The sequence below is a fragment of the Paenibacillus sp. USDA918EY genome (assembly GCF_009870825.1).
Classification (GTDB): Bacteria; Bacillota; Bacilli; order Paenibacillales; family Paenibacillaceae; genus Paenibacillus_AQ; species Paenibacillus_AQ albilobatus.
The window spans coordinates 57,672-173,014 of sequence record NZ_WTWY01000005.1 but is presented as its reverse complement, the minus strand read 5'-3'; the positions used below and the strand labels follow the sequence as shown (position 1 = coordinate 173,014).

Genomic DNA, 115,343 nt, shown 5'->3' with positions numbered 1-115,343 from the left:
AAGGACTAAACCTAGTCGGTCCGTTAGCGATGTTAATACGATTCTGTACAACCCCAGGAATCTTAGCAACTTCACCCGTCCCCTCACTCTTTCTCTTCTTCCCGCTAGAACCCTCCCCGCCCTTGGAGAAGAACCTCGATTTATCATTCTTAACGATTTCTAGTGAATTTATTCCGTTGGTTGTTTGTTTAATCAAGATTTCTTTCTCCCGGGTTTTAGTAGGCCCATAACGCCTTTTTTCGGGTCTTTGATTAATTTTTTAAATCCTGTTCCTAGATGTCGAGCCTTACTTGCCAGCGCCGCTCCATCGGTCATAACAGTCAATGCGGCATCTACTGCTGCAACTCTGCCGCCTGTTCACGTAATTCCTTTGCCTGCTGACAGTACCCACGAATTTCATCCATAAGCTGTTCGTATGCTGCCCGAGCCTGGGCAATTGACCTCACTTCTTTTTCCGCATCCTGTGCTAGTTGCTGATTCTTCAGCTCTTCTGCCACTACCTGTTCATGTTTGCCATTCGTTTTGTCCTCCTTTGATTTTAGGCATACAAAAAAAGCTCATTCCTACTCATGGTTCAAGTGGGAAAGAGCTTTGAAAGTTTATCAAGTGTTTGAATTGTTCAGTGTTTGGTTTTTGGTTGTATTGTACGATCTTGTTGCCAGAGTTGTAAACCTTCTTACTAATGGTTATGTTAAAATGATCACCAAACTCTACTCTATTATGCTAATGTAATCTTCGCTTTTAATTTCCCCATACTTAATTTTTATTCCCGGAGTTCCCTCTAAAAGTGAGGCAATATATCTTGTTATATCAATATCAATTTCATCAGCATCATCCGGTTCATTGTTACTTGGATGGGAATTAACCTCTAAATAATAGCCTTTCTCCCCTCCATATCCTTTTATAACCACTTCAAAACCTAATATATTTGAGTTAATGTAAATTGCCGGAACTTCCTCGTATATAAAGTCTTCTAGCCCTTCAAATGGTATATTGCCAGCAATTTTACTAGAAATAATTTTTGCCAAATCTACGATATTTTCTTCTGAAATTATTGGTAAAGAACAAGAAAAATACGGATACTTTTTCATATTTAACACACTCCTAATCTATTATTTGATTACCCGTCATAATTTTTTCCTCAAATTCCTTTTGAGTGTATATTCTAAATGTAAATTTATCAGGTCTCCCCTTTTTGTCCACCCTTCTTAAACCTTCTAAAGAGTCTTTAAGTGTTTTGTCTATTTCTTTTTGCAAATTTCTAATCTCTTTAATTTTTGTTCCTGCTCTCCAAGGGTCATCTATTGGGAACCTTGAAGCCAACTTATCACTAACAATAAATGCATCGATATCAAAATCTGTCGGGTCAAATGGAGCATTCCCCTTATGTGGACCTTTCTGACCTGTTGCCAAAGAACCTCTATATCCCACTTTAGCTTCCGGGTCAATTTCTTTAATTTTCTTCACGGCCGGGCTTAATGTATTCTGAACAGTATTCATAATATCTGCTCTTGTTTGAGCTTTAGGCGTCCCCTCACTTGCCTTCTTGCCTTTGCCCGATGCAGATCCCGACGCTGAATTCTCCGGATCGCTCCCAGGAAAGTATTTCCGAAACTCGATCTGATTCTTCGTTAGTTCTTGAGGCTTCTGTGTAGACGATTTATAGACTCCACTTGGCCCTTCTAATATCAAATTATTCTTAAACAATTGCTCAGCAGACTTTTGTAAGGCTTCTAATCTTTCCTTAATAAACGTCGTCGCTTGACCCCAGTTTACCTTAAATCCTTTACTATTACTTCCTTGCGATATCCCTTGCGTTCTGATTGACGGTGGAAGACTACGACGATTCGATCCTTTGTACCCCGGAATACCTCCAGCCAAAGCTGCACCTTCACTAGTATGCTCCACTATATATAGATAGTTTTGTGCCGCAAACTCTCCATCAACTAGCTTACCCCTATCTTGATTTGACCCCCAACGTCTTTTAATATCATTGGCTATATCATTTTTCATTTGCGGTACTAAAAAGTCATCTTCCCATGGATTATAGGTTTCAGGTTTAATGTTTCCAAACCGCAATTTATCATCAATATCTCTTAATTGGAACCAAACTGAGGGATCATCTCTGTCCAAATTTCTATATATATCCATTGCCTCTCGTATATTCTTGTTCGCTTCTTGGACATCTTGCGGAATTTTGCTCGCCGCCATTTCCATCCCTTTGTTTATTGTCAGCAAGAATCGTACTAATGATTCTTTGGTCTCCGGGTTTCTCCAGCCTCTCGCATCGGTAAATACTTTGCCAAGAAGTATCGTAAACTCCCGTAGCATATCTCGCTGAATCATTTCTTCCTCACTGAGCGGGCCAGGTGCCGCCCCTCCGCCTCCACCTAGTGGCAACCCGATTCGGAAGCCGACGGAAGGGGATATCATGCCGAGAACACTTAGCGCAGATAATCCTACTAGCGAGCCAACCATTCCCGTTACCGGAATCATGCCCAGCAGACGGAGTGCTGCACCTGCCATTAACCCGATGTTAGCACCAATAACAGCTTGCGATACAACATCCGCCGTCTTGGCGGTCTGCCCGGCCTCATATGCATCCACCGTCATGAGCGGTGGCTCCGGCACAGGCGTTAGCGGGGTCACATGTACCGGCGACTTTACTGTGCCTTCCTGAAGCAAGAGATCTGAGCGAATATCCGATTCGCCGTCCAAAATGAGACTGCTCTCGCCTCCTCGCAAATAGATTGATTGCCCTGCCTTCATGCTTACTTCCTGGCCTGCCTTAATTATAATGTCCCGGCCGTTTATCGCAAGACTGTTTGTGCTATGGATATGTACGCCGCTGCCTTCATTCAAGCGGATATTCAAGCCGCCGCCCGCTTCCAGCTTCAGTTCTGTACCTCCCATGCTAAACCGCTTGCCGCGCTTGCTGCCCCATACTTTCTCATCAGGTTTATCAACGTTAGCATGCTGACGCAGTGAGCCTCGAACTACAGCTTCTGCCTCATATGCCGAAGGCAAATATAACTGTGCACGATCTCCCGGCTCCGGCATCCAATACAAGCCGCTGTTTCCCTCAGCTGCGTAGCTTGTTACATACGGAAACCAATGGCCGTCTGAAACAACATCTTCGCCATCCATATCCAAACGCATCCTTACCCGATCCCGCAGGACATCGGTAACAATCCCACTGAGCACGGCGCCTGTTGCATTCCAATTCTCTTCGCGAGGACAGATAACATCTTCCTCGGCACAAAGTTGATAGGTATGCAATAGAAGCCCGCTCTTCATCTCGCTTACGATTTCTATTACGACCGTCTTCAGGCCACTTGGCAGGCTGACGCGATCACCTAATGCGAAGCATCGTCCGCTTTCTAGCGCATACACGGTTCCGGAAGCCGAACCGAACTCGTTCCCGAATGAAACTTTCTGATCTTCTATTGCTGCCGGAGAACGAAAGCTCTTTCGAACCCGATAAGGCTCTTGAGCATCCAGCCTCCAATGCTTGCCTATTGGCAAGCCGAAGAACAGCTTCGGAGATTCTGCGGTAATTTCCGGTACTAATACCGTGCCAAGCCTTGAGGCCATCCGCTTCAAAAACGACCAGTCCGTCTCCTCGTATTGTAAGGTAAAGGATCCCAGTACGCTACCCTCGCTTGCTGTATCGATCGAATCCGAATGCGCATATTCTTTCAGAACTCGCTCCAGTACATCCTCATAAGTCGTATGCTTTGTCTGGAATGAACGGGTATTAGGCCGAACATCCAGCTCATAGCTCCAGGAAATCGCTTCTAAAGTCAAGACGTATACGCTGCCCTCCGCCTGAATGATACGAGTCATCACCTGACCACAGAACAACGTTCGGACTCCGGAACTGTCCTCTTCCAGCTGCTCTATCTTTACGGATTTGCCGTAATCAAGCGCTTCGATATCCCGATCGCCACGTTCTTCCGCCAGCAGGGCACGCATATGCAGCCGGGCATGCTCATTCACCCGCTTCTCGATTCGCAACTCAAGGATCCTATGTATATCGTGCGGCCACACCACACGTATATTACCGTAGCCTGCAACACTATCAGCGCTTTGCATGCTCTTCTCCAACTTTTCCCCTCCTAGTTATGAGATATGATTACTTGTGGGGGAATGCATTGATCTAACGTCTAGGCGCGTATTTCTTATCAATCCAGTTCCTGTCCGTCGTCCTCGATGCGAATGACGCCACCGTAAAGGCATTGGTGCGTACAATCACTTAGCAAAGCGGGCTTTCCCTCCACAAGCACATCGCTTTTCCCGTTCAACCAAGGCATGGTTACAACCGGAGTGCAGGGAGCTTTCTTCACCCCATAAATATCGACCAAATTGCTGCTCTGAACGGCCGGATTCAGCGGACAAGAACAATTACCGAAAGAAGGAATGTTCACGCCCGGCACGAAATCCCCAACGTTCATCTGTGCCTTGCCCTTCACATATACACCGTGGCATTCCGGCATTGTAAGCCGGGTCGGTTGAGTGCCGAAGCTGCAGCTAAGAATAGCACCGGCGACAACATAGCTACCTTTGCGCCCTTTTCCCGACTGAACGCGGATATCCTCCTTTTGCTTCCCCAATCCCTCTAATCCCCTTTCTTTATATCTGCGATCATACTCAAGCAGAGTCGTTTCCTGCATCGCCTAAACGCACTATTGATCCATTTCAACTTCAGCAAAATGAATCCCGTATACATCCCGCCGAAGCAAACTCTCGGCAAGTGCAAGATTGACGATCCACACTCTCTCGCGAATTCCATCCACCTCGAACAGCGGCCGAAAGTTGCGTTTTCCTTCCAGCACAAGCCGCTTCAAGCCTCCATCCCTGTAGAATTCGCTATCAGCCGAGAGGCAGCGAAGGCGGGGCAGCGACGTCATCCAATAGACCTCCTGCCGTACTCTTCTCATGTCAGTCAATATGACGGAACGCCACCGCAATTCGGGCATGTATAGCTCTACCAACCGCTTAACGCGGTCCGATAATAGAGGCATTGGCCGATCTATATAATCGACATATTCGACGACATTCCGTTCCAGTATCGGGAAGACGAGCGGCTCCTCTTCCGGGCCGGCTTCATCGTCAAATCCGCTTACGGTTCCGGGCGTATTCGGCTCTGCCCGATTCGCAATTCGTTCATCCGCAACAAGTCTGAAAAACCGATTCATGGATGTCCCTCCATTTCCCTCGACAGTATGCGGTGATCCTCCTCACCCCAATGCGCATCTTTCCAGTCAACCCCCGTTATATCCGCGTCCTGAAAATCCGCTCCAGTCAAATCCGCTTTATCGAAGCGCGCCCCCTTGAGATTCGCTCCGCGGAAGACGGCTTTCTTCAGCGTGGCCCCCGTGAACACTGCGCCGGGGAGGTTGGCTCGGGTAAAGTCAGCACCGGTCAAGTTGGCCTTAGCGAATTGAACCGCCTCAAATATGGGAGGAAATCCGTCGAATACCAGCAAGCCCCGCTTGCCCTGGACGCCCCGAAACACCGCCAACGGCATAGAGCATCCGCTATAGTTCGCACCACTGATAAGACTGTAAGCAAAGTTGGCCCCTTCCAATCGGCAGTCCTGCCACAGCGTGCCGATTAGAATACCATCAAGAAAACAGCTGTTCGACAAACAACAGTCTCGGAATACGCTATACCGAAGATCGATCCCCTCCCAATCTCCCTCCGACAAATCCATAGCGTGAAAAGCTTCATATGCGTAATCCTCTTCATTTTTTTCCTGCAGCCATGACCGTACTTCCTCTGCATCGCGCTTACGTAAGTCCAGCCGGAACACGCACTCACTGTGATCCCAGTATTCTCCTACCCGAATCTCGAATACTTCTGCCTTCTCCACGGCTTGAAACTCCGACGATTGGGATGCTTCCAGCATCGCTAGCCGAATCAGGCTGACCACGACGCGGTGAATGTGAACGGCCTCGCGCAGACGAATGCGCTCCAGGTGAGCGGAATGAACGGCCCCCTTATATTCGCGGCTGGCCAGCTTCAATCTGTCTGCTAGCAGATCCAAGTATCGGTAAGCCCACAAGCTATCATAGTGGCCTTCAACTGGGCTAGCGTCGAATAGCCACGAGCTGTCGGTCGCTTGTACGAGATAGCTCGATCGTCCCTGCGCAATGTCCGTTCTTAGCATGGAATAGGTGATGAATCCAATGGCTCCTTTTTTTCCGGCGATCTGCTGTTCACGAATGACCTTGCACCATTGCCGGAAGTCAGCGACAAATTCTTGCACCCAATCTTTCTTGGCTTCATCCCAGTCTTGACCAATTGCAGCAAGCATCTCGCTCCTCTCGCGAGGTACTGCTTCCTGAATGAAATGGGCCAACGCTGTTTCGCTGTTCATGTCAACCTCCTCTTCAGCATCCTCAGTTCGACTTCACTTTGCTGCCCATTAAGCGTGCCTGATTTCCCAGATGAAGCTGGCTGCCATTGCAGCTCATATTCATTTCGCTACCTGCGGACAACACCATCTTGCGTCCGGCACTCATCGCAATATCCCCATCCGCTGTGATGCTGACTCCTTTGCTGCTGGCAATGTGAATGCCATCTTCATCATTCAGTTGAATATAAATGGCGCCATCCTTTCCAGTAATGACGATTTCATCCGGTGCAAGCCTGATTTCTTTGCCGGATGGCGTGCGGAATATTTTAACATCGGGATTACTTAGCTTATTGCGCCCGCTCGGTTCGGTATTCTGGCGTATTGCACCGGCAGCAATGCCCTCCTCTTCCTTCTTTCCAGGGAAAAAAACGGCCACCGGGTCGCCAATCTCCGGCATGACGTACCATCCGGTGCTGCCTTCCGCTGAATAAACGGTTGAATATCGGAACCAGCGCGCTTCTTCCTTCTTTTGCTCATGATCGCACTCAAAGTGGACTCTTACCATGTCCCCTGCCACATCAATCACTGTTCCGCGAATGGAAGCACCTATCAAACGCTCATGGCTATACTCCTTCTGCCGCAATCCATTGTGAGAGCAGAGTACATATCGATGTTTCAGCATGCTGCCCTGCATCGTCGTGTGGGCTTCGCGCACGAAGAGACTTTTACCTTGAAATTGAATATGATTGCCTAAGTCGAACACCTCATCCGTTTCGACGTCATATGTAATAAAATCGTTCTCGCCGACTGGCGCGGCTTCATTTTCTATGAAATATCGGAATGGCGTCATTCGCTTGCTAACGGTATAATTCATTTGCTCGAATTGGATCATTCTTGAACCTTCTGGTACACCAAAGTAGATCTTGGGATCATCGAATTGAGCGGCTGGAACTAGACTGGTATGGTATCGAGATGCCATTCTCCGTAAAAACGCCCAATCCGTCTCCTCATACTGCAAAGCCATTCGCTGCAGTTTAGCCCCAGCGGTAGCCTCATCCATGACGTCAAGACCCGGGTACTCCTTGCCTATCTGTTCGAGCAGCTGGGGAATCGTCATCTTCACATTCTGGAATGATCTCGTCCTCGTCTTCACATCCATGATGTAGGTATGCGATATCGCCTCCACTTTCAAGTAGTGAACTGCCTGCACGACCTGGATCTCGATGGAGAGCACAATACCACGAAACAGCGGTTTGCTCCTACCGTTCGCATCGATTTGATTCAATTCAATAGGGGTGTCTGCATCGGTCATATCCACATAAAGCTTGCTATTTTCCTCAGACACAATCCCCGTGAAGCGCAGCCGCGCATGCTCATTGAGCTGCTTTATCAGGGTCAGTTCCTGCAGGTGAACTAATTGGTACGGGTGAATGTTCAAATTCTCATAAGTAAGACTCACGCAGCTTCTCCCCTTTCTTACCGCCTACGTATTGTATCGTCCGCATCATCGCATGGATCACTGGTTTCCAGTTCCGCATGTCCATTGAACTGCAAGAGAAAGAAACGAGTAGTACGCTCCCTTCCAGCTCCTTGAACATCATATAATAGTACAGTGCACCCTCTAATGCGGAAGTGATGAATTCGCAATATCCTGCGCGCCCGTCTCCTTCCGTATCCATCATGCCTTCATCGATCCATGATCGGATAGGCTGTACCGAACGAAGCATCCGAGCCATCGTCTCCGTATAAACAGCAAGCCCTTCCTCTTCAATTGGCTCCCCCGTGTGGTTGAACGCGAAGTTCACGGTACCTTCGTGGTTCGTATAGATTATGGAAGGACGATATACCGAAGGATACTTGATCTCAGCCTCTTGCTGGGTCATGAGTCGCCAAATTTTCGGCATCCTCACATGAATCTTGTCATCTAACAATGTCCGATCCGTTAGCGGAATCATTTGTCCGTTAACTCTTATCAGTGGATAATGGAGATCGATAGAGGCTGGCTCGGCATGCCCCTCTCTTTCGCCGTCCTCTTTCCGTATTTCAACGTCAAACCTCCGTCTCTCTTCCTCCTGCTCCATCATCATCGTCAGGATTTTCTCATCCAAATGCTGCACAAAGCCTACCTCCTTTATCCTGGGCTCTTTCAGAAGTCCCGGGTATTGGCGCCAGAACAATCGGAACAGACCACCTATTATGGATATTTATTCCTATCGTATTATAACGGCAAGAATACAATCTAATTTGAGAGAAATGGAACAATAGTTGTCAATATTTCTAAAAATGTAAATAATCAGATGATACCCGATATAACATAAATGCAAAAAATTCGAAGGAAAAAACGGGGCAACAAGGACGTGTGCTGCTCATTGTGCAGCAACCTGTTTTCGCGGACATATATCGTGTTCTGGAACTATCGACCCTTTATTCAGGTTGGAGGCTGTGGAATAGCAGCAAAAACTAATCATTGGGTGACCTCTAATCAAAAAAAGGTTTGAAAAGCCATTTGGCTAATTCAAACCTCTTGCTTCTATACAACGCGACTCGCCGAAGCTCGCTTAATCTGCCTTTTGAATGTATCGATGAATTCGAATGCTAGAACCCAGCTTTAGGCAATTCCAATTTATCTGCTCGTTGGCTAATTAACCTGAGAAAGCGTTAATTTTTAGCGCCAACCTCATCATTGAAAATTCTTATAATTTATGGAACAAAAAGGCCGCAGATACGCGTTAAAGTGCTCCCTGTCAAATGGACAGTAAAAAAATAGATCATTTAGATCCCTCAGTTTGCTTTATACGGAAATGGGTGATCTTCGTTATGCAACTCGCCTATATTCGTTATTACCGTACTATGCTGTTTCCGGCAATCATTTGATTTACAGTTCGCAACGCTGAAGAAATCGCACCTTCAATCCAACCGGGAAAAAGACTTGTATGATCGCCAGCAAAGTAAATTCTACCTTGTTCGGCAGACAGTGTTGGGAGCATTCGAATCATCTGTTTCGGCTTATACCAAGCATAGGCACCTCGAGAGTAAGGATGATGATCCCAAGAAAAGACCGTCCCACCTTCATAATTAGACGACAATTCAGGAAGCACCTGTTTGAATTCTGATACAACTGAATTAAAATTACCGGCTCTGGAGATTTCCCGCGCCGATTCACCGGAGGAGTACGAACAAATCAACCCTCTCCTTGATGTCGTTTGAGCGAATGTAGCATCAAGCAACCACCCAATTTTCAGATCCGTATTTACTGTTGTAAAGGAACTTAAGTTGTTCCAGAATCTAGTTCTGCTTTGTATGACGGTACGCGTAACGGAAGTTGAAAGTTGATTTTGAATGACATCATTTTTTCCTTTGCTAAGCGGCGGAGAAAAATGAATTGTACGCAAGACTGTAGAGGGAATGGCTACTATGACCCGATCGCAGCAGATCGTGAAAACCTCGCCGGAATGATTAAATCGGATAGTGACTCCTTTAATACTCTGTTCAATATGCGTGACAGCACATCCATAACTGATATTGGAGCCAATTGTAAGGGCAAGCTTTTTCGGTAGTTGATCCATTCCACCTACTATCGTTTTTGAACTTCTTTCGGAACCGGCCATTTTTAAATCAAGCAACCGCTGTAATGCAGATACTTTGCGAATACCATCTCCTAACATCTGCATATATCCGATTTCAAACAGCTTAATCGCACCCGAAGATGCTCCTTGACCTCTAAGATATTCTTCCATTGTCATTGAATCGAGCTGTACCGCTTGTTTTGTGGGCCAGCCCGGCAAAAAAGGATTGCCCGTCGCATTAAGCCCCGGCGTGAGATACTTTTCCAACATTCCCGCATATCCTAAAATTCTTTCCTCGGCTGTAAGTGAAACAGGCCATAATGCAGGTTCATCCGGAGAATCTATTATGAATCTCCCGCCGATATAGGACAAACTTTTATTGGGGACTGGTAAATTTATCAATTGAACACCGGCTTGCTGGGCATAACTCAATGTGAGAAAATGATGCTCGCCAATGAATGCAGCCCCGATTTCACAAAACAATCCGTCGGCAAATGGATCCCGCATCGTGTATATGCGACCACCCGGTTGGCTATTGGCCTCTAATAAATGCACGTTATATCCTTGTTTCATAAGCTCCAAAGCGCATACCAACCCTGCCATCCCTGCCCCAATAACTACAATTCGCTCAGGAAAACGACCTAATGCCATAAAATCCGATTCCTCCAAATATTACTTTTATGTACATCATGTGTGTTTGTGACCCAATTAGTTCCTGTGCACTTCTTAATTTTTCTATGTTGTCCGTTACTTCAGTAAAAAAAGGAATAGCTGCCGGCCCGCGGCATTCTGCTCCCTTATTTTGAACTATCTTGGTCCCGATAGCTTAACAAACTGATGTAGGGTTATTTCCTAGACGTAAACGACCCCTAATACGAATGGTAAAGCTGCTACAGATGTTATGGCATTTTTAGTAAGCAACTTCCCGGCGACGATGTTTCCTATTATACTTGCACCACCGAATATGAGTAACATGAAACTAATCGTTTTCCCGGGTAAAATTCAAAGGTGAGATTGATCGAGAAAGCGGAAGAAATGCCGGATTTAAGTGAGGATGTTATGTTGCAATATGCCGGTACCGCTTATGTAGGGATAGTTGAATGGTGGATTAGAAATGAAATGCCGTATCCCCCGCAAATCATGGCCAAACAAGTTGGAACCTTATTGGAGAGAAGTCTATAGAACATTACTGGTTCATTTGTCATACAGATATGGTTAAAAACAAAAATAGCCGCAGCTACGCGGCTATTTAGCGTGTATGTTAAAAACCCTATGAGCCGGCTGTGTTGAGTCAGCCCCTCCCCCTTTTTAGTAAAATACGATGCTACCAGGTTAATGAATACTTTTATAAATGCTTTTAAATTCTTGAACAAAATCAATCGGCAGCATAGGATCCTCAGAAGCGGCTACTCGTTGAAGCTCTTTTAACCTGTTCATTGATTCTTCATCCAAATTTGACACATCGTTCGCTTGATGAATATAAATATACTGCAATACATGACGAAGTTTAATAGAATCTTGTAAATACACTATATCTTCTTCTTGGACTGTATTTTCCTTCAGATATCCTTTCATAAAATGGCGGAAAAACAATTTATAATATTCCGTTTTATTTTCAAATTCCTTAAACGGATAAAAAAGTGCGTAATACAACGTAATCCCAATATCGTTTACGAAATACGTATAACCGCAATCATCGAAATCGAACAAATATATGTCTCCGCTATGCAGATAAAAATTACTTTGATGAAAATCAGTATGAGTCAATCCGTATGTATCTTTGGACTTGGGCAGAGAAGTAAGTCTAGTTAATCTTTCTTTTAGAATTGAAATCATTACATCATCCGGTTGCAGGTATTTCTCCGCCTTTAATTGAACTTCTTGGTCCCAAGCATGTCGTTTAAACGCCGGATTACTCCATTCATAGCTCTTTGTGGCATGATGGATTTTCCCAAGAAATTCGCCCCATTTTTCGTAAAGCGATTCATTCCAATCTTCATCCGACACTTCTTTTCCAAGAGACATTTCGTATGAAATGGCTAGGAACGAACCATTTTCTGCAGCAATTTCTTCAACCATATTACCCCTGGTCGATGGAACAGCATTTGAAACCGCCAGTCCTTTATTCGACAAAAAATTTAAAAATTCAATTTCACCCCGTATATTATTTATTGATCTTCTAATGGTATGTGAGATTTTTAATATGAAAAATGCGTTGTTTTTCTGGTATTCATAAACAAAGCTTTCATAACCGCCCAATGAACGAACAGTGTCTTTATTAATGTCATATCGCTTTATTGCTTCGGTAAGGATTTCTTCGGTGAATTGCTCTTCAATTTCTCGTATCATTGTCTATACCCTTCTTTCATTCATAAGTGAAGTGGTTGCATAAATTTTCCAACCGTTTTGTTGTTTTTCTCATCTTACACTTTTTCATTCTGGGATTGCACAGGGAATTCCATAATCGCTGTTAGACCTCTTTGGTCCACACCACTTACAAGAACGAGGTGGCCGTGATGTGCCTTCGCAATCCTTGCCACCATCGGGAGCCCCAGACCGTGACCTTGCTGGGCAGGGCGCTTTCTCCTTGCAAAAAGTGCAATTCGGTAATCTCCGCCAATCGCTCTTGTGGGATTCCTCGCCCATTATCCCTTACGATAATACGATACTGGGAGCGGTCCTGGGATAGAGAGGTTTCTATTGTGATTTTGCAGCTCTGCGAGTTATGACGCACACTGTTCTGGACAAGATTGCTGATTGCCCGAAGCGGTAATTTCTCATCTCCATAGATCCGAACCGCTTCATCGGCTAGTTTTAATTCAATGTCATACCGGTCATCCAAACCATGATTCAAAAATTCCGTAACAACCTGTCTACCCAGAACCGATAGCCGGATGTACTTCAAATGCAACAGCTGCATCTCATATTCAAGCATAGAGACAAGATTCAGATCACTTACCAGTGAGCGCAGCTTCTCGCCTTGGCGCCGGATAATACCGGCCTGATGCCTCTGCTCCTCCGGCAATCTGGACTTAACCGTCCCCGGCGGAATGTCGATCATGTCGGCGATTTTATCATATGTGTAGCCGTAATAATGCTTGAGCATAATTGGCAGCCGCCATTCGTACCCGAGCCTGGACAAAGTCTGCATCGCATCAGTCCATTCCTCCTGCTGAGCTTTCAGCTGCCACTAGTCGCCTTACGGCTTCTGTTTCTTAGTAAAAATTAAATTAATCGATTTTACGAGATGTGTCACATTTCGTAAATCGTGATGATTACAAACAAAAGGAGCCTCACTGGCTCCTTTTGTTCTACGAGCATTAAAACATCCCCGTTTGGGGATGTAATAATTTTTTGCGGTCTTCAATACCTTGGTTATAAATTCAATATTGTAGCAAGATCAATTGTTGTGCTCCCTATCCTTTCAACTATTCATTCTTCTGCTTTGCTACTTGCATACCGCCGATGATAAGCATGATAACCCCAATTACTGCCAGAATAATCCGAACTAAGAATGGACTCAATGAAAACACAGTTTCACCTTGCCAGTACAATCCGAACAAACTTTCATTCAGCCCCACTATCGCCAATAAGGGCTTAAGAAACAAACTCAGCGCTAATAATAATATCCCCCAAATAACATTGCTGTTCATTGATTCAAAACCTCTTTTCCAATTAAGATAAATGAGGATCAGTTCAGCATTTGCCTTTCTAGAATTTTATCCGTTATTCTCAAAGTTTGCTTGATAATATCCCACAACAGGTCCATAATTCTCTGTAATAAAAAAGTGTGCACCCTCTACCGTATGAAAGGCCGCTGCCCCACCTGCATAATATCCCCACTCGCACAGCACTGTGGTCGTTGCGGCATTCGCTCCTTACCTCATAACGGCGTGCAAAAATTGCTTGTCTGGCAATCGATGAATTGAAGTTTGGTTATGCATATTTTGCGGTGCGTTATGCCCGCTAAAAAAATATGTTGCGGCTTATGAACACCGTTCTCGATTGACTTGTAATACGTTTCAAACGTAAGTACGTTTCAAACATTTCTTTCGAATCGACCATAACGTTTCGCCCAGCTCGATGAACTTTTGATTACTTTTCGTCAAGTACCAATAGTCCAGTTGTTGTCCAGTAAAATACGAAGTTTCAATTTCAGCCCATTCATTTTCTTTGCCTGGAACATACCATACCAGCTAAATTTTCAATAGGTAAAGCTAAGTTGTGCAAATGAATACCTGCCCTGTTTTTTGGCTCATTAGTGCATGTTTTAAGCGGTAGCTCTTGCCCTCTGGTCATCGGTGAATATCGAGCACCATTTGGAGAACCCCAGATTCGATGTCAGGATCTGACTTCGGCGCTCGCTGGAGGCAATCACCTGAAAGAGTAGCTGCGTTCCCTTGCGGCCAATCGGCAGATAGCCCCCACTTCATCGTCCGTTAAAGCGAACCGGTACATACTCCAATTTGGTAAGAACCATGAGTCATAGATTCTAAATAAAATGGAGTTGATTTCGAAACGAAATGAAAAAACCAGATGAAAATTCGCTTTCAGATGAATCGCTTGATGCAGAAACGACTCGTTTGGCCCGTCTGATCCACACCTATACTCCATTTGACGGCACCTTTAGCCAGTGCATTCCCGGTTTGAACGTCAGCCGTTATTCAAAAGTAAATATCGACTACGTAAGAACCTTCAATTCACCCTCTCTGTTATTCGTTGCACAAGGTGTAAAGGTTGCCACCGTGGGGCAGGAGATCTATCAGTTTGGCCGGTCACATATGCTTATGTTCCCTGTGGCTCTACCGATCGCTGCGAAGACCACACAAGCTAGCCCTTTTGAACCTTTTCTGAGTGTAAAGCTGAACCTTGACCCACAAAGGATTGCTGAGTTAGCACTGAAAGTGTATCCCCAGGGACTGCCTGCCATTGGGGAAAGACGCGCAGCTTATGTCATTAGCGCCCGTTTGGGTATGATCAAAGCTTTATCGAGGCTTCTGGAATGTCTCTCCAATCCTGTTGAAGCTAGAAAGAAGACATCTATCCTCAATATGGAGACAGATGTCTTCTTTCTGGTATCCAATTAGGTCATTTACATCAGCTTATCGCTCTCGGTTCTTCTTTCGTCCCTGCTCAGCCACTGTACATGAGATGCATAAAACACTCCACCATCACCTTCCCGAAATCACCCATTGTCTTATATGCTGGCCAAATAACATTCAGGCAAGCAAGTTCTGTGTCCATCAGCAGTTAGAACCCTTATCAACCACCGACAAACCATATTAGTTTTTGTCTTTTTCGGCAAACGATATATGTTCTTGTCGTCGGGTTTTGACAAGAACATATATCGTTTAAACAAAAAAAGCCGCAGTTACGCAGCTATAAAGCGTGTATGTTCTTGTCGTCTTACATGGTTTTAATCTTTTTCGTGCCAGTCACCCGCGTGGATGAGGTTTGTTTGATCGTCAAAAAATTCGGGTGCATTCCCGCCGATCCAGCCTGCCCGATGTTCGTCCGATAAGGACGGTTCAGCATAATAAGGAATGCACTCTGTTCTCCGGCCTAAAATATTCATCTGATTTTCCATTGTCATTTTACAACTCTCCCTCAAGAAACTTCATGAGGTGCAATTCAGGCTGCGCGAGAAACTCTGAAAAACTGCATAAATCAGCATAGGTCTGGTGTTCCACGTCATAACAGCCTATCCGGCCTTTATTCTTCGGGTTCCAAACCAACTGCAGGTCAGAGTAATTGTCGATGTCGGCGGAAAGACGCAGCAGCTTTTGCCTGCCGACTTTCATCTCAATCGTATCGGTCAATGCAAAAAAATCGATATACCCGATTTCATATTCATTTGGCGCCAGCTCAAGGCGCAGCTGATCTCCTGTAAGATAGCTGACCAGTTCATCGGGTAATTTATATTTTTTAAGCTCGTATTTCTTGTTCTCCGCATGATGAAATTCAGCCGGTTCCAGCGATTTCAAATAATCCGCCATGACCGTATCCTTATTGCTGACCGCAATCGTATACGGCCGATCGCCGTCTTTTTCCGCTAGAGTAACATCCGCGCCGTGTTCAATCAAAAATTTGACCATGGCCATATTCCCCATCCGAGCAGCCACGGTTAACGGAGTCGCATGATAAGGATAAACCATATCCGGTTGATTATAATTGATGTCCACCCCTTGATCCAGCAAATACTTGAGTGTTTTCAGGTCATGGTCCGAGACGGCTTGACGCATGACGGCACCGCCGTGCAGCTTGATATCCAATCCCAGCTCATGAATAAGCGGAATGTTTTTTTTGTTGCCATAATAGGCTTCTGAATATGCGCCCGACCCCGTTTGATTGAGCTTGTCCATCTCGGCTCCTTGCGCTGCCATGAAACGGACGATGTCCTCCCCGCAATAGCGAACGGCTCTCAAAAAAGCCGGATTATGATGGACATTCAGGTTGACGCCGTGTTCTACCAGCAGCTTTATAACCTCCGTTTGCTGCGATACGAGCGCCAGATCTAACGGACTAAGTGTAATATGCTTACTAAGTAGGATCCCCTCCTCAATATCCCAGCCTGCTGCGATTGCAGCATCTAAAGCCGGAATGTTTCCCCTGTAAATATGCATCGCGATTTCCGGCAGCTCCTGGAACCTCCCGATATCTTTCAGGACGATCAATCGTACCACTCCTTATTCAATCTAAAGTCTCACCTTGTCCGGCTGCTTAGTGACTATCTTATCTTTCCATTATAAAGATCGATTGTCCTGAATCCACCTACTTTTTGCCTGATTTAATATCTTGAAAGGATACCCTTAACGACCGAAAGTCCAGAAACACTTAGGCATCCCGTTTACGGTAAAATACAATAGCTGCAGTAATTATGATCAGTGTCCATAACATTAATATCCCTGCCCCTTGCATTGGGGTAAGGACATTTATTTCATTAGGAGAAGGCCGCAAATACATATAAGATCCTGCCGTATCCGGAAAATACTTTTTAAACGCAGGCAGAAAATCTTCCGAAAATGGACTGACAACGTAATAATAACCAAGCAGGACCACTAAAGCTGGAGTGGTTCGTCTTATTAAAGCTCCCACAGCTGCACTGAGAAGTGCGGTGAATGTTAGAAAGCCGGTCGCGCCTACCAATGCTTTTATCATGGTGTCTATTTCAAACCCTACCGCCGTGTCTCTCATCCTAAGAAAAGTATATAACACGCCGGATGCAGCAATAATAAAAGCCGCCGGAATGGTTATTGCCGCCAATGCAAAATGCTTTATGGATAATTGATACCCGCGCCAAGGCATCGTAGTTAACGTCGTTCGAATCTGTCCACCGGCATACTCCGAACAAGTAGCTAAGATCCCGAGAATAACGAATCCTGCTTGTAGATATCCCATAGAAGCGAGACCTGTATCCAGCACACTTTGCGTCCCCGCTTCCCCTTGCAGGCCAACCGAAGTAAAAGCTGCGGCTAAAACCAAATTAAGAATGAATGTGCCCATAAGTGTGAGCCATGTCCATGGTAATGTTACTAATTTGTCCAGTTCAGCACCAAGGATTAATGTTATCTTTTTACTAGAAGGGACACTCATGCTGCAACGTCCCTCCTATGGAATACAATAGCTGCAACGATGAAAAGAACGACTGCCCAAGCAAACATGACTAAACCGCCTGTGAACGGGGTGAGAAATCTGTCGCTCGTAAACATGAACATTTCAAGTCCAGCCCGATCCGGTAAGTATAACGCCAACTTTGTAACCTTAGAAAGCAGGAAACTAAATGAAACAAGGGATGTATTTATAATAAGCACAGCAAGCGGGATCATGCCGCTCTTTGTTAGAACAGTCATCCCTAATGCTAGAAGAGCAGTAAATGTCCAGTAAAAAACTGCACCGATCAGTCTAGACCATTCAAATGCAGGGGTGTATCCACCAAGAACAAGCTGCGTGGCTGACAAAGTGGTCATAATAGCAACAATACAAAGCAGTATGCTGATCACTGTCACAGCGCCTGCTTTTGCCAGCAAAAAATGAAGCCGGGATGAAACAACCGTTAAACTTGTTGTAATCTGTTGTCCCCCACCAGATTCACTGCTCTCTGTCAAATACTCACTGCTGACGGCAAGAACACCAAGAATAATGACCCCTTGCACACCAAGACCTAACCCAATGTAGCCGACTTCCGATAGCCGTGTGCTAACTCCAGCTATAATCTCTTCTTTTTGCGCTATACTGTCCAAGGCGGCAATGACCGCTGGGGCAACGGCTCCAATAACAAAGGCAAGCCAAATGCCCGGCAGGGAGAACAATTTGGATAGTTCCGCGTTGAATGCCCTCATACTGCGTCACCTGTTTTGTCAGATGTCAGGGCAAAAAAAGCTTCCTCCAACGTGGAATGGTTGCCTATGACTTCATCCAATGTTCCATCTGCAACGATTTTTCCATGATTAATGATGACCACATCATCAACCGTCTCTGCAAGCTCGCCTATGTGATGACTGGATAGCAGCACCGTGTTACCAGACGCAGCCCGTTCACGTAAAAATGTCCGAATGAAGCGAATACCTTCCGGGTCGAGCCCGTTTACGGGTTCATCTAAAACCAATATTTGAGGATCACCCAATAGCGCAGCCGCCATTCCAAGTCTTCTCCCCATACCAAGCGAATACTTCCCGACTCTTTTGTCAGCTGCTTTAGTAAGACCTACGATTTCCAGAACTTCCTCGACACGTGAGCTAGGCAATCCTGCGGCACGGGCAATCCAACGTAAATGTGCCCGTCCTGTTCGCATACGATGGGCCCCGGATCCATCCAATGCAGCGCCTATTGTTGCTAAAGGATTATGTATTGCTGCGAATGGCTTGCCATGAATTAGCGCACTTCCTGAGGTGGCATGATCTAATCCAAGCAGGATGCGAAGCGTAGAACTTTTACCTGCCCCGTTTGGACCTAAAAAACCAGTTACTCTGCCTGGCCTTGCTTTAAAGCTGATACCTGATAAGATTTCCCCAGTTCCGCGATGTTTGACTAAGTTATTCATTTCAAGCAACCATAACACTTCCTTTCTGTTATGGTTCCAATTATAAAGAGGCAAAGTTACATCTCGGTTATCATGCTGTTTACTTCTGGGTTAACTTTAGGTTACGCTCTACCAATAGCTACTCTTGTTCCATTTTCATTTGATGTAAAGTCAGCTTTCAGCTTCATTTTTTTCAACATATAATTTGAAGTCGATAAACCAATTCCCGCTCCATGCTCATAGGAGGAGTTATCCATTCCCGGACCTCTGTCTGCAACAATGATCCGTTCTTTTTCTACATCAACCACGATGTTTGCGTATTTCCCCTCTGCTGCATGGCGAAGAATATTTTGAAATAAATTATCCAGAACCCTTGCCATCCATTTAGGGTCTGCATCCCAATAAAAAGTTTCGTCTCCCGTTAAAACAACATCGAGCAGAATTTCTTTCTCTTCAAATGCAGGATACCACGCAGCAACAGATGCTCTGACTAAACGTACAATATCTGTTGAAGCGGGATGATAAGGATGTTTCCCTGATGTAAGCAATGTATAGGAAAGTAAATCATCCATGAGATCTCCGACTCGTGTAATCGTATGGTTGATCTCCGTTAACGAGTTTTGTCCTTCTAGACTTAAGGATTCGTGATTTAATCTGGTGACATGTCCTCTCAAAATGGTAAGCGGCGTTCGTAAGTCGTGGGATAAATTCGCAATGAGCCGATGTCGTAACAATTCCTCTTCGTATTCTCGCTTGCGGCTGTCTTCAAGCTGCTGAATCATCCAATTAAAAGAACTTCCCAACTGGTCTATTTCATCCATACGATCCGCTTGAACTGATACGGGTTTAGGAAATGAGTTGTTTTTAGCTGAAGATGACATGACATCCTGTAAGCGGGTGAGACGTTTGCGAAGTTTCAAGAAGAACAGCCAAGATAATATGACAAACGCGACCATAATAAAACCAAACAATAGCACGGAAACGTAAAACAGATTTAACGTATTTAGATCTTTTTCATGAATACCAGAAAATCCAAAAAAAGCGCTGAAGAAAATAAGCATAATGGGAGGAAAAAAGATAAATAGAAAATGTACTTTTAGAAAACGACGAAATAACGATCTTGTCTGTTTCATAGTTTCACCCGATAGCCTATTCCCTTCAACGTTTCAATAATTTCCGGGGAATCCGGATAACGTTCCAGCTTTTGACGCAGTCGATGGATATGCACCATTAATGTTTTATCGCCCGTTATATAAGCCTCTCCCCAAATAGCTTCATAAATTTGTTCTTTTGGTAAAACTTGATTCGGGTGCCGTAAAAAGTACATTAAGATTTGATGTTGTTTCCCTGTCAAAATAATTTCTTCTCCCGTGCGTTTGTCAAATACCATTTGGCCTTCCGGATCTACTTCAATCTCATTTCCTAATGAAATGCGTTCGGAATGGGTTCCACCACTTCGGCGGATTAATACTTCTATTCTTGCAACCAATTCATCCGTATGGAATGGTTTCGTTACATAATCATCAGCAAATTGTAAACCATCTACCTTATCATCGATCGATGTTCGAGCAGACAACAGCAAAATAGGGACAGCAGGAGCTGCTTTTTTTAACCGTTTTCCCACCGTAAATCCGTCTAAGCCGGGTAACATGATATCCAAAATAACAACTTCATGCTGATGTACTTCTTTTTCGGCTCCTTCGCCAGAAAGCAGCCACTGAACCGAAAATCCTCGCTTTTCCAATTCTTCTTTTAGCAGGCTGCCTATTTTCTCATTATCTTCAATATATAATACGCTTCTTTTCAAGTAGCATCCCTCTCTACATCGCATTAAAAAAAGCAGAGTCAGAACCAACGACATTCTCTTCCATGCTGGTTCATATATTATCATAATTTGTGAATGACGTGGCTCAGGTTGATAACGTTCTCCGTCGGAACACCTAATCGCAAAGGTCCTACACAATACCCCCAATTTTGTGTCAAATTCCCGCAATGGGGTCACATTTCTTCATTTTTTATGACACAAATCAAACCACATAAATAAAAAAAGCCCTAAGAATCAGGCTCGTAATGGGGTCACATTTCTCCGGTTTTGATTTAAATTCGGATTCTTTGTCATAGCTGTATTGTTTGCCGGGGAGTAGCTCCAACCGGTTCGATTCGACAAGTGTGTTTGTTCAATGCCAACCACTGCACCGCCAACCCGAACCTGGTTGATTTTACCGCTCTCGCTCAGGCGCAATCCTACCTTGATTTCAGAAGGATAATCCATCGAATACCCGAAAAGCCCAATTCCTTCGCTACGAGCTGCATTTCGGCAGCATCCAGCGAAAGGCCATCCTCCAAGACAACGCCTGCTGGATTACCGCCACGATCCCCTTTCGCAAACGCATTTAACGTATACACTTCCACATTCATGTTCCGATCGTCCTCTCCTTATCTTCGAAAAACCGATGTCGCAACCGCATGTCCCACTCGCTGCCATGAAACGGATGTCGGGGCTCCCGCGCAATTTGAAATCGTTCCGTTTCCGTAACATACGGATGATAATGTTTATTCAAGTCAATCTCTCCCGCTCCGTACGGCATTGCATTATGTTCACTACAGACGGCTTTCCCTGCCCATCAGTCTCCATATTCACCGTACCGTAGCAGTTAGCGTAATACTCCTTCGAAAGACCGAGATCCAGCTACTACAAATAAAGCAATCTTCTTGGCGACTTCATCTTTGTTCGCGTTGACGCTACCTGTGGCCAATTGCAAGGCACCTTCATGAATGATTTGTGCAAAAATAGGCACAAACATGTTCTTTTCGTCATCGGTATACATTTGTTCCAAACTTTTCGACAAAAAAGCCTTCAATTCATTTAGTATTTTTTCTTGCATTTGAGGTAAGACAAAGCCACCATAGCTGCTGCGACATTCAATGTTCGGTTGTTGATAGAAATCAGATACCGCTAAAATGAGTTGATGTATGCTATCCAGATCGAATTTCACAACACCTGAAGTATGCTTTTCGATAGAGGCTGAGGCGAAATCCCCCATAATAAAATCGATTAAATCGTATTTATCATTAAAGTGTGCATAGAATGTAGCCCGATTAACCTGTGCTCCCCTTGTTATATCCGCTATTGTAATTTTTTCAAAATCCTTTTTAGAAGCCAAATTGAAAAAAGCATTAATCAATGATTGTTTCGTTTGCGTCATTCGTATATTCCTTGCTTTTGTGGCCATTTCCTTCACCTCTAACCCAACAATTTATTATTCTTGTGGCTATAGCAACATTCGCACAGGGTTGTTGATTGTTGCATTAAGCCTTTGGCTGTATAGTTTTCATTAAAGCAACACATGTTTCTTTTAATATATCATAGATAAGGAGCTAACGAAAAATGAAAACTATTGTCATTGTTGGTGCAGGTCTTGGATTAGGTTTGTCTCTAGGGAAAAAATTTGGAAAGAATGGTTTTAGGGTCGTGGCCATTGCACGTAATCCTGAGAAATTAGCCATTTTCGAGAGTGAACTTAGAAAACTAAATATTGAAACGCAGTCTTTTGTAGCGGATATTACGGACCTAGCTGCTTTAAAACAAGCCATTCAAGCAGCTAAAAAAGAGTTTGGTTCGATTGATGTACTAGAATTTAGCCCCTATGCCAGGGAGGATAAGTTCACACACGTGCTGGAAACTACGCCTCAAAGTGTATTAGATATTATGAAGAGCTATTTGCTGGCGGGCGTTCTTTCCGTTAATGAGGTTCTACCGGATATGATAAATAACGGTTCTGGTGCAATTTTATTTACAACAGGCGTATCTACTATGTTCCCTATACCTTATGCCGGGAATGCCGGAATCGTTGGGGCTGGTATTCGTAATTATGCCGCAAACCTGCACAATGAGTTGAAAGAAAAAGGTGTGTTTGTCGGACATCTTTCAATCGGAGCCATGATTCAACCCGGAACAGCAGGGGACCCGGATGTTATTGCTGAAGCTTGGTATAATTTCTATGAGAAAAAGGACCACTTTGAAGAAATATTCCCTCCAGGGCTTGATCCAACTACAATTCTTGGCGAAAATTAATACGAAAGAGATAAGACAACTATCATTTCATAGTTGTCTTATCTCTTTTAATGCCTGGAGCAATCTCTAATCGACAATCGGAACATCTTCTAGTCCCTCGCGACAGGACTGTCTACAACCATAATTGTTTACGCTTTGCCCGCTATCTCCTCGATTTGTTTCAGCCACGCCGTACGCGTCGCCTCGTCGGAGCTCGGTACGGACTCGAAAAATACATGGTGCAGCAACTCCATACCGCAATATTCAAATATTCCTTTGTCGGATGTCAAAATTAAAGCTTTGTCCATGCCGCTAGCTGCATATTGGGCATGTGATTTCCCTTGCGTGTTAATAATTACAGCTTTTTTACCCTTCAGCATTCCCATCTGCTCCCCACTCACGTAACGATAGGCAAACCCATAAGTAAAAACCCGCTCTATATAGCCTTTGACGATTGCTGGCAGTCCGGTCCACCAGATCGGATAGATGAAGGTAATCACGTCAGCCCATTTCAGATACTCCTGCTCCTGTTCAATGTCTTCACCTACGCCGCCTAGTATCTCGCTGCTGCTAATGACAGGCTGGAACTCCATCGCGTACAAATCGCGGACGATGATCTCGTGTCCTTTTTGACGGAGGCTTTGAACGATAGTTTCCAAAATAGCATGGTTAAAGCTTTCTTTTCTCGGATGGGCATACACGATCAAATGGTTCATAGGGATATCTCCTCTCATTTTGTGTTTCATATTATCTCTATTATTGATTGATCAATTACAATTACATATAAACTAGCACATGCCTCGACCAGAACATCTGTAATACCGTCTGCTCCAAGACATAGCTGACAAGCCTTTCTCTCCCCTCAAGTCTTGTCCAATGTCTTAAAGAACTAGAAAATCAAGTCAGTGAGGTATAGAGACGGTCTACACGACACGCACCTCAAGATAAATCGCTTAGCAGTTATTTGAGAATGGATGTTTAGTAATTGATCAATCACTAACATGTTGATCATTATATGCCTTCTGTCTCTGAAATGCAACTCATATTTTGTGATATTTTAAATAATTTCATTTTCAATAGTTTGCTTCTATCTTTTGTACATTAAAAATCTTGTCGTGATTTCACATTCGACATTCAACCTGAATCATCTGAAATAATGGGATTTTCCCCATATTTTTACAGAATGGATGATAGTGGACAATTTTTTCCTGTTGAGTTAGGGAATATTCTACTTTTGGTGGCACAGTGTCATCCACCAGGAGGGATAAAAACGGCCTCAATCTTTGACAGCATCATGTCAGTACTGATTTTAACGCGGTTTGTATCCGACGTTATAGGTATGGATATTTGGAAATGTATGTTTGAGTCAAATACAATTATACAAAAATACAAAGTCGCTAATTTAGCGACTTTGTATTTGGCATCATCAAATTTTGATGTTAGTTCCTTCAATCTGAGATTCAAGTACATCATATAGAGCAAGTTTATAGTTTATTTTATCCAGGTTAAAATATAGTTCCCTTATGCTCTTCTCAATCTCTTTTTTATGCTGAAGCATCATCATTTTTCGTTCCGCAATCGTCGAGTCCCCTTCTTTATACAAGTATACATACTTCTGAATTTGAGCAATCGGCATCCCTGTGGCTCGAAGCGCGGTAACAAAGGATATCCAGCTTAAATCCTCATCGTCATATAGCCGCTTTCCAGTTTCATTTCTTTTCACATGGGGAAGCAGCCCCTCTTTTTCGTAATATCGGAGAGTGGGAGCTGTTATTCCCGTCAATTCGGTAGCTTCTTTTATAGTCAACACAACTAAATTTTCACCGCCATCTGTTAAAGTGTACTTTAAATGAATATTTGGCAACATAAATTGATTTTTCCAAATTTACGCTATAAAAAATAGAGAAAATATAGTGAAATCAGTGGATTTATCTGTTTGATTAGGCACTTATTATTATAATCAAAACACCCTTGACTTCAAGTGAACTTTATCTTTTATGATATCACTGTAAATTAAAACGATTTCTGAGAGGATGAAGTTACAATGGCAAATATCTCAATCGTTACTGGCGGCAGCCGCGGACTGGGTCGCAATACTGCCATCAGTATTGCACGTCATGGCGGTGATGTCATCCTGAACTATCGTAGCCAAGCAGAACAAGCAAAGTCTGTCGTTGCTGAGATTGAAGCCCTAGGACGTAAAGCAGTAGCTCTACAACTTGATGTTGGAAATATTTCCAGTTTTACATATGTCTGCGGATAGTGTCAGCTACATTGGTACTACCAAGTAAAGGCGTCCAATATTGAATTACATTAAACATTCGTCTAATCGGATAAGAAACCGTGTTCTTGTCATTTTCGGTATAATTCATTAAGCTAATGCTGCCCTTTAGGTTAATGAAAAAGGAGCATCTGCTGTTGTGACATGCTCCCCTTACGGTAGACAGGTGAAATAATAAAACCTGCTACGGTAAGGGGGCTTTTTCATGCAAAGACGATCCTATTCGGCTTCTGAGAAACTTACGATCCTAATAGAAATTGAGCGTGGTGAGATTGGTTTTAATGCTGCATGTCAGAAGTATAGCATTCACAACCCGAGGTTATGGAAATGGCAGCGCCAATACAAACTGAATGGTTACAAAGGATTGGAGAATCGAGCACAGCGTACCAACCTTATGCTCGGGGAGCTTGCCGGACGTGCTCTAGGATATTAGGGAAGGAGCGCCTGCCTCCGCCATCTCGCTTTTGGCTTTAGGGTCATTGTATTCGAAGCCGCGCATAAATGTATTCCGGTTATGAATGAGGCGGCAATCGGCCCCTTCAGCAGCTTCGGATCATTCCGGACAAACCCAGAAGATCGCCGGGTTGCCGACGAAACCTTGCTTCAGCGTATTCACGGTAAACCGAGCTTGGCCATGGACCGTATTTTACGGGCACTTGGGCTCAACCAGATTTTATTCCCTTTATGAAAGAGGTTTCTTGTTCATTCAAGCTCCTTTTTAGTACTGTGCTTGGGACTTTGCCAATATACTCTAAAGATATGTTATTCACAATGGCTGCTTCTATTTTCAGGAAGGAAGATAAGCATATGCCGATAATACCGCCAATCTTGCAGAGGGGCGATACCGTTGGAGTCGTTACCTTGGGCAGCCCGCTCGCTGCAGACGTAATTAATGCACGGATCGAAGTTTTGAGAGCAATGGGGTTCAATGTTGTATTGGGTCAATATGTATATGCGCAAAACGGGTTTCTTGCCGGCACAGACGAGCAGCGGGCTTCTGATTTGATGATGATGTTTCAAGACGAGCGGGTTAAAATGATACTACCCACCAGAGGCGGTACAGGAGTCGCCGGAATTCTTCCTTACATTGATTATACTGTGATCCGAAATCATCCAAAAATCGTTACAGGTTACAGCGATATAACGGTACTATTAAACGTACTGCATCAATATGTGGATTTAATAACATTCCATAGTCTGCTGCTTATTGACTTCAAATCCGAAACGCCCGCTTATAATTTCGATCAGTTTTTTTCCGCGACATCCGTATACTCATTAACCCGGACAATCTTGAATCCGCCGGGGATGCCGCTGATAAGCCGTGTTCCGGGCAACGTTACTGGGCAACTTGTGGGCGGTAATCTGACATCCTTTGTCGATACGTTGGGTACGCCTTTCGAAATCGATACAAGGGGTAAAATTCTTGTTCTTGAAGAAACGCATGAACCTACCAATACCGTCTACAGGTACTTGAATCATTTGAAGCTTGCCGGAAAATTTCGTGACTGCATCGGCATTATTATGGGAGAGTGCTCAGGCTGCCAGGCGGCTTATGGTAAATCCTATGAGGATTTAATCAACGAATTTGTTGTACCTCTCGGTAAGCCGATGATAACGAACCTTGCCACAGGTCATGGATTGTATAAAGCCGCTTTGCCGATTGGCGCAACCGTTAACCTCGATTCAGTCAATGCTAGAATAACTATAGTTGAACCTACCATCAGCTTTATCCAATCGTTATGACCAACTCCCCCCTTGCTTCTAAGGAGAGGTTTTAATCGTGATGAACTAGCGTTTCCCGTTAGCTTAATGGATCACATTTGTAGTCTCAATGCGACCTACCACTTATTCCGTTAATTTCCCTTTACTTCTAATTCGTTCGGAATTAAATCATACAAGACACGAACATCACAACCGATCGAATCGGCGATTGATATGGCAATTTTGAGTGGCATCACTCTTTTGTTTTCAATAAAGTCGTAAATTCGTTCCGGTTTCAAAAGCAACTCTTTTGCCAGCCATTCCGCTGACTTTCCGGATTCCATCAATCGTTCATTCAGCAAGCAACGTCCAAGTTCAAATTTCAAGAAGCAATGACCTCCCGCATAAAAAATATTTATTTAATCTTAAGCGTTGTCCATTGCCGGCATGAGTATACTTTATCAATTATGGTTAAAACAAAAAAAGCCGCAGCTGCGCGGCTATTAAGCGTGTATGTACTTGTCGTCTTAAAGATATTAGCTTCCTGCTCTACCGTAGGCAGCTTGTCACAACAGGTGGCTTGGATCAACGGAGGAAAGATCTGTTTGTCGCCACATCAATTATTTCTTACAACACCAGGTTGAAACAGCGATGCTCTTCGATTTTCCCATTCAAGCGAATTCACATAAAGCGTAAGACGATTCCGGCTCAAATATCCAAAAACCTTATGCTATCCTCTTTAGCATAAGGTTTTTGATAAATCCCAGAATATAGATTATTGATATGTAACTTTATACATCTTCTATCAATCTATCAATATACAAACTATACTGTATACAAAACTGTGGTAGAAGCCGGCATTTATTTTGTCGCTTTTGCTTTGGCCATGAAGGCCTCGATTTCGTCGACTGTCTTCAAGATATCTTTTGAGAGCACCTCGCAACCATCTTCCGTGACAAGGACGTCATCCTCGATGCGGATGCCGATGCCTTCTTCTGAGATGTACAGGCCTGGCTCCACGGTTAGCACCATACCCGGTTGTAACTCCAGCCCGCGGTAGTCGCCGACGTCGTGAGTGTCAAGGCCAAGACTATGGCTGACTCCATGGTAGTAGATGTTAATCAGCTCTTCATCGTTATCGATCAAACCGAGTTCCTTGCCCCCTTCCGCCAACACTTGCTTGGCGATCTCGTTCAGCTTTGTGAAGGGTACGCCTGGTTTGATCGCATTGATGACTTCCTGCTCAGCCTTCAGGACGAGGTTGTAGATCGCTTTCTGACGCTCGCTAAACGTGCCGTTGACCGGAAACGTGCGGGTGATGTCAGCGTTATATTGGTCGAACTCTGCACCTATGTCGACCAGCACCAGCTCGCCGTCTTGGACGTCGCTGTCGTTTTCTTCGTAGTGAAGTACCGTCGCACGGGCACCGCCCGCCACGATCGGGTCAAAGGCATAATGTTTCGCACCCGACGTGCGCAAGTTGAATGTGAAGTGTGCTTCCAGCTCCGCCTCGTTGACACCCGGACGCATATGAGACACCATGCGCTCGATACCTTCCTTCGTGATTTCGATGGCACGCTTCATCTTCACTATTTCGTCTTGAGTCTTGAACAGGCGCAGGTGGGCGATCTGTCGGTACAGGTTCTGAACCACGAGCATCGGATATTGCTCCTGCGTTTTGCGTGCAAATATCTCCGCCCGGCCTGGCAGCTCATGGAACCCGCGTCGTTCAAGATCGAAGTACACGTTTTTGTAGTCATGGTTCGTCACGGTAGCGTGGAAGAAATGTTCAAAGGTGTCGCGATTTTGCACCTTTCCGATGCCGGTAATCTCTTTGGCTTCATCAGCAGTCATCATCTTGCCGGTCCATTTTTCCAGAACGGGATCAACTTTTTCGATAAACAGCGTCTCTTCGACTTGATTGCCGCGCTTGGTGATCACCAGGATGGAACTCGGTTTCGTCAATCCAGTGAGGTAATAATAATGGCGGTTCGGCTTAAATGGATAATTCGCATCCGCTGATTTATGGGGAGCTTCCCCAGCAAACAAAACGGCAATGGAATCATCAGCCAAAGCTTGGACCAACTTTTGACGGTTATTTACAAAAAAGGTTTGTTTCATGTCTTACACTCTCCCTTTTGCAATTCTTAATGCTATTCTAACTATTATCATATATTAACATATTCTGGTTGTTACTGTTCAGTATCAAAAGTGTAACACTAATGTTCCAAGAATGAGCCGCAGGCAGCCTTTTCCAAACGTCTTCATAGGTGTGGTTCCCTCGCTCTCCCTCTCATCCGAGGAAATATGCTCACTATCATAATTTCCGATGCAATAACGCAAAACGTCCCGGCACCGAGCTCCTTCGGTACAGGGACGTTCGCATTAGTTAGTCGCCATAGGGCCGGCTACTTGCCAAGATTTGCACTCCACACCTCAATGAGTGTCTTAATGCTCCGATTGAGCGTTGTCTTTGCTTCATCGGAAACTTCTTCCTGCTTCTTCTCTTTATTCAGCTGCTTCAACAAATTCTCCAGATGCTTGATCCCCTGCTTCCAGTCCGTCTTATTCTTGCTGATCGCATCGGCTGCATGCTCAAGCTCCTTATCCAACTGCTTCCATGTCTTCTCGTCTAGCTGTCCGGTAGTTCCAAACCATTCAAGCAGCTTTCCGATGGCAGGAGCGTTAATGGGGGCAGGGAGAATCGTAAAATTGTCGTAGCTCGTTTCATTCATGAACGTCCGCATGCCGGCCTTGCCATGTGTGAATGGATTGCCGCTGCGGTCCGTATAGTCGATTACCGGCTTGCTCATATCATCGACAAACACTTGGATACGGGCGCCTTGCGCAACGACTTTTACATGCTTCCATTCACCTGTCTTCACCTCGAGCGGCGCTCCTGTCAGATAGGTCCAGCTGTAATTCAGCTTGCCGAGATGAACGCCCTGTTTGTTCAGGTACGCGACATATCCTTGTACGAAATCCGCATTATTCTGATTCAGCTCCTTGCCGTGAGCCGGGTTGCTCGCCCGGAACAGTATGCCTCCGTCACCTGTATCGCTGATCAGCTTGATATCAGACTCTACGCTGTAATCCGACCAATTGGCATCTCCAATCAACGTTTTTCCGAAGCTGCCGACCGCTGCCTGATATTCGCCGGTATAAGCAACCTTAGGTTCGACTGGATTCTGATGGATGCGTATTCCTTGGAAGTCGAATTCACCTTTCACGGTTTCGACCTTCAAGGTATGGGCGCCCGCCGGGAGATAGATGCCTTGCTTCGTTGTTGTCGCCCAATTCTCCCAGGTGACAGAATTCGGAATGTCGACTTCACCGGTTAGATCGGTTGCATCGTCGAGCCACAGCCGGACTTTCGCACCGTCCATCGATGTAGCGGTCACGAAATCGACGTTGTACACGCCGGCCTTGGCAATATCTACGTTGTAGGCCAGCCATTCGCCGGTAGCGTTCCACCCTACATTGTAGCTGCCCCCCGCATTTCGGCGGATGTCGACCGCCTCATTCCGGTATTCCATACCGATGTTAGCGGGAGTCAGATCATGGTAGCCCGTACCTTCGCCGCCTGCCTTATAATCAACAGCCTGAATAAATCCGGGCAGCACATGCGGCTTATCGAACTGGGTGAGCGAAAGTCTCGTCATGTCAAACTCGCCTTTGACAATTTCGACCTTCAGTTCATGATCACCGGCCGGCAGCCTAATACCGGATTTCGTCACCGACTTCCACTTATTCCAGTCGCCGGAAGAAGGAACGCCCAGTATGCCTGTCAAATCAGTCGTGTCATCCAACCATAGCCGGACTTCTGCATCCGTGAACGTCGTCGCTGCCCACAAGTCGAGATCGTACAGTCCCTCTTGCGCAACGTTGATGTTGTACTTCAGCCATTCGCCCGTTTGATTCCAGCCTACGATCTGATCGCCGGATGCAGCGGATCGAATGTCGACGCTATCGCTGCGGTATTTGCCTCCAATGTTTGCAGGCGTCAAATCATGGTAGCCAACGCCTTCACCGCCGGGCTTGTAATGCTCGGCTTCGATGACGCCGGGCACGGGTATCGGCTGATCCGTCCTCGTCATCGCTATACTTGCAAAATCGAATTCTCCGCGGACCGTCTCGGCTTTCAACGTATGTTTGCCTGCCGGCAGGATAACACCGGATTTGCGTACCACATTCCAGATGTTCCAGTCACCGGTCTTCGGAATGTCCACAATGCCGGTCAGATCCGTCGTGTCGTCCAGCCAGAGCCGGATCTGACCTCCATCCAGCGTAGTAGCTACTTTGAATTCTGCGTTATAGGTTCCGGCTTCCGCTACGTCAATGTTAAACTTCAGCCATTCGCCCGTCTGGTTCCAGCCGACGTTGTAACCGCCGCTGACCTTATTGGAGCGAATGTCGACCGAATCTCCCCGGTACTCGCCGCCGATGTTTTGGAGTGTATTCTCATGATAACCTACACCTTCACCACCAGAGATATAGTGGACTGTGCCAATCGTCCCCGGGATCGGATGATACGCGTCATAAGCCTGCTCCTCCCCGCCAATGTCGGTCTTCACGTTCCAGAATCCTTCATACCGCTGCCAGCCGTCATCCTTACCATCATTGAAGTTATCATGGAGAACCGGAACATCCGCGTGCCTTTGGAACGACAGCTTGTCCAGCGAGGTCGTGCCCGATGCGGCGGTGACCTTCAAAATATGTTCACCTGCCGGCAAATCTACCCCGTTCAGCTGTGCGGTCTGCCATCCTGCATCAGCAGCGTCAGTGTCACCTGTCAGCTCAAACTCGCCCAGCAGCTGTCCATCATCCAGAGTAAGCTGTATTTTGCTGCCCAGGGCTGCATCTTCATAAGAGAGATCAATATCGTATTTGCCTGTCTCCGCGATGTTCAGCCGGTATTTCAGCCATTCGCCCTTCTCGAAAGCGGTGATATGTGAGGTGCTGTCATCTGCTTTGGCCGTATCCACGCCGTCTCCACGGTAATCGCCGATCGTACCCGGCGTCTGGTCGTGATATCCGACTCCTTCGCCGCCTGACAGGTAATGAACGGCTTCGACTTGACCCGGAACCGGTTTCGCGGCGTCAAAATCGCTGCTTCCGTTCACGTCGTTGCTGAAAGCAACATAACCGAAATTAGCCTTCGCGTTCTCCGTGACGTAACCGATACTGCCGCCGCCAAGCTTCGCGCTGCGCGTCTGCTTCAGCATGCCGTCGACGTAGATCTTGAACGTGTCCCCTGCTTTCTCAACCCGGATATTATGCAGCTTTGTATAATCGTACCCGTCCGGAAGCGTGCTCTCCTCCCATCCCAGATCTGCGCCGTTCACCCGGAACTGCGTCTTCAGCGAATTGCTCGCCGGATCTAACAGCGCTGTGCCGAAATCGTTATCTCCCTTGTAGGAGAATACGGCCCCGAGCCGCTGGCCTTCGGTATTGCTGGACTCAGCCAGCTGTAGGTTAAATTCTGCCGTATAGCTGCTACCCGCCGCAACAGTGGTCAACAGTCTGCTTGTACCGGCAACTTGCTGACGCAGAAGTCCGGAATCCATGCTCCAGCCGACACCGTCCGTTTTCGTCCACGACGTGCTGAGTTCCGCACCATTGAACCGGTCCTCGAAATCCGGCATCTCCGGATCCGGCTGCTCGGTTGCCGTCGGTCCGAGCACGGACATTTTGTCCCCGTTGAACACGATCCGGTCCATCCCCATATGGCGAAGAGGTCCTACAATGCCCTTTCCTTCGAGATTGTGGTAGATGATATAGCGGGCATCCAGGTTCGGGCCAACGACGACCGTATTATGCCCGAGACCGACTGTCGGACCTTCCGTACTGATCAGAATCGGATTATCCGTATCACGCACGAATCCCGTGAGCGGGTTTGAGCTGACAGCGTAGTCGACCCGATAGCCTTTGCTGAATACATGGTTGCCGGTATACGTCATATAGTATTTGCCGTCGCGCTTGAACAACGTAGAACCTTCCGTCCAACCGTTCATGCTTGCACCTGTATTGACGCTGTTGCTGATCGTCGTTGGTGTAGGCATCGTAGCCGCGAGAATTCCCGCTGCGCCTGCATGATAGAAATACCACTTGCCATCATCGTCAATGAAGACGTTGCCATCGATCGAATGGCCCAAATTGCCCGTCTGCACCGTGAACGGCCCCGTCGGGCTTTCGCTGCGCAGCACGTAATGACCATTGCCGGCAGGAGAGGTATACATGTAGAAGTATCCGTTCCAATATACGACTTCAGGAGCGTAGGCTCCCTTCGTAACCGGATCCGTTGCGGCCAATCCTTCATAGCTCCAGTGGACAAGGTCTGGCGAGCTCCACACTTTGATTCCGATATCGGTATCTCTCGTGCTCACATACAAATAATATGTACCATTAAACTTCAACACGTAAGGGTCGCCAAGTCCATATTGTCCCCATTCGTCCGGCAGCGATGCAGGATTCTTATAGGCGAATGCCGCCTGAGGAGCAATCAAGAGCAGCATACACAGCATGATTGCTATACTTCGTTTTAACATCAAACTTATCACCTCATCGATTGTATTAAAACGCTTTCATAGATAAATGATCGTATGGATCTTCACCGGTCACCGTTATCGCATCACCTCATTTCATCCAATTAATCTAATATATCGAGAGTATATCGGCATTTTCCAGGCAAAGTCAATGTTTTATTACAAATATTATGAAATATACAATGAATATTTTGTACATATTATATTTGATACAATATTACTGTAATAAATGGGATAGCTATGGGGGAGTTAATCGGTAGGTGATCCCACCCATATCAAATATAATAAGGAGTTGTTCACGACCTCTTCTTAAGGATCGTTAGCTCACTCTATCTGCAACCAGATTCTTGATGTCAGACATCTGTAAATCTAACTTCTCGTATTTATTAGCGATTAGTTTTTCTTTTTAACGAAAATGTTTGGTCGCTGGATTCAGGATTTGCTAAACTGCTACAACCTGAATCATGTCATCGTTGGCATGGAACCGACCGGTCATTATCGGTGACGCCTGATTCGTTGGCTCTCTTCTCAAGGAATGGAAATCGTTCTCGTTAATCGCCACCATGACAAGAAGAACAAGGAGAACCGCGACAACACTCCGTCCAAAAGTGACTGCAAGGATGATGCCCTTGTCATTGCGGATATGGTCAAAAATGGATAAACTACTCGTCTGTACGATTCAATCCGGAAGCCTACGAGGAGTTACGGATTCTCAAGGCTAAACGGGATACGGTTACAAAACGGCTCTCAGCGCAGTTAACCAGATTCATCGCTGGGTAGATATCATCTTCCTTGAGTTAAGGCAGATCTTCAGGATCCTCACCTGCACCAGTGCCGTTGCTACGCTCCGGCTCTTCCCCTTACAGAAAGATGAAACTTTGATTAAACCGAACGACGCGTCCGCGATACTTGCTTCACTTGTGGATCGAGACAAACAAAGCCGGGATAAGGAAGACCGGTTTACGTAGAAGTTTGTCCCTATCACGGTTAACCATAGTGTTCTTGTCTTTTTCGGCTAACGATATATGTTCTTGTCGTCGGGTTTTGACTAGGACATATATCGTTAAAACAAAAAAACTTCCAATAAACTAAGAAGAGCAGCTTCGCTGCATCCTGGACACATCCGGAACGTCGCGAAGCTGCTCATTGTATTTCTGTCGGCGATCGATGCATCCTGCCCGGTCGGCAGCAGCGATTTCGTCTGCTCGATTGCCGGATGCGACATGCGTCAACCTCCTTCATTATGTTTTCAAATCATTCGACATCCCCCAGAATCATCTCATGTAAAGCTGTTCCGGCAAGCACCATCGGATATACATTCTCTTCTTTCGGTACGACAAACTCAACAAGTACGGGACCAGGTGTATTTAGAGCTTCTTGCCACACGCGGGAAGCCTCTGCTTTGTTACTCGCTCTCAACCCTTTGATTCCGTAGGCTTCAGCCAGCTTTACGAAATCCGGGCTGCCGGCAAGGTCGATCTGGCTGTAACGCTTGGCGTAGCTGAGTTCCTGCTGTTGCTTAACCATCCCTAATACTTGGTTGTTAATTACGACAATTTTGACAGGAATGCGATGAATGGAACAAATAGCCATCTCCTGCGCACACATCTGCATGCCCCCGTCACCGTTTACGGAAACCACAAGTCGTTTCGGATTTCCGATCTGAGCGCCAATGGCGGCCGGGAACCCGAACCCCATGGTTCCAAGACCACCTGACGTGATCAGTGAGCGGGGGTGGTTAAACTTGTAAAATTGAGCTGTCCACATTTGGTGCTGGCCTACGTCCGTGGTTATGATCGCTTCCACTCGTGTTGTTTCATGGATCATTTCAATGACAAATTGGGGTTTAAGCTCCGTATCCGAATCTTTGTACCGTAACGGAAACTGCCGTTTGTATTCTTGAATTTCCTTGATCCAACGATCAGAGGGGGATGCGATAGCTTTCGTATTCGCATAGTTCAGTACAGCCTTGATATCGCCTATGCATGCAATATCCGCCTTGACGTTTTTGCCAATTTCAGCCGGATCAATATCGATATGGGCAATCCGTTTGGCTTGGGGGGCGAAACCATCCACGCTCATGGTCACCCGGTCATCAAACCGCGAACCCATCGAAATAATCAGATCGGCATGTTGGATGGCCATATTCGCTGCATACGCACCATGATGGCCCGGCATGCCCAGCCACAGGTCGTGAGCACTTGGAAAACCTCCCAAACCAAGCAATGTGGTCGCCACCGGAATGTTGGTTTTAATCACGAACTCCAGCAGCTCATTGGTTGCACCTGAATAAACCACGCCTCCCCCGGCGATGATGATCGGTCTTTCGGATTCGGTAATCGCTTGAATTAATATATTGATCTGGTCTGTATCCAAATTCGGATTGGATTCGTACCCTCGAAGACGAATCGCAGCCGCTGGTTGGTAATACAACTTGTGATTGGATACATCTTTAGGGATGTCGATCAATACAGGACCTTTCCTGCCCGTACTAGCAATATGGAAGGCTTCATGCACGATGCGCGGAAGGTCTTGCACATGACGAACGGAATAGCTGTGTTTCGTTATGGACAGGGTCATGCTGACGATATCCGCTTCCTGGAAAGCATCTGTGCCCATGACCGTAGTTGACACGTTGCCCGTAATGATGACGAGAGGCACGGAATCCATATAAGCAGTCGCAATCCCGGTAATCAAATTTGTCGCTCCCGGACCGGATGTGGCAATGCAGACGCCGACTTTACCTGTCGATCTGGCATAACCGTCTGCCGCGTGTATAGCTCCTTGCTCGTGCCGGGTCAGAATGTGTTTGAACTCCGGATTGTCGACCATGGCGTCATAAATGTACAGCGCATTTCCTCCGGGATAACCAAAAACACTTTCAACCCCCTCATGCAACAAACAGCGTAGAAGGCATTCAGATCCAGTGATGAGTTCAGCTTTTTCTCTTTTTGTATCCATGTGACATCCCTCCAATAAAAAATCCCCTCTCCTCCCAAAAGCCGGCAGCATACTGCCGTACTAAAGGGACGAAAGGGGTTGATTTTCGCGGTACCACCCTGATTCGCCTAAAATCTCGCGATTTTGGGCCTCACGAAGTAAAGGGTTTCCTTACTTCAGGCACGGTAACGTGTGTCCATCCGGTTGAGACTACTCACCAAGTCAAACGACATGATCCGGTTTTCGATCAACAGCTCGGAGATGACCATGCAAGGGATTAAGGCAAAGGTTTCAGCATTCCCTTCGCTCTCTGGACTTAAGAGCCCTTGACACTTTTTCTCTTCATCGCTTGTTCGTTATATACATAAAAACCCCTCTCTTCCCAAGCTCGGCAGCCATCTGCCGAACGATAGGGACGAAAGGGGTTGATTTTCGCGGTACCACCCTGGTTTGCTGGAATCTCACGATTCCGGCCTCATGAAGTAAGGTTTCCCTTACCTCAGCACGATAACGTGTGCCTATCCGTTTGGAACTACTCGCCAAATCAACGATTGGATCCGGTTTTCGATCAACAGCTCCGAGGTGACTGACATACAAAGGGGTTAAGGCAAAGGTTTCAGCATTCCCTTCGCTCTCTGAACTTAAGAGCCCTTAGTACTTTTCCTCTTCATCGCTTTTCAAATGATTTTAGGAAATACTATCACAAACTTCATTATTTTTCAATCAAAACCCGGATTAGAAATCCGACTTCGCTGTTCCAATTCCTGATATTGATTAATTTATACCCGATGCTCTTTATATTGTCCTGATCCCCCTCATCTGAGAGCGGAGATATGATCCCGATGCGACTCCAGCATTTCGCGCCTTTCCGCGATCTTGCCGGCCTTCTCGAAAATGCCGTAACGGTCGAAGGAGAGCTGAAACGAAGTAAGGTGCGATTAGCCATGAAGCGCTGATGGATCCGCCATCCAGGAAACACAAACATTTCTATTATTTAATTCTTAAATGCCGGCCAACACTGAAGCCTTAGATTAACACCTCATTTTGAGTTTACTTTAATTAAAATTCTTTTTAACAAAGTCAATGAGTTTGGACTTCAATGCGTCGCCCTGCTCCCCCTTATGAAACATATCTGTTCCGTGATAACCGCTCGGATCCACAATGAGCTCTTTATCCGTTGCTCCGGATGCTTGATATAATTTGCGCACTTCTTTTTCAATCGAGCCTCCATAATCACCAGGTGAAAAAACAAACAGGGATGGCGCTTTAATCTTTTTGACGCTTGGAATTGAATCAAGCGGCCCACATTGTGCTGGAGAAGAAAGAATAATTAACCCCTCGATGGGAAGCTCTTGACGAACGCCCGCAATGATTGCTGTTGTACCGCCACAAGATGCTCCTGCCAAAAACACTTTTTGTGCACCCAATCGTTTGAGTTCGCTTAAGGCCGCATCTGCATCACGGTCTATATTCTGGTTATCCTCCGGGAAATTCTGTGAGGCGCCGTGATTGCGATATTCAGGAATAACGACTAAATATCCGTCATCCGCCAATTCCGTTCCCATGTCAAGAAAAGAGCAAATGTTATAGCCTTGCTCGTGTGCAAGCAGGACTCCTTTATTTCCGCTTCCAAGCACAAGCGCCGACAAATGCACCCCGTCACTGGTTGTCAATGTAGTTGCTTTATCGCGCAGCTTCTCTGGTACGCAATTGTTCACAAGATGCCCGTTGGAAGAGCGTACCGTTCGGTCCGGCCAGGCAGGATCATACTCAACCGGTGGGTTTGATGGGATGTTCGTTTCTTCGGCAGGAGGCGTTTCATTCCCGGTCTCGGTTGTGGTGGATGTATTTTGAGGCAGATTCGTTGAAGAATGATCTACATTTGGAGATACAGGCATTGCTCTGGAGCATCCTGTAATGGTTATTAACAAAATGAGCAAGACGAGTACCATTTTTATTTCTTTAAAAGATACGTTCATAGATTTTCTATACCTCCGACTTTCGCTGAATTTACAACAGAGTGTACTATTATCACTTTGAAATAGCGTTTGGTTGCGCATTGGTTGGTTTTTATCTTGGAATCCTCTGCCTTTGTCACTTGAATAGGCAGATCGGACACCGTTTCCTCATTTCTTGTACCTCCGTGTACTTCGATTTTTCTTCTCCAAAACCATACGAAATCAATTTTTAGTTTCATATATTTAATATAGTCCAGAGATATCATCATTTTTTGAACGAAATGTCAACAAATTGTCTCCGAGTTTCAATCAGTTAGATATTTTTCTAATCGGTAATGGTAACATGTTCCTTGTCCTTTACGGCAATCGGGACTATAACTTGTATCAATAAAATAAAAAAGCCGCTAAAATGGCGACTTTCAATGGGTCTATTCTTCATTCACTGGTTTTGATAGGTTGAAAGCGGCAATTTTCCGAACTACTGAGAGCGATAAAGGTATCCATGTCACCTCCATGTGCACCCGAGCCGATTCGCATTGAGGCACTACGCTGATCTTCCGTTTAAAGCGGAAACAGATTCCGTGTTGCGGGAAGTTTACTCTTGTTTCTTATCCAACAATAGTTTTCCGGCTTCCTCTTTCGTCAGGCTGGACAAATCCTTCTCCATGCCAGGCAGATTGCCGGCCTTGCGAAGTGCTTCAAGCTGCGTCTTCGTGGCCGGCTGCATGCGGATCAACCGTTCAAGGTTACCGCCGGCAACCTGCTGTGCTATACGGCGGTCTCCCAACGCATCGATCAGCCGGTACATCCCTTCGATGGCCTTCTCCTCGCCTCCAGGCAAACCATAACCCGAATCCGTGCTCAATAGAAAACGATCGGGAAATTGCTTCATGACGGATACGAAGTCGTCCAGCCGGTTGGCGCTCTCCGGATTGGAAGCTGTAGAACCGGCAAAAAAATCCGCGTACAGATTGGGATGCTTCTTAAGCAAATATTCGACATTGTCGGGCGAATTGTAAGCGTTGATATGGGCGAATATGAAAGTCGTATCAGGATTGTCCTCGAGCGCTTCCTCCAGTTTGCGGACAGGCTCCCCGCTCGGAGGATCGATATGTAGCAACACCGGCGTCTTATATTCCGCGCATAGTTTGTAGATTTTCGGTAAAATTCCGTCCATCGGATCTTTGGTTTTCCAGGCGACATTAGCCAGGACGGGAGAATTCGTGGAGGCTGCGGCAATTTCCCCGATGCCGAAGTATCCTTTCTCCAAATTGTCCTTCACTGTCTGAAGTCCCGATTCGTCCAGGAGATTGATTCCGGAGAAAAACGGGATAAACTGGTCAGGCGCTTCCTGATATGCATTCCAGGATATCTGGTCCGTCCCGATCGCCGAAGGTTCGGAAACATCTCCGAAAAGGACAATTCGGTCAACGCCGTCCTGCTTCCAGGTCTTCATCATCCTTGCATATGTAAACCCGCTGGCATCATGATTATGTGCGTCGATTAGCCGCAAATCGCCGTATTCGACGGCCAGCTCGGCCAGGCTTTTCATTTCGGCCTCTGGCGAATTCCCTTTCGAATCATTCGCTGCAGTATCGGATGTGGCAGCGGTGGTCAGCGGCTTTACAGAAGGCTCTTCCATTTCCTTCGCCGTCGTATGCCCCGGGTTTGTAAATAATGGCCTATACATCAGCAAGAACGCCACCACCACGATAACGACGCCGGCGAGCAAATAAGTCAGCGGCTTTTTTGTCATGCAAATCTCCTCGCTTTATGCGAAACTTTACCAGAAATTATAGCACATCCTACCAAAACACAGAGGGCAAACCTTTGCATATACCTGCAGGTATAACAGTTAATCACTTCTTGTCGTCCTACATGGCACAGGTGTCGGTACCGTGCCATTACTTTTGATAAGGTTTCCGCGCTGTTTGTAAACGGCATGCTTAAGGGCCATCCTATACAGGAAGGCCCTTTCTTTTAACCCGCTCGATTCAACTATTGTACCCGAGGCAGCTTCTGAATCAAGCTTTTAATGTCCAGCGTGTAAATTATCTCGGTCTACAGCTTCCGGAGGTTGCTCCATCCAGCCGCGGTCAATCATAATATTGGCACCATCTTCTACGTATAATGAAACATCCAACTGGCATTTTGCAAATAATGCGCCAACATCTTTTCTTCCGCTAAGTGATGCACCATTGGCGTATTCCCTTACCTTCATGGAGAACATATCGATGTCCTGTATATAATCATCACATAATCCTTGGGGATAAAGTACCAATGCCGTTAGCAATGAATTTTCATTTTAACGGCTCAAGCTCCCCGCCAACCGCACACGTTGACGATAGGGACCGACCGGTATAAAAATCAGCCCCGTTTCATCCCGAGCAGCCGTCCGGTAAAGCGCATCGCTGGAATTGGCGTCAAACCCGAGAAGCGGACGTCCTCCCATCCCGAGGGCGGATGCTGCCAGCAATAACCGGTGCACGAGCATCCCTGCTTCCATTTGCTGTATGCGGTATCCCCTCTTGCCGAGCTGCGATTGAAAGAACCCCCTCTTCCCTGCTACATGAAAGCCGAGCGGCACTTGAAACAAATTGACATTGGAAAGCGACATTCCCTCCTGCATCCGTTGCCGGTGATCTCCAAAACAAACCGGCTGCAGCGCATGCGCGGCGCCATCGTACCGATAAGCACCATCCGGAACGTCATCGACCCCGTAGAAGCAGCCATAAAGGCATACACGGGGTTCCGGCCGTTCCTGCGGGCCATCCAGGTCATTACGATACGAGAAGGAAAGCGTCGTTTCCCGAAGCAAAGCTGCAAGCCGGGAGAGAGCAATCGGCTTCAAGATGAATTCCGTCTCGGGCGAAAACCGGTTGCGGCAAACCGTCGCCAAATCATAAGACAAGCGCTCTACAGGCGGCAGAGTCAGTGAGAGCGCTTGATCCGGGATTGCTTGTTCATCCTTTACGATTTCTCGGAATAATTGCGTCGAATCCAGTCGGGAAGCTTCGCTCATCCGGAGCAGCAACGGGTAATCTGAGATCCTCCGTGACCTGACATAGTGATCATGCCTGACAGGCGACAACTCCCGGCACAGCTCGGAGGCGGAAACCGTGTGCTCATCCTCGTTCCCGCGTTCCATCCACCGGATCACCGGATCAGTCGATAACGGGATAACCGCATACACGCTCTCCTCTTGTTCCGATAGTCCGAGCAGATGATTGACGGCTTGATCGAGAAATTGAAAATGCACGCTGGACGAATATCCGAATCGTTTCGCGATTTCGAGCAGCTGTCCGATCAATATGCCAGCATCTAGTCCCTGCAACCGGTAGGCAAAGTTGTTGTATTTATAAAAATTTTTCCAGTAAACCGTAGATACGAACGCGGCTCCGAAGCAACCGTTCACGTCGCGTCGATTCCCGAGCGACCTCGCTACATAAGCATCGAAGTTTCCTTCGCGCAACAACGCCAACCGATGATGAGCCGCATCGTAATGGTATACGCCGGCAGGCAATTCATCAAGCTTCAAATAGAGATACAATTCGCTCGGATATAACCCGCCTCCGGAAGGGACGAAGCGCCGGCACATCTGCAGGACGCCAGCCGATTCTTCCGCTGGTCCGCGTTCCAGGACGGATTGGGTCAATTGCGTAAGCCCGAATACATAATAAAGGAAATGTCCGATATCGCGAAGGTTAGGCACACCGGTCGTATCCCTGCCCTCGAGCGTTGCAGGCACTTCCCTGGATAGCGAAAACATTGGCAACCCGCGATAAAGCTTGTAAGGAAGCGGTGCGTCATCCCAATCCGTCTCCCAATCCAAGGGCTTGACCTTATCCGGATCATATTGCAAACGGTGAAGAAAAACGTCCAAATTCATAAGACTCATCGCTTTCCTCCTTGTCATCAACCGGGCCGCCCCATAACCGTCAATTAGGGAAACGGGTGCGGATACGGATTAAGCTGCTCGGGCGACAAGGGCTCCAGCGAATAAGACAGCTCCGCAGGGACCTTGAGCACCCTATCCAGTCCTGTTAAACGGATGAGATGATGCCCGAACGTCATCGGCAGCATGCCGGGAATGAGCACTTTCACGCAATAGAGTCCATTGCGACGCGTCTCCGGCGTCGTCTGGTCGACCACGATCACTTCAAGATTCAATTGGCGGAAAACGTGCAGCATGGCCTTCAGATCATCGGTCAGATCTGCGTTCCAGCCCCTCGGTTCAAACGCTTCGGCGAACGTTTGCATGGGACGATCTTCATTCAGCAGAAAATCGAGCCGTTCCTCCGCTTGTTTCAGCCCGTACAGCATGGAGTGGTCCTCCATCTCAACGACCTGGTACGGATCGAGAAGCATCCGTTCATACTTCTGACGGTTTTCCTCGAATTTCTCGCTGAGCGTGAGCAGCATGCCCGCCACCTCGTGGATCGCGCTCTTTGCCGCGCGAATCGGATCCGGATGGGCGCCCGCCGCGCAGATGAGATTCACCCCCCGCTCTTTCTTGTTTTTCGCGAGCGCCCACACGCTCGGTATGCCGTGCTCCATTGTCGATTTATACAAATGCACGTCATAACCCGCCACGGCCTCTAAACGATCCGTCATCCATCTCAACTCCCGGTCCTGGACCGAACGGTGGTCCAGACGCGGCAGGGGCAGCCGCCCATACCAAGTCATGAGAAACGAGTCGCGCTCCACCACTTCCAGCATTCCGTAGAAGATCGCTTCCTCCAGGCTGCCGCCCAGCGCGCAGCCATTGGACGTTTCGTATACGAATCCGCGACCACAGCCCGAACTGTAATAAGCCAGCAGTTCCGGTACGAGAATCGGACGCTGCTGCAGGAACGAATAACCCCATACCCAGTCGATCGGCCGTTCGGGATCGAATGGTTTGAACGGGAAGCCGGAGCGTTCATATTGTTCCTTGGCATGGACGCCTACGCGGAGAGGATCGAGCGCTCGGCCCTGTAAATTGCGGAAACTGTCATGAACGACGGTTCGTTTGCCGCGGGGCGACAGACCGCAATAACGCTCCAGTCCCTCCAGGATGGCCGTCATTTCGCTATCCGCATAGGAGTGGGTCCGACCTGCGCAAGCCTCATCTCCGCCAAACAAGGGCAAATTGATGCTCGCATCGGCAAAAGGAGACACAAGGTCAACCATTTTCCCGTTCAGAAAGCCGGTCCTGGCATCCAGGTATTCTTTGGCCAAAACATCCTTCAGTTCATCCATCGAACGGCTGCGGTACGTTTCTCCGCTGATTTTCAGGCTTGGCTGAAGCGCAATGCGGGCCGTCTCCTCATCGTCTTCCGGCAATCGGCCGCAGGTCGGACATAACGGATCGGGAAGGAAGAAGTGCGACGAGCTTTTCATCGTACGCAGATTGATCAAGTAAATCCGGCTTTCCGTCTCTGGCTTTTTGCCCTCCAGCATCTTCGCGGCTTCTGCCGCAACCAGGCTCGCCACCTGCAATAATCCCGTGCGAGACGCCCAAGCGTCCCGGGCGATGCCCCCATGCGACGCCAGCATCCGCTGTAGTTCCCACGATTCCCTGCGGTCGCTTCCCGCCAGCAGAAGCCGGATATCCGCGCATTGCGAGCATCCTTGCCCCCCGGGACGAACCAACGGACCGACAATCCCCTCTCCGAATGCAACGAAGCCGCGCAGCCAGGGCGTTCCCGACTGTCGGAACCGATCCTCCGCCGCAAGATGAACGGAAGGGTCCCAAGCATCGTTCAATACCAGCGCCAAGTCTCCCATTGCCGCCTCTCCGGATTCGATGCTTTCCTGCCGGAACAGCCGATAGCGGTCATCGGCAGACAATTGCTTGATTACCAAATCCGCGAGCTGCCCTTCCCCGATGACCGTTACGATCGCGCTCAAAGCGTCTCCTCCTCTCTCAGCGACACGCCATACACGCCTGCCAGCTCTTCTTTCATAAATGGTTCTGTCGACAAATCAACGACCGTGATCCGCTTACGGTTCGATTGCAGGGTTTGCCGGACGGACTGCAGCATCGTGCCGTATTCCAACTCATCGACGCCGGGGATCGCCAGGCTTTGCGGCAAGGCATCTTCCACCTTGACCGAAGAGCGCTCCAGGATTTGGCCTTGGATGTCCGCCGCATCGTTTTGGATCCTCATCAGCGCCTGTCGAAGCGCTTCTCGCAGCGCCGTCGTGCGGTTTACCCCGACCCCGCCGTACCAGTACCCGCTCGTACCGACCCAAACAACCGGGAAACCCGATACTTCTTGCCCTAGACCTATTACAGGAGCATCCCGCATCGTACTCATTACACGCAAGCAGTAGCGTGAGAAACCATCATCAACCTTGCTGAGCTCAATTCGATAAACGGAGGGCACGCTGGATTCAGAGCGGCTCTTCAGCTCCTCGAACAGACATTTCTGGAGTCCGCGGAGAACAGCTTCCGCTACCGTCTCTCCTGCTCCGACCCCTACATATTCATGTGGCTGAAACTCGATTGGACTTGCGGTATCCGGCTGGGCAGGCCCGGCCGCCTTCAGAACCCCGGCCAATCGCGACACGTACGCCTCGATGCCAGCCAAGCCCGCTTCCTTCCTTGCATCATAATGGGTCATTCCCATACAAACGATCTGCGGCAGCAGATCGGCGGGGCCTTCCGAAAGCGGGTCGGCTGCCTGGACGAGACACTGTGAAAGCGGAAGCTGCTTCAAGTCCCCTTCCTCCCAGCAGTGAAGGATGCCGGTCTCCGCCGAAGTCAAGCGATTGAAATAGGAGAGGAGACGGTCGGCTTCTTTCCTCTTTGTGCGCTGTTCGATTGGAAGGTCGAACGGATCCGCAGGTTCGGCCGGACGAAGCCCGCTGACCAGCGGATGGGGAAGTAACGAATGCCACTCGCCTTCCAATGTCTCCGGATTCAGCAGGAACAACTTTCCGTTCAATTCGGAAGCCGTCGTCCCCGAAACGGTCTTAAGCCATTCGAATACGACCACATTCGCGAGCATGGCTTCCGACGTAGTAGAGACGGCGGTCGGCCGACCCGCATCGCCAAGGGCGGCTCGGTGTATCCTGCGCCATGCGGATTCGAAGCAGACGTCCGAATCCGGGTGTACCAGCGGCCCGGCTATGCCGACCTGCCGCAAGTAGATGGCAGGCAGCAGCAGCTTCTTCGCGTCCCTGCAGGCAGCATGCAGCGCTCTCAGCTCACCGGGATCGTCATCCTGAGCGACATAGAGAACGGAATCCGCAAGCCGCACGACCTCCGGCCAATCGGGGAAGCCGTCATTCGGCGGAAAGATCTCCTCGACCTCGACCTCGGGATCCGATAGACGCGCGGTCGCCGCCAGCTCGGAGATCCGCCGGCAATCCGTGGTCTCCCGGTTCATGATCAGCATACGAAACCGAGGCAATCCAGATTCCAACAAAGCCGCGACGAGCGAGACAAATATCGGACCGGAACCTACCGCAATCGGATTAGCTTGGCGATAGGTTTGAAAGCGGTAAGCGCCCGCCCCTGCCAAGCTGTCCAGAAATTCGATCTGTCCGGCATATTTCCGTAGTACCTCTTCCGAAAGGCTATGAGGGCTGTCTTGGCTGGTATCCCGGACAAAGCCGTTACTCAGCAGTACTTCCGCGATTTCATAAACCCGTACCCTGTGGGGTTCCGGCAGCCCGTCCGTCAGATCCGCCATGGAATAATCCCCACTCCACATCGGCAGCAATTTTTCGATCCACAGATCAATCATGTCGCCTTCCATTCGAAACGAACCCGTATTGTTGCGAAAATAGACGCCGCCATTCGAATCGGGGAGAAAGAACGTATCCCCTTTCACTTTCAGACGCATAGAAGGGTTCAAGTTTTTATTCCTCCTTAAAGTTTTGCCGGAAGCAAAACCGTTGCGTAGGTCAGGATTTTGCAAAATTCGATTCCGGCCGCCCCCGGGTACAATATATAGTCGAATTAAACCGTTTCGCTTTATCTATTGCTGATTGAAAGTCGCTCCTTTGATTTTTGCAAAATCCTCAGGTAAAAACGAAGTTCTTGCCGGGGAAATCGCATTGTACCAAGCTTCGGTTTTTCTTCATTTTTAAGTTATGTAGCGCGTTTTGTCCGTCATGCCTAAAACTAAAAAAGGAACAGCCCCTGCAAGGCGAGACATTTGCAGGGGCATACCGTTTTGCGGATCGCAAAGCGATTTTTTTCGGTACTCAACGGCAGCGAGCGCAGCTTCCGCAACGTGCGCAGCTACCGCAGCCGGCGCAGCTGAAGCAGCTGCTACAGCGGAAACAGTTGCTGCATGAACAAAACCCGCCGCAAAAGCCGGCGCAAAAAAAGCAAATTCCAACACATAAACGGGGATCCCCCGAATAGTACTGATTTTGCCCCGACATAGGTGTCATCCCCGTCGAAGTGAACTGGCCGACATTCAAGTTTTGCAGATCCTTCTGGAATTCGTTCATTTTATACCCTCCGTATCATTCAATACCCTGCATGGGACAATCGTTATACGAGAACGACCGGCATACAAGCCCATTCCTCCTTCTCGACAAGATAATTTATGAAATGGGATCCGCTAGTGTTCCTATGACATCCGCCTACCAAATAAAAAAGACCCGACAGAGTGCTTCCGGTAGCCGGGTTGAACGTAACTGCCGGTGGGACTCAATCCCGAGCGCTATCGTTTTCACCCCAAATAGACGTGACCATGATTTTCAGGTTTAGCCCCAAAATTATGGGAAGGTGCATACTAAAGATGATAAGGAAGAAGAATTTTACGAGGTATAAACGATCATCCCGACCAATAGGTTGGAATGGATGAAAAGCCGCTTCGTTGTCATTAGCTTTTAATCGCATTACGGTTTCGTATCATTGGAACCCGCGCAATGTTGCCCAAGACAAGAGGATGTTTAATGAATTCATTGGTGCCGTAGATGAAAGCCATCAAGTGTTGATCAAAAACGGTTACGCAAAAACAGCATGGTCAAAGGAACCTGACCATGCTGCTGCAACTTTGCTTAAATCAAAAACTAAGGATCGCTTTCGTTATCCCTTGATCCCGGAAAGCGTTACGCCCTCTATTATATAACGCTGACCGATGATATACACGATCAGTACCGGAATAAGCGCAATCGCGGCGCCGGCCATCATGAGCGTCCAGTCCGTGGAATACATGCCGCGGTACAGGTTCAGCATCATCGGGACGGTGAATTTTTCGGGAGTATTCAGGAAAATGAGCGGATAAAAGAAGCTGTTCCACATGCCGAGGAACGTGAAGATTCCCAGCGCAGACAAAGCCGGTTTTACCAGCGGCAGCATAATGCGAGCATAAATCGTCCAGCGGTTGGCACCGTCCACGATGGCGGCCTCCTCCATCTCCTTCGGAATGCCTCTGAAGAATTGGCGCAGCAGGAACACGCCGAAGGCATTAAACAACGCGGCAGGCACAATGATCGACAGATGCGAGTCCAGCCAGCCGATGCTTTTCATCATCAAATACAGGGGGATAATCGTCACCTGTCCCGGTACCATCATCGTCGCCAAAAAGAGGACGAAGAGGGATTCACGGAAAGGGAACCGGATCTTGGCAAATGCGTAAGCCGCCATCGAGCAGGTGAACAGCTGCGAAGCAACGACGATCACGTTGATATAGAAACTGTTGAAATACGCCTTTCCGAAGGGCAAAGCCGTTAACGAGGTTTTGAAGTTGGACCACACGAACGGATCGGGGATCCATTTCGGCGGCACGATAAAAACTTGGGACAGATCCTTGAGCGAGCTGAGCAGCATCCATATAAACGGCAGTGCCATGATGCACGCGCCGATCAGCAATATAATATGAAGCAGGACGGTGGACAAGCGTAGTCCTCTGGTCTGCATGCATTCTCCTCCTTATCCGGTCGATTCTAGTCCTCGTAATGGACCCAGCGTTTGGATATTTTCATTTGGAACAGCGTCAGCGCCAAAATCATGATGAACAAAATGACTGCGGTCGCCGTGCTTTTCCCGAACGTAAAGTCCACGAACGCCGAATCGTAAATGTGAAACACGATCGTATAGCTCGCTTTCGCGGGCCCGCCGGAGGTCATGACGAACGACTGGTCGAACACCTGAAACGAACCGATGATCGTCATTATCGTCACGAAAAAGGTCGTCGGAGACAGCAGCGGAACGGTTATGTTGACAAACTGCTGCCATTTGCTGGCGCCGTCAATTTGTGCCGCTTCGTAATAGCTTGCGGATATACCCTGCAGCCCGGCCAGGAACAAGACCATGTTCCCGCCAAGCCCCATCCAGACGCTGAGCATGGCGATCGACGGCATAACAAACCGCGTGTCGGTCAGCCAGCGGGGGCCGTCGATCCCGAACCACTCCTTCAAATAAAGATTGATCAGACCGAAATCCGCGTTAAACAGCCACATAAAGACGACGGCGACCGCCACGGACATCGTAATGTTCGGCATAAAATAAATGAGCCTGTAAATCAGCTTGCCTTTTACCCGATTCAGGCCGACCGCGATGAGCATCGCCAGAATAATGCCCGTAGGCACGGTTAGCACCGTATAATACAGCGTGTTGACCACGGCGATCCGAAAGTCCTCATCCTTGAACGTGTTGATGAAGTTATCCAGTCCGACAAACTGCTTCTCCCCCATCCCGTCCCATTTCATCATGCTGAGCACGAAAGCCGAGATCAGGGGAATTAACGAGAACAGCAGCAATCCGGCCAATTGGGGGAAAATAAAAACATAGCCCCAAATGCCATCCGACGTCTTGTTCGTCAAAGCGGTCTTCCTTTTGTTGTCCGGCTGCAAGGCCGGTGCAGAAACGGATCTATCGGCCGTCTGATTCTGCATACACATCCACCTTCCTCTTGCGAATTACGCCTTACGAAGCGTTGGCCGTCAGTCACCAGCCAGCATGGAAAGAGGGAAGGAACGCTGCGCTGTGCCCTGCGCTCCCTTCCCTCCGGACTTTCGTTATTTGCCGTTTTTATAATCGTCGATTTTTTTGTTGGCCATTTCCTGAATGTCTTTGAGCGATGCGTCCAATTCGCCGTTCTTGAGCCACAGCGCCTCGAACTTGGAAGTAATATCCGTGCTCAGCCCTGGAATGCCGGCCTCGAACGGAGTCAGCGAATAACCCACTTCACGGGCATCAAGGAACAGCTGCGCATGCTCCGGCAGGTTTCCTTCCAGAACGACGTCATCCACGCCTTGAACGGACGGCACCGCATTGCCCCCGCCTTGCAGACGGAACTTCTGTCCGTCCGAGCTCAGGAATTCGGAGTAGAAGGTATAGGCCGCTTCTTTATGCTTCGACGCGCTGTTCATGACCAAGAATGCCGTCGGAATCCCGGCCGGTTCAATCTTGTTCCCCGTGTTGGTCGGCCAGGTCACGACATCGTATTCCAGGCTGGAGTTTTTCTTAAACAGCGGCAAATACCAGCGTCCTGCCCCGACGAACCCGACTTGGTTGGACATAAACATGGCGTCGCCGCCCTGCCCCTTCGGCAGCGTACCGGAGAATGTAATATTTTTCTCCTTTACGTTATCGTACAGGAACTGGAATGCTTCCTTCGCCTTCGGATCGTCATAACCGATAAACTTGCCGTTATCGTCGTAAACTTTGCCGCCGTTGGACGTTACCCAGCTGTAGTAGCTGTTCCAGGAGTTGTCCAGCACGTACCCGTACTTTTTCGAGTCGCGGATTTTCTCCACCATGCCTTTGAACGCGTCCCAGGTCCACTCACCCTTGGCCTGAAGGTCGGCCGGCATCTCCGTAATTCCAGCGTCCTTCAGCACTTTCTTGTTATACCACAGCACCATCGGATTGCAGTCGACCGGCACGCCGTAGATTTTGCCGTCACGCTTCGCCGCGCCCCACAGTCCCTCGAAATAGTCGTCCGGTTTGATTTTGCTGTCTGCCGCAGTCATTCGCGGCGTTATTTCCTCGATGCTTTTATTCTCGATCAGTTTTACGACGAAGCCATCGCCTGCATAAAACACATCGGGGGCGGTTCCTCCCGTCAGCTGAGTCAGGATTTTCTGGTCGTATTCCCCCGGAATCGGAATCAGCTCCGCTTCAATGTCCGGATGCTTCGAGTTGAAGTCCTTCGTGAACTCTTGGAAGCGGGTCAGCTCTCCTGGATTCCCCCAGGTCGCCCATTTAATCTTGACCTTCTCCCCACCCCCTTGACCGTCTTCCGACAGCGCTCCTTGGTTGTCGCCGCCGCCAGACCCGCATGCCTGAAGCGCAACCATCGTCACCAATAACACCGCAAACAAGGACTTTCTGAGCTTTTTCATTTTTTTACTCCCCCATTCCAAAGAGTAGTCGTCTGCTTAGCACCTTGCTGTGAAAACGTTTACGTGAATATTATAAAACGGGTTCCTTCGCCTTTGAACGACACTAATTTCCGAAATCGTGTCATAATTTCCTATGTTTTCTATTCTGCGAATTATTCAGTTGAAGGGTGCTGATCTGCGCGGCATTCCCTGGAATTCCGCAGGCGTCAGTCCGACGACTTTTTTGAACTGCTTGCTGAAATGCTTGGTGTCATTGAAGCCGGACATCTCCGCGACCTCATATACTTTCAGCGTTGGATTTTGCAGAAGCTCCTTTGCCCGGTTCACCCGCAGCGTAATCAAGTAGTCGATGAAATTATGTCCTGTGACCCGCTTAAACATTTCACTGAAATAATTGCGGCTGACGCACACCCTGTCTGCAACCAGCTGTAGAGAGATCGACTCTGTAAAATGCTCCGTGATATACTCGACCGCCTGCTGGACGATCCGTTGGTGCAGCGATTTATCCGGAGGCGGACAATCGGCAGGGAGGGGCAGCGACATCACGGCTACCTGGTCTGCGCTGCATTTTTCCTTGTATTGCTCCAAAATGCGGTGATCCTCTTTCTCCTTCTGCAAGCTATGGCGCATTTCATACAGCACGGTTTTTAACGACTCCGCACTCAGCATCGGCTTTAAAATATAGTCAAAGGCACCCAGCCGGATCCCCTCGCGGACATACTCGAAATCGCTATGGCAGCTAAGCAGGAGCACCTTGACCCAAGGGCAGATCTCCCTCGTCCTGCGCGCAAGCTCAAGTCCATCCATCACCGGCATCGCAATATCGGTAATCAGAATGTCGATCTCCTTGCTTTCGACCCATTTCATCGCCCGCTGGCCGTTGGAAGCCTCCCCCACCAGCTCGAATCCGTTGACTTCCCAATCAAAAGTAGACCGAATCCCCATTCTTGCGATGGCTTCATCATCAACCAACAGCACTTTGTACATCATGATCCCCCTTCAATTTTGAAAAAGTAATCGTGACCTCCGTACCCCGCATGAGCTCGCTGGTCACACTGACCCCGTATCCGTTGCCGTAATACAGCCGAATCGTTTGGTGAACATGGCGCAGCCCGATGTTGGTCATCCCCCGGTTATGATGCGGCCGTTCATCGGCGAAAATTTGGGCAAGCCGTTCCTCGCTCATGCCTACGCCGTCGTCGGCGATGCTGATGATGATCTCCTCCCCCTCTTGCCGCGCACGAATCTCAATCGTACCCGGTTCATCCTTCGGGGCGATGCCGTGGAAGACCGCATTTTCAACAATCGGCTGGAGAAGCATGCGCGGAATCGGAATTTGCTTCAGCTCTTCCGGACAGTCCATAAGCAGCGTGATGGCGTTGTCATATCGGTACCCTTGAATGACCATGTATTTCTGCAGCAGGTCCAGCTCTTCTCCTAATTGGATGAAAACGCCGCTTCGCCCCATGCTGACCTCGAGCAGCTGAACGAGCGAAGTCACGGCTTTGTCTACGTCGTTCGTGCGGTTCAGCTTGGCAAGCCAGCGGATCGAATTGAGCGTGTTGTATAGAAAATGCGGATTAATCTGATACCGAAGAGCCCGGATCTCCGCCTTCTTCTTCTCGGATTCCTCCTTGGCGATCCGCTCGACGAGCAGCTCGATCTGTTCAATCATCTTGTTGAAGCTGCGGCCAAGCTGCCCGATTTCATTGCGTCCGACGCTGCGGCTGCGGATGGTCAAGTCGCCGGCTTCTCCTTTGCGCATCAAGCGGCTCAAGTAGACGAGCGGATTCCCGATTCGGCGTGTAACGTAGTAGCCCATGCCAATCGCCAGCACGATGGAGCACAGGGCAATCAACACCGTCAGATTTCGAATGCTGGATGAGTCGGCAGTCAACTCCTCGAGCGGTACGACGCCTACCACAAGCCAGCCGTTGTTCAGTCGCTCTGGAATCATGAGCGTGTTGCGCCGGCCTTCGCGCAGCTGCATTTTCCGGGGCGGCAGCGGCAGCTTGGACGCCTTCCCGTACTCGTCCGGGTTGGGATGGTAGAAATATTGATTTTGCTCATTGACGATGTAGACGTAACCCGTGTCGCCGAATTGAACGCGGTTCAGCTCATCGATCAGCACGTTTCCCATGACCTCGACAAACATGACGCCGATGACTTCGCCCGTCTCCCAGCTCCGGATGGCCCTGCCGAGACCAAAAACCGGGAATCCCATCCCGGTCCTTTTCAGGTATGAAGTTTCGGATAGCCCAAACCATACGGTATTGCCGTTCGCTTTCAATATGGCCTTATACCAGTCGGAATCCCACTGATTCGGAATCGACATGAGGGAGTCTGCGCTAAGCACCGAATTTTTGCCTTTTGTATCAAAAATATAAATATCGAGAATTTCAGGCGAATTGATCATAATCGAAGTCAGCATATCCTTGCCGTCCTTCACCTTAAGCGTTGTTTCGTAGGCGTTATCACCCTGTCTCTGCTCCAAAATGTTGTGGACGATTTTGCTGTTGAGTACCATCATCGAGGAGTCGTCCAGCTTCTTGAAAAACATGTTGAGCTTATCGCTCACCTGCACAATCGTTAGCGCGGCCACTTTGCTGACCTGCTCTTCAACGATCATGGACGATTTGTGGTAGGATATGAATCCTCCAATCAGGACAGGAAGAGTCATCCCGAAGAAAAAAAAGAGGAATAGCTGCACGACGATCGAGTGCAATGGGGGAAAACGAGTGTGGAACCAGGATCTCATTGTTGCGAATCACCCTCTTTTTTCAAAAGTATCACTTGCGTAATGCTATTTTATATACGAATGATTACGCTTTCAAAGTAATGTTGCGAAAATTCCGAACAAAGCACGAAATATCGTAAGAAAAACCCCTTACGTCGTACTAATCAATCAGGAAGATAAGGGGTTAACAGATGTAAGATAGGCTTAAGCGTTGGAGAACGGAGGGGATTTTTTCGTAGGAAAAACAGGTCGTATGAATAATAGTTATCCTGAAAAGTTGACGGGGATATTGCTCACGCTGCCAGGCAGGCTGATGGCAAACCCCATGAGGATTTAGCCGCCGAAACAATTGCTTGCAAAATTATATGTGTTCAACGTAAGGGCTCTACCGTTGAGACTTGGGAGCGGAAATCTTCAGGGCTGGAAAAACACGCCTATTAAAAAAGCCGGCCAAGTCAAGCGGCCGGCTACTATTGCTATTGGTTCGACAATTGCTTGCAGTACCATGTCTCCTTGCTTTTCAACAAGTTTGCCATTTATCGTTCCGCGTTGTCTTTGCTGATCATACCGCGTTAACTCATGATGTCCCGTCCATCCCGATTATTCGGGATAAGCATGCTACTCAGCTGCCTGATAATCCAACTTGCGGCAGTCGATCATAAGGCATCGAGATCATGCGACTTACCCGAAGCATGGAAGCTCAACCGGCCCATACATCCTTCACATAGTTACCTGCCGCTTCAAGCGCGGCTAGCCATTCAGCCGCTTCTTCACGGCTTGCCCCGCTTCTTTCCCGATAGGAGTCCATGATCGTCTGTTCCACCTGCGGAGCCATCCGCGATCCATCGCCGCAGATGTACAACTTGGCCCCGGTTTCGAGCAGCGGCAGCAACAGCTCCCCGTCCTGCTTCATAAGATGCTGGACATAGCACTTATCAACGCCGTCCACTCTGGAGTATGCCGTATGAAGCGTTACCAGCCCATCCCTTTCCGCCTGCTCAAACTCCGCGCGGTATAGGTAATCATGTTCCGGATTCCTGCAGCCAAAGTACAGATGGGCTTCACCCAGCACCTTTCCTGCCGCTTGGAGTGCCCGTCTGGCCTGGATAAAGCCTCTGAACGGAGCCACGCCCGTGCCTGGACCAACCATGATCAGCGGTGTGGCGGAATCCTCCGGAAGTGCGAAGCCGGATTCAGGAGACCGGACGAATATCAGCACCTCGGCTCCCGGTTCAAGCCCGGCCAAGTAGTTGGAGGCGATGCCGCGGTACTCTCCCTTGCCGTTCCATGCTTCTCCCCGAACTACGCCGACCGTGATGCTGGCCGTGTCTTGGCTGACTTGGGGCGAGCTGGAGATGGAGTAATATCTCGGCTTCAGCGCCGGCAGCAGCTCCAGAAAACGAGCAAACGGCAGCTCACAGGCATCATACTGCTCGAGCAGGTCGAGCATCGTAACCCTCTTCGCCCGAATGTCCGTTTGGAACGTCTCTTCTACGAGCAACGCCTCGAGTTCCCTGGCATGCGGCGGACATACCGTACATGCTGCCATTTCCCGGATTTGAGCCCGGGTTGCCGGCTCCTGCAGCTCTACGCTGCGGGATAGCAGTTCGTCCAGTCGGACCGGAACACCTGCCTTCAAGTGGGGAATGTTTTTCCCGCCCGCTTCCAGAATCAGGTGCGCGGAGCCATCCAGCCGGAATCGGCGGAGTACCCGCCGCACCAATGGCTCAGGGTTGACCGGGAGCACGCCCAGATGATCGCCCTCGCAATAAGTCGTACCTTCCGGCAGCGCAATTTCGACGTGCTGCGTGACCCTTCCGCTGTCTGCGTGCTGAAGATTGAAGCTGCGCACAATCCGTCCGGATACGGCTCCGTAGGTTTCCGCCAGCGGAACGGCGGCCACGCCCTGGACAAAACGCAGCGACAGCGTGCTCCGGATCGGCTCGCGGTTGGCCGTGACCGGCAGTCCCAGCGCCTGCATCAAATCCGGCCATAAATGCTCCGTCCAGTCGTCAACCTCCCGTTCAAAATCGCCGCTGGCATCGCTCTCCCCGCGCGGGAGAAGCTGCTTCGCCCCTTTGGCGGTCAGCAGCTCATCAATCAGGCGAGGGATCCGTTGATACGTGCTGGCCCAATTATGATCCCCGCAGCCGAATACCGCGTAGCGGACACCCTGGACGGCCGAATTCTCGGCGGATTCCAGCCACTCGATGAAAGCCTTCGCATTAGAGGGAGGCTGGCCGTTATAGGAAGCCGTTACGATGATCACCGCTCCCTCCTTGGGAAGGGCGCCGGCGTAGTCGTCCAAGGTACCGACCTGACTGTCGAATCCCTGGTATTTGGCGAGATCGGCTACTTCTCTGGCAATGCCTTCGGCCGTGCCCAAATTGGAACCATACAGGACGAGCAGCGGCGTATGATGTGCGTTTTCCGCCAATGAAGCCGGCTTGCTGGATTCGCGAGCAGCGGTATCCACCGGTTCGGTGCTGCCGTAACCCATCGGAATGACGGCGCCCCTCCGGTTGACACGAATCCGAAACCCTTCCGGTTTCAGCGTCAGCGTCTCTTTCACCTTGAGTTCGTAGTGGTCCGCATCCGTCAGGTCAAAATACTTGAGCACCATGCCCAGAACCAAGGTGGCTTCCTGCAGGGCGAACTGCTGCCCGATGCACGCCCGCTGGCCGTTGCCAAACGGCTTATACGCGTCATGAGGCACCTTGCTAGGATCCTCAAAACGCTCGGGTCTGAACGCCTCCACATCGTCCCCCCAGACGCGCGCATCCCTGTGAAGAGCCGGGATGAGCACGGTCACGCTATTACCCTTTTGGATCGGATAATTTCCCCCAATCCATGTATCTTCTTTGGCATACAGCGAGAAAGCCGGCGCCGTGGGCCATAACCGCAGAGACTCGCTTAGAACCATTCGGACGTATTTCAGGTCCCGCACCTGGTTATATGTCGGTACCGGGTCTTTCAGGACGCGGTCCACCTCTTCCACCGCTTTACGCAGCTTATCGGGGTTTTTCATCAGAAAATAGATCGCAAAGGAGAGCAGGCCGCTGGTCGTTTCATGCCCTGCGATCAGAAATGTAATGATCTGGTAGCGGATATTTTCTTGATCCAGACGCTCACCTGTATCCGCATCGACGCCTTCCAGCATGTGCGCGAGCAGATCATCCTCATTCCCGCCTTGCGCCTTACGCTCCCGGATCAATTCGTCGACGAGCGAGAACATCGCCTGGATGTCCTCTTGAAACTGCCGTTTCTTCCGGACCATAAACATATCCTGGATGCCCAAGCGGTGAAGCTGGTTCATCCCTTCGTCAAGCGCCCGCACCATCGCATCGATAAAGGGATGGTTGTCTTCCCGGTAAAAACTGTTGAAACGGTAACTAAATCCGCACAATCCGATCGTGTCGAGCGTGAGCCGCGTCATGTCCGCAGGAACGTCCACCGTTTCGCCCGGGTTCAGCCGCCCCCATTTTTGAATCAGCTGCAAGGCGATATCCAGCATTTTTGCATGATAACCTTGCATTGCCCGCTGGCTGAAGCTGGACAGCAAAATGTTATGGGCTTTTTTCCAATTCGTTTCCTGGGTCGCACTCGTAAACAATCCGTCGCCTGCAAAAGCGCGCACGTTTTGCAGCGGAGCCCATATCCGTTTATCAAAGCGCTTTTCGTCGCAAGCGTCCTTCACATATTCATGTCCGGACACGTAGATCTCTTTGCGGCCACCGGGATATTGGAACTGAAAGATCGGTCCGAGCTCCGAAGCGACCTTCACCAACGATTGCACCGGCGCGGCGGAATCCAGCAGCGGCAGATTTCCTAATGGCCCATAGGTTTTAGGCTGAGGCACCTGAATGGTTTCTGTCATGTTTTTTCCCTCCATCATCCTGTTCGTTTCTCTTTAATCCAGCCTTTATAATAGGCTGCTAACGCGACTGACAAAACCAACTGACCAAAATGGTAATACGGTCAAAATATAAGAAAAAAGGAGGATTTGACAGCTGCTTGGCTGCGAAAGCCTGCCAACGCTATCCTATCCTACCTTTTAACATAACATGATATGAACTCCCGCACATCAGCCAGAGGTCCGGAATTCATCGGTCAGGCCGAGGGCTGCTTGTTACTTTTCAGCCAGGATTATTTCAGTCATGCACGACTTCCGTCCTGGCGATAAAGTCATGAATCGATCGGTATCCCCACGCATCCCTGCTATGGAGAAATTGTATCGTGAAGGAATAATTCGGGCGATCGGAGTTAGCAACTTTAAGATGGGCCGCTTGGTAGATGGCAGAAGGGGAAATTTACATTTTTCAAAATGAAATTTTAGTATCCATCGCTACGAAGTATAATAAATCCGTTGCCCAAGTGATTTTACGTTGGAAAACCCCAAGAGAAATCGTCGCTACGCGTAATTGGTATTTTTTATCCGTTATGGCTTGTCGTATTACAACTCCTTTTCAAAATGCGTTCAAGAAACGATGGGTTTTATTCCTGCCCGTTAAAACTGCCGACCAGTGCCGGCAGCTTCTTCATGGTCATTTATTAAATTATAGTTCTCCGTTAGTTATGAATCATGATCTGTCAAACCTTTAGCAGCTGTTTCATTTCATATAGCGATATTCCAGGAGATTCTTCAAATTTGAGATTTTCTGCTGCAGCTTCTCCCCGACGTTGGTTTCCCTCACCAGCTTCCGCTCCACTTCTTTGTCCACCAGTCTTTTTACTGACAATACGTCCGTTCCGTTGCATAACACATCTTCTCTGGAATTGAATTTCTGATGGGCTACAAGCTGCATGCCAAAGGAATTATACAGCAAGGTATATCCGGCGATACCCGTTGTAGACTGATAAGCTTTGGAAAAACCGCCGTCGATGACGACCATTTTGCCGTTTGCTTTAACGGGGTTCTCTCCACGAATTTCTCTAACCGGCGTGTGGCCGTTAATGATATGTCCATGATCCGGATTCAAACCAAACTCCAGCAGGATTTTCCGGCAGATCTCCTCATGTTCACGCAAATAGTAGTAAGGGTTCTTCCTCTCCTTATGGGTTTCTTTATCTTGGATAAAGTACCGTTCAAAGGTGGTCATTTCTCTCTTTCCAAAGAGCGAGGAGCATTCCCCTGTCCAGATGTACCACACCATATCCGTCGCCAAATCATCCGTTTCTTCCGGATGCGCAAAGGCATAACGTAAATAATATTCAAAAACATCGAGCAGCTGACGGCCCGAATACGTCTTGTCTTCAATCCGCATTGCTTCCATGTTTCCTTCTTCATCCAAAGGAATACAGCCGTGGATTAACAAATTCCCGTTGTATTTTAAATATAAACTGCCCTTTTTCATAAGAAAATTCATATGTCTGGCCAGCTTTTCGGAATGCTGAACGGAGAACAACAGCTTTTCCAGCACCTGCTGTTCTTCCTCCAGCAATTGTTCAGGCTGCTGCGGATTTACGGTTATGAAACAGGTATTCTCAAGCGGGTAGATTTTTCCTCTGATCTTGATTTCATTGTTTTCGTAATCAATCTGCTCAAGCAAAAGCCGTTCAGACATATTAAAGTAAGGGCGTCTCTTGATAATCGGGATTTCAAGCTTAAACTGGATCATGGCAATGGCTTGATGAATTTTGGTAATCTGCAGGATTTCCTGCTCCGATACGGTATGGCCTTGCTGCAGCTTCGGTCTGAAGGCCGGATTGTCATCATAGTATTTCTCCGCCAAGTTCAGCAGTGGGCGAAGATTGATTCCGTATGCGTCTTCAATGATGTTCAGATTGTCGTATCTGGCGCAGATCCGGATAATATTCGCAAGGCAGACCAGGGAACCCGCATAGGCGCCGATCCACAGGACATCATGGTTCCCCCACTGAATGTCTACAGAATGGTAGTTGATCAGCGTGTCCATAATTTTATCGGGGTCCGGCCCGCGGTCATAGATATCTCCGACCACATGAAGATGGTCAACCACCAAGCGCTGGGTTGTGTAAGCAAGGCCGATAATGAGCTTGTCCGCCAGGCCCAAGGAGATAACTTGCCGGTATATTTCCTCATAATAAGGATCCTTATTGTTGGTCGAATCCGTCTTGTATAGAAGCTCTTCGACAATATATACAAACTGCTCCGGCAGAGCTTTGCGCAATTTCGAGCGCGTGTATTTGGAAGAGGCATAAGAAATGAGCTTAAGCATGTGTTCAATCGTTTGTCTATACCACCGTTTCAAGGCTTGTTTATTGCACAGGTCTCCTTTGACCAGCCGTATTTTTTCTTCCGGATAATAAACTAACGCCGCAAAATCGTTGATTTCTTGATCCGTCCAAACCTCACCGAACAAAGCTCTGATTTTCTCTTTTACGGTACCCGATCCGTTTCTTAATACATGCTGAAAAGCCTGGAACTCCCCATGCAAGTCACTGACAAAATGCTCCGTTCCCTTGGGGAGGTTGGAAATCGCTTCAAGGTTGATGATCTCTGTGATGACTTTTTCTTCCGTATCATATTTCTGGGCCAATAAATCTAGAAACTGCGAATCCAAAACAGAAGTCCCCCTTCAAGGAAAGATGGTGATGCATAGGTTCTTTTTTGGGGCTAGCGGCGTGCCTTTAAGCTCAGGGTAACCATCTCGGAACCTAAAAACTGCTCTTCGTAAGGATGCCCATGATTGGATTAATTAGTGAGCAATTTATATCCGTTTTTGCTAACCAATGAATAGAAACTTACCTTTTTGCGGATAACAATCATAACATAAGCCAAAATTCTAACTTCATTCATCATTTTTTCGATTCGTATCGACTCATGATTAACATACGATTACTCTCTCCTGTTATGTTAACCAAAAAAACAATTTCATTTCCTTATTTATTACGATTGTATGCAATTAGCTCCCTGCGTGCCGGTTCTGGTTTCCTCGATTATATACAAACAGCTGCCTCCCCGGTTTCTTGAAGACAGCCCCAGAAAATTAGTGCAGCAAAAAGTTTTAAAAAACCCGGTAACTCAGTAATGGAGTTCCGGGGTTTTTGGCTTTTACGGCGGGTCTTCTCTCGTTTTTTTAGGCGCTACTCCTATACTCTCATGGATCGGTAATTGATATTTCTTTTAAATTGCGGCTAACCACACATATTCCTGTCATTTTCGGCGAACGTTAAATAGGTTCTTGCTGCTTCTTCTTTACACAATTAATCGCGGTTTACTTTGTAAATTTCAATGATATTTTGATCTGGATCATAAAAGTGCGCAACTCGCGAACCCCAATCATTACGATTATGAGGTTTATTTATAAATTCGATCCCCTTATTTTTCAAGAGATGATAATACTCGTCAACATCCTTTACTTCAAACTGAATGATAAATTTTGCTTGCTGTGCTATGGATTCTGCTGGTTGATATTCTGGGAAGATAGCTTCTAACATTTTCTTTTGCGAAAATAAAGCAATGTTCATTTCCTCAAAATATGCATATTGTTGTTCATGATCATGCCACCCATGAAAACCAAGGATGTCTCTGTAAAACGTAAGACTTTCTTGGAAATTAGCGACACATAATCTTATGGCATGAAAATCCATATTGAATCCCTCCAATTAAAATAGAATTAGGTCAGGGTGGTATCTTCGCATACTCCATTTTATTCTTTGCGTCCAGAACACTCGTGACTTTAGTCATGAGATGAATGAACGCTCCGATGTGGCGATGCCAAAAGGCATGTTGAACATCCTACATATGTTAATCATTTAATTAAGAATATAACCAATAAATATAGGATATTTCTTTCCAGAAATAATGACATATGTTATCCTAAAATCAAGAGGAGGATAATTATGTCAGAAGTCAAGCGTGGGCGTGGATACGTCTATTCCATCCAGTATCATGTGGTATGGTGCGTAAAATACCGACACAAACTTTTAACAGGTGAAGTGGAGTCGAAATTAAAAGAACTACTACATCAAATTGCTTCGGATCATCAATTTGATATCACCGAAATAGAGACAGATGTTGACCATGTTCATCTTCTCATGGACTGCTCTCCACAGCACTCTATACCAAACATCATGAAAGCCCTCAAAGGTGTGTCTGCCAGATTGCTATTTAAAGAATTTCCTCACCTTAAAAAGGAATTGTGGGGAGGGAAACTATGGAATCCTTCTTACTTTGTAGCAACCGTCAGTGAACAAACAGAGGAGCAAATTAGGAGGTACATTCAAAACCAGAAAGTGAGGTGAAACTCAATGCTCATCAAGAAAGCCTATAAATTCCGGATCTACCCGAGCAAGGAACAAGAAATTCTAATTGCAAGGACCATCGGATGTTCTCGTTTTGTGTTTAATCACTTTCTGGCCAAATGGAACGAGACGTACAAGGAAACCGGTAAAGGGTTAACCTACAACAGCTGTTCGTCCGAACTGCCGCATCTGAAAAAAGAATTTCCATGGCTAAAAGAAGTGGACAGCATCGCGATTCAGTCGTCGGTAAAAAATCTCGCCGATGCCTACTCACGATTTTTCAGGAAGCAGAACGATGCGCCACGCTTCAAATCAAAAAGAAATAAGGTTCAGTCCTATACCACAAAGCAAACCAATGGAAATATTGCGATGGAGGGGAATAAGATCAAGCTCCCTAAACTTGGACTTGTAAAGTTTGCTAAATCCCAAGAAGTCGAAGGACGCATTTTGAATGCAACCGTCAGATCCAATTCCAGTGGTAAATATTTTGTATCGATCTTGGTTGAAACAGAGGTAAATCCACTTCCTAAAACCAACAAAGAGGTTGGTATCGATGTGGGTTTGAAGGATTTTGCTGTACTCTCCAATGGTGAAGTATTTGAAAACCCCAAATTCCTGCGCAAACTCGAAAAGAAATTAGCCTGTGAACAGCGTAAACTTTCCAGACGTAAAAAAGGACTTTCCAATTGGAAAAAGCAACGGTTCAAAGTTGCTCGTCTACATGAGCGTATTGTGAATGCAAGAACGGACTACTTGCAAAAGATTTCCACGCACATTGTCAAAAACCACGACGTGATTGCGATAGAAGATTTGCAAGTCTCCAATATGCTTAAAAATCATAAATTGGCGAAAGCCATCAGCGAAGTGTCCTGGCATCAGTTTCGCACCATGCTGGAATATAAGGCGAAATGGTTCGGACGCATCATCATTGCAGTAGGCAAAACATTCGCTTCATCCCAACTCTGTTCTTGCTGTGGATACCAAAACAAAGACGTTAAGAATCTGAATCTTCGTGAATGGGAATGCCCTTCTTGTAACACACATCATCAAAGGGATCTGAACGCCAGTCAAAACATTCTTGCCGAAGGCAAAAGACTACTCTCTGTATAGCGGCAGTAACCGTAGGAACTACGGGGATAGCTTGGTCAATTCGTCGAGGTTACTCGGTTTTACCCAAGAATCCTGCGACTTCAGTCGTGGGAGGTTCAATATTAATATAATGGAAAAAGCAGCCACTCTCAATCCTAGTTATGTATTCATAGAGAATTATGCGCTATGGCCTAACGTCATGATCAAGAACTTTGAATCAGTTAGGTAACACCGCATGTGAAATGAAGACAACGATGAAAGGTCGTCTAGTTATATATTACCTCTTTCTGCCCGTTACTTTAATGGAAAAGGGAGCAGCTGCCGCGGCGTAATCTGCTCCCTGTTCATTCAACACGTTCTCGGTTCATTTTTGTTAATACAAGCGAAACTGATATGGCGTTTCTAAATCTCTATCTTCAGTTGGTGCGGATCCGGTCAGGAACTCCACCCACCGTCTGCGGATCCTTTTGCGGAATCGTCATGCATTGATTTAGTCTGCCGCTTCATCATTTATTTCAAATCGTTGTAATGCTCATCCGTGACGGGCTCCAGCCATTCCGGCGTACCTGCAGTGATGGCAATGTGTTCAAACCAGCTGTCTTTTGTAGCACCATGCCAGTGTTTTACACCATCATGGGTCACAATCACATCACCGGCTTTCAGGAACTGGGCAGCTTTTCCTTCTTCCTGGTACCAGCCTTCGCCGCCGGTTACCAATAGAATTTGAAACCCATTACGATGGATATGCCAGTTATTCCGGCATCCGGGTTCAAAGGTAACGTTCCCAACTCCAACATGAACTTTGGGATCGGCAACCAACGTCTGTAGGTAACTTTGTCCCACAAAATATTGTGCAAAGGCTTCATTTTTCTCTCCCACAGGGAAAATCACGCCGTTTTTTACCTCTTCATGTTTTGCCATTTTGCTTCCTCCATTAAACATCATTATGGTTTGTATACTCGGGCTCTTTTTACTTTAATTTCCCGCCAAACACCGGAAAAAAGCTGTGCTCACCATAATCTTGGATTTGCTCTACGTTCTTTAATTTCTCCATATCTGCATCGCTGATCACAAAATCAAGCTCTGCGTTGTTTCTCATGTGATCTGGATTTGCCGTCTTCGGAAGTACGACAAGACCAAGCTGGATACCATATCGAAGGCAAAGCTGAGCAACAGATACTCCATACTTTTCGGCTACGACCCTAACCTCCGCATGATCAAGGATTGCACCGTGTGCAATGGGCGAATATGCTTCCACCAGGATGTCATTTTTCCGGCAGAATTCAATGAGCTCCAATGGCGTATTGCCCACATGTGCCAAGATTTGATTGACCATAGGCTTGATCTCACAGCTAGCAAGAATATTCTCTATATCATCCTGAAGGAAGTTGGAAAGACCGATGGCCTTCACTTTGCCTGTCTTATATGCATCCTCCATGGCTTTCCATACTTGTTTGTTTTCCTCGAAGTAACGTTTCTCCTCGCGGAACTCCTTCCAAGGCTGCGGGCTGTGGATAATCTGAAGGTCAATGTAATCCAGTCCCAATTTGGCTAATGACTCATGAATGGACTGCGTAACTGCATCATAATTCTTTGCTTCAGCAGCAACCTTCGTCGTAATGAAAAGTTCTCCTCTTGCGACACCGCAAGAAAGGATTCCTTCGCCTACACCAGCTTCATTCGCATAAGCCTGAGCAGTATCAATATGGCGATACCCAAGAGATACCGCATCACGTACGGCCTGTGCCGCCTGTTCATCGTCAAGCAGCCAGGTACCAAGACCTAATTTGGGAATTTCAATACCATTGGATAATTTGTACGTTTCGTTAATCATTGTTTTTGTCTCCTTTGCTATTCGGGAATGATTTCTTTGATGCAACCCAAAGCATTTAACGTTCTAGGGAAACCCATATAAGGAAGGCAATGCGTGATGGCGGTGATCATCGTGTCCTTGTCATTGCCGACATTTAGATTGCCCTGTACATGTGCCTTGACCTGATTTTCGGCTCCCCCGAGTGCGCTTATGATGCACAAAGTCAGCAACTCCCGCGTTTTCAAATCCAGGCCTCCCCGGGTATAGAAGTCGCCAAAACAAAAGGCGGAAAGAAAATCCTGAATATGCTTTTGATTGTTCGGTGCATTCTCCCGGTTTTTGGAAATGACCTCCCCGAAAATGTCCACCTGCACGGCAAGTCCCTTGTCAAACCGATTCTCTTCTTCAACCTGTTTTTGACTCTCAAGCGGCAATGCGATGTTCCTGGCTTTGAAAGCGTCGTTGACCTCCGTAATGGCATTCAGCGTTTTAGGAAAACCGACGTAAGGCGCGCATTGGTACACGGCTTCCTTGATTTCGATCGGCGTAAGTCCGACGTTCAGCGCGGCATGCACATGTGCCTTGAGCTGTGGCAAAGTTTGATTGGTTGCAAGCACGACCAAGGTTATCAGCTCGCGAAGTTTATCGTCCAGGTTCCCCTGATAAAAAACCTCCCCGAAAATGAAGCGGCTAAGAATGTCCTGAAAATCAGGATCGGTAGCGTATGCCGCCGGTACTCCATCGCCAAACAGTTTATTATAAGTGACTTGACTCTTCTCAATTCGATCCAAAACGAAACCTCCTGTTTGTTTTTAATGAGACCGCCATTAGAATAACGGCAATGGCGACGAATAAAGCGGCGATCCAACCGATAGCCCGTATCGATACGACTTCTACCGCAATCCCTCCAATCCCGCCGACGGCAGCGATCGCGATCTGTAGAATGGAGCCGTACAGGCTTAACATGATTCCAGGGGTTTCCGGAGCAAGCGCAGCCAGATTGAAGATCGGCGAACCGATCGCATTGGCGATCGCGAATACGGTGATCAATTGGCCTGTAGCTGACACCGAAATATAAGCCCAGGCGGCGATTTGATCCAAAATACCGGCCATCACGTACTCCGATGTACTCACAAAAAAACCAATGAATGCCAGCATGTATATTTTCCAAGCATTGTTCATTTATTCTTCCTTCTAATATGAGTGCAATGGGATCAATTCACGCAAGCTCTACTCTTACGAACGGTCACTTAGAAATGTCCAACGACGCGGTGCGGCACATACGGTTCTTCCAAAAATGCAATTTCTTCAGGCGTTAATGAGATGGAAAGCGCGGCCTCCGCATCTTCGAGCTGGGATATTTTTGTCGCACCGACAATCGGAGAAGTTACCGGTTCTTTGTGGAGAAGCCACGCCAGTGCGATATGAACCCGTCGAACGCCATGTTTCTCAGCGAGACATGCTACCCGGTTTACCACCAATTGATCCGCATCTGCCGTTGCATCGTATTTTTGTTTGGCAATTTCATCGGTTTCGGCACGATGTGTGGTTGCCTCCCGCGCCAATTTTCCACCTGCCAAAGGACTATAAGGAATGACCCCGATTTTTTCTTGCTTACAAAGCGGCAGCATCTCCCGCTCCTCTTCGCGGTAAATGAGGTTTAAATGATTCTGCATTGATATAAATCTCGTCCACCCGTTTTTCTCGGCGACATGTAACGCCTTCTGAAACTGCCATGCCCACATGGCGGAAGCACCGATGTAGCGCGCTTTACCGGCCTTGACTACGTCGTGAAGGGCCTCCATCGTCTCTTCGATCGGTGTGCCTGCATCCCAACGATGAATTTGGTACAAATCCACGTAGTCGGTTTTCAGTCTCTTGAGGCTCTTATCGATTTCACTCATAATCGCTTTACGGGAAAGTCCGGCGCCGTTAGGCCCTGGATGCATTCGTCCATGGATTTTGGTCGCGATGACAATTTCGTCACGGTTCGCATAATCCTTTAATGCACTTCCGACAATCTCCTCGCTTGTTCCTTCAGCATAAACATTCGCTGTATCAAAAAAATTGATTCCAAGCTCCAACGCTTTTTTGATGATCGGACGTGCCCGATCCTCATTAAGAACCCACCGATGATGGCCTTTCGACGCGTCGCCAAAGCCCATACATCCAAGACAAATCCGGGATACATCCAAGCCGGAATTTCCTAGTTTCGTATAATCCATTTGATTGTCCCTCCCATTCTTTTCCTGACGAATATCAAATGAGGTGAATCATCGATGTAAATCAGGCGTTGGTTCCATGTGGCACCACCTTGACTGTCGCCGAACGGGCCCGCGTACTGATCATCGAGTTCAGATAAGGACTACCCTTGTATTTTGCACGATACGCATCGTCGATGAGGTTGCCGATCTCGCCATCAACCGGTTCAAAACCGACCTCCTTTGTCATGCCGGCCACCGTGATTCGCCCCGCCTTCTGCTGTACCGCCGCCTGGTACCATCGGGAGTTCTGCCCGTAGTAGGCGCGTACATAAAGTGAGTCGCCAACCACAACGGACCAAATCCAGGTCGGGGTACCATAAGTAACTCCGTCTTCACGGAAAGGCGAGATGTGAAGATCATCGGACTCAGCCATCCTGTTCAATTCTTCTTTCGACCACGTACTCATGAATGGGATCCTCCTTAAAACTTGATATTAATTACTTAGAATGAACTACAGCGAATAAAAATGAACATTGATTGTTTAATCAACTCGTGTTTATAATTTTATACAGAAACCCTATGCTTACAATGGTCATTTTCTCGCAATGTGTACGTTACTCAACAAATGATCCATAATTGCCGATTATCTTAAAATGGAGGACTTTTTAAACATGACTAAAGTGGATCGAAGGGTACTCAAATCCCAAGAAGCCATCAAGAAAGCCATTCTCGAACTGATGGCCGAAAAAAACTTTGATGACATTACCATCCGGGATATTTCCGACAGAGCAAATGTGAATCGGGGTACGATATATCTTCACTATTTGGATAAATATGACCTGCTGGATAAAATTATCGAAGAACACATCAGTAATCTCAGTGAACTTTGCCGATCTGCATCGGAAATGAGCTTCCAAGAAGGAAATTACGTCTGGTTCGAATATTTTGCAGAGCATCATCTGTTTTTTTCAATCATGCTAACCACCAAGAGCGCAGCCCATTTTCGCAGCCGGTTCCTTGATTTAATCGTCCAAGAGTATGAGATTGAAGTTGATGTAACCGAAGGGAAAAATCAAGGCTTAAATCGAGAGGTTATCCTGCAATTTTTCGGGGCAGCCGTCGTGGGGGCCGTGGAATGGTGGTTCAGGAATGGAATGCCTGTTCCCCCTCGCGTCATGGCAGAACAGACGGGGATATTGTTGGATCGAAATTTTTAATCCGGATTTTGCACCTCAAACAGGCTTCGATGGGAATAACAAAACCACCTGAATTCATGTCGAAATTATGAGTTCCAGGTGGTTTTCTGTTAATAAGTAGAGGCAAAGGCGCCCCGCAGATACGCAGCTTTTAAGCGTTATGTTCATGTCCCCTTCAGCACCTGGTGTTGAAAATCGGAAAAGTCCGCCGTCCCATCATTGTTCATTCCTCATCTCAAAGATTTTTTGCAGAGTACGGAGGTGCAGCGTTCTTTCATCATCCGTTTCTTGGAGTTTGTCTCCCGCTCCTGCGTCCATATACCCCTCTACAAGCCTGTACCCGAACAAAAGGAGAATCATCTCATAAATGCAGTTATCCGTTATGTGCGAAATATCCGCAAATTCCGAAAAGCCCTTGTAATACGCCGGGATACATCTATGGTAGTATTCAACCATGTGTTCAATATCGGCATCGTCCGCGATAAGACTTGCCATGTCTTCACCTAAATAGCCCCACCCCGTCGTGTCCCAGTCGATGAGTATGATGTTACCGTCTGTATAAATGATGTTTGTCACCCAAAAATCCCTATGGCACAGCACGATGGGCAGCTTTTCAATACGGTTGAATATTTCCTCTGCGCTTTCATCAACGTCGATGAGCATTTTACATAGATGTTTCGGGATATCGCAATCGTCGGAACGTATATAATCATACACTCTATTCCATGACCGGTAATGAAGATAGAAATTCTTCATATAGCCCACTTCGCTCAGATTGGTCATATTCTGTAAAAAAGCCGGCTGTTCGGCATATAACTTGCCTTGGAACCGTCCTAATTCCTCGGCTGCGCGTTCATACATACCGCCAGTCAAGTCTACACCCGATATGCCCTCGATATATTCCATCCATATCTGCGTTTCATTTTCTTCTTCGTTCATTTCGACGTGATAACATTCCGGCCAACGGAATGATTCAGTAAACAGAGCGCCGAAACTGGATTTATAAAAATCATATTCTCTGCGCCATGAACCGGGATCGCTGTAGCGTTCCCATTTCTTCTGCGTTTTTAAAACGATTTTATAGGTTATTTCCCCGCCGTCAGTGGTTTTGGCAATGCCAGTTACAAGCCGTACATTACCTACTGTACCGCCATGCAATGGTTTGGTCCGGATATCGGCGCTGATGATTTTAGTGCCGAGCATTTGGCTTAAAACCTGTGTCAGAGTTTCGGCTTTGATTTCGCTCATAATGAAGTCCTCCAATCGTTTTTTACAAGGTGAAACATTTTTGTGCCTGATGTTCGTCGCCCACTGCACAAACATTCCTCGTTGGGGAACAGTTATGTAATATAAGGAACCGATCAGTTCACATGACATCAAACCCTGTTTTTATAAAATGACTCGAATTCAGCAACAGAGTCGAACTGGTTCAAAGATACACCTTCTGTTTTGAGGTGATTTTCTAACTTCTCAATAAGCTGCAGAACGGCTAATCGCAACGGTTCAAAATCTGTTGGATCCAAAAGCGCGACAAGATCCGGATACCCGTAACGGACGTAAAATTCGCGATGCTCACCCATGTCAACATGGCTAGGCCAACGTCCCTTTTCCGCCGCGTACAACATTCGGGCTAACCCATCTTGTACACCAATAGCAACGAAGTAAGCTGTTTCGTAATGTCCTTTTTCGCACGCGGTTAACAGTTTGTTCATCATCCCTCTTTCCTCTTCGTAATACCCCTTCATTCGCGCTTTGTAGGAGCGGATTTCTTCTAGTCTGTTTTGTCGCTCCGATATAAGGCGAAGCGTATCTTCAGTCAATTTCTCACATGCTGACATAATCTCATCAGGAGTTGTACTGAACATAATGGTATCAAGGTATTGATCGAGTCGGTCCGGCTTAATGGGAAGATTTCGGACTTGCTCACGATAATGGCCCCAACTGCGCGTATAATAGATTTGGTTCAAAAAGCCAAGACCCATGAAAATATTTCTCGCAATCTCCTGAGCCTCGGTTCGACAGTAAGTCAGTTCATGGGAGGATTCGGCAAGCCGCATTTTGGCGATGCCGATAAGGCAATCCTTTACTGCAGACTCGGCCTTGCTAATGAAGGCAGGAACTTGGGATTCACTCCCCATGTTGGATATCGTCTCGCGAAGTTTCATGAATCTGGCAAGATCATCTTCGGATCGTACATATAAAAGCTTACAGTCTGCTATAATCGTCGTCTTCCAATCTTCAGATGATGCCATTCTTTCAGCACGATCCCATCCGATCGGCCAGAAATCAAAGCTTATGCCGTCGATGATAAACTGGCACTCAACTTGTCTTCCTCTGTCCGTGGCCGGAATGAAGAAGAAATCCAAATCTGATCGCTCCGTCGCCCGACCCTGCAAATAAGATCCGTAATAGCCGACAATAGCAACATCCTGGGGGTAATGGGTCTTGATATGTTTGACAATAATGTCAGCCACAGCAAAAACATCAACCATCAGATAACCTCCATGTTATATTTCAAGTCTAGGTTTTGTAGTACTTCAAGTTTAGGTTGTCATCCCGTAGAAGTGAAGGGAAAAGGTAATTAAAAACAAACTTCCCCTGAATGGTCGCAACTTATAAAAAGACTGTCAGCTTAAAACAGGTTTAATCAAATTTTGGGATATGGATCATATTCGAGACCTGTTTATCTCCCGACCGGGCATTTGAAACCAATTTGCCCGCCAACGAAAAGACGGCAGCCGATCATCCAGACCGGCCGCCGTCTTTTTATTACATCCAACAACATGATGCTTGCTATATTTTTTGCCTCATTCCTCCACGATTGCGACCGGCCGGGCCCAGCCGCCGCTTGCTTTTTCGACTTTAATCGGAAAGCAGCACACTTTGAAGCCATACGGTTTCGGTATTTTGTCCAAGTTAGCCAGCTTTTCAATCTGGCAATATTCCCTGTCCTTGCCGACAAAATGCGCTGCCCACAGCACGCCTTCCCGCGGCTGCTTTTTATACGCTTCAGCCTGCAGGTTGAGCGGAATATCCCAGCCCCAGCCGTCAGTGCCGACAACCTTGATGCCTTGGTCCAGAAGCCACAGCGTAGCTTCGGCCGATACCCCGGCATGAAGAAATGCATAATGCTCGTGATACAGCCGTTTGTCCGCATCGCTCCGAATGAGAACGATATCGAAAGGTTTCAGGGTATACTCGATCCGTTTCAGTTCGGCGATCAGGTCGTCTGTCGTAATCTCATATCCCGGCGGCTTCGCGCTAAAATCGAGCACCACGCCGTCCGAATAAAACCATTCGAGCGGCAGTTCGTCAATCGTCCTTGCTTGCTTCCCTTCCGAGACCGGCCAGTAATGCCACGGCGCGTCGATATGAGTACCCGAATGGGTATTCAGCGTCACCATTTCCGTTGCCCACGCCTTGCTCTCTGGAAAATCCTCCTGCTTCAGTCCAAGTATCTCGGCCGCTTGCCGCGCACCATCTTCATGGGTCGCATATTCGATCTTCGCCGGCAGCGGCTCGCGGATACGCGGACTAATCGGCACGCTCAAATCAATAAGCTTCATGGTGGTTTTCTTTCCCCTCTCCTTCTGATTCATGCATATTATACCAAATTGCACCAATAGCAGGGGGCGACTGTCACGTTTTATGGCATCCTTTTGAGCAGTGAGTCTACGCCAACTGTTAGACCCACTTATACTTTCCGCCTTTTGCTAGAACATATTATGCTAAGACAACAGATTTCTCAAGAACGTCCTTATGAATATCTCCATAAGTTTTGCTTGATGGAGTGGGGGTAGCTTGGATAACTGTTATCATGTTATGTTTAGGCAGAATATTGATCTCTTGTCCGCCGAATCCCCTGCATCCATAGCCGTTTTCTAATATCCACCATAAATATCCATATGAGCTGTTGTTCTCGGTCGGCCTTAGCATTTCCTTAATATAATGTTCAGAAATGATACGTTTGCCTTCTACAATGCCGTTGTTTAGAACTAGCAATCCTATCTTCGCAAGATCTCTGGCGGATAAATCAGAATGTTCCTCTCCCTTCATTACGGTATACGATACGCCACAAGGGCTTTCAGCCCATTTTCCACTCAATATACCTAAAGGCTTATATAACAGTTCCTCACACAGTTCATAAGATGTATTTCCGAAAGCATTTCCAATAACAGCAGATAGCAATAGCGCATCCCATTCTTTATATACATAGGTGCTTCCAGGATAGTCCTTCATCGCAACATCTGCGACATGCGCGATCCAATCCCTCAACCGCTTCATTTGCTCAACCATTGGACAATGATAATGAACGCCGCCGTTCCAGTAAATCCCTGATGACATGGTGAGAAGATGTCGGATCGTTATCGCCTTATGATAAGGATGAACGCCCATTTGAAACGCAGCCAGGTAATCGCCGATTGGCTCGTCCAGGCTTCGAATCATGCCTTTATCGAGACAAATCCCCGTTAGGAGTGAAAGAATGCTTTTCCATATCGATTTAATATGATTTCTGCTATTTTCATTATATTTGTTGTAGTATCTTTCAAATACAATTTTGCCGTTTTTCACAACAAGCACGCTGTTGACAAGCCGATACCGCCTTTGTTTAAGAAAATAATCAAGACCGTCTAACATCTCCGCATTCAGGCCTTCCGCCTGGGGCGTGGAATATTGCAGCTCTAAGGTCATCTCAAATACCTGCCGATAATCGATTTTTCGTTTCTTTTCAATTGCTCCGGAGTTCCGGTCGCAATAATAAACCCGCCATCACTGCCGCCTCCTGGACCCAACTCTATAATATAATCGCAATTGCTTAACACTACGGGGTCATGCTCGGTCACAATGATCGAATTCCCGTGCCCAGTTAATTCCAGCATCAGCTTGATAAGCTTTTCACTATCGGAAAATGATAATCCGGTTGTAGGCTCATCGAGAATATACAAACGATCCTTACCGGATTGCTTGCCAAGCTCTTTCGCGAGCTTAATCCGTTGAGACTCCCCGCCGGAAATGGTCGGTGTTTGCTGCCCAAGCTTAATATATCCTAGTCCTACTCGTTCAAGAGTAAGTAGTATATGACAGATATTTTTATCATATGCGGCACTTTCCTCATTTCCGAAAAACGCTATCGCTTCCGATACGCTCATTTCGAGGATTTGCCGTATATTTTTGCCTTCGATCGTTATTTCCATGGCTTCATCTATAAAACCTGTTCCTCCGCAAGCGTCGCAATTTTGTTCGATATAGTTTCCAAAACCCACATGATATCGAATCACTCGATCACCTTTGCACTGACGGCATCCACCTTCGGAGTTCAGTGAAAATAATCCTGCTCCATATCCTCTCTCTATCGAATCAGACGTGCTTGCAAACATATTTCGGATCCGATCGAAAATCCCCGTGTAGGTTGCCGGACATGAAGTTCGACTTCTTCCTATGGGCTTTTGATCAATGACGAAGCATTTCTTGATATATTCGATTCCACTTACCCTTGCATCGGACAAAAATACCGTTTCTTCATCTTCATCTGCGATTGTAAGAAGCTCTTTTAATTTAGGCACCAAGGTGCCTGAGATCAAACTCGATTTCCCGCTGCCCGATACGCCTGCGATCCCTACCATTACACCGAGGGGGATTTGTACTTTTAAGTTTCGAAGATTATGCAGGCATGCATTTTCAATCGTCAGCATCTTTGCCGGATTTATCTTAGAATATGTCGTCTTTACTGGCAGCTTTCTTTGATCGGCTAAATATGGTGCGGTTCTCGATAATTCGCAGGTCATAAAATCGTCGAAGCTGCCTTGAAAGATACGCTGGCCTCCGTAAAACCCAGCGTCGGGTCCTAGATCAATGATATAATCCGCAGCGCGCATAAAATTTTCATCGTGTTCAACGGCGATTACCGTATTTCCCCGATGAACAAGATTTTGAATGATTTGTATGAGGTTTGCTTTCTCAATTTCATGTAAACCGATGGTCGGCTCATCGAATATAAAGATGATCGAATCCATCTGAGCTATGATAAAAGAAGCGAGAAATAAGCGTTGTATTTCACCGCCCGATAAGGTTGGGACAGGTCGCGACAATGAAAGATGGTGAAGGCCCACATCAACCATACAATCCAGCTTAAGGATCATCTCGTTGATAAGTGTCATACCGGGTAACCCCGACTTTTCCTTTGTTAAAAAATCATTCAAGTCTTTAATATACATATTCTCAAGCGTGGTGATGGTTTTTCCAGCTATTGTTGTATGCATTGCGTGTTCACCCAAGCCGGTTCCTTCACATTTGGTGCAACGTTCCTTCTTACCGTAGGCTTCAGATAAAATGCCATTTTGCCTTCCGCTAATTTCACCACATTTAAATCCATTCAGCAGCCATGGAATGACACCCTGAAAACTTGTCTTTCCACGGTCTCCATATTTTAAAGCTAACAGTTGTTCATCACTCAATGTATGAAGTGGTTGCGCTACAGTCAGTCCATGATAAGCACAAAATTCGTCTAACCTCTTTCTTGCCCCTCCCCGATATAGCAACCTTTCGACTAATAGATCTTTTAACTGAGTTTTTCCGTCTGAAAATATCTTATCTTCATCAATGGAATACAAGTTTCCATTACCTAAGCACTTTACGCACATTCCTTTCGGTGAGTTCCTCTGGAACATGTCCATGCTTAGAGGAAGCCCATCGTCGTAACTTGGGTCTCTCCTGCCATATGTAGCAAATAAAACGGCGAGCATATTGCCGATCTTTGTCCGCGTCCCAACCGTGCTACGTGGATTGGATTGGCGAATAATTCTCTGTTCCACTGCGACGGTAGGGGCTAAACCTGTGATTTGATCAAAGGTCGGTGCGGCATCCACCATGAACTGCGTACCAGAAAACATGAGGTAACGGCGTTTGCCTTCCTCATACAATGTGTCGAATGCGAGACTGGATTTCCCGCTGCCGGATACTCCGGTGATCACGGTCAGCCTGCCCCGCGGAATTCGAAGATCGATATTTTTCAAATTATGAATCCGTGCACCCTTTATCTCGATATATTCGTTCATCGTACGCTGCCTTTCATAATATGATTTCTTAAAACCTACCTAGGAGGCAGGCTCCTTAATGATTCGTCAAGGCTCCGTTTCTGCTACAACCAGGTCCTGACGATTTCGGCAAGCGTTATTTTAGTCGAGCCCTCGTCCGAAGGGTGAAGTCCATCCGGAACAAGCCGGTCGAATTCGGCGGGATTATCGTCTAACATGCTCCGCCAAACCGAGTAATGGTCTATGAGCAAAAGCCCGCGCTTACGAGCGGTATCTCTGTACACCTGATAATATTCCTTAATCAGAGGACGGATTTTCAGGGGTTCCCGAACCGGTGGATTCATGGTCATCAACAGAATTTCGCAATTCTTGTTGGCAGCGTGAATTCGATCGATCATGGCATTCAGGTTTTCACCGCATTTCGTAACACTCGTCTGATAAGGCAAAAATGAATCGTTTATAGCGAATTCCAGAAAAACGGCGTCGGGAGCAAGAGCAATTACACGTTCCTCCAAATTTTCAAGTCCCCAGTCTGACCATTGTCCACCTTTGGCGCTGTTGGTCAACTTCACTTGCCCCGGAAACCGACGATCCAGAATTTCCTTTAATCCGCTGACCCAAGCGCCGCCTTCGGTTAGACTGGTTCCATAAACGACGATATGCTGCTGTTTGCCGTTTTCCAAATTGCTGATTGTTGCCGATAGGTTCATAATGCTCAGATGATCCTTCCATCTCTGACTTAAATAAAAACAGTTTTTTGCTTATTCAATTCGCCTTTGACCTGCGCAATCCTGCCCATTAATCGTGAAAAGACATACATTAAAATCCGGATGCCTTTCTTCTTCCATTCTTGAATTAATTCCTTCGAACCTCGAATACCATCGGACGTTTTTGATAACTAACAACGGAATTTTTTGGAAGAGTGACTTGATCCTTACGTGACGTAATGCTGTATATTCAGGATACCGGTAAAAAGCAGCGACCAAGACTGGGGATGATCATGCTTCGAGAATGGAAAATGTGAATTTGAGTACGGTTAGAAAGCGAATTGGGATGGCAATGAAGCCATCCCATAATCCTGTACTAGAACCCTACATCATCTCTTTCCGCAGCTTTTTGAGCCACGAACTCCGCCATTTCTTCCACGCCGGCCGCTCTGAATTTTTCTTGAATACTATGAAGTATATTTAGAGCTTCTTGATCCGACGCCGCAAAAAATGCTTTTTTAAATTCATCGTCGAAATTCAAACTGCTGGTTTTACTTATAAATTCCTGATATTTGGGCCACTCTCTTTCGAGATAGCTGGCGCTTACCTTGTCTATGATTTTGATAGGCATTTTTGCCGAGAAGCTCTCCTCCAGCTTTTGCCACTTCGTTTTTTGATCTTCGGGCGTAGGCCAAGTGACTTCATTGGAGAATGCCCCGATGAATCTTCCTGGAAGAAAATTGAGCCCTGCGTCTCTTTTCAGATCCGGGTTTTCGTCGAATTGTTTTTTCACATCCGGAATCCATTGCGGTACCCCGTTTTGCATGGTGTAGTGCGTTCCTTCGATCCCGAAATACGCTAGCAATCGGCCTTCTTCGCTGTTGACATAATCAATGTACCGTAAAGCCGCATCGGGATCTTTGATGTTCGCGCTTAAGAAAAGGACGGGGAAGCCGGAACGGCCGGGTTTTTCCACTTGCGTTCGAATGTCTCCGTTCTTATTCTTCATCGGTCCGAGTAGTTCATATTGCATTTCCGGATTCGTCTTATAAAGCGTTTTTTGTAAATCGGCTAACATCGGTTGGGCACCGAATACGGCGAGCTTGCCCGTCGTGAGCTTTTCATTCGCTGTCGTGCTCGTATTGTTGAAGGCTTCAAGATCGAACAAACCTTCCTTTAATAACTTTCTCATGTATAACAGCTTAGCTTCATAATCCTTGGATTGCGTCCAGTGGATCAGTTTCCCGTCCTCTTTACGGAAGTCCGAAATCGAGTAATCTGACCACCCGGCAAGGAATTGGCCGTAATCCCATCCATTCCACATCGTTCCGGCCGGGATGACCGGCTTCCCGCCAATGTCCTTGAAACCGCCATCTCTGATTTTGACCAATAGATCATATAGTTTGTCTTCCGTATCAATATCCTCTGCTTTTACATTTAACGCTTTCAGGATATCTCCCCTGGCAAAAAGGCCGTAATTCCAATTGTGAATGCTCTCGGGGGTTCCGTCCGGGGTCTCCGTAGGAATGAGATACGTCTTGCCTTTAAAATCGGGACTATTGAGATCGAACTCGGCAAAATCTTTCGCGATCCCGGTCGTCACCAGTCTTTTAATATTCGGGTACTTATCGAGATAAGGGGTTAAATCCAGAAGCTGTCCTTCCGTGGCCGCCTTCTTGATGACTTGTCCCTCTCCTCCTGTCGTAGACCAGAAAGGAGCGTTAACAATATCCGGAACCGTGCCGGAAGCAAAGATGGTGTTTAGTTTTTCCACTTCGCTTGTTGTGATGGATTCGAGGTTTAACGTGACCCCCGTTTTTTCCCTGATTTTTTGGGCAACGGGATTATTTTTCTGATCCTGCGGGAAACCGGCTCCGCCGCCGTTCCAAGCACTGAGGAAAGTCAAGGTTACCGGCTTTATTTCTTCAGTACCTGACTTATTCGGACCCGGGTCAACCGTGCCTGCTTTCTCTTCTTTGCCTTTTCCCGTGCATGCCGTCATGGTCACTAACAGCAATAAAGCGATTAGTGCCATGGCAAGAACGCTTTTGCGCCTGTTCTTCCTCATCCTACAATCCCCTTCCATTGGAAGTTTATATATAAAAGGCATAACCTTTTATACCAACTATTCCTTAAGCGAACCTACCAATACGCCTTTGACGAAATATTTCTGAAGAAATGGGTACACGCAGATGATCGGGGTCGTGATGATAATGACGAAAGTCATCCTCAAGGCTTCCGGAGTTACTCCCCGCAGCTCCAGCTGAGACTGGGTCATGTTTTGAATCGCAGATCCGCTGTTTCCCGACGACGACGTCATCGACTGGAAAGACGCTTCGCTGATCATTTTGTTAAGGAACGTAGCCGCAGGCTGCAGCTTCTCATTCTGTATGAAAAACTGACCGGTAAACCAGTCATTCCATACGCCCACCCCGACAAACAAGGCAATGGTGGCGAGCACCGGCATCGAAAGCGGCAGCACGATTCTTGCAAATACCGACAACTCGCTTGCTCCGTCGATCCGTGCCGATTCCGCCAGACCTTCAGGGATCCCGTCGAAGAAGGTTTTCATGATAATCGCATTGAAAAAACTATATAGGGACGGCAATACCAACACCCAAAACGTATCCAGGATGTGCAATTGCCGGTACAGGATAAAAGTCGGAATAAGCCCTCCGCTGAACAGCGTGGTAAAGAAAAAGAAGAATACGATATATTTTCTTCCGGGCAACCCTTTCCGCGAAAGGGCGTAGGCCAATAAGGCCGTCAAAAATACGGAGCCAACCGTTACGATCAGGGTTCGGGAAATGGAAATATAAAACGAATTTAAGATCAAAGGGTTGCTAAAAGCTTTCGCATAGTTTTCTAATGTAAACACTCTAGGAAAAAAATAGATTCCACCCTTCATCGCATCGTAGCCGTCATTGAAAGAAAGGGCCAGAAAATAAATAAACGGATACAGTGCCGTAGCGCAGAATAAAAGCAGCACCGAATAGTTAAGCGTCATATACAGTTTATCTGCCGGCGTCAGCCTTCTTACACCCATACACACACCTCCTCGTCTTCAGCGCTTGATTATTACCATAACGATACGTCGCTCACGCGTTTGGATACTTTGTTGACAACAACGATGAGAAGCAGCGAGATCGCAGACTTGAATAAACCAATGGCCGTGGAATAGGCTAATTGCCCTTGTTGGAGGCCTGTTTTTAAGACGTACGTGTCCAGGATCTCCGAGACGCTTAACGTTGCCGGGGACTGCATCAGCCAGATTTGGTCAAAACCGGCGTTCAGTATTCCGCTAAGGGAGAATATGAGCAATATGCCGATCGTTGGCGTAAGGGATGGAAGCGTGATCTTAAACAGTTTGCTCCACCGGCCTGCCCCGTCGATTTCGGCTGCCTCATACAAGTGCGGATCGATATTCGTTAACGCGGCTAAATAAATGATCGAACCCCAGCCTACGCCTTTCCAGATGTCGGAAATGATGACCAATGGATAGAACAATTCCGGCTTTCCCATAAAAAAGATCGGATCCAAACCCATTTGGTACCGAATGTCATTGATCAGCCCAACATTCGGGGACAGGATTTTTTGAAGCAAGGTAACGACAACGACCCACGAGACGAAGTGCGGCAGATAGGAAATCGTTTGAAACACTCTTTTGAATTTTTTGTGCATGATTCCATTGAGCATTAAGGCTAGGACCAATGGGGCCGGAAATCCGAAAATAAGTTTAAGGGCACTAATGGATAACGTATTTCGGAGTACATCGTAAAAACTGGAATCGTTTAAAAACTGTTCGAAATATTTAAAGCCTGCCCACGGGCTCCCCAAGATCCCCAGATTGAATTTGTAATCTTTGAACGCTATTAAAATGCCGTACATCGGATAGTAAGCAAAAACCAGAAACCATAGGATCGCCGGAAGAATAAATAAATATATATGCCTGAATTGCCATATTCTAGTTAATTTCCTGTTCCTTTTTAATTGCTCATATCCAGGGATAACAACACTTTTGGGTACCATTCTCCGCACACCTCCTACATCTTCGTCGTATCGAGACTGCTCCATGCGCCCTTAAAATTGATTCCGGTCTTATTTTTTTGTAAGGCATATAGCGACTGTTCCCCCCTTCATTGCAAACGGTTTCTATTCGATGATTTAAATATATTCAATATGGCCTAAGAATAATTCCATAATTTCCTCGTTCAGATAAAAAGTAACCTTCAGGTCGAAAAAAGGTTTTGGCGGTTTTATAAAACAAACAATGAATTGGGGTGCAGTGTAGCAGTGAAACGGAAGCTGCTTTTGACCAAGAGGAGGCTCCTGTAACTTAAGTAACAGAAACCGGTCAAAGTGCTCCCTTTTTCCCGTACTTTTTCAGGCGTTTTTATTCTTTTGAATGGATACATTATATTGAATATATAGATATAAATGGTTTGATAAAGAGCGTTATATTGAGATCAAGCGACCTGTGAATTGTTTGAACGGCTGCTGTTGGATTTCTTTATTGATTGGGGGGTTTATACGGGGGATTTCATGAGAGAAAGTTGCTGTTGACCTTAAGAAAAGAGTCCAACCGGCCTCGCTCCCCTAGTCAGGTTCGAAAGAAAGCCCGTTGGACTCGTTATTAGGTTATATATAGGGAGAAGCGGGCGTTCATATCATGTAGGGGAGAAAACGTTTTTTCCCGTCGTCTCGCCAATCACCAATTCCGGTTCAACGAGGGTTTTAATGTACTTTCCGTGTTCGCCGTCATCACTGTGAATGACCTCAAGCAGCGTGTAAGCCGCGCGGTAGCCCATGTCCCGCTCGAACTGTTTAACATGCGTGAACGTGCTGTAGCCTTCGATGATGGAAGTCGGATCGTCAAAACTGATGATGGATATGTCCTCAGGCACCTTCAATCCTGCTTGGCGCGCCATCTGATAGATTTTCACTCCAAGACTTCCATTGAGCGTAATATAGGCCGTTGCCATTCGATTTTGGATATAGCGGTACAGTGGATGCGTTTCTGCTCGCTCAAGACTTCCGATTTCAAAACCGGTGACAATGTGGGCAGGGTTAATGAGCGACCCCTTTTCCTTGAAGGCACTCATATATCCATCGATCCGCTCTTGAACGGTAACGGTTTGTATGGGCGAATCGGAGCATATGGCGATTTCACGATGCCCCAGCTCCCACAGGTAATTTACAGCCATGTTAGCGCCAAGCCTACCGTCCGATGCTATATAATGAGTTTCCACCCCTGGAAGGTAACGGTCGATGAGAACGAACGGAAACCCCGCAAATTTCATGCTTAATATTTCCTCGTTGAATAATTCCTCGTCAACCGGAAAAATCAGCAGCCCTTCCACTCCAATTTTACTGCATGTCTGGATCGCCTCTTTTTCCTTCTCAATGTTGCCCTCCGATAAATAAATGACGAAACGGTAATCGTTCTCATTTAGTGCTTGCTGTATGCCATGTACAAGCCTAATCGTAAAATAGTCATAAATGCTGGGCATAATGAGGCCGATCAAGCGCGTCCGGCTTTCCTCGCTGTTTTTATTGATATGCTTTACGGCACTTTTAGGAGATGTCGTCGGAATTTCATATTCATGGTCGCTTACAAAAGTCCCCTTTCCGGGGACCCTTGTGATGATTCTTTCGTTAACCAAACCGGACAGGGCATTAACGACGGTAATCTTGCTTACTCCGAAACGCTCCATGAGTTCCTTTTCCGTAGGTATACGGTCTCCAACCTTCAATACTTGCGACGTGATCAAATCGCGTATATACTCTTGAACCATCTGATACAAAGGTATTCTATCCGTTGAGTTCATCCGAATCACCACATTTCATATCAATATGTTCAATATATAAATTACGAAAGACGCAAACGTTTTATTCCATGACCTTGCTTTCGTTTGTGGTTGTTGCTGCGCCTACAGTAGGGGAATTGGCGGTCTTTCTTGGGGGATTAATTTAATTAAAATCAATAAGTTTCCATCGTTCTTGCAGATTCTTCAGACAAAAGCGAAAAAGGTACTTGGCATCACTGCCAAATACCTATTTTATGATTCCTACCCACTCTTGTCCCATGCTTTATTTCACGACTACGGTAGATTTTTATTTATCCTAGATTTTAAAGGCACTAATTGTCTTTAATTGACTTAAAAAAATCACTAAGGTTTAGCAAGGTTCATTTTCGGCGGGATATACCCGAGTTCCCACCTAGTTATTCGCCATGCGTGGCGCACTTATAAAAAATACCGCCTTTAATAGCGGTACACGTTTTCATAAATTATTTGTGTCGAATCTCTACTCTACGTACCCCCGGGCAGCCCACATTCCGCTATTCCGAATCAGCTTACGCACGGATTCTACTAGGAAAGATGGAAGATGATGCCCCGGCATCAGATATACTACGCGGCCAGAGCCATATGTATGTGCCCACGCAGCAGGCCACCGCTGGCCATCATGCTCATATTCGGCAAGAATAACCGCCGATTCATGCGGACTCAGCTCGAACCGAAAAGGCTCTTCATCTATTGTAAAATCGCTGAAATTCTCCACAATAGGGTGATTCCCATGATTGTATCGAATTGGCAGTGACGTATATTCCGGATGTCCCGTAACCATGCCGCCGATTAATTTTTCCAGCTCTTTGCTTTGCTGCAGAGAGATACCGTTGTGGATAGCCAGCAGCCCCCCACCTTTTTTCACATAGGATATGAGCGCTTGTACCTGATCTTCAGGTATCTCGAGATCCGAAAAGTCCGCGCAAGATATGAACAGATCATAGCCCTCCAGCTTATCCTCCTGAAGCACGGCGTAATCATCCGTATATTCAACCTTAATAACATGCTCAAATATGGCTTGTAATTCGTGATCAATATTCGTAAAAGGATGATATTTTGCTCCCTCGTATTGTCCAAGTGCAATGGCTTTCATATTCATAGTCTCCTCTCCCTCCCCTATTTCAACGGTTCATCCAACTTCTCTTCTGCCGATAACACCAGCTTTTAAATCGGCATCCTGGTCCATGATCGAAACTGCAATCGAACAAAGAGCCTTCAATCGCATGAATACTACCTAGGAACGAAATATTTTCCCGATTTCGTTTGAGTCGATAGCCGCCATTCACCCCACTTATCGATTCAATCATGCCCGCCTTCACCAACTTGGTCAGTATTTTGGACAAAATAGGTTGGAGACACGCTTTGTCGCTCTGCCAACTGCTGTACACCTGGTTTTTGGGGAGTCGCCGCAGTAAGAAAGAGCATCGTATGGAGGGCATAATCGGTAGCCTTGGGGAACTTCATTCATAATCGCCTGAATCACAGATTTAAAATATCTATAATAACTATAATGTTTCATTAGGTCAAGGATAAAGCATACCTGCTGAATTCTTGAAAAAGTATGCAATTCGGAACGCCCAGGACGCTTGCCACGATAAAACCCGATCGATCTTCATTCCTAATTCCCGGAACTTAACGGGCTGACTTTCCGGATTTTGATCTTTTGTCGAAACAAATAGCAATCTAAAAGAAATCGTAATTCGATATTGGTGCTAAAATCACGAGGGAGGGAATGCAATGAATCCACATCAGGTTATCATAGCAGGATGGTTTACAGTTGACCCGAATAAGCGTGATGAAGTCGTTAAAGCACACGAGGACCTCGTGAAACGTGCACGGCAAGCTCCTGGATGTTTTGATCTGGCAATAACGGCTGACCCGGTCGATCCATCGCGGGTCAACAATTTTGAGTATTGGCAGTCAGAAGAAGATTTAGAATCGTTTCGTGCTGTAGCAAATCCCCCAAAGCAAATTACTCCAATCCGAAGCGTTGAAATGCAGAAGCATGAAATCAGTAAATCGGGACCGCCATTCTAAATCAACCCCAAAAAAACGGCCGCATTCATCAATAGAGAAATGCGGCTTCATGTTGGCAGATCCCAGCTGTGCACACTTGATAGTTGAGCTACCGGAGCACCTGTTCAATTACGGTTATCCTTATAGATTCTTTTCATTTCAACTCGTTTCTTCTCTCAAATCATGCTCCATGAAGAGAATATCACGTTTCATTTCCTTCATGCCCTGTCTTGAAAGCCGCCCTGTCTCAAACATGGATTGGATGTTGTCTCGCTCGAGCTGAATTCCGACCCGGGCTACCTCCTGCATCGATGTATCGAACTCTTTTCTGTTGCCGGTGTCCGATTCGTCTCTGGTCAGATACAGCAGCCTACGCTCATACTGCAGTATCAGCGAGCTGACCGATTCCATATCCGGTTCGCCTTCTGCGAGCAGACCATTCAGCTTCTCAATGACATATGTAATATTTCGGATTCTGAGCTTGGTCAATTCGGCGCGTCTTTCTCGGAAGCTTAACCGGACTTGCTGCAGATTCCCGAACAATTCGACCCACTCCTTAACGGGGAAAAGCTCCTTTTTATAACTTGCATCTCTTGTGTGCGTAAACAACAGTTGGTTAATTTTGCTAAGGTAACGGTACGCTGTGTATGGATTCACTTCTTTCTTTTTAAGCGCAAGCAGCGTGTTCTCTCTTTCCCATTTCAGGACAGACAAGCCCAAAGACCGCTGTACCTTATCTTTCGTTTCATCTTTCCTGAGCGTTCGGATTCTGGAAGTATACGTATTGATGATCTGAGCGGTTGCCAGCCGGTTCTGGTCTGTGGTCAGTTCGTTTAATCCGGTAACAACATTCCTCAAAATCTCAATTTTTGCCTGGATCTCCTCCTCTTCCTGCTCCGTTTGCGTTTCTTTTCCCAATAAAAGCGGCAACAGGTAGTTGGATGCCAGCAGGGTCCACAGGATAACCCCAGCCGCAAGGAAAATGATCAGATCCCTGGCCGGAAATGCCGTGCCATCATGAAGAAAAAACGGTAGTGACAACGTACTCGCCAGTGTAATCGTTCCCCGGACTCCCGATAGACTGAGGATAAGCGCCTTCTTAAACCGGGGCTGCCAAGGGCCGCGGGGTAGGGTCCCTTCAGAAATATCCATCAAAAGCGCCCAGATGAAGCGCAGCCCGAGTACAGCCGAAGTCAATAATAGGGTGTACATCACCACTTTTAGATTCCCTATTTCCGCGCTGCTCCAAATCGTCTGAATAATATCCGGAAGCTGTGTGCCAAGCAGCAGGAAAACCAGTCCATTCAATACAAAGATAATGACCGACCAGGTGCTTTTGGACACAACTCTCAGCTTGGCTACTTCGGGATTCATTTTCTTGTAACCAATAGAATGGGCGATTCCTGCGGCGACGACGGCCAGTATACCATTAACCCCCAATTCCTCGGCCGCCATGAAAATCGCAAAGGGGGTCAGGATCTCAATCAGCATGTGGAGCGTGACATTCTCCATCCCCAGTCTTCGCAGCCAATTCACCACCCCATATTTTACAAACGTGAGCAGTAGGCCCAGTACCACACCGCCAAGGGATATGGAAATAAAGCTGATGCTGGCAGATTTGAAAGAGAACACACCGGTGACCATTGCGGCCACGGCAAACTGAAATGAGACCAGTCCCGATGCATCATTTATTAAGGATTCTCCCTCGAGAATTTGCATCGTCTGATGGGGGATTTTCACCTTCTGCTCCAGTGCACCCACGGCCACAGCATCGGTAGGCGCTAATGCAGCCGCCAGTGCAAAGGATGCCGCCAACGGGATGACCGGAAGTAGCCAATTCAGGAAATAGCCCATCACGCCTACCGTTACAAACACCAGACCCAGCGCTAGCAAAAGGATTGGTTTTTTTAGCTTCCACAGCGTTTCCTTATCCGCATGTCTGCCATCATTGAACAGCAACGGGGCAATGAACAGTAGCATAAACAGCTCCGGATTTAATTTCAGTTCATAGTGCAAGGGCAGCCAAGTAATCAGCATCCCCAGCACGATTTGAATAATAGGCACAGAGACCGAGGGGATAAACCGGTTCACTAAATTGGATAATGAGACTGCCGCCAACATCAGTAAAATAAATTCAAACAATTCCAAACGAATCTTACCTCCATATGTATCTGCATTCAGCAGCTATTCGTAAAAACTGCTTTGCTTTCTAACAAGAACTCAACTTATTGTAAAATAAATTTATGAACTGGATATGAATCGCTTTGCACTTTGCCTCAGAACAATAATCCATTTTCCCATAGGTATTTTTATCGGAATTACCGACAGCTTCATTAACACCTCCAATCTCAATTTGTTCTTCACTAGTCAACATAAGCTGGGGATCATCCGATTTCAAAGCGCACTAAAAGAGTTCCATAAGAGAAACTACTCCAACTTGACGGATCTTGCGCTTGAATATGGTTACTACGACCAATCACATTTTACTAATTCTTTTTCGCGCTATTACGGATTGCCTGTTAAACGTTTAACAAGATCGTGAAAAGAAGTCCGTTTTTTCCTATTCGGCCGGCCGGCAGTACTGATACAATGATGACGAAAATATGAATTCATAAGATGGGAGCTGTAAAGCATGACGATGAAGCTAAAGAGAATTGGAATTTTCGTGGAAGAGATGAAGAGGGCTTTGGATTTCTATCGACTCTTAGGATTTGAAATACCGGCAAGTGCGAACGAAGAACAACATGTTGAAGTCGAATGCAACGGAATATTCCTGGCTTTCGATACGAGGGAAACGGTGCAAGTTATTTTGGGCAGCTTCCAGGAGCCGATTGGAAATCGAATGGAGATTGCTTTCCATTTAGACAGTCGTGAAACGCTGGATGAATCGTATCGCCGATTGACGTCGCAAGGATATATTCGACATCTTGAGCCGAGCGATACGCCTTGGGGCGAGCGCTATGCTATTATAAAGGACCCGGATGGCAATTTGGTCAGTCTTGTCGCTTGATTCTTATGGAGTGAAAAGGAATGGCCGGTATCCTTAAACAAGGAAACCGGCCTTTCGTTTCTTAAGAATGATCTAAAGATTCTATTGAAATTTTGCAAACTTTGATGTTGGCTAGAACGGATATTTGATGATCTGCATATGTTTGCGGCCCTTTTCCGGGTTTATATTGGCTTGGCAGTCGGTGCTGAACGAAATATTCATGAAGTTACGTATGCTTCGAATGCTTTTCTTCGCCAGCCGGATGGTCTTCGTTCCACTTTTCCGCCTGGGCGGTGGCGATGGCAATGGCACGCCCTTCCTCATAGCCTTCTTCGAGCAGCGCGTTTGCGATTTCGACCGCTTTATTCCGCACGCGGGGCTCCAAATTTTTCATGGACACAGGATAATCATGCTTATTCCAAGGCATTGCGAATCCCTCCAAACAAGTTCTTGTTTATTCTATATTACCCGGCGTCGCACGAATCAAACGATGGTCATCCGCCCGGCGAACGTTTGCCCGTCTTTTTCCCGGTTAAAACTTTGACCACCCGAACACCGGCCTCAACATCTTGCGAATCCAATAAGCGATGATCGTCCCTGCGGTCCATGAACCGGGGTTCTGCAAGTACTCCATATATTGATCGTTGATGACATAAGTCCTCGTGGAAGCGGGGCTCTTCAGACCAAACTGTTCCCACTTCGCCGGATCGTTCGAACCTTCGAGCCTCTCAAGCATTTTCGCCGACTCCAGATTTATTTTAGCCGGAATTTGCTCGTAGGCTTGGATGATTTGCGCATGGAATTCGTCGATCGGATTGCGGTTAACAAGGCCCGTCAAATGGATGCTTTCGCGAATGTAAGAAACGTATGCCAGATGGTCCGCCCAGAGCTTGTCGATAAAATAAAGCCGTACCCGCTGCTCCGAAGGGCCCGCCTTCGTCTCGCCTTTCATAATTCCGAGCCGTTCCTCGTATAGAATACGACGCTGTTCCTCCACCATATCCGAATAACGGTTCAGTTCCCGGCGGATATCGAAGTTTTGCCCCATAATAACGCGCTGAATATGCTCAATTTTGCTGCGGAGCCCCGGCTCTTCGAGCGCCTCATCCTGCCGGGGAGCGCGAATCGCTTTACCGATGCCGAACCGAAGCAGCAACTCGTCCTCTAGGCTTACGAAAAATACGGAAGCTCCCGGGTCGCCTTGACGGCCGGATCGCCCGCGCAGCTGATTGTCGATCCGTACGCTTTGGTGCATATGCGTGCCAATCACGTACAACCCGCCCAGCTTGGCGACCATTTCCGCTTGCATGGGGTTGCCGCCGCCGAGCCGAATGTCGACGCCGCGTCCCGCCATATTCGTAGACACCGTTACGGCGCCGATTTCTCCCGCTTTGGCGATGAGCTCGGCTTCTTTTGCGTCGTTTTTCGCATTCAGAACTTGGCAAAGAACGCCGGCAGCCGTTAGCGCCTCCGCCAGCATGTCAGACTCCTCGACGCTTGACGTGCCAATGAGAATCGGGCGTCCCGTCCTATGGACGGACGAGATTTCTTGTACAAGCGCCTTTAGTTTGGCTTCTTTATGGGTATAAATCCGGTGCGGATGGTCGATCCGTATGATTGGCCGGTTCGGCGGGATTTGCACGACCTGCAGCGCATAAATATCTTCGAATTCCGTTGCGGAAGCTTGCGCGGTCGCCGTCATTCCGCAAATCTTCGGATAGAGGCTAAGGAAGTGTTGAAGGGTGATCATACCGAGAATATTCCCGCCGGTTAAGGTCTGCAGCCCTTCTTTGGCCGCAAGCGCGGCTTGCAGCCCGTCCGGCAAATGCCTGTTCTCCGCCACGCGGCCGGTATATTCGTCGATCAGCTCGATTTTCCCGTCCCGGACGATGTAATCGACGTCTTTTTTCAATAGCCATTCCGCATGCAGCGCGCAATTTAACGACATTAACAAATGACTATTATGGCTTTCGTACAAATTGCCGCACCCTAGCAGCGACTCCGCTTTCGCAGCGCCCGCTTCATTCAAATAAACATTCCGCTTGAACTCGTCGAAGTCGTAATGCTCGTCTTGCTTAAGCTGCCTGGCCACTTCTGCGAAACGAATGGCCTCGCTGCTGGAAGAACCCGACCCGCCGGCGATGACCAGCGGCACACGTGCTTCGTCGAGAAGCAGTGAATCCGCTTCGTCGACAATGACGTAATGGAAAGGACGATGCACGGTGTCGGCTTCATCCAGTGCGATCGTGTCGCGCAAATAATCGAATCCCGCCTCTTTGGCCGTAACATAGGTGATATCCGCTGCGTACGCTTCCCTTTTTTCGGACGGGCTCATGCGCGCTTGAACCGAGTTTACCGTTAACCCGAGAAAACGATAAACCGGGCCCATCCATCCGGCATCCCGATTTGCCAAATAATCGTTAAAAGTCAGCACATGAACGCCTTTGCCGGTCAGCGCATTTAGATAGGCAGGCATCACGGCCGAGAGCGTTTTTCCTTCACCGGTATGCTGCTCGATCAAACATCCCTCATGCAGAGCGACGGCAGCCATGATCTGAACATCGTAAGGCAGTAATCCGAGCGTTCTCTTCGCCGCCTCGCAGACTAACGCATAGGCATCGACAAGCAGTTCATCCAAAGGCGTACCCGATGTCGCTTCCTTTTTCAGCCGAAGGGATTCCGCTTGCAGCCGCTGATCTTCCCAAGCTTCCAAATTCCGTTTCCTGATGAGCTCCGCTTTGTCCCGATAACCTTTCAGCTTTTTCTGGATATCATAGCCTTTGATTTTTTGCAACAACTTGACGGCTGTATTCACAGGAACTTGATCTCCCCTCGGTTTTGTACGCGATTCTATCCTATTCATCCTTTAACCGCCGTTGATACAAAACAACGGATACCATCGTTAATGCAATCGTCCATGCCAAAATAATAAGGAGCGGTTTTAATAAATCTGCAGTCGTAAAACCTATATTGCGTATATCTAACAAATGGACAAGTTGAACGCTTGGTGTATACTCCAGCACTTTAAAGATCGGGAAATCGTCCGCTAGCAACACCCCCCATGGTGCGGCAGTGAATACGAGCGCCACAGGCATGATAGACAATGAGGCTTCAAGCAATGTCTTGGAGAATAAACCACAGATCGTCCCCGCTGCGGTGTATAGAATAATCGAAAAGAGGACGGCTGTCACAAACGCCCATATGCTAGCCGGCTCATACCCAAATATCAACGTAGCAATAGCCAGAGCAACGGAAGATATGATAAAGACTAAAGTGCTTTTACCGATCAAAACATCCAAGGTCGTGGCCGGAGTCATCATTAATGATCGTAACGTGTTACGCTCCTTTTCTTCCGCAATCAAGCAAGCTTGCACTAAACACGTTAGTAACACAAACGAAGTATTCAGAAGAAAACCGATAGCCCCAGGCAAAGACGGGCCTGCACTTCGAAAAAGAAATGCGAAAAGAATTGGAACAATCAGGCTAAAGGAGATCGCATAATTGCGTGAAAACTCTTTGTAATCCTTCACAAATATCGCACCGGCACGTTTTAATGAGATACTCATCGTAACTCACTTCCTGTCATTTTAATAAAGATATCACCTAGACTCGGCTCCTTTGTTTCTAATCGATCTATTAACCCTCTTTTCATCCAATCAGCGATTTTGTCAGCCGTTCCTTCATCGATCGGAAGCTCGTAAGCCTCCCCATGGATCAATTCAACGCAAACGACGTTTTCCCGATGCTGTTTTTTAAGTTCCTTGGGTGAGCCGATCGCTTGGATTTGCCCTTGATGCAAAATTGCCACACGGTTACATATCAATTCTGCCTCAGCCATATCATGCGTAGTTAAGAAAATCGTTGTCCCGTTCTCATTTAAGTAGCGTAAGCCTTTATGAATATGTGCCGAGTTTACGGGATCTAAAGCCGAAGTAGGTTCATCTAAAAACAATAACTCCGGCTCATGGATAATCGCGCATGCCAACATGACACGCTGACGCATCCCTTTCGATAAGCGCTTGACTTTCTTTTTGCGCTCTCCGCTTAAGTTCACAAACTGCAACACTTTATCGATCGAAGATTTAGGTAGATCATATAACTTACGATACAACTCCAGATTCTCCTCAATCGTTAATCGCTCATATCGACCGCTGTTATCCGTCAAAATGCCAAAGCGCATCTTCTGCGCAGACTGATGCATCATCTCCGCCGGCTGGTTGAATACACTTGCCTTTCCGCTTGTCGGATTTAATTGCGCCGTTAAAATCTTGATTAATGTCGTTTTCCCCGAACCACTCGGACCCAGGAAACCAAAAATTTCCCCTTTCGGAATGGAAAAGGACACGTCTAATAACGCATCCTTATTCCCAAATCTCTTTCGAATATGTTCTACTCGGATCACATCCATGAACACCACTTCCTTAGCGTTGATGGCTTAAATATATAAAGATTGCATGCTTTCAGCCATCAAAAACCGCCGAAATGTAGCTAATTTCGCCTGAATGGTACCATGAAATGCTTGATGGCTTCGTTTATTGCCCCGGAAATGGCATACGCTTACGAAGTTATGTTTGCTTCGCAAGCATTTTAAATGTTAAGAAGCGCTTTTAATTCCTGCAGTTTTGAACGGGATAACGGAACCACGGCATCTTTCCCCGTATTTAATCGCAGGCTGTAGCTATTCTTCGTCCATGTAATAATCTCTCTTACTTTTTGCAGATTAACGATGTAGGATCGATGACACCTGAAAAATCCGAAATTCAACAATCTCTGCTCAAGCTCGGTTAGCGTCAAAGCACAGACATAATTTTCTCCACCTACATGAACAAGGATCGAACCATCCATGCTTTCTATGTAATCGACTTCCGGCGGATCAAATAAAATCACTTTGTCATTTCTTTTTGTAGATATCTTCTGCAAGGTCATATTGGCCTCATCTTGTTTCTGCACTTCCTGCTTATCCTCTTCGGAGTCCCGAATATCCAATGGATGAAATCCGGATTCGTTCAATCGATAAATGGCATCACAGGAAATCATGGCATCCTCTAAATTCGAAGTTAAAATTAAAATCTGCTTTTCTTTCGAAAGATCATCTAAAATCCGTTTGAATTGACGGCGATCCTCTTCTTCCAAGTAAAAATAGGGTTCCTCCAGTACAAGTGTAGGCTGATGCGCAAAAAAGACACGCAGCAATGTCACATACATCCTTTTCGATGAGCTTAGATCCTTGATTTTTACCTTCCGTTCTTCTTTTAAAGCAAAATAATCCATCAACGGGGCGACACGCTCATTCCTCTCCGTTACTTTGATTAGAAATGTGATCAGCTCTTCCACCGTTAAACGCATGTACTCGTTTTGCCCAGCTCGAAATACATAATATCGGGAACGATCCGCTAATTGATTCATTAAAATCTGCTTTCGCTTCAAGTCCGTTATAATGCCAATCGATTGGTTCGATGTCATGGTCAATTCGATCTTAGGTAGAAGTAATTTCCCATCATCATAGATGGGTTGAAATTGCATAGTTAGCTCTTCGTTCCCCATATATTTCCCTCTCTAAAATAAAACGCCCCAAGCAATCGCTTTGGGACGATTCGTAATCGCGGCTCCACCAAGTTGTATTGCTGTTGCACAACCACCGTAAACTTGACTATAACGGGCCGCTTAGAAACCGGCATTTTCATTCCCTGTGTAGCGAAAAATGATATACCTTGTTTCATCAATCGCTTTAGATTATTGGGTAAATTTTACTTTCATTTGAATCTGCTGTCAATATTACATAGACCATCTAGAAATAGGAGGCCATCATCTTCCATTTGAACAACTAAAATGGCTTAACGACCATTAGCACCAATACGGCAATCATCAGCAGCTGTGCTGCTGCCTCGACGGGTACGATCTTTTTTATCATCCGTCTGAACTCGGCGGGTATTTCATTACCCTGGTCTTGACTTTCAGATATGCTCTTGATGATCTTTTTCATGCGCGGCTCGATCCATCCATCGATCAGGACGATCATGAGCAGCGCTAAAAGAATGGATACATTCAGCCACATTTGGGATAACCCCATCTTGGTTATAATCATAAGCCCCACCCCGGTTAGAATAAGTACGAATCCGCCAATTTTAGGCATGATGGCCAGTTTGGTCGTTATACCTAAAACAAAGTGCAGCTGGCCGACGGTTCTAGCAGATCTACGAATGATGGGCGTCACGAAAGTAGGGCCGATAAAGGCGATCGAAGCCAATATATGCAAAACGAGCAGTAATCCAAATAATCCCATGATCCCCTTCTCCTCAGTTCACCGGAATATTGCTTTGATAGGCTAGACCGACCCTTTTTCTATTAAACGCTCCTCCGAGCCCAAGATGGTTGAGCATACACATTACGACATCGTCATAAGCCACATTCAGCTCTTGAAATCTGCTGAACAAGTGACCGGCTATCTCTGCCTCGGAAAGGTCCTTGATCGTCTCCTGCATCGGAACGGGCAATATTTCCGTTGTTACATGCAGAGGATCTGGGTGCTCTCTTGAATCCGTCATTGTTCCCGGACACATCATGGACCAATCGAGTCCAGTCCGTTGCAGCCTTTCGAAATTCCGGTTGTGATTTTTATACTCAGGCGGGAAGCCGGGTAAATCGTTGCCGATCAGATCCGTATATGGAATATCCAGCAGGCCGGCTCCTCCCATAACCCATACCCGCCCAGAGAAACTAGGCTCCAATTCACATTGGCTTATAATGTTATCGACGATACGGACAAACTCTTCTCCCTGACCCGCATGGCCGGCCGAGATAATAGCGGCGTTTTGATTCGCGAGTGCCTCACGAACGCTCGCCGGGTCCATCATATCGTCCACGATCACCTTCGCATGCTTTGCGGAATGCTCGCCTAGTTGAGCATAAAGCTTCTCGGAATTTCGCACAAATGCGGTCATTTCATGCCCCATTTTTATCCCTTGCAAGAGCACTCTTTTCCCTGTATTCCCCGTCGCTCCAAAAACAATAATGTTCATTGTCCTTGCCTCCTCTTGAATGGTCCCCCATATTTGGTTAACCCAAGCTTAGCATCGCTTCATTATGATGATAAGAACCCACTTTAAAGTAGGGTACTTACTTAAAAGTAAGCTTGGCGGAAAAGTATATAATTCGTTCCGGGAGTGCGACTGCAGGCAAACAAAAAGGCTGCCCGAAATCCCGAGGCAGCTTTCATTTTGAGTTGACTGTATTCGTGTGCAATCCAATGAACCGGTTTTAGGACGCCGGCTCTTCATATTTCCGCTTATTATGCTTCTCTCCCCAAGCACACATGACTTCCGCTACAGGAATCAATGTTTGGCCATATTCACTAAGGGAATATTCTACTTTCGGAGGGACAGTAGGGTAGACCGTTCGATCAACTATGCCTTCCCGTTCCAAATCCCGGAGATGTTGTGCGAGCATTTTTTGCGAAACATCGGGTATGAGTTTTTCCAGATCGTTGAATCGCTTTGTGGACTCAATCAAATGCCATAAAATCATCGGCTTCCATTTGCCACTTAGAACATGAATGATCGTCTCGATTGGACATTCACGCTGATGAATCATTAATGAATCATCCCCTTACTTGTAAGTAAGTGCATTACCTGAAAATAACATAACAAAATCTTACGATAGCGCTACAATCAAGTCAATCATTGAAACCATAAAGGACAGAGACATAATGCATGCGGTGCTTATCTCCGCCCCTAAGCTCCGTCGGGAATGAGATCAAATTGATCAAATTCTAGTCGTTTGATTTTGGCAATAACTTTTGCCGCGGGGTGTCCAAACATTACGATGTGAGAAGGAATACCCTGTGATATCCCTCTAAAGCAAGGAGCTGATATCATGAGCCGGTTTCCGGATGTGGTCATTATCATCAGAAGCAAAAACAATTTTGCCAACATCGGCAAAGTACGCATTATAGGAAGCGCATTCCCTTGTCGCAATACTTTAAGAGTTGGAGCCCCCGAAAAGATGCTGTACTCTGTCTGCTCAAACATGGGTTCGTTATTACGGAACAGAAAAACATCGGCGTATTTTTCCGTATTCGGTGAGTGGGACTGGCATGGTCGCCTAGGCGCAAGCAAAAGCCCTCTTATAGCTGAATCGGTTAAGCATACAAGTTCTTGTCATTTTGGACTAGCGATAGATTGTGAGACTCCAGAAAACAATCGAATCCGCCACCTTTTTTCGAGGACCAACAAGATTAATACGTGGAATGAATAATGCGGGGACAGAAAAACAATACTACCTGTGATCGGATTACTATTTTTGCAAAGGAGATCCTTCACCATGCATTCAGGTTTCGAGAGCCCATTTACACGAATCCACTTATTGTATCATGCGAATATAAATGCAATTACGCCTGAGGAAATCCAACCCGAAATTAACAGCCACGGCTATCATTTGAGTCCACAGCAAGTTAAACAGGAGCTGGATCATCTGACGAGCGAAGGTTACCTTACAAACAAAGGCTCCCAATACGACATTACATTAAGCGGAAAAGATGAACTCCGAAATGTCCAGCAACATTTGGAGTCATTATATCAAGAAGTGATACAGATTGAACCTCCCACGACTGAGGTCGCAGGATTCTTGGGTAAAACCGAGTAACCTCGACGAATTGACCAAGCTATCCCCGTAGTTCCTACGGTTACTGCCGCTATACAGAGAGTAGTCTTTTGCCTTCGGCAAGAATGTTTTGACTGGCGTTCAGATCCCTTTGATGATATGTGTTACAAGAAGGGCATTCCCATTCACGAAGGTTCAGATTCTTAACGTCTTTGTTTTGGTATCCACAGCAAGAACAGAGTTGGGATGATGCGAATGTTTTGCCTACTGCAATGATGATGCGTCCGAACCATTTCGCCTTATATTCCAGCATGGTGCGAAACTGATACCAAGACACTTCGTTGATGGCTTTCGCCAATTTATGATTTTTAAGCATATTGGAAACTTGCAAATCTTCTATCGCAATCACGTCGTGGTTTTTGACAATGTGCGTGGAAATCTTTTGCAAGTAGTCCGTTCTTGCGTTCACAATACGCTCATGGAGTCGAGCAACCTTGAACCGTTGCTTGTTCCAATTGGAAAGTCCCTTTTTACGTCTGGAAAGTTTACGCTGTTCACGAGCTAATTTCTTTTCGAGTTTGCGCAGGAATTTGGGGTTTTCATATACTTCACCATTGGAGAGTACAGCAAAGTCCTTCAAACCCACATCGATACCAACCTCTTTGTTGGTTTTAGGAAGTGGATTTACCTCTGTTTCAACCAAGATCGATACAAAATATTTACCACTGGAATTGGATCTGACGGTTGCATTCAAAATGCGTCCTTCGACTTCTTTTGATTTGGCAAACTTTACAAGTCCAAGCTTAGGGAGCTTGATCTTATTCCCGTCTATCACAATATTTCCATTTGTTTGCTTTGTGGTATAGGACTGAACCTTATTTCTTTTTGATTTGAAGCGTGGCGCATCGTTCTGCTTCCTGAAAAATCGTGAGTAGGCATCGGCGAGATTTTTTACCGACGACTGAATCGCGATGCTGTCCACTTCTTTTAGCCATGGAAATTCTTTTTTCAGATGCGGGAGTTCGGACGAACAGCTGTTGTAGGTTAACCCTTTACCGGTTTCCTTGTACGTCTCGTTCCATTTGGCTAGAAAGTGATTAAACACAAAACGAGAACATCCGATGGTTCTTGCAATTAAAATTTCTTGTTCTTTGCTGGGGTAGATCCTGAATTTATAGGCTTTCCTTGATGAGCATTGAGTTTCACCTCACTTTCTGGTTTTGAATATACCTCCTAATTTGCTCCTCTGTTTGTTCACTGACGGTTGCTACAAAGTAAGAAGGATTCCATAGTTTCCCTCCCCACAATTCCTTTTTAAGGTGAGGAAATTCTTTAAATAGCAATCTGGCAGACACACCTTTGAGGGCTTTCATGATGTTTGGTATAGAGTGCTGTGGAGAGCAGTCCATGAGAAGATGAACATGGTCAACATCTGTCTCTATTTCGGTGATATCAAATTGATGATCCGAAGCAATTTGATGTAGTAGTTCTTTTAATTTCGACTCCACTTCACCTGTTAAAAGTTTGTGTCGGTATTTTACGCACCATACCACATGATACTGGATGGAATAGACGTATCCACGCCCACGCTTGACTTCTGACATAATTATCCTCCTCTTGATTTCAGGATAACATATGTCAATTTGTCTGGAAAGAAATATCCTATATTTATTGGTTTTATTCTTAATTAAATGATTAACATATGTCGGATGTTCAACATGCCTTTTGGTAGACCACATCCGAGCGTTCATTCATCTTATGACTAAAGTCACGAGTGTTCTGGACGCAAAGAATAAATAATAACCAGCTTCCCTAATGAATACCAAAATCAATCCCCTGTACGGTTTATAAAGCGGATAGGGGATTGATTTTGAATCCATTAACTCAAGGTACCACCAGCCATTTCCGGCGGCATTTCGCCCCCCGTGACACGACCGCCCCCCTGCTTTAACAAGACGGCTGTATACAATCGAATCCGCTCGGACTCTTGTGTAGGTCGTAGGTCGTTCCGACTTGTCACTCTTCCATTCAAAGGTGCAACCTCCAGAACAACAGCGTGGTACGAACGGCAATTCAACTGCGATAAGTTATTTCACCGAACAATAATACTAGCAATACCCCTCCTATACATTACCTTCCCTTCTTCCATCCCATTTAGGGATCTTTTTACCATTACCCCATTAGTTAAGATCTAATAGACGATACCTATACTAGTGTTTCGATTCATTCGAGCTGTTTCTACTCGTTTAACAATGCATTTGTTTCTTCCTTTGCAGATAGTCCCCGTGTGTTTTTTAATCCATTTGTATCCGTTTATTTGATATGGATCACTAGAAAAAGCGGCGGCTTTTGCCTATGTCATGCAAACAAATAGGTATCCGCACAATCCTGAGCAGAGGCTGGAGCGTATGTATGTGAACAAAGGAAACCGATCAATGCTTAGATTAATGTGTAAAGGCAAGATTCACCGAGCCACTGTGACGGAAGCCGATCCGAATTATGTTGGACCGCCCCCCCTGCGCACCAGTTTCAGCCCGGTGATACCGTGATGATCTTAAGCTTGGGACTGATGGACGAATCTGAGATTATGAAATGAATGGCTTTTAATACTTCTGCGAAGCAACTGGAGGTAGATCGTTTGAAGAAGGAAAAATATAAAATGGGGAAATTGGGAAAGTACAAATTCATGAAGAAATATAAAATGATACGCAAATTCTTGCCAGACACCCGAACAGCAACGTTATCCAACATTAAAATAATGCTGGGATTGTATAAATCAGTTTACTTAAAACCCGATGAGGGAACAGGCGGTCATGGGATATATAGAATCCATAGGGACAAGAATAACCTTATTTTGCGCACCGGTTCAAAATCACGCATATTCAGCTCTTTAAACGACTTATATACTTCAATCAAAAATGTTCTAACTAGGGGTAAATATATTGTTCAAGAAGGAATCGAACTGTTAAAACACAATCATCGTCCGTTCGATATCAGAGTTATGGTACAAAAGAATGGAAAAGGAATATTAGATGTTACGGGGATTATCGGAAGACAAGCGAAGCGAAATAAAGTGGTAACGAATTATCATTCAGGAGGAACTCCCTTACCTGTAGATACCTTACTCAAATCGCATCTGAATGACGAATCAAGGAAACGGTACATTCAGCTGCTTGAGAGATTAGGGAAAGATGCGAGCACTGTCCTTGGTAAAAGTTATAGGAGCAAACGAGCATTCGGTGTTGATATAGCCATTGATAATAAAATGAATCCCTGGGTCCTGGAGATTAACACCAAGCCTGATATGAGCATCTTTAACGCTTTGAAGAACAAAACGATGTACAAAAGGATTTTAAGGTACTCGAAAATTAAAGGATGAGCAGTAAGCCGCTACTATGTTGATAAATTTGGTTTTTGTCGTCCTGTACTTTGGCGTTAAAAAAAGGGGCCCAATCCACTTCGGACGGGTCCCGTGTTATTAGCAACTTTAAAAGAACGATGGAACTAAAGATCCTCATCAATCTACCGATGAAAGTCATACATATTTCTACCAAACGGCTTGATCCGTCCTGTACAATTGCAATTGTACCATCCCTTCCCAATCCCGCTCATTCTCATGAGCGACAGACAAGGAGGAATCAACGTGATCAATGAAATGCGAGCAGACTGCATTATTATCGGGGGCGGAACCGGAGGTTGCTCGGCCGCTCTGTCTGCGGCCCGCTTAGGCAAATCCGTCATTATGACCGAGGAAACCGACTGGATCGGAGGGCAGTTGACGAGCCAAGCCGTCCCTCCAGACGAGCATCCCTGGATCGAGTCGTTTGGCTGTACGCGGAGCTACAGACAATTCCGCGACGGCATCCGGGCTTACTACCGGCGCTACCTTCCCTTGACCGCGGCAGCCGCCGCCAACCCGCTGCTGAACCCAGGCAACGGGAGCGTAAGCCGACTGTGTCATGATCCGAGAGTCGCGCTCTCTGTTCTGCATGAAATGCTGGCACCGTACGTGCTCAGCGGGCGCATCGTCATCCTGACCAGGCACCGGATCGAATCGGCGGAAACCGAAGGGGACCGGGTACGTTCCGTAACCGTTCGGTGTCTGCAAACGAATCAGCGCTCCGTTCTGGCCTCGGACTATTTCATCGATGCAACCGAATGCGGTGACGTGCTTCCGCTTACCGGTACCGAATATGTCACCGGAGCCGAATCGGTCAGCCAGACCGGAGAACCGCATGCCCTCGAAGGGGAAGCCGACCCGCAGGACATGCAAGGATTCACCCACTGTTTTGCCGTGGATTACCTGCCGGATGAAGACCATACCATTGACAGACCTGCACAATACGCCTTCTGGAAAGACTATAAACCGGACTTCTGGCCGGATAAGCTGCTTAGCTGGACAGCCGTTAAGCCGCAGACGCTGGAACCGGTCCAATATGAGTTGTTTCCCGGCACCGAACGGTTTTCGCTGTTCCAGTACCGCCAAATTGCCGATCAGGCGAATTTTGTGCCCGGCACTTTCCGCAGTTCGGTCACGCTCATCAACTGGCCCCAAAACGATTATTGGCTTGGCAATCCGCTCGAAGTGGACGATGCAGAGCGGCAGCGCCATCTTGAGGGCGCACGGCAGCTCAGCCTCTCGCTTCTCTATTGGCTGCAAACGGAGGCCCCCCGTCCGGATGGCGGTCAAGGATATCCCGGGCTGAGACTACGGCCGGACATCGTGGGAACCCGGGACGGCCTCGCCATGTACCCTTACATCCGCGAGTCCAGACGCATTCGCGCCGAATTCACTGTGCTGGAGCAGCACTTGGCAGCAGACCGGCCGGGCGGAACGTCTGAACGGTACCATGATTCGGTTGGCATCGGCTGCTACCGGATTGACCTGCATCCCAGCACGGGAGGGCGGAACTATATCGACGTGTCCTCCTTGCCTTTTCATATTCCGCTGGGCAGCTTGATTCCCGAGCGGATGGAAAATCTCATCCCGGCCTGCAAAAATATCGGTGTAACCCATATTACGAACGGATGTTACCGCTTACACCCGGTTGAATGGAATATCGGGGAAGCGGCAGGATCGCTTGTCTCTTATTGTCTGGACCACGGCATTTCGCCGCGCGGGGTGCGCAATCAGGATAAGGAGCTGAACTCTTTCCAGACGCTTCTTCGTCAGCAGGGCGTCGAGCTGGAATGGCCTGTCATCCGGGCCGTATGAGTGCAGCATGATTCGTTTGGCTTCGATGCCGATTTAGATACTTTGTGGTGACAGCGAAATTTTATAGTTTCATATTGATTAAAAAAAGCTGCATCCGTTATGGCAACGGATGCAGCTTCATTATTAATCTTATCGGAACGGTCACGAGGTCCGAACGCCAGCTATTTTTTGCTCGACTTATACCAGTCGTTGGCCGCTTTGATCATCTCGCTGCCCCCATCGGCTTTCCACTGCTCCACGAACTTGTCGTAGCCCGACAACGGCTCCGCGCCGGTAATGTACTTAATGAACGTATCCTCCGCCTGCTTTTGCAGCTTTTGAACGTTTTTTGATATTTCCGGAATCGGCGGCGCGGTGATCAGGGCGTCCCCGAAAAGAATATCCTTCGCGTTACTCTGATAGGTTTCATAATAGGTTTGAACGTATTTGTTCTTTCTGACGCGGGCTTCCCAATAGGTTGGATAATTGGTTTCATCCACCCCTGTCAGGAATGCACTGCCATTATTCCATTCTTCGTTAAACTTGGGCAGAATGGGGTAATACTTGCCGTCTTCCACTTTATAATGTGTTCCTTCGATGCCGAGGGCATTACCCTTGAAGATGTCCGCGTCCATCTTCAAATCCAGATACTTCATCGCCTCATCCTTGTTATTCGACCACTTCGGAATCGCTATAAAATATGAAATTCCTCCTGTGCCGGCTTGGGCGGCTTTACCGTCGTCTCCCTTCATGTATGGGAGAATGGCGATCTTGCCGTCCGGATTGCTTTTCGCCAGAGCCGTATTGATATTCTCAGCGTCAAACCATCCGGCGCGGTACATGAATGCTTTGCCGCTGGTAAATTTCTCAATCACCGTATTGGATTGGTTGATCGCCCATTCGGGGTCGATCAAGCCCTCATTATACAGCTTGTTCATGAACGCCAAATATTCCTTGGTTGTCGGATCATCCACATAATGGACGATTTCACCGTTCGATTCCTTCCAGTAGGTCGAAGGGCCGTACATCCAGCCGAAGGTAGAGGCTATTTCACCTTGAAAGGGGTCTTTTCCACCCGCAATCGGAATGACGCCCTTCTTCTCCTTGACCGTCTTTAATACGTTATACAGCTCGTCACGCGTCGTCGGTTCTTTCAATCCAAGCTCATCCAGCCAGTCCTTCCGGTAGACGAGCGCCGTACCCGTGGCAACGCCGGAACTGCCTTCCGGAATCGCATAGGTATGTCCGTCGATTTTGGCTCCATCCCAGGAAGCTTGACTAATCACCTTTTTCAAGTTGCTTCCATACTTATCCAGAAGGTCGTCCAGCGGCTCCAGCGCACCCGAGGTAGACAGTTTTGCGAATTGGTTAGGGGTCAGCTTCATGAAGTCGTATGGCTCCTTGTTGGCCATCAGCAAGTTCAGCTTCTCATCGGCATTCTCTACCGGCAGCATGTCGTACTTCACATCGTAGCCGGTTTTCTCTTTCAAATATTTGGCGACGGGGTCGGAACCGGGTTCGAAGCGGTTGTACTGCATCAATTCTCGTAGCTGCGGCTTTCCTCCCTCTCCTTGCTTTTCTCCCGCATTATTCGATTGGGCCGGACCGGACTTTGAACAACCGCTAACGGCGATCGCTGCTGCAATGCTTACCACGGCTGATATTCTCCATAATTTCTTGCGATTCATGATAACCCCTCCTCTATACTTAGAGACTTCTTTTGTAGACGCTCCTGCAGCTGATTTCAATTTGTACGCTCATTTCATCATTCAGGCCGATGCATCGCTTTAGACAGCCTTCAGCGTAACCTTCTCACCCCCTTTCTTTTTGATGTTGCATTCTGCCTGGTTCATGGGGCTATTCCTTGACGGAACCGATAAGAACGCCTTTCACAAAATACTTTTGCAGGAAAGGGTACACGAGAAGAATCGGTATTGTCGCGAGTATGATCGAAGCTGCCTGAATGGCCTGCGGCGAACTGTTCATGGCGTTGTCGGCCCAGTTGCCCGATTTCAAAAACGTGTCGCTGGACGTAACGAACAGCTCCTTCAAGTACAACTGAAGCGGTTTTTTCTCAGGTGAATTAATGTAGATAAGAGAAGCGAAATAATCGTTCCAGAATGCAACCGCGTAGAACAGGGCAATCGTCGCCAGCACCGGCAGCGAGAGCGGCAGCGTAATCTTCCACAGGATCGATAGATTGCTGGCTCCGTCCAATTTCGCAGATTCCTCGAGACTGTCCGGAAGACCTTCAAAGTAATTTTTAATAATAAGCATGTTGTATACGCTGATCATCCCCGGCAGGAACAGCACCGGCAGCTTGTCGATCAGGTGCAGGTTCTGCATCAGCAGATAGGTGGGGATCAGCCCGCCTGAAAACAGCATCGTGAAGATATACATCAGAATAAAAAATTTCCTTCCGCGAAGCCGCTTCTTGGATAGCGGATATGCAGCCAGCGTTGTCATTGCCAGCGCCAGCAGCGTACCCAACACCGTCACGGTAACCGAAACGCGCAGCGAGCCGAGAAAGCTGCTCTGCGTCAGCACATAGCGGTATGTACCGAACTGAATGTCTACGGGCAAAATCCCTACCATTCCGGATACAACGGCCGCTTCGCTGCTGAGCGACTTGGCGATCAGGTTGAGAAACGGCACAACGGTCGACACTGCGAGCAGTACGAAAAACGTGATGTTAAGCACTTGAAAGATGCGCTCGGACAAGGATAACCGAATGCCTCGCCGACGGGATGGAACAGGTTGCGGCTCAGGCTTGACGGAATTCATAACGGGATTGTCAGCTCCTTTCTACCAAATGCCGCGCTGCAAATATTTTCGGCTCAGGGAGTTGCCTGTTACGATAAGAATAAAAGCGATCACCGATTCGAACAGCCCGACCGCCGTAGAGAAGCTGTAATCCTGCTCGCCTAACCCGATCCGGTACACATAGGTGCCGATAATGTCGGCGACGTTGTACACGCTGGGGTTATACATAACAAGCACCTGCTCCGTTCCGGCCTCAAGCACGGAACCGAGCCGCAAAATGAACATGAGCAGAATAATCGGAATAAGACCGGGCAGCGTAATATGCAGCGTCATTTTCCATTTTCCGGCGCCATCCATCTTCGCAGCTTCATACAGCTGGGGATCGATGCTTGTCAACGCCGCCAAATAGACGATCGTGCTCCATCCTGTCTCCTTCCAGCCGGCTGATGCTACGATTACGGAGCGAAATACGCTGCTGTCCAGAAAAAATTTAATCGGCTGTCCTCCCAGTGCCGTGATCCATTGATTGACCATCCCGCCATTGACGGAAAGCAGATCGATGAACAGGCCGCTTACAATGACCCAGGACAAAAAATGCGGAAGATAGATGAGCGTCTGAATGGAACGTTTGAAAATCATATTTCTGAGCTCGTTCAGCAGGATGGCGATGATGATCGGCAGCGGGAACAGAAACACGATTTTGTACACCGAAATGATCAGGGTATTCCGGAACACCTGCAGAAAGCTATCGGAAGCGAACAGCTTCTCGAAATGATGGAATCCAACCCACGGGCTTGCTGCCAAGCCATCAAAAATATTGAAGTCCTTGAACGCAATGACGATGCCGTACATGGGCGTGTACTTGAACAAGATCAAAAATGCGATTCCCGGCAGCAAGGCCAGGTAGAGATCCCAATCTTTGCGGATGTCGATGGCAGCCCTTCTGAATTTGCCTGTCCTTTCCTTCGGATTAGGGGATGCCCGTAAGCCCATGGAGACTCACCTCCTTCTTATTCCTCTTCGCCGTTGAAGGGGGAATTTGTTATAAGTGTAAGCGCATCAAACGTCGGTCGGTAGATGAAAGCGATTACTTTTTTCGGTAATTTCATGTTCAAAAATAAGGCTGCTTGAGATACCGACCTCTTTGTTTATTTGATCTCCCTAGGCGTCACGCCCCAATATTTGCGAAACACCTTCGTAAAGTAGCTCACATCACGGTATCCGACGGTGCGCGCGGCATCGTATACCTTTGCGCCTTTTTGCAGCGTGGCTTTCGCCAGTTCCATTCTTCGTTCCACGACATAGGTGGAGAACGCTTTCCCTGTCTCCTGCTTGAACAACCTGCTTAAATAGGAAGAGTTGACATACATCCGGCTCGCAACCGTATGCAGTGAAATCTCCTGATCGATTTCGGCCTCAACCATGTTCAGAATCCGCTTGACCATTTGGTGACTGATTGCCTTCCGCTGCCGCTCCACCTGGGCGACAATCGCTTCGATCGTACGGTTGATCCAGCCGCGCACCTGCTCTTTCGTCGACAACAGCTGCAGGTTCTGAAACAGAGCATAGTCGTCGCCTGAGACTTCCTTGACGCTCCATCCCGCCTTCTGTATCATGCGGATCAGCAAGCCGCTCCAATAGAGTACGTATTCGCGGGCCTCTTCCAGCGACACCGCCTGGCCAAGATTTGTATCCCACATCTCATCGAGGATGGCCCGGGCTTTTCTTTCATCACCCGTTTCCAGAGCAATTTCAAGCGACTTCTCCATGTGCGGGTGCACCTCAAGCCCGGAACATTCCGCCCGCCGCTCTTCCCGGTAGGGTATCGCAATCCCGGACCCGTACAGCATCCGGTTTTGAAGCGCCTTCACCGCTTGTAAATACAGCTTGTTGACATCCTCCCGCCCGCCGGTTGCGCCGCTAATTCCTCCGTTGACAGGTGCTTTCAGCACTTCCTTCAGCCTTGAGAGGAGACGATCGACAATCGTGTTGACCGTGAGCAGTTCCCGGTTCTCGTCTTCTCCGGCTGGTGCATGGAAGAGGATGACTGTGCGTTCATTTGTGTCCATGGCAATCCACGCTGAAACGGAACTTAGAAGTTCTGTTGCGAGTCTGTTCAGGGAGAACATCAGCTTTCTCCGATCCCGATCACCGGGGCCGGCTTCCCTTGCCGTCGGATCATCCATGTCCAGAACGACAACGGTGTACTTCCAGTCATGACCCAGTTCGATCCCCAGATCCCGACCGATCTCCAGCACTTGCTGCGGGTCGTATTTGCCGCTTATCCAATGCTGTATAAACATCTCTTTCATATATGGCAAATGCTGCTCCCACCGCTCCTCCAGCCTTATCTGATGGTTGAGCCGTTCCAGCTCCAACCGCAGCTGGTCCGAGGCTTCCAGCACCGCCTTTACAATCTCGTCCTCGCCCGCAGGCTTGAGCAAATATTTCACGACACCATGTTCCAGCGCAATCTGCGCATATTCGAAATTGTCATGGCCGCTCAAAATAATAAGCTTGACCATGGCATCCCTGCGCTGGATTTCACGGATCAAGGCAATACCGTCCATCTCGGGCATTTGAATGTCCATCAGCACGATGTCCGGCTTCCGGTGTTCGAACAACTCAAGGGCGAGCAACCCGTTCTCAGCCAGCCCCACCACTTCGATTCCATGCTCTTCCCAAACAATATTGTAAGCAAGGCTGTTCCGCAGCCGGTCTTCGTCTTCCGCGATCAATAAGTTCAATTGGTCTTCACCCCTTGTTGTACTGTAGTCATCGCCGTATTCGGCTTATATTCGTCCTGACACCGATCCAGCGGCAGTATGAGCGCAGCTGTAGTACCGGAGCCCTGTCTGCTATCAATCGTCATTTCTGCGCCGGAGCCATACCAGATGCGGATACGTGAATGCACATTCCGCAATCCATAGAGGTCCTTCGCTCCGTGCTCCAAGTAAGAGAAAGGACCGGATTCAGATGCGGATAGCCGTTCCAGTTCGTCGCGGATATAATGAAGCCGTTCCTCCGGGATCCCTTTGCCGTTGTCGCGAACCTCAAGGACGAGATTGTCGCCTTGGAGGTAGCTTGCAACGATAAGTTCCCCTTCGCGGCAACCTTCCAGTCCATGTACAATCGCATTTTCCACCAGCGGCTGGAGCACCAGCTTCAGCAGCGGGATTTGCCGCGTCTCCTCCTGAAGCTCATAGCGGACCGTGAACGAATCCATAAATCGAAGCTGCTGGACCCGGATATAGTAATGAAGATGGGTAACGGTCTCTTCGACGGTGAACGTTTCCTTTCCCTTACCTAGACTTAGCCGAAAGAAGCTGGAGAGGTTGAGTACCATTTCCGTGATTTCTTCGGCATCGTAATTTTTGGCCGTCCAATAGATCGAATCCAGCGTGTTATAGAGGAAATGGGGATTGATCTGCGACTGCAGAAATTTCAACTCTGTATGAGCGAATCTAAGCTTCTGCTCATAATAGTTTTTGATCAAATCCTGCTGCTCCTCGACCATCCGGTTGAAGGAATGCGTCAAATATCCGAGTTCGTCATCTCGATCCTCCTTCAGCCGTATGCTGAAATTGCCGCTTCCGACCGACTTCATCCCTCTCATCAGCCGCTGGATCGGCGAGGCTATTCCGCTGTAAACCCCCCATGAAATAAGAACCGCCAGCAGCACGCTCACACCGATAATGATGTACGTAAAAAATCTCGTCACGTTCGTTTCCTTATAAAGCTCCGCCTTCGGCTGAACGAGCACAAGCGACCATTTGGAGTAACGGGAAGTGACCCGGACCATGAACTCTCCAGGCTCGGCAGCGGATACGCTCGTTAGCTCCTTGGCTTGATCCCCCGTGCTGGTCACCAGTTTGCCTTCATCGGTGTACAGATCGATCCGGGCGCTGGACGAAGGGAGCAGCGATCGGATTAGGTCAAGCAGACGGGCCTTGTTCAAGCCGATCAGAAGCAGATTGGGCTCACGATCCGGATTGTTCAGGTCCATGGTACGCACGAGCGAGACGCTGCCTGTTCCTGTTACGGAACCGAGGGTCTGTCCTTCGGGAAAGGGATAATCCGGCGTCATGTAGACGATGCCGGTCCCTTTGGTCTCGGCTATTTCGTTCAGTTCCCGACGCTGCTGCGCGTCCTCGATCCGCTTTCCTCCTTGGGTTGTCGACAGCAGCATATGCGAAGGGGCATGGAATAGAGAAACATGGGATATCAGATGGTTGACCGAGGTCAGCCCGGACAACTGTTTCAACAGTTCGGCAAAATTGACGTACGACTGCGCATTAAGCTTCGGTCCAACGTCATCGATCAGCCGCAGCATCCGGTCGTCGGTGGACACGATGGTGGATAGCTCCTCCACGCTTTGCAGCGATAGATCGATGTAATCCATCGAGGAAGTCAGCGCCCCTCTTGTCCGCTCCTCCGCCTGCTTGAGGAGAATAGCCTGGGACCGGAAATTGACATAAAGACTTACGATGACGAGCGGCAGTAAAAGAAGCAGGAAATAAATCGTCAGCCGCATTTGAATCTTTCGCGTATATTGACGATACAGCCAAGCCAATTACCATTCACCTCCCTTTCATCCTTGTACTGCTGAACCCATCCTCTGACTACAGGTGCAATATGATCCCCCCCTTCTTGCCCGGCGGATCGGTCATCGGCAAAACCATTAGCCTCCATCTGCGCTAAATGGGAAGCCGCTCTTATCCGCTACTCTAGCTGTCTTTCAGGACATGAGCCGCCTAACATCTTCGTTTTCATACAAACGATCTCCTCCAAGTCAGCGTTCTTTCGACGGCGTCCTGCGGCTGACTCATGCATTTCTTTGTTCACTCCGCTATTTCGTGCTTATTCACTCGAACTACATATGCAAAAAATCGCCCCTTGTAAATTGGAAACGACCAATCTACCATTTAAAGGAGCGATTTCCTTTGTACATGCCATATATCATGGACCAAGTCTATCTGCCCACGGATTTGGAAGACGATTAATGCGCTTTCTATCGACTGGATAATGTCTTGATCCGAAAATCCATATATCATTCCCGGCGTAATCGGCTCAAAACCGCCGCATATTTAAAGAGTCCGGCTAATATTTCCTAATTCAACATATTTTTTTGATGCGTAATTGATCACACATGTCAACTTCGGTTAACCATATATGTTCTTGTCATTTTCGGCTAACGATACATATGTTCTTGTCCTCCCCATTATTGCGCTACGTATTAGCGATGTCCCTGACGTCTTTGATTCTGACGTTGGTACTGTACAATGCCGAATCGCTGGTTACCTTGAACGAAGGGTACGCCCGGTCCGCCTCCAGCTTCAGCACTTTGTCGAACAAGCTTTCCTGCTGCTTGTCGACCAGAAAAGTAAATGTTTTTACGGTAATTTTAATGTCGGTTTCAAGGGGTTGCTCAATAATTTCAATGGCCAACACCCCGTTGCACCCGCAATTTTCGGTATCATAAAAAAGCTTAAAAAACCCGGGACGTCCCGCCAAACTTTTTGCTAGTCTTTCTTCCGTGTAAGGATCAATTAATATGATCATATTCCGGCCTCCCACTTGCGTCGTCTTCTTTCGGTATAAAGCAGCTGCAGCGCTGTTTTTGTACGATAATATTATTATACTTTATGCTCATACTGTAGTTGCTTCAACCCCTTTCCTCTTGCTGCAATCTTCCCGACTCTTTACCTTTTGCTGGATAGAATGAACTATGGGCCGAATTGGCGTTATAACATGAAGTTCAATGCAAAGCTGTAGTTCAATCCATGATTAATGCTGCATCCGAAAAAATAGGCGGTTCGATGTGCTTGATCCTTACTCTCCAATGATGTATAGTGTTTTACATCGACATTACCGCAGGTCAAAAAAAGGAGGAGCCATGTCACCACGTACCAAAGAACAGAATGACGCGATCCGGGAGTTGCGGATGAACCAAATTATGAAAGCGGCGGCGGAAGTATATTTGGAGAAGGGCATTCATTTGGAAATACGCGATGTTGCGGTCAAGGCAGAGCTCGGCTACGGAACCGTGTACCATTATTACAAAAATAAGCACATGCTTCTGGAAGATTTATTGTGGGATGCCCTGGATCGAGCGGAATCGGCAGTCCTGCCCGTTCTGACGGGAGACGGCAGCAGTTTGCAAAAAGCCGAGTCGTTCTCCAGACTGCTCCTGCAGAAGTGCATCCAGGATCCTTCCGTATTTATTTTGCTTAAAGCGGTTGCGGATAATTTTCATCACTTCCCGGGAAACCGGTTTATCAAGCTGTCTGACCATTTTCAGGAACGGATCTATTTACCGTTTGTGGAAATGATTCGTGAAGGAATCCGATCCAAATCACCGGAGAAAACCGCCAACCTGATATTTGGCTCGCTTGTTGGCTGCACAGCATTGAACATCCACCACAATATGCAAAGCGATATGGATGTGGAAGGCATCGTCGACATGATCTTTTCAGGCATACAGGCAAAGGAGAGATAAGTGGAATGATTACATTGAAATCAAAAGCCGAAATTGAGGAAATGAGAAAAGCCGGCCGAATTGTCGCTGCTTTTCATCAAGCCATCGCAGGCATGATTCGGCCGGGTGTCACGACGTTCGATATCGAGTCGTTCGCGGTGCGGTTCCTGAAGGAGAATGGCGCCAAGGCGTATACGATCGGCTACAACGGATATCCGTATGCGACATGCGCGTCCGTCAACGACGTTATCGCGCATGGTTTTCCGAACCGGGAGCCGCTCAAGGAAGGCGACATCGTCACTATCGACATCGTCGCGGAGGCGGATGGCTGGGTCGGCGATTCAGCTTGGAGTTATGCGGTCGGCGAGGTGTCGGAAGAAGCCCGTAAGTTGATGCGGGTAGCGAAGGAATGTTTGGATCTTGGTATCGAAAAAGCTGTCGTCGGAAACCGGATCGGCGATGTGATGCACGCGGTTCAAACCCATGCCGAGCGAAACGGATTTTCGGTGGTGCGCGATCTGCTTGGTCATGGCGTCGGAAGGGAGATGCACGAGGAACCTAATTATCCTCACGTCGGGACTCCGGGCAAAGGGTTCCGCTTGAAGGAAGGGATGGTTCTTACGATCGAGCCGATGATCAATGCCGGAAAAGCGTCCATGACGGTTGATGCCGACGGATGGACCGCCAGAACCGCCGACGGCTCGCTTTCCGCACAGTACGAGCATACGATCGCGATTACTGCGGATGGCCCGATTATTTTGACCGCACAATAGGATTCAATCCGTTTATTGGTTCAAATTTGATTTCGAGCGGTGATTTCCTCTCCCGGATTTCAGGCAAAAAGAATCGGCCGCTCTTCGCGGTTTTAAATACAATAAGGCTGCCGATTGATTATTGCTGACGGCAGCCTTGCGTATTTTACGTGCAGCGGACTTTGTTTAATGATTTGTTGGCTCTTCGCAATACCATGTTGAAATCACGTTTGTGTATCCAAGCCTTCCGCTGCATGAAATTGATTCACATCGAACGGGTCCCTGCTTCATTTTCTTACGGCTTGGCGGTTCCGTTAATTTTATCGAAGAACGGGGCCAGCTTGGAGACGAGCTGCTCAAACCGCTGCTGTTCTTCTTTGGTCAGCTTTTCCTCATGTTTGATTCCTTTTTCATCGGTCATCTTCAGCTTTAATTGCACCATCTGCTTGAACAGCTCCATAAACTCCTTGAATTCGTTTTCCGTAAGCTTGCCTTTTGCTGTTTGAAGCATTCCCTCGATTTCTTGATAACTTTCCTGTGAACCGCCGTGCTGTTCAATGGTTTTAACGGAACCGAATATTTCATCGGCTAGATAGGAAGCAGCAAATGCGGCGGACGGGATCAGGATTGCTGCTGCGGCAATGCCTGCAAGCAATCGTTTTTTCATAAGGGATCTACCTCTCTTTTCGTTCACATAGTGTTGATAGGACTGCCTTACACGTCCATACAAATCGGGCGGGCAGCGCATCGAATCTGCCACCTGGCGAAGCTCTTCACGCAATTCCTTGTCAATGGACATACGCGTCTCCTCCCGTCATTTCGAATCGTTTGCGGAGTTCTTTCAGCGCAAGATGATGCCGGGATTTCACTGTGCCAACGGGGATCTGCAGAATGTCTGCGATTTCTTCCAGAGCATAGTCGTGAAAATAGCGCAAAATGACGACCACGCGTAGTTTGTACGACAGCTGGCGGACAAGGCTGAACAGCTCATGCTGCATTTCGGACTGCAGGACAGCTTCGTCCGTCCAGTCGAACTGTTCACTAGTCATCTGGCGGTTTCGTTCAAAGAGGCGAATTCGCCGCCAGGCCTTTCTTCTCCAATCTTGGACAAGACGGACCGTGATCCCGTGCAACCAAAAGCGGAACGCCGGTTCGGGTCGTACTTGGGAAAAGACCGCCACATGCGCATGTAAATTTCATTCACGATATCCTCAATGTCTTGTTTGTTGTAGACGAGAAAAGCAACCGTCCGATAGACGTCTTGGTGAGTTGCCTGATAGACAAGCTCAAACGCCGACTCGTCGCCTAACCTCGCTTTGTCAAGCCATAGAAGTAACTCTTTATCATTCATAGGGGCCCCTCCTGAACGTGTTACAACCCTTAATTCGCTCCTGTGGGGAAAAAGGTTCAGTAAATGAATGAATTTTTTTGAGGATATTCGCCATTTAAGGCATTTTCTTCAGGTATATCACCAAAATCATCCTCCGAAAGCATGCCAGGCCTGAAAATCCCCGTTACTTGTGATAGACTTCGCCATATCATCTATAAAGCGAAATCAAGCACCCGATTTGGGTGCCCTCATTTGAATTTCATAATTAAAAACATATATCCATTACGGTTATGCACTATAGAACAAATCCCCGGCCGAACGGCCAGGGACGCAACGTTCCATAACTTATTATCCAACCCCGTTCTATCCCCGCCTTATTTCATGGTGTCCGCGGGTTCAGGCGTCACAGCCGTCATGGACGTAAAATATGCCTGCAACCTCCGGTTCAACCATAGGGAAGCCGCAATAAACAACGCCACTCCGATAAACTTGACGGGCTGGTGGACAAAATCGGACAGATGCGTTCCGATATAGGAAACGCAGAATACCATGACTCCTTTGCCTAGAACTACGGCTGCCGCAAAGGAAGCCGTCGGCATTCGCGTTAATCCCGCGGCCATGTTAATGACGACGAACGGTCCGATCGGGAGCATGCTGAGGAGAAAAACGTAGCTGAACCCGTTCCTCTGCGCCCACGACATGGCCTTCCGGACTTTGGGCTTGGCCGCCCAGCGCCGAATAAAGCGTGTGTCCGACGCTTTGCGAATCAGCCAAAACGTAAGCAAACTGCCCGTTACGAGGCCGATCCACGAATATAAAAAACCCAGCCACAATCCATAGATGGCGGCATTAGCGCCAACGATCACGATGGTAGGAAGCGGCGGAACGAAGGATTTCAGAAAAGTTAACATGATGCCGGGCAGCGGCCCCAGCGAGCGGAAACGCTCCAAAAAGAGTTCGATGTTTTGCTCCGTAAAATATTCCGTGATGCTGATCTCAGCGCCAAACATAGAATGTGATTCCCCCTATAACTTCAAGTGATTTCATTATACTACAAGATCACTTGATTCCGGGCGTGTCTGTACAAGTAGGCCAATGACGTTGCCTGCTTGATCACGGACCTGAGCCGTTATTTTCATTCACCTGAATATCGGACGTGTTGTAGTATCTCCCCAAGCACTTTTTGTTCTATTTCGTGGCGTTTTAGGTGCCGGCAACAACAAAGAACCCATGCCATCCTGTGTCAACAGGACGACATGGGTCGATGCATAAAACGGATCGCTTGACGCGTTATTTTTTTACCGCTGCTTTCAGAATTTCAATTTTCTCTTTACGAGGGATATCCGAAGTGGCAGAGACCCCGTATTCGTATTTGCCGCCGTCATACCAGAAAACGGATTTTGGATAGATATGCTCAGGAAGCGTATCGTTAAAGAAACCTTCGTTTTTGCTTCCCTCCGGATCTTTTGTATACTTTGAGAAAGTCAGCGTGTCCTTTCCGTTCGTATACTTGAGACGGATATCCGCCGCTTCCTTCCACTCTATTTTCTTCGCATAGATGGGTTTGCCGCTTTTCTTGCCTTCAGCCTTTACTTCATCAACGAACTTCCCTTTTGTTGGACCTTCGATGGTCGCTGACAAAAATTTATACCCCCCCGGCAAGTTGGCAGGCTGCTTCAGGATCGAACCCTCCAATGCGGAAGCTCTTTTCAAGTAGTCCTCGTAAGTAGAGAATTCTTCTATCCCTCCCCAATAACTGAGGTCGAGTCCGCTGTTAAGATCCTTATATTTATGATACAGAACGTACATATCGCCTGTCTCTTTGCTCAGTTCCTTCACTCGATTCGTCTCATCTTCGATATACTTCTTTTCCTCTGGAGTTAAAGCCTTGGCTGCCGCTTCAGCTTTTTTTTGAATCTTTTCCAGCTCCTTCTTATAGAGCTCGCGGTCTATGTTTCCCTCGGGATAAATAATGTCATTCTCTTTGTCCAAGGCAACTTTTGAATTCTGCTGCAATTGCATAGAAGCCTTTTGCGGTGCGCTTTCTGCGCCGCTTTCCTTCGCGTTAACCAATGTCACGCTGCCAAGCGCGAGAATCATCCCCATGCCCAGAATGGACAAGCGGTAGGATCTTTTATTAAAATGTCGGATCATCATAAGTCTCCTTTTCATTTCTTTATGCGTGGCGGACAAGCCGGCAAGACCCGGCTGGTAATGACTGACCGACAAATGCTCCAACACATGAATAATCGTTTGCCCGTATGCATTTTTTTGCTGCGGCCTCATCCGGTCCAAGGCGCATGCATCGCAGGCAATCTCCTGATCCTGCCTTGCTCTATGTATCGCGAACCATAGGAGCGGATTAAACCAGTGGAGGATCAAGATCATGTGCATCATCCAGTTCACTGCCACATCCCGCCGCCGAATATGCGCAAATTCATGCGCCAAAATCAATTGAAGCTGATCCTTTTGCAACGTAACGAGCAGGCTTGGCGAAATCACGACTGCAGGTTTAAAAAAACCGACTACGGCTGGTCCGGGAATCCGTTCCGATGCGACAAACCTCACTTTGCGCTTGATGCCAAATAGATGTTTCGTTTCTTGAAAGATTGCCGATAATTGAGGAGTATCAATGGTTCGCCCTGCGCGCAAGGCTTGTTTCAATCGGTTCTGGTCAAATACCGTTTTCGCCGAAAGGAATAACACGCCCGCAAGCCATAGCGCAAACAGCATATGGATGAAGCTCATATTTTTGATCTCGCTCCACCAAAAACCTCTTTTCTGCACGCTTCCCGGTTCATGGGATGAGGCAGGCACGGTGGCTCCATTTGATTCCGGGCTTAAGGTCCGATTCCTTTGAACCGCCGCCTCCCCTGCGATCCCCGCATTCTTAAATGCCGTGGGATCCTGGGCCTTCTGATGAAATCCGGGCGATATGGCCTCCAAAGACAAAACATTGTACAAGCTAAGCGAAGATTCCGGCGCCCAGGGAAGCAGCAGACGGATCGCTACAGGTAGCCAAATCAAATATTTCCATCTTGCTTCAAGCTTGTTTTTGAATAGAAATTGCACGATCAGGACAAGTAGAACCAAAATGCCGGCCATAAATGATCCGCGAATCACCCAGCCAAAAACGGACAATACATTCGCTTGCAATGTTGGACTCATCAGTTATCTCTCTTTTCCCGGTTCGCCGTCGCTACGGTTTTCGTCAAATAAAGCCTTCAGATCCTCGACTTCCTGTGCATTCAGCTTTCTATCCTTTAACAAGTTGGCCAGCATCGGTTTTAATGCCCCGCCATACAGCTTTTTCATAAAGGATGTGGTTTCGGACAACAAAAATTCCTGCTCGCTGATAATGGGATAATACAGCAGGGTGCGCTTTGAACCCTCTTCCTGCTTTGCCCCCGCTGCTTCCTTCTGCACTAATCGGTTCAAGAGCGTCCGCGTCGTATTCGGGCTCCAGCCCATTTTGTCTGTTAGTTGCTTTACAACTTCACTGGAAGGGCAATCGGGATTTGCCCATAACACCCGCATAATTTCCAGTTCTGCATCCGTAACCGATGGTATTTGTTTCATGCATGTAACCTCCAAAGTTCATTCGCCTTAACTACATACGTAGTATAGTTCATCCTACATTTGTAGTTTG

General features: G+C 47.3%; 97 protein-coding genes, 7 pseudogenes and 1 other annotated feature (1 of these 105 only partly in view). Of the genes and pseudogenes, 18 read left to right on the top strand and 86 right to left on the bottom strand.

Annotation, left to right across the window (positions count from 1 at the left end; translation table 11 throughout):
* The 11 genes and pseudogenes from GQY55_RS12855 to GQY55_RS31365 form a co-directional block, all read right to left on the bottom strand.
* Positions 1-196 carry the 5' portion of a hypothetical protein gene (locus GQY55_RS12855; protein ID WP_160041903.1) on the bottom strand. It extends 299 nt beyond the left edge of the window, so 196 of the gene's 495 nt are visible here — the first part of the coding sequence; its start codon is at positions 194-196; the stop codon falls past the left edge of the window.
* 136 nt (positions 197-332) lie between these two features.
* Entirely contained in the window at positions 333-497 is a 165-nt protein-coding gene (locus GQY55_RS12850) for a hypothetical protein (RefSeq protein WP_160041901.1), read from the bottom strand.
* 213 nt (positions 498-710) lie between these two features.
* A complete protein-coding gene (locus tag GQY55_RS12845; protein WP_160041899.1) occupies positions 711-1,091 on the bottom strand; it encodes a hypothetical protein in 381 nt (126 codons plus the stop codon).
* Between the two features lie 13 nt (positions 1,092-1,104).
* Positions 1,105-4,107: a contractile injection system protein, VgrG/Pvc8 family gene (locus GQY55_RS12840; RefSeq protein ID WP_160041897.1), complete on the bottom strand. Its 3,003-nt coding sequence runs from the start codon at positions 4,105-4,107 to the stop codon at positions 1,105-1,107.
* 77 nt (positions 4,108-4,184) lie between these two features.
* Positions 4,185-4,613: a DUF4280 domain-containing protein gene (locus GQY55_RS12835; protein ID WP_236575585.1), complete on the bottom strand. Its 429-nt coding sequence runs from the start codon at positions 4,611-4,613 to the stop codon at positions 4,185-4,187.
* 72 nt (positions 4,614-4,685) lie between these two features.
* The gene (locus GQY55_RS12830) at positions 4,686-5,198 is read right to left on the bottom strand and encodes a serine protease (protein WP_160041893.1); all 513 of its coding nucleotides are present in this window, start codon (positions 5,196-5,198) and stop codon (positions 4,686-4,688) included.
* Positions 5,195-6,382, bottom strand: a complete 1,188-nt coding sequence (locus tag GQY55_RS12825; protein WP_160041891.1) for a pentapeptide repeat-containing protein — start codon at positions 6,380-6,382, stop codon at positions 5,195-5,197. The genes GQY55_RS12830 and GQY55_RS12825 overlap by 4 nt, the downstream gene beginning before the upstream one ends.
* A 22-nt stretch (positions 6,383-6,404) precedes the next feature.
* Positions 6,405-7,820, bottom strand: a complete 1,416-nt coding sequence (locus GQY55_RS12820) for a phage baseplate assembly protein V (protein WP_160041889.1) — start codon at positions 7,818-7,820, stop codon at positions 6,405-6,407.
* Positions 7,804-8,478 carry a hypothetical protein gene (locus tag GQY55_RS12815; RefSeq protein WP_160041887.1) on the bottom strand — a complete coding sequence of 225 codons (675 nt, stop codon included), beginning with the start codon at positions 8,476-8,478 and terminating at the stop codon, positions 7,804-7,806. The genes GQY55_RS12820 and GQY55_RS12815 overlap by 17 nt, the downstream gene beginning before the upstream one ends.
* Before the next feature lie 723 nt (positions 8,479-9,201).
* Entirely contained in the window at positions 9,202-10,596 is a 1,395-nt protein-coding gene (locus GQY55_RS12810; protein WP_328803736.1) for a flavin monoamine oxidase family protein, read from the bottom strand.
* A gap of 186 nt (positions 10,597-10,782) precedes the next feature.
* A pseudogene (locus GQY55_RS31365) lies at positions 10,783-10,914 on the bottom strand (MFS transporter); the annotation flags it as partial.
* 14 nt (positions 10,915-10,928) lie between these two features.
* Between GQY55_RS31365 and GQY55_RS12805 the strand changes: the two are divergent.
* Positions 10,929-11,109: pseudogene (locus GQY55_RS12805) on the top strand (TetR-like C-terminal domain-containing protein); the annotation flags it as partial.
* A gap of 150 nt (positions 11,110-11,259) precedes the next feature.
* Here the strand turns inward: GQY55_RS12805 and GQY55_RS12800 are convergent.
* The 4 genes and pseudogenes from GQY55_RS12800 to GQY55_RS31945 all read right to left on the bottom strand — a co-directional run bounded on the left by GQY55_RS12800 (position 11,260) and on the right by GQY55_RS31945 (position 14,338).
* Positions 11,260-12,276, bottom strand: a complete 1,017-nt coding sequence (locus tag GQY55_RS12800; RefSeq protein ID WP_160041883.1) for a phosphotransferase enzyme family protein — start codon at positions 12,274-12,276, stop codon at positions 11,260-11,262.
* Positions 12,277-12,350: 74 nt separating this feature from the next.
* Positions 12,351-12,952, bottom strand: a pseudogene (locus GQY55_RS12795) (sensor histidine kinase); the annotation flags it as partial.
* 403 nt (positions 12,953-13,355) lie between these two features.
* Positions 13,356-13,580, bottom strand: coding sequence for a hypothetical protein (locus GQY55_RS12790; RefSeq protein WP_160041881.1), 225 nt, complete (start codon positions 13,578-13,580; stop codon positions 13,356-13,358).
* A gap of 617 nt (positions 13,581-14,197) precedes the next feature.
* Entirely contained in the window at positions 14,198-14,338 is a 141-nt protein-coding gene (locus GQY55_RS31945; RefSeq protein WP_373309156.1) for an ATP-binding protein, read from the bottom strand.
* 112 nt (positions 14,339-14,450) lie between these two features.
* On the opposite strand from GQY55_RS31945, the gene GQY55_RS12780 reads away from it, so the two are divergent.
* Positions 14,451-15,014, top strand: coding sequence for an AraC family transcriptional regulator (locus GQY55_RS12780; protein WP_160041879.1), 564 nt, complete (start codon positions 14,451-14,453; stop codon positions 15,012-15,014).
* Between the two features lie 329 nt (positions 15,015-15,343).
* On the opposite strand, the gene GQY55_RS12775 is transcribed toward GQY55_RS12780, so the two are convergent.
* From GQY55_RS12775 to GQY55_RS12735, 9 genes are all read right to left on the bottom strand, one after another.
* The gene (locus GQY55_RS12775) at positions 15,344-15,520 is read right to left on the bottom strand and encodes a hypothetical protein (protein ID WP_160041877.1); all 177 of its coding nucleotides are present in this window, start codon (positions 15,518-15,520) and stop codon (positions 15,344-15,346) included.
* Position 15,521: 1 nt separating this feature from the next.
* On the bottom strand, positions 15,522-16,601 hold the full coding sequence (locus GQY55_RS12770) for an ankyrin repeat domain-containing protein (protein ID WP_160041875.1): 1,080 nt from the start codon (positions 16,599-16,601) through the stop codon (positions 15,522-15,524).
* A gap of 160 nt (positions 16,602-16,761) precedes the next feature.
* Positions 16,762-17,520 (bottom strand): ABC transporter permease, encoded by a 759-nt coding sequence (locus tag GQY55_RS12765; RefSeq protein ID WP_160041873.1) that lies wholly within the window; start codon positions 17,518-17,520, stop codon positions 16,762-16,764.
* On the bottom strand, positions 17,517-18,266 hold the full coding sequence (locus tag GQY55_RS12760; protein ID WP_160041871.1) for an ABC transporter permease: 750 nt from the start codon (positions 18,264-18,266) through the stop codon (positions 17,517-17,519). Before GQY55_RS12760 ends, GQY55_RS12765 begins: the two co-directional genes overlap by 4 nt.
* Positions 18,263-18,967 carry an ABC transporter ATP-binding protein gene (locus tag GQY55_RS12755; protein ID WP_442953621.1) on the bottom strand — a complete coding sequence of 235 codons (705 nt, stop codon included), beginning with the start codon at positions 18,965-18,967 and terminating at the stop codon, positions 18,263-18,265. Before GQY55_RS12755 ends, GQY55_RS12760 begins: the two co-directional genes overlap by 4 nt.
* A 101-nt stretch (positions 18,968-19,068) precedes the next feature.
* The gene (locus tag GQY55_RS12750; protein WP_236575584.1) at positions 19,069-20,007 is read right to left on the bottom strand and encodes a HAMP domain-containing sensor histidine kinase; all 939 of its coding nucleotides are present in this window, start codon (positions 20,005-20,007) and stop codon (positions 19,069-19,071) included.
* Between the two features lie 68 nt (positions 20,008-20,075).
* The gene (locus GQY55_RS12745) at positions 20,076-20,753 is read right to left on the bottom strand and encodes a response regulator transcription factor (RefSeq protein WP_160041865.1); all 678 of its coding nucleotides are present in this window, start codon (positions 20,751-20,753) and stop codon (positions 20,076-20,078) included.
* 437 nt (positions 20,754-21,190) lie between these two features.
* Positions 21,191-21,364 (bottom strand): PhzF family phenazine biosynthesis protein, encoded by a 174-nt coding sequence (locus tag GQY55_RS12740; protein WP_236575583.1) that lies wholly within the window; start codon positions 21,362-21,364, stop codon positions 21,191-21,193.
* Between the two features lie 236 nt (positions 21,365-21,600).
* Positions 21,601-22,179, bottom strand: a complete 579-nt coding sequence (locus GQY55_RS12735; protein ID WP_160041863.1) for a TetR/AcrR family transcriptional regulator — start codon at positions 22,177-22,179, stop codon at positions 21,601-21,603.
* A 155-nt stretch (positions 22,180-22,334) separates the two neighbouring features.
* Between GQY55_RS12735 and GQY55_RS12730 the strand changes: the two genes are divergently transcribed.
* Positions 22,335-23,021, top strand: a complete 687-nt coding sequence (locus GQY55_RS12730) for an SDR family NAD(P)-dependent oxidoreductase (protein ID WP_160041861.1) — start codon at positions 22,335-22,337, stop codon at positions 23,019-23,021.
* A gap of 128 nt (positions 23,022-23,149) precedes the next feature.
* Here the strand turns inward: GQY55_RS12730 and GQY55_RS12725 are convergent, their stop codons facing one another.
* Positions 23,150-23,716 carry an NAD(P)H-dependent oxidoreductase gene (locus GQY55_RS12725; RefSeq protein WP_160041859.1) on the bottom strand — a complete coding sequence of 189 codons (567 nt, stop codon included), beginning with the start codon at positions 23,714-23,716 and terminating at the stop codon, positions 23,150-23,152.
* A gap of 710 nt (positions 23,717-24,426) precedes the next feature.
* Positions 24,427-24,867, bottom strand: a complete 441-nt coding sequence (locus GQY55_RS12720) for a MerR family transcriptional regulator (RefSeq protein WP_160041857.1) — start codon at positions 24,865-24,867, stop codon at positions 24,427-24,429.
* 177 nt (positions 24,868-25,044) lie between these two features.
* Here GQY55_RS12720 and GQY55_RS12715 point away from each other — a divergent pair, with 177 nt between their 5' ends.
* The 3 genes from GQY55_RS12715 to GQY55_RS12710 all read left to right on the top strand — a co-directional run bounded on the left by GQY55_RS12715 (position 25,045) and on the right by GQY55_RS12710 (position 27,024).
* On the top strand, positions 25,045-25,263 hold the full coding sequence (locus tag GQY55_RS12715) for an SDR family NAD(P)-dependent oxidoreductase (RefSeq protein WP_236575582.1): 219 nt from the start codon (positions 25,045-25,047) through the stop codon (positions 25,261-25,263).
* Positions 25,264-25,795: 532 nt separating this feature from the next.
* Complete coding sequence (locus GQY55_RS31360; protein ID WP_236575581.1) at positions 25,796-25,969, top strand: hypothetical protein; 174 nt, start codon at positions 25,796-25,798, stop codon at positions 25,967-25,969.
* 119 nt (positions 25,970-26,088) lie between these two features.
* Positions 26,089-27,024 (top strand): S66 peptidase family protein, encoded by a 936-nt coding sequence (locus GQY55_RS12710; RefSeq protein WP_160041855.1) that lies wholly within the window; start codon positions 26,089-26,091, stop codon positions 27,022-27,024.
* Positions 27,025-27,134: 110 nt separating this feature from the next.
* Here the strand turns inward: GQY55_RS12710 and GQY55_RS12705 are convergent, their stop codons facing one another.
* From GQY55_RS12705 to GQY55_RS12620, 18 genes are all read right to left on the bottom strand, one after another.
* Positions 27,135-27,368 carry an XRE family transcriptional regulator gene (locus GQY55_RS12705; RefSeq protein WP_160041853.1) on the bottom strand — a complete coding sequence of 78 codons (234 nt, stop codon included), beginning with the start codon at positions 27,366-27,368 and terminating at the stop codon, positions 27,135-27,137.
* A gap of 475 nt (positions 27,369-27,843) precedes the next feature.
* Positions 27,844-29,103, bottom strand: a complete 1,260-nt coding sequence (locus tag GQY55_RS12700) for an aminopeptidase P family protein (protein ID WP_160041851.1) — start codon at positions 29,101-29,103, stop codon at positions 27,844-27,846.
* 287 nt (positions 29,104-29,390) lie between these two features.
* Complete coding sequence (locus GQY55_RS12695) at positions 29,391-33,530, bottom strand: carbohydrate-binding protein (protein WP_160041849.1); 4,140 nt, start codon at positions 33,528-33,530, stop codon at positions 29,391-29,393.
* Positions 33,531-34,590: 1,060 nt separating this feature from the next.
* The gene (locus GQY55_RS12690; protein ID WP_160041847.1) at positions 34,591-34,752 is read right to left on the bottom strand and encodes a hypothetical protein; all 162 of its coding nucleotides are present in this window, start codon (positions 34,750-34,752) and stop codon (positions 34,591-34,593) included.
* A gap of 29 nt (positions 34,753-34,781) precedes the next feature.
* Positions 34,782-36,488 carry a biosynthetic-type acetolactate synthase large subunit gene (ilvB, locus tag GQY55_RS12685; protein ID WP_160041845.1) on the bottom strand — a complete coding sequence of 569 codons (1,707 nt, stop codon included), beginning with the start codon at positions 36,486-36,488 and terminating at the stop codon, positions 34,782-34,784.
* A gap of 387 nt (positions 36,489-36,875) precedes the next feature.
* Positions 36,876-37,147, bottom strand: a binding site (T-box leader).
* A 375-nt stretch (positions 37,148-37,522) separates the two neighbouring features.
* Positions 37,523-38,446 carry an alpha/beta hydrolase gene (locus GQY55_RS12680; RefSeq protein ID WP_160041843.1) on the bottom strand — a complete coding sequence of 308 codons (924 nt, stop codon included), beginning with the start codon at positions 38,444-38,446 and terminating at the stop codon, positions 37,523-37,525.
* A 574-nt stretch (positions 38,447-39,020) separates the two neighbouring features.
* Entirely contained in the window at positions 39,021-40,181 is a 1,161-nt protein-coding gene (locus GQY55_RS12675; protein WP_236575580.1) for an amidohydrolase family protein, read from the bottom strand.
* A gap of 276 nt (positions 40,182-40,457) precedes the next feature.
* Positions 40,458-40,646, bottom strand: coding sequence for a DUF3231 family protein (locus tag GQY55_RS12670; RefSeq protein ID WP_236575579.1), 189 nt, complete (start codon positions 40,644-40,646; stop codon positions 40,458-40,460).
* A gap of 84 nt (positions 40,647-40,730) precedes the next feature.
* Entirely contained in the window at positions 40,731-42,323 is a 1,593-nt protein-coding gene (locus tag GQY55_RS12665) for a SagB family peptide dehydrogenase (protein WP_160041841.1), read from the bottom strand.
* Positions 42,324-42,367: 44 nt separating this feature from the next.
* The gene (locus GQY55_RS12660) at positions 42,368-44,317 is read right to left on the bottom strand and encodes a TOMM precursor leader peptide-binding protein (RefSeq protein WP_160041839.1); all 1,950 of its coding nucleotides are present in this window, start codon (positions 44,315-44,317) and stop codon (positions 42,368-42,370) included.
* A complete protein-coding gene (locus GQY55_RS12655) occupies positions 44,314-46,272 on the bottom strand; it encodes a putative thiazole-containing bacteriocin maturation protein (protein ID WP_160041837.1) in 1,959 nt (652 codons plus the stop codon). The genes GQY55_RS12660 and GQY55_RS12655 overlap by 4 nt, the downstream gene beginning before the upstream one ends.
* 352 nt (positions 46,273-46,624) lie before the next feature.
* On the bottom strand, positions 46,625-46,816 hold the full coding sequence (locus GQY55_RS12650; protein ID WP_236575596.1) for a hypothetical protein: 192 nt from the start codon (positions 46,814-46,816) through the stop codon (positions 46,625-46,627).
* A 643-nt stretch (positions 46,817-47,459) separates the two neighbouring features.
* Positions 47,460-48,293, bottom strand: a complete 834-nt coding sequence (locus GQY55_RS12645; RefSeq protein WP_160041833.1) for a carbohydrate ABC transporter permease — start codon at positions 48,291-48,293, stop codon at positions 47,460-47,462.
* A gap of 26 nt (positions 48,294-48,319) precedes the next feature.
* Entirely contained in the window at positions 48,320-49,270 is a 951-nt protein-coding gene (locus GQY55_RS12640; protein WP_201452146.1) for a carbohydrate ABC transporter permease, read from the bottom strand.
* A 123-nt stretch (positions 49,271-49,393) separates the two neighbouring features.
* Positions 49,394-50,722 (bottom strand): ABC transporter substrate-binding protein, encoded by a 1,329-nt coding sequence (locus GQY55_RS12635; protein ID WP_160041831.1) that lies wholly within the window; start codon positions 50,720-50,722, stop codon positions 49,394-49,396.
* A 156-nt stretch (positions 50,723-50,878) separates the two neighbouring features.
* The gene (locus GQY55_RS12630; protein WP_160041829.1) at positions 50,879-51,709 is read right to left on the bottom strand and encodes a response regulator; all 831 of its coding nucleotides are present in this window, start codon (positions 51,707-51,709) and stop codon (positions 50,879-50,881) included.
* A complete protein-coding gene (locus tag GQY55_RS12625; RefSeq protein WP_236575578.1) occupies positions 51,687-53,402 on the bottom strand; it encodes a sensor histidine kinase in 1,716 nt (571 codons plus the stop codon). The genes GQY55_RS12630 and GQY55_RS12625 overlap by 23 nt, the downstream gene beginning before the upstream one ends.
* Before the next feature lie 757 nt (positions 53,403-54,159).
* Positions 54,160-57,336, bottom strand: coding sequence for a bifunctional cytochrome P450/NADPH--P450 reductase (locus GQY55_RS12620; protein ID WP_160041825.1), 3,177 nt, complete (start codon positions 57,334-57,336; stop codon positions 54,160-54,162).
* A gap of 340 nt (positions 57,337-57,676) precedes the next feature.
* On the opposite strand from GQY55_RS12620, the pseudogene GQY55_RS31355 reads away from it, so the two are divergent.
* Positions 57,677-57,869, top strand: a pseudogene (locus GQY55_RS31355) (aldo/keto reductase); the annotation flags it as partial.
* A gap of 200 nt (positions 57,870-58,069) precedes the next feature.
* On the opposite strand, the gene GQY55_RS12615 reads toward GQY55_RS31355, so the two are convergent.
* Both GQY55_RS12615 and GQY55_RS12610 read right to left on the bottom strand, forming a co-directional pair.
* Positions 58,070-60,001 (bottom strand): fructose-1,6-bisphosphatase, encoded by a 1,932-nt coding sequence (locus tag GQY55_RS12615; protein ID WP_160041823.1) that lies wholly within the window; start codon positions 59,999-60,001, stop codon positions 58,070-58,072.
* A gap of 643 nt (positions 60,002-60,644) precedes the next feature.
* Positions 60,645-61,031 carry a VOC family protein gene (locus GQY55_RS12610; protein WP_160041821.1) on the bottom strand — a complete coding sequence of 129 codons (387 nt, stop codon included), beginning with the start codon at positions 61,029-61,031 and terminating at the stop codon, positions 60,645-60,647.
* Positions 61,032-61,283: 252 nt separating this feature from the next.
* Here GQY55_RS12610 and tnpA (GQY55_RS12605) point away from each other — a divergent pair, with 252 nt between their 5' ends.
* The gene (tnpA, locus tag GQY55_RS12605; protein ID WP_160041759.1) at positions 61,284-61,685 is read left to right on the top strand and encodes an IS200/IS605 family transposase; all 402 of its coding nucleotides are present in this window, start codon (positions 61,284-61,286) and stop codon (positions 61,683-61,685) included.
* Between the two features lie 6 nt (positions 61,686-61,691).
* On the top strand, positions 61,692-62,795 hold the full coding sequence (gene tnpB, locus GQY55_RS12600) for an IS200/IS605 family element RNA-guided endonuclease TnpB (RefSeq protein ID WP_160041819.1): 1,104 nt from the start codon (positions 61,692-61,694) through the stop codon (positions 62,793-62,795).
* Positions 62,796-63,284: 489 nt separating this feature from the next.
* On the opposite strand, the gene GQY55_RS12595 is transcribed toward tnpB (GQY55_RS12600), so the two are convergent.
* The 6 genes from GQY55_RS12595 to GQY55_RS12570 form a co-directional block, all read right to left on the bottom strand.
* Complete coding sequence (locus GQY55_RS12595) at positions 63,285-63,695, bottom strand: cupin domain-containing protein (RefSeq protein ID WP_160041817.1); 411 nt, start codon at positions 63,693-63,695, stop codon at positions 63,285-63,287.
* 49 nt (positions 63,696-63,744) lie between these two features.
* The gene (locus tag GQY55_RS12590) at positions 63,745-64,608 is read right to left on the bottom strand and encodes an aldo/keto reductase (protein WP_160041815.1); all 864 of its coding nucleotides are present in this window, start codon (positions 64,606-64,608) and stop codon (positions 63,745-63,747) included.
* Between the two features lie 17 nt (positions 64,609-64,625).
* The gene (locus tag GQY55_RS12585) at positions 64,626-65,378 is read right to left on the bottom strand and encodes a carboxymuconolactone decarboxylase family protein (protein ID WP_160041813.1); all 753 of its coding nucleotides are present in this window, start codon (positions 65,376-65,378) and stop codon (positions 64,626-64,628) included.
* On the bottom strand, positions 65,365-65,769 hold the full coding sequence (locus tag GQY55_RS12580; protein WP_160041811.1) for a hypothetical protein: 405 nt from the start codon (positions 65,767-65,769) through the stop codon (positions 65,365-65,367). Before GQY55_RS12580 ends, GQY55_RS12585 begins: the two co-directional genes overlap by 14 nt.
* 68 nt (positions 65,770-65,837) lie before the next feature.
* Complete coding sequence (locus GQY55_RS12575; protein WP_160041809.1) at positions 65,838-66,812, bottom strand: aldo/keto reductase; 975 nt, start codon at positions 66,810-66,812, stop codon at positions 65,838-65,840.
* A gap of 61 nt (positions 66,813-66,873) precedes the next feature.
* On the bottom strand, positions 66,874-67,257 hold the full coding sequence (locus tag GQY55_RS12570) for a DUF2255 family protein (protein ID WP_160041807.1): 384 nt from the start codon (positions 67,255-67,257) through the stop codon (positions 66,874-66,876).
* Positions 67,258-67,462: 205 nt separating this feature from the next.
* Between GQY55_RS12570 and GQY55_RS12565 the strand changes: the two genes are divergently transcribed.
* Positions 67,463-68,008, top strand: a complete 546-nt coding sequence (locus tag GQY55_RS12565; RefSeq protein ID WP_160041805.1) for a TetR/AcrR family transcriptional regulator — start codon at positions 67,463-67,465, stop codon at positions 68,006-68,008.
* Positions 68,009-68,203: 195 nt separating this feature from the next.
* On the opposite strand, the gene GQY55_RS12560 is transcribed toward GQY55_RS12565, so the two are convergent.
* From GQY55_RS12560 to GQY55_RS12505, 12 genes and pseudogenes are all read right to left on the bottom strand, one after another.
* Positions 68,204-69,235: an aminoglycoside phosphotransferase family protein gene (locus GQY55_RS12560; RefSeq protein ID WP_160041803.1), complete on the bottom strand. Its 1,032-nt coding sequence runs from the start codon at positions 69,233-69,235 to the stop codon at positions 68,204-68,206.
* A 128-nt stretch (positions 69,236-69,363) separates the two neighbouring features.
* Positions 69,364-70,479 carry a kanamycin nucleotidyltransferase C-terminal domain-containing protein gene (locus GQY55_RS12555; protein ID WP_160041801.1) on the bottom strand — a complete coding sequence of 372 codons (1,116 nt, stop codon included), beginning with the start codon at positions 70,477-70,479 and terminating at the stop codon, positions 69,364-69,366.
* Positions 70,480-70,794: 315 nt separating this feature from the next.
* Positions 70,795-71,553 carry a cyclase family protein gene (locus GQY55_RS12550; RefSeq protein ID WP_201452145.1) on the bottom strand — a complete coding sequence of 253 codons (759 nt, stop codon included), beginning with the start codon at positions 71,551-71,553 and terminating at the stop codon, positions 70,795-70,797.
* A gap of 157 nt (positions 71,554-71,710) precedes the next feature.
* On the bottom strand, positions 71,711-72,679 hold the full coding sequence (locus GQY55_RS12545; RefSeq protein WP_160041797.1) for a serine hydrolase domain-containing protein: 969 nt from the start codon (positions 72,677-72,679) through the stop codon (positions 71,711-71,713).
* Positions 72,676-75,042 (bottom strand): ABC transporter, encoded by a 2,367-nt coding sequence (locus GQY55_RS12540; RefSeq protein ID WP_160041795.1) that lies wholly within the window; start codon positions 75,040-75,042, stop codon positions 72,676-72,678. Before GQY55_RS12540 ends, GQY55_RS12545 begins: the two co-directional genes overlap by 4 nt.
* A gap of 83 nt (positions 75,043-75,125) precedes the next feature.
* Complete coding sequence (locus tag GQY55_RS12535) at positions 75,126-75,704, bottom strand: SGNH/GDSL hydrolase family protein (protein ID WP_236575577.1); 579 nt, start codon at positions 75,702-75,704, stop codon at positions 75,126-75,128.
* A gap of 400 nt (positions 75,705-76,104) precedes the next feature.
* A complete protein-coding gene (locus GQY55_RS12530) occupies positions 76,105-77,838 on the bottom strand; it encodes an extracellular solute-binding protein (protein WP_236575576.1) in 1,734 nt (577 codons plus the stop codon).
* Positions 77,839-77,853: 15 nt separating this feature from the next.
* A complete protein-coding gene (locus GQY55_RS12525; protein WP_160041791.1) occupies positions 77,854-78,774 on the bottom strand; it encodes a carbohydrate ABC transporter permease in 921 nt (306 codons plus the stop codon).
* Between the two features lie 32 nt (positions 78,775-78,806).
* Entirely contained in the window at positions 78,807-79,616 is an 810-nt protein-coding gene (locus GQY55_RS31350) for an ABC transporter permease (protein ID WP_268895010.1), read from the bottom strand.
* A gap of 779 nt (positions 79,617-80,395) precedes the next feature.
* A complete protein-coding gene (locus GQY55_RS12515) occupies positions 80,396-81,556 on the bottom strand; it encodes a GntR family transcriptional regulator (RefSeq protein WP_160041787.1) in 1,161 nt (386 codons plus the stop codon).
* Positions 81,557-82,034: 478 nt separating this feature from the next.
* Positions 82,035-82,667, bottom strand: a complete 633-nt coding sequence (locus GQY55_RS12510; RefSeq protein ID WP_160041785.1) for a ThuA domain-containing protein — start codon at positions 82,665-82,667, stop codon at positions 82,035-82,037.
* A 23-nt stretch (positions 82,668-82,690) separates the two neighbouring features.
* Positions 82,691-83,038: pseudogene (locus GQY55_RS12505) on the bottom strand (Rrf2 family transcriptional regulator).
* Positions 83,039-83,311: 273 nt separating this feature from the next.
* On the opposite strand from GQY55_RS12505, the gene GQY55_RS12500 reads away from it, so the two are divergent.
* Complete coding sequence (locus GQY55_RS12500) at positions 83,312-83,611, top strand: putative quinol monooxygenase (RefSeq protein WP_160041783.1); 300 nt, start codon at positions 83,312-83,314, stop codon at positions 83,609-83,611.
* Between the two features lie 138 nt (positions 83,612-83,749).
* On the opposite strand, the gene GQY55_RS12495 is transcribed toward GQY55_RS12500, so the two are convergent.
* Positions 83,750-85,738, bottom strand: coding sequence for a Na+/H+ antiporter (locus GQY55_RS12495; RefSeq protein WP_160041781.1), 1,989 nt, complete (start codon positions 85,736-85,738; stop codon positions 83,750-83,752).
* Between the two features lie 106 nt (positions 85,739-85,844).
* Here GQY55_RS12495 and GQY55_RS32055 point away from each other — a divergent pair, with 106 nt between their 5' ends.
* Together GQY55_RS32055 and GQY55_RS12485 are read left to right on the top strand one after the other, a co-directional pair.
* Entirely contained in the window at positions 85,845-86,132 is a 288-nt protein-coding gene (locus GQY55_RS32055; RefSeq protein WP_373309093.1) for an AraC family transcriptional regulator, read from the top strand.
* 90 nt (positions 86,133-86,222) lie between these two features.
* On the top strand, positions 86,223-86,600 hold the full coding sequence (locus GQY55_RS12485) for a VOC family protein (protein WP_160041777.1): 378 nt from the start codon (positions 86,223-86,225) through the stop codon (positions 86,598-86,600).
* Positions 86,601-86,805: 205 nt separating this feature from the next.
* Here GQY55_RS12485 and GQY55_RS12480 read toward each other — a convergent pair whose 3' ends face one another.
* The 8 genes from GQY55_RS12480 to GQY55_RS12445 all read right to left on the bottom strand — a co-directional run bounded on the left by GQY55_RS12480 (position 86,806) and on the right by GQY55_RS12445 (position 94,169).
* Positions 86,806-87,006 (bottom strand): hypothetical protein, encoded by a 201-nt coding sequence (locus GQY55_RS12480; RefSeq protein WP_160041775.1) that lies wholly within the window; start codon positions 87,004-87,006, stop codon positions 86,806-86,808.
* Between the two features lie 105 nt (positions 87,007-87,111).
* On the bottom strand, positions 87,112-89,394 hold the full coding sequence (locus GQY55_RS12475; protein ID WP_160041773.1) for a preprotein translocase subunit SecA: 2,283 nt from the start codon (positions 89,392-89,394) through the stop codon (positions 87,112-87,114).
* Positions 89,395-89,434: 40 nt separating this feature from the next.
* The gene (locus GQY55_RS12470; protein WP_160041771.1) at positions 89,435-90,145 is read right to left on the bottom strand and encodes an ABC transporter permease; all 711 of its coding nucleotides are present in this window, start codon (positions 90,143-90,145) and stop codon (positions 89,435-89,437) included.
* Positions 90,142-90,987 (bottom strand): ABC transporter ATP-binding protein, encoded by an 846-nt coding sequence (locus GQY55_RS12465; RefSeq protein ID WP_160041769.1) that lies wholly within the window; start codon positions 90,985-90,987, stop codon positions 90,142-90,144. Before GQY55_RS12465 ends, GQY55_RS12470 begins: the two co-directional genes overlap by 4 nt.
* A 179-nt stretch (positions 90,988-91,166) precedes the next feature.
* On the bottom strand, positions 91,167-92,123 hold the full coding sequence (locus GQY55_RS12460; protein WP_236575574.1) for a LytTR family transcriptional regulator DNA-binding domain-containing protein: 957 nt from the start codon (positions 92,121-92,123) through the stop codon (positions 91,167-91,169).
* A 280-nt stretch (positions 92,124-92,403) separates the two neighbouring features.
* Positions 92,404-92,862 carry a DUF2269 family protein gene (locus GQY55_RS12455; protein ID WP_160041767.1) on the bottom strand — a complete coding sequence of 153 codons (459 nt, stop codon included), beginning with the start codon at positions 92,860-92,862 and terminating at the stop codon, positions 92,404-92,406.
* A gap of 13 nt (positions 92,863-92,875) precedes the next feature.
* The gene (locus tag GQY55_RS12450) at positions 92,876-93,598 is read right to left on the bottom strand and encodes an NAD(P)-dependent oxidoreductase (RefSeq protein ID WP_160041765.1); all 723 of its coding nucleotides are present in this window, start codon (positions 93,596-93,598) and stop codon (positions 92,876-92,878) included.
* Between the two features lie 238 nt (positions 93,599-93,836).
* Entirely contained in the window at positions 93,837-94,169 is a 333-nt protein-coding gene (locus tag GQY55_RS12445) for a winged helix-turn-helix transcriptional regulator (RefSeq protein WP_160041763.1), read from the bottom strand.
* Positions 94,170-94,898: 729 nt separating this feature from the next.
* On the opposite strand from GQY55_RS12445, the gene GQY55_RS12440 reads away from it, so the two are divergent.
* A complete protein-coding gene (locus GQY55_RS12440; protein ID WP_160041761.1) occupies positions 94,899-95,219 on the top strand; it encodes a hypothetical protein in 321 nt (106 codons plus the stop codon).
* Between the two features lie 49 nt (positions 95,220-95,268).
* On the opposite strand, the pseudogene tnpB (GQY55_RS12435) reads toward GQY55_RS12440, so the two are convergent.
* Both tnpB (GQY55_RS12435) and tnpA (GQY55_RS12430) read right to left on the bottom strand, forming a co-directional pair.
* A pseudogene (gene tnpB, locus GQY55_RS12435) lies at positions 95,269-96,360 on the bottom strand (IS200/IS605 family element RNA-guided endonuclease TnpB); the annotation flags it as partial.
* Positions 96,361-96,379: 19 nt separating this feature from the next.
* Positions 96,380-96,781: an IS200/IS605 family transposase gene (gene tnpA / locus GQY55_RS12430; RefSeq protein ID WP_160041759.1), complete on the bottom strand. Its 402-nt coding sequence runs from the start codon at positions 96,779-96,781 to the stop codon at positions 96,380-96,382.
* 1,034 nt (positions 96,782-97,815) lie between these two features.
* On the opposite strand from tnpA (GQY55_RS12430), the gene GQY55_RS12425 reads away from it, so the two are divergent.
* Positions 97,816-98,556: a YheC/YheD family protein gene (locus GQY55_RS12425; protein WP_236575573.1), complete on the top strand. Its 741-nt coding sequence runs from the start codon at positions 97,816-97,818 to the stop codon at positions 98,554-98,556.
* A 237-nt stretch (positions 98,557-98,793) separates the two neighbouring features.
* The gene (locus GQY55_RS12420) at positions 98,794-100,392 is read left to right on the top strand and encodes an FAD-dependent oxidoreductase (RefSeq protein WP_201452144.1); all 1,599 of its coding nucleotides are present in this window, start codon (positions 98,794-98,796) and stop codon (positions 100,390-100,392) included.
* A gap of 161 nt (positions 100,393-100,553) precedes the next feature.
* Here GQY55_RS12420 and GQY55_RS12415 read toward each other — a convergent pair whose 3' ends face one another.
* The 6 genes from GQY55_RS12415 to GQY55_RS12390 form a co-directional block, all read right to left on the bottom strand.
* A complete protein-coding gene (locus tag GQY55_RS12415) occupies positions 100,554-102,059 on the bottom strand; it encodes an extracellular solute-binding protein (protein ID WP_160041757.1) in 1,506 nt (501 codons plus the stop codon).
* Between the two features lie 169 nt (positions 102,060-102,228).
* Positions 102,229-103,155, bottom strand: coding sequence for a carbohydrate ABC transporter permease (locus GQY55_RS12410; protein ID WP_160041755.1), 927 nt, complete (start codon positions 103,153-103,155; stop codon positions 102,229-102,231).
* 21 nt (positions 103,156-103,176) lie between these two features.
* Positions 103,177-104,127 (bottom strand): ABC transporter permease, encoded by a 951-nt coding sequence (locus GQY55_RS12405; RefSeq protein WP_160041753.1) that lies wholly within the window; start codon positions 104,125-104,127, stop codon positions 103,177-103,179.
* A gap of 155 nt (positions 104,128-104,282) precedes the next feature.
* On the bottom strand, positions 104,283-105,881 hold the full coding sequence (locus tag GQY55_RS12400; RefSeq protein WP_160041751.1) for a response regulator: 1,599 nt from the start codon (positions 105,879-105,881) through the stop codon (positions 104,283-104,285).
* A complete protein-coding gene (locus GQY55_RS12395; RefSeq protein ID WP_236575572.1) occupies positions 105,878-107,707 on the bottom strand; it encodes a sensor histidine kinase in 1,830 nt (609 codons plus the stop codon). The genes GQY55_RS12400 and GQY55_RS12395 overlap by 4 nt, the downstream gene beginning before the upstream one ends.
* A gap of 656 nt (positions 107,708-108,363) precedes the next feature.
* Positions 108,364-108,696, bottom strand: a complete 333-nt coding sequence (locus GQY55_RS12390) for an iron-sulfur cluster biosynthesis family protein (protein WP_160041749.1) — start codon at positions 108,694-108,696, stop codon at positions 108,364-108,366.
* 334 nt (positions 108,697-109,030) lie between these two features.
* Between GQY55_RS12390 and GQY55_RS12385 the strand changes: the two genes are divergently transcribed.
* Entirely contained in the window at positions 109,031-109,633 is a 603-nt protein-coding gene (locus GQY55_RS12385) for a TetR/AcrR family transcriptional regulator (RefSeq protein ID WP_160041747.1), read from the top strand.
* Between the two features lie 5 nt (positions 109,634-109,638).
* Positions 109,639-110,385, top strand: coding sequence for a type I methionyl aminopeptidase (gene map / locus GQY55_RS12380; RefSeq protein WP_160041745.1), 747 nt, complete (start codon positions 109,639-109,641; stop codon positions 110,383-110,385).
* 274 nt (positions 110,386-110,659) lie between these two features.
* On the opposite strand, the gene GQY55_RS12375 is transcribed toward map, so the two are convergent.
* From GQY55_RS12375 to GQY55_RS12355, 5 genes and pseudogenes are all read right to left on the bottom strand, one after another.
* A complete protein-coding gene (locus GQY55_RS12375; RefSeq protein ID WP_160041743.1) occupies positions 110,660-111,163 on the bottom strand; it encodes a DUF3600 domain-containing protein in 504 nt (167 codons plus the stop codon).
* A pseudogene (locus GQY55_RS12370) lies at positions 111,153-111,715 on the bottom strand (sigma-70 family RNA polymerase sigma factor). The gene GQY55_RS12375 and the pseudogene GQY55_RS12370 overlap by 11 nt, the downstream one beginning before the upstream one ends.
* Positions 111,716-112,068: 353 nt before the next feature.
* Positions 112,069-112,704, bottom strand: coding sequence for a TVP38/TMEM64 family protein (locus tag GQY55_RS12365; RefSeq protein WP_160041741.1), 636 nt, complete (start codon positions 112,702-112,704; stop codon positions 112,069-112,071).
* Between the two features lie 280 nt (positions 112,705-112,984).
* On the bottom strand, positions 112,985-114,862 hold the full coding sequence (locus tag GQY55_RS12360; RefSeq protein ID WP_160041739.1) for a M56 family metallopeptidase: 1,878 nt from the start codon (positions 114,860-114,862) through the stop codon (positions 112,985-112,987).
* 3 nt (positions 114,863-114,865) lie between these two features.
* Positions 114,866-115,273 (bottom strand): BlaI/MecI/CopY family transcriptional regulator, encoded by a 408-nt coding sequence (locus GQY55_RS12355; protein WP_160041737.1) that lies wholly within the window; start codon positions 115,271-115,273, stop codon positions 114,866-114,868.
* Positions 115,274-115,343 lie beyond the last annotated feature (70 nt).

Coding starts and splice junctions, on each gene's coding strand:
- GQY55_RS12530 (WP_236575576.1), bottom strand. CDS start 77,838: ATGCCTTTTATATATAAACTTCCAATGGAAGGGGATTGTAGGATGAGG.
- GQY55_RS12780 (WP_160041879.1), top strand. CDS start 14,451: ATGAAAAAACCAGATGAAAATTCGCTTTCAGATGAATCGCTTGATGCA.
- GQY55_RS12565 (WP_160041805.1), top strand. CDS start 67,463: ATGACTAAAGTGGATCGAAGGGTACTCAAATCCCAAGAAGCCATCAAG.
- GQY55_RS12830 (WP_160041893.1), bottom strand. CDS start 5,198: ATGAATCGGTTTTTCAGACTTGTTGCGGATGAACGAATTGCGAATCGG.
- GQY55_RS12570 (WP_160041807.1), bottom strand. CDS start 67,257: ATGAGTACGTGGTCGAAAGAAGAATTGAACAGGATGGCTGAGTCCGAT.
- GQY55_RS12420 (WP_201452144.1), top strand. CDS start 98,794: ATGAGCGACAGACAAGGAGGAATCAACGTGATCAATGAAATGCGAGCA.
- GQY55_RS12740 (WP_236575583.1), bottom strand. CDS start 21,364: ATGAATGTGGAAGTGTATACGTTAAATGCGTTTGCGAAAGGGGATCGT.
- GQY55_RS31350 (WP_268895010.1), bottom strand. CDS start 79,616: ATGTACGGCATTTTAATAGCGTTCAAAGATTACAAATTCAATCTGGGG.
- GQY55_RS12635 (WP_160041831.1), bottom strand. CDS start 50,722: ATGAAAAAGCTCAGAAAGTCCTTGTTTGCGGTGTTATTGGTGACGATG.
- GQY55_RS12575 (WP_160041809.1), bottom strand. CDS start 66,812: ATGGATTATACGAAACTAGGAAATTCCGGCTTGGATGTATCCCGGATT.
- GQY55_RS12610 (WP_160041821.1), bottom strand. CDS start 61,031: ATGGATTTTCATGCCATAAGATTATGTGTCGCTAATTTCCAAGAAAGT.
- GQY55_RS12790 (WP_160041881.1), bottom strand. CDS start 13,580: ATGAACAGCAATGTTATTTGGGGGATATTATTATTAGCGCTGAGTTTG.
- GQY55_RS12390 (WP_160041749.1), bottom strand. CDS start 108,696: ATGATCATATTAATTGATCCTTACACGGAAGAAAGACTAGCAAAAAGT.
- tnpA (WP_160041759.1), bottom strand. CDS start 96,781: ATGTCAGAAGTCAAGCGTGGGCGTGGATACGTCTATTCCATCCAGTAT.
- GQY55_RS12550 (WP_201452145.1), bottom strand. CDS start 71,553: ATGAAGCTTATTGATTTGAGCGTGCCGATTAGTCCGCGTATCCGCGAG.
- GQY55_RS12720 (WP_160041857.1), bottom strand. CDS start 24,867: ATGTTGCCAAATATTCATTTAAAGTACACTTTAACAGATGGCGGTGAA.
- GQY55_RS12765 (WP_160041873.1), bottom strand. CDS start 17,520: ATGAGTGTCCCTTCTAGTAAAAAGATAACATTAATCCTTGGTGCTGAA.
- GQY55_RS12690 (WP_160041847.1), bottom strand. CDS start 34,752: ATGTCGCATCCGGCAATCGAGCAGACGAAATCGCTGCTGCCGACCGGG.
- GQY55_RS12455 (WP_160041767.1), bottom strand. CDS start 92,862: ATGGGATTATTTGGATTACTGCTCGTTTTGCATATATTGGCTTCGATC.
- GQY55_RS12760 (WP_160041871.1), bottom strand. CDS start 18,266: ATGAGGGCATTCAACGCGGAACTATCCAAATTGTTCTCCCTGCCGGGC.
- GQY55_RS12525 (WP_160041791.1), bottom strand. CDS start 78,774: ATGGGTGTAAGAAGGCTGACGCCGGCAGATAAACTGTATATGACGCTT.
- GQY55_RS12365 (WP_160041741.1), bottom strand. CDS start 112,704: ATGTTTGGCGCTGAGATCAGCATCACGGAATATTTTACGGAGCAAAAC.
- GQY55_RS12595 (WP_160041817.1), bottom strand. CDS start 63,695: ATGGCAAAACATGAAGAGGTAAAAAACGGCGTGATTTTCCCTGTGGGA.
- GQY55_RS12750 (WP_236575584.1), bottom strand. CDS start 20,007: ATGCTTATTTTCTTCAGCGCTTTTTTTGGATTTTCTGGTATTCATGAA.
- GQY55_RS12440 (WP_160041761.1), top strand. CDS start 94,899: ATGCATTCAGGTTTCGAGAGCCCATTTACACGAATCCACTTATTGTAT.
- GQY55_RS12510 (WP_160041785.1), bottom strand. CDS start 82,667: ATGAAAGCCATTGCACTTGGACAATACGAGGGAGCAAAATATCATCCT.
- GQY55_RS12800 (WP_160041883.1), bottom strand. CDS start 12,276: ATGATACGAGAAATTGAAGAGCAATTCACCGAAGAAATCCTTACCGAA.
- GQY55_RS12410 (WP_160041755.1), bottom strand. CDS start 103,155: ATGAATTCCGTCAAGCCTGAGCCGCAACCTGTTCCATCCCGTCGGCGA.
- GQY55_RS12670 (WP_236575579.1), bottom strand. CDS start 40,646: ATGAAGGTAAGGGAATACGCCAATGGTGCATCACTTAGCGGAAGAAAA.
- GQY55_RS12580 (WP_160041811.1), bottom strand. CDS start 65,769: ATGAACAATGCTTGGAAAATATACATGCTGGCATTCATTGGTTTTTTT.
- GQY55_RS12360 (WP_160041739.1), bottom strand. CDS start 114,862: ATGAGTCCAACATTGCAAGCGAATGTATTGTCCGTTTTTGGCTGGGTG.
- GQY55_RS12560 (WP_160041803.1), bottom strand. CDS start 69,235: ATGAGCGAAATCAAAGCCGAAACTCTGACACAGGTTTTAAGCCAAATG.
- GQY55_RS12825 (WP_160041891.1), bottom strand. CDS start 6,382: ATGAACAGCGAAACAGCGTTGGCCCATTTCATTCAGGAAGCAGTACCT.
- GQY55_RS12625 (WP_236575578.1), bottom strand. CDS start 53,402: ATGACTCTTCCTGTCCTGATTGGAGGATTCATATCCTACCACAAATCG.
- GQY55_RS12620 (WP_160041825.1), bottom strand. CDS start 57,336: ATGACAGAAACCATTCAGGTGCCTCAGCCTAAAACCTATGGGCCATTA.
- tnpA (WP_160041759.1), top strand. CDS start 61,284: ATGTCAGAAGTCAAGCGTGGGCGTGGATACGTCTATTCCATCCAGTAT.
- GQY55_RS12405 (WP_160041753.1), bottom strand. CDS start 104,127: ATGGGCTTACGGGCATCCCCTAATCCGAAGGAAAGGACAGGCAAATTC.
- GQY55_RS12695 (WP_160041849.1), bottom strand. CDS start 33,530: ATGTTAAAACGAAGTATAGCAATCATGCTGTGTATGCTGCTCTTGATT.
- GQY55_RS31360 (WP_236575581.1), top strand. CDS start 25,796: ATGAATGAGGCGGCAATCGGCCCCTTCAGCAGCTTCGGATCATTCCGG.
- GQY55_RS12515 (WP_160041787.1), bottom strand. CDS start 81,556: ATGAACTCAACGGATAGAATACCTTTGTATCAGATGGTTCAAGAGTAT.
- GQY55_RS12590 (WP_160041815.1), bottom strand. CDS start 64,608: ATGATTAACGAAACGTACAAATTATCCAATGGTATTGAAATTCCCAAA.
- GQY55_RS12485 (WP_160041777.1), top strand. CDS start 86,223: ATGACGATGAAGCTAAAGAGAATTGGAATTTTCGTGGAAGAGATGAAG.
- GQY55_RS32055 (WP_373309093.1), top strand. CDS start 85,845: ATGAATCGCTTTGCACTTTGCCTCAGAACAATAATCCATTTTCCCATA.
- GQY55_RS12675 (WP_236575580.1), bottom strand. CDS start 40,181: ATGACAAAAAAGCCGCTGACTTATTTGCTCGCCGGCGTCGTTATCGTG.
- GQY55_RS12735 (WP_160041863.1), bottom strand. CDS start 22,179: ATGGCCACAAAAGCAAGGAATATACGAATGACGCAAACGAAACAATCA.
- GQY55_RS12775 (WP_160041877.1), bottom strand. CDS start 15,520: ATGACAATGGAAAATCAGATGAATATTTTAGGCCGGAGAACAGAGTGC.
- GQY55_RS12665 (WP_160041841.1), bottom strand. CDS start 42,323: ATGAGTCTTATGAATTTGGACGTTTTTCTTCACCGTTTGCAATATGAT.
- GQY55_RS12630 (WP_160041829.1), bottom strand. CDS start 51,709: ATGTACAAAGTGCTGTTGGTTGATGATGAAGCCATCGCAAGAATGGGG.
- GQY55_RS12650 (WP_236575596.1), bottom strand. CDS start 46,816: ATGACACCTATGTCGGGGCAAAATCAGTACTATTCGGGGGATCCCCGT.
- GQY55_RS12540 (WP_160041795.1), bottom strand. CDS start 75,042: ATGAACGAATATATCGAGATAAAGGGTGCACGGATTCATAATTTGAAA.
- GQY55_RS12555 (WP_160041801.1), bottom strand. CDS start 70,479: ATGGTTGATGTTTTTGCTGTGGCTGACATTATTGTCAAACATATCAAG.
- GQY55_RS12470 (WP_160041771.1), bottom strand. CDS start 90,145: ATGAGTATCTCATTAAAACGTGCCGGTGCGATATTTGTGAAGGATTAC.
- GQY55_RS12700 (WP_160041851.1), bottom strand. CDS start 29,103: ATGAAACAAACCTTTTTTGTAAATAACCGTCAAAAGTTGGTCCAAGCT.
- ilvB (WP_160041845.1), bottom strand. CDS start 36,488: ATGGATACAAAAAGAGAAAAAGCTGAACTCATCACTGGATCTGAATGC.
- GQY55_RS12480 (WP_160041775.1), bottom strand. CDS start 87,006: ATGCCTTGGAATAAGCATGATTATCCTGTGTCCATGAAAAATTTGGAG.
- GQY55_RS12680 (WP_160041843.1), bottom strand. CDS start 38,446: ATGAACGTATCTTTTAAAGAAATAAAAATGGTACTCGTCTTGCTCATT.
- GQY55_RS12545 (WP_160041797.1), bottom strand. CDS start 72,679: ATGACCTTAGAGCTGCAATATTCCACGCCCCAGGCGGAAGGCCTGAAT.
- GQY55_RS12450 (WP_160041765.1), bottom strand. CDS start 93,598: ATGAACATTATTGTTTTTGGAGCGACGGGGAATACAGGGAAAAGAGTG.
- GQY55_RS12375 (WP_160041743.1), bottom strand. CDS start 111,163: ATGTCCATTGACAAGGAATTGCGTGAAGAGCTTCGCCAGGTGGCAGAT.
- GQY55_RS12355 (WP_160041737.1), bottom strand. CDS start 115,273: ATGAAACAAATACCATCGGTTACGGATGCAGAACTGGAAATTATGCGG.
- GQY55_RS12730 (WP_160041861.1), top strand. CDS start 22,335: ATGAAAACTATTGTCATTGTTGGTGCAGGTCTTGGATTAGGTTTGTCT.
- GQY55_RS12710 (WP_160041855.1), top strand. CDS start 26,089: ATGCCGATAATACCGCCAATCTTGCAGAGGGGCGATACCGTTGGAGTC.
- map (WP_160041745.1), top strand. CDS start 109,639: ATGATTACATTGAAATCAAAAGCCGAAATTGAGGAAATGAGAAAAGCC.
- GQY55_RS12845 (WP_160041899.1), bottom strand. CDS start 1,091: ATGAAAAAGTATCCGTATTTTTCTTGTTCTTTACCAATAATTTCAGAA.
- GQY55_RS12500 (WP_160041783.1), top strand. CDS start 83,312: ATGAATCCACATCAGGTTATCATAGCAGGATGGTTTACAGTTGACCCG.
- GQY55_RS12465 (WP_160041769.1), bottom strand. CDS start 90,987: ATGGATGTGATCCGAGTAGAACATATTCGAAAGAGATTTGGGAATAAG.
- GQY55_RS12415 (WP_160041757.1), bottom strand. CDS start 102,059: ATGAATCGCAAGAAATTATGGAGAATATCAGCCGTGGTAAGCATTGCA.
- GQY55_RS12460 (WP_236575574.1), bottom strand. CDS start 92,123: ATGGGGAACGAAGAGCTAACTATGCAATTTCAACCCATCTATGATGAT.
- GQY55_RS12385 (WP_160041747.1), top strand. CDS start 109,031: ATGTCACCACGTACCAAAGAACAGAATGACGCGATCCGGGAGTTGCGG.
- GQY55_RS12645 (WP_160041833.1), bottom strand. CDS start 48,293: ATGCAGACCAGAGGACTACGCTTGTCCACCGTCCTGCTTCATATTATA.
- GQY55_RS12640 (WP_201452146.1), bottom strand. CDS start 49,270: ATGCAGAATCAGACGGCCGATAGATCCGTTTCTGCACCGGCCTTGCAG.
- GQY55_RS12725 (WP_160041859.1), bottom strand. CDS start 23,716: ATGAACCATTTGATCGTGTATGCCCATCCGAGAAAAGAAAGCTTTAAC.
- tnpB (WP_160041819.1), top strand. CDS start 61,692: ATGCTCATCAAGAAAGCCTATAAATTCCGGATCTACCCGAGCAAGGAA.
- GQY55_RS12715 (WP_236575582.1), top strand. CDS start 25,045: ATGGCAAATATCTCAATCGTTACTGGCGGCAGCCGCGGACTGGGTCGC.
- GQY55_RS12755 (WP_442953621.1), bottom strand. CDS start 18,967: ATGAATAACTTAGTCAAACATCGCGGAACTGGGGAAATCTTATCAGGT.
- GQY55_RS12445 (WP_160041763.1), bottom strand. CDS start 94,169: ATGATTCATCAGCGTGAATGTCCAATCGAGACGATCATTCATGTTCTA.